This window comes from Bacillus sp. Marseille-Q1617, assembly GCF_903645295.1.
Classification (GTDB): Bacteria; Bacillota; Bacilli; order Bacillales; family Bacillaceae_B; genus Rossellomorea.
Genome location: NZ_CAHJXM010000003.1, coordinates 403,385 through 518,727, shown reverse-complemented (window position 1 = coordinate 518,727; position 115,343 = coordinate 403,385). Strand labels below are relative to the sequence as shown.

General features: G+C 42.4%; 130 protein-coding genes and 1 riboswitch (2 of these 131 running past the window's edge). Of the genes, 18 read left to right on the top strand and 112 right to left on the bottom strand.

The annotated features are described in order from the left end of the window. On the bottom strand, positions 1-778 hold the 5' portion of the coding sequence (locus HWX64_RS19880) for a DUF2515 family protein (RefSeq protein ID WP_175991243.1). 245 nt of this gene lie to the left of the window's left edge; only the first 778 of its 1,023 coding nucleotides appear in the window; the start codon lies at positions 776-778; its stop codon lies off the left edge, out of view. 108 nt (positions 779-886) lie between these two features. Here HWX64_RS19880 and recU point away from each other — a divergent pair, with 108 nt between their 5' ends. Together recU and HWX64_RS19870 are read left to right on the top strand one after the other, a co-directional pair. After that, positions 887-1,489 carry a Holliday junction resolvase RecU gene (gene recU, locus HWX64_RS19875; RefSeq protein WP_175991242.1) on the top strand — a complete coding sequence of 201 codons (603 nt, stop codon included), beginning with the start codon at positions 887-889 and terminating at the stop codon, positions 1,487-1,489. Positions 1,490-1,592: 103 nt separating this feature from the next. Beyond that, positions 1,593-4,295 carry a transglycosylase domain-containing protein gene (locus HWX64_RS19870; protein WP_175991241.1) on the top strand — a complete coding sequence of 901 codons (2,703 nt, stop codon included), beginning with the start codon at positions 1,593-1,595 and terminating at the stop codon, positions 4,293-4,295. A 37-nt stretch (positions 4,296-4,332) separates the two neighbouring features. Here HWX64_RS19870 and HWX64_RS19865 read toward each other — a convergent pair whose 3' ends face one another. From HWX64_RS19865 to HWX64_RS19770, 20 genes are all read right to left on the bottom strand, one after another. Beyond that, positions 4,333-4,854, bottom strand: coding sequence for a YpoC family protein (locus HWX64_RS19865; RefSeq protein WP_175991240.1), 522 nt, complete (start codon positions 4,852-4,854; stop codon positions 4,333-4,335). Beyond that, positions 4,851-5,507 carry an endonuclease III gene (nth, locus tag HWX64_RS19860; protein ID WP_175991239.1) on the bottom strand — a complete coding sequence of 219 codons (657 nt, stop codon included), beginning with the start codon at positions 5,505-5,507 and terminating at the stop codon, positions 4,851-4,853. The genes HWX64_RS19865 and nth overlap by 4 nt, the downstream gene beginning before the upstream one ends. Positions 5,508-5,603: 96 nt before the next feature. Next, a complete protein-coding gene (locus tag HWX64_RS19855) occupies positions 5,604-6,311 on the bottom strand; it encodes a DnaD domain-containing protein (RefSeq protein ID WP_175991238.1) in 708 nt (235 codons plus the stop codon). A gap of 349 nt (positions 6,312-6,660) precedes the next feature. Beyond that, positions 6,661-7,953, bottom strand: a complete 1,293-nt coding sequence (gene asnS, locus HWX64_RS19850; protein WP_175991237.1) for an asparagine--tRNA ligase — start codon at positions 7,951-7,953, stop codon at positions 6,661-6,663. Between the two features lie 255 nt (positions 7,954-8,208). Further along, the gene (locus HWX64_RS19845; protein WP_175991236.1) at positions 8,209-9,399 is read right to left on the bottom strand and encodes a pyridoxal phosphate-dependent aminotransferase; all 1,191 of its coding nucleotides are present in this window, start codon (positions 9,397-9,399) and stop codon (positions 8,209-8,211) included. Positions 9,400-9,420: 21 nt separating this feature from the next. After that, the gene (locus tag HWX64_RS19840) at positions 9,421-9,897 is read right to left on the bottom strand and encodes a DUF5590 domain-containing protein (RefSeq protein ID WP_175991235.1); all 477 of its coding nucleotides are present in this window, start codon (positions 9,895-9,897) and stop codon (positions 9,421-9,423) included. Positions 9,898-9,908: 11 nt separating this feature from the next. Then, positions 9,909-10,079: a YpmA family protein gene (locus HWX64_RS19835; RefSeq protein WP_175991234.1), complete on the bottom strand. Its 171-nt coding sequence runs from the start codon at positions 10,077-10,079 to the stop codon at positions 9,909-9,911. Between the two features lie 176 nt (positions 10,080-10,255). Next, entirely contained in the window at positions 10,256-11,101 is an 846-nt protein-coding gene (locus HWX64_RS19830; RefSeq protein ID WP_175991233.1) for a hypothetical protein, read from the bottom strand. A gap of 155 nt (positions 11,102-11,256) precedes the next feature. Next, positions 11,257-14,049, bottom strand: coding sequence for an ATP-dependent DNA helicase DinG (gene dinG / locus HWX64_RS19825; RefSeq protein ID WP_175991232.1), 2,793 nt, complete (start codon positions 14,047-14,049; stop codon positions 11,257-11,259). A gap of 74 nt (positions 14,050-14,123) precedes the next feature. After that, positions 14,124-14,345, bottom strand: coding sequence for a hypothetical protein (locus tag HWX64_RS19820; protein ID WP_175991231.1), 222 nt, complete (start codon positions 14,343-14,345; stop codon positions 14,124-14,126). A gap of 156 nt (positions 14,346-14,501) precedes the next feature. After that, complete coding sequence (gene panD, locus HWX64_RS19815; RefSeq protein WP_175991230.1) at positions 14,502-14,885, bottom strand: aspartate 1-decarboxylase; 384 nt, start codon at positions 14,883-14,885, stop codon at positions 14,502-14,504. Beyond that, positions 14,870-15,739 carry a pantoate--beta-alanine ligase gene (gene panC / locus HWX64_RS19810; RefSeq protein ID WP_254871250.1) on the bottom strand — a complete coding sequence of 290 codons (870 nt, stop codon included), beginning with the start codon at positions 15,737-15,739 and terminating at the stop codon, positions 14,870-14,872. The genes panD and panC overlap by 16 nt, the downstream gene beginning before the upstream one ends. 5 nt (positions 15,740-15,744) lie before the next feature. Next, positions 15,745-16,584: a 3-methyl-2-oxobutanoate hydroxymethyltransferase gene (gene panB, locus HWX64_RS19805; protein WP_175991228.1), complete on the bottom strand. Its 840-nt coding sequence runs from the start codon at positions 16,582-16,584 to the stop codon at positions 15,745-15,747. Positions 16,585-16,911: 327 nt separating this feature from the next. Next, complete coding sequence (locus HWX64_RS19800) at positions 16,912-17,892, bottom strand: biotin--[acetyl-CoA-carboxylase] ligase (protein ID WP_175991227.1); 981 nt, start codon at positions 17,890-17,892, stop codon at positions 16,912-16,914. After that, positions 17,868-19,070: a CCA tRNA nucleotidyltransferase gene (locus tag HWX64_RS19795; protein ID WP_175991226.1), complete on the bottom strand. Its 1,203-nt coding sequence runs from the start codon at positions 19,068-19,070 to the stop codon at positions 17,868-17,870. Before HWX64_RS19795 ends, HWX64_RS19800 begins: the two co-directional genes overlap by 25 nt. 36 nt (positions 19,071-19,106) lie before the next feature. After that, positions 19,107-20,228: an N-acetyl-alpha-D-glucosaminyl L-malate synthase BshA gene (gene bshA / locus HWX64_RS19790; RefSeq protein ID WP_175991225.1), complete on the bottom strand. Its 1,122-nt coding sequence runs from the start codon at positions 20,226-20,228 to the stop codon at positions 19,107-19,109. Positions 20,229-20,231: 3 nt separating this feature from the next. Continuing rightward, positions 20,232-20,927, bottom strand: coding sequence for a bacillithiol biosynthesis deacetylase BshB1 (gene bshB1 / locus HWX64_RS19785; RefSeq protein ID WP_175991612.1), 696 nt, complete (start codon positions 20,925-20,927; stop codon positions 20,232-20,234). A gap of 10 nt (positions 20,928-20,937) precedes the next feature. After that, positions 20,938-21,345, bottom strand: coding sequence for a methylglyoxal synthase (gene mgsA, locus HWX64_RS19780; RefSeq protein ID WP_175991224.1), 408 nt, complete (start codon positions 21,343-21,345; stop codon positions 20,938-20,940). A 12-nt stretch (positions 21,346-21,357) separates the two neighbouring features. After that, on the bottom strand, positions 21,358-22,128 hold the full coding sequence (dapB, locus tag HWX64_RS19775; RefSeq protein ID WP_175991223.1) for a 4-hydroxy-tetrahydrodipicolinate reductase: 771 nt from the start codon (positions 22,126-22,128) through the stop codon (positions 21,358-21,360). Beyond that, the gene (locus HWX64_RS19770) at positions 22,115-22,471 is read right to left on the bottom strand and encodes a nucleotide pyrophosphohydrolase (protein WP_175991222.1); all 357 of its coding nucleotides are present in this window, start codon (positions 22,469-22,471) and stop codon (positions 22,115-22,117) included. The genes dapB and HWX64_RS19770 overlap by 14 nt, the downstream gene beginning before the upstream one ends. A 152-nt stretch (positions 22,472-22,623) precedes the next feature. Here HWX64_RS19770 and HWX64_RS19765 point away from each other — a divergent pair, with 152 nt between their 5' ends. Next, on the top strand, positions 22,624-23,493 hold the full coding sequence (locus HWX64_RS19765) for a YitT family protein (protein ID WP_175991221.1): 870 nt from the start codon (positions 22,624-22,626) through the stop codon (positions 23,491-23,493). Between the two features lie 117 nt (positions 23,494-23,610). On the opposite strand, the gene HWX64_RS19760 is transcribed toward HWX64_RS19765, so the two are convergent. The 32 genes from HWX64_RS19760 to HWX64_RS19605 form a co-directional block, all read right to left on the bottom strand. Continuing rightward, entirely contained in the window at positions 23,611-24,288 is a 678-nt protein-coding gene (locus HWX64_RS19760; protein ID WP_175991611.1) for a zinc metallopeptidase, read from the bottom strand. Between the two features lie 62 nt (positions 24,289-24,350). After that, positions 24,351-25,139 carry a sporulation protein YpjB gene (gene ypjB / locus HWX64_RS19755; RefSeq protein WP_175991220.1) on the bottom strand — a complete coding sequence of 263 codons (789 nt, stop codon included), beginning with the start codon at positions 25,137-25,139 and terminating at the stop codon, positions 24,351-24,353. A 69-nt stretch (positions 25,140-25,208) separates the two neighbouring features. After that, positions 25,209-25,808 (bottom strand): DUF1405 domain-containing protein, encoded by a 600-nt coding sequence (locus tag HWX64_RS19750; RefSeq protein WP_175991219.1) that lies wholly within the window; start codon positions 25,806-25,808, stop codon positions 25,209-25,211. Between the two features lie 71 nt (positions 25,809-25,879). Continuing rightward, entirely contained in the window at positions 25,880-26,656 is a 777-nt protein-coding gene (locus HWX64_RS19745; RefSeq protein ID WP_175991218.1) for a menaquinol-cytochrome c reductase cytochrome b/c subunit, read from the bottom strand. Between the two features lie 47 nt (positions 26,657-26,703). Further along, positions 26,704-27,378 carry a menaquinol-cytochrome c reductase cytochrome b subunit gene (gene qcrB / locus HWX64_RS19740; protein ID WP_175991217.1) on the bottom strand — a complete coding sequence of 225 codons (675 nt, stop codon included), beginning with the start codon at positions 27,376-27,378 and terminating at the stop codon, positions 26,704-26,706. A 13-nt stretch (positions 27,379-27,391) separates the two neighbouring features. Continuing rightward, positions 27,392-27,901, bottom strand: coding sequence for a ubiquinol-cytochrome c reductase iron-sulfur subunit (locus tag HWX64_RS19735; RefSeq protein ID WP_175991216.1), 510 nt, complete (start codon positions 27,899-27,901; stop codon positions 27,392-27,394). A 142-nt stretch (positions 27,902-28,043) separates the two neighbouring features. Then, positions 28,044-28,505 carry a YpiF family protein gene (locus HWX64_RS19730; protein WP_175991215.1) on the bottom strand — a complete coding sequence of 154 codons (462 nt, stop codon included), beginning with the start codon at positions 28,503-28,505 and terminating at the stop codon, positions 28,044-28,046. 144 nt (positions 28,506-28,649) lie between these two features. Continuing rightward, a complete protein-coding gene (locus tag HWX64_RS19725) occupies positions 28,650-29,198 on the bottom strand; it encodes a ReoY family proteolytic degradation factor (RefSeq protein WP_175991214.1) in 549 nt (182 codons plus the stop codon). 108 nt (positions 29,199-29,306) lie between these two features. Then, positions 29,307-30,566: a lipopolysaccharide assembly protein LapB gene (locus HWX64_RS19720; protein ID WP_175991213.1), complete on the bottom strand. Its 1,260-nt coding sequence runs from the start codon at positions 30,564-30,566 to the stop codon at positions 29,307-29,309. Positions 30,567-30,634: 68 nt separating this feature from the next. Further along, complete coding sequence (locus HWX64_RS19715; protein ID WP_175991212.1) at positions 30,635-31,534, bottom strand: hypothetical protein; 900 nt, start codon at positions 31,532-31,534, stop codon at positions 30,635-30,637. Positions 31,535-31,638: 104 nt separating this feature from the next. Continuing rightward, a complete protein-coding gene (gene aroA / locus HWX64_RS19710) occupies positions 31,639-32,928 on the bottom strand; it encodes a 3-phosphoshikimate 1-carboxyvinyltransferase (protein WP_175991211.1) in 1,290 nt (429 codons plus the stop codon). A 36-nt stretch (positions 32,929-32,964) separates the two neighbouring features. Next, positions 32,965-34,068, bottom strand: coding sequence for a prephenate dehydrogenase (locus tag HWX64_RS19705; RefSeq protein WP_175991210.1), 1,104 nt, complete (start codon positions 34,066-34,068; stop codon positions 32,965-32,967). 192 nt (positions 34,069-34,260) lie between these two features. Continuing rightward, positions 34,261-35,364, bottom strand: coding sequence for a histidinol-phosphate transaminase (gene hisC, locus HWX64_RS19700; protein WP_175991209.1), 1,104 nt, complete (start codon positions 35,362-35,364; stop codon positions 34,261-34,263). A gap of 50 nt (positions 35,365-35,414) precedes the next feature. Continuing rightward, positions 35,415-35,786, bottom strand: a complete 372-nt coding sequence (gene aroH, locus HWX64_RS19695) for a chorismate mutase (RefSeq protein WP_175991208.1) — start codon at positions 35,784-35,786, stop codon at positions 35,415-35,417. A gap of 123 nt (positions 35,787-35,909) precedes the next feature. After that, the gene (gene aroB / locus HWX64_RS19690) at positions 35,910-36,998 is read right to left on the bottom strand and encodes a 3-dehydroquinate synthase (RefSeq protein WP_175991207.1); all 1,089 of its coding nucleotides are present in this window, start codon (positions 36,996-36,998) and stop codon (positions 35,910-35,912) included. Between the two features lie 2 nt (positions 36,999-37,000). Beyond that, positions 37,001-38,173: a chorismate synthase gene (gene aroC / locus HWX64_RS19685; protein WP_175991206.1), complete on the bottom strand. Its 1,173-nt coding sequence runs from the start codon at positions 38,171-38,173 to the stop codon at positions 37,001-37,003. A gap of 241 nt (positions 38,174-38,414) precedes the next feature. Then, the gene (locus tag HWX64_RS19680) at positions 38,415-39,188 is read right to left on the bottom strand and encodes a protein-glutamate O-methyltransferase CheR (protein WP_175991205.1); all 774 of its coding nucleotides are present in this window, start codon (positions 39,186-39,188) and stop codon (positions 38,415-38,417) included. Positions 39,189-39,685: 497 nt separating this feature from the next. Further along, positions 39,686-40,132, bottom strand: coding sequence for a nucleoside-diphosphate kinase (ndk, locus tag HWX64_RS19675; RefSeq protein WP_175991204.1), 447 nt, complete (start codon positions 40,130-40,132; stop codon positions 39,686-39,688). A gap of 103 nt (positions 40,133-40,235) precedes the next feature. Next, on the bottom strand, positions 40,236-41,198 hold the full coding sequence (gene hepT, locus HWX64_RS19670) for a heptaprenyl diphosphate synthase component II (protein WP_175991203.1): 963 nt from the start codon (positions 41,196-41,198) through the stop codon (positions 40,236-40,238). A 34-nt stretch (positions 41,199-41,232) separates the two neighbouring features. Next, positions 41,233-41,937, bottom strand: coding sequence for a demethylmenaquinone methyltransferase (locus HWX64_RS19665; protein WP_175991202.1), 705 nt, complete (start codon positions 41,935-41,937; stop codon positions 41,233-41,235). Positions 41,938-41,942: 5 nt separating this feature from the next. Next, positions 41,943-42,752 carry a heptaprenyl diphosphate synthase component 1 gene (locus HWX64_RS19660; RefSeq protein WP_175991201.1) on the bottom strand — a complete coding sequence of 270 codons (810 nt, stop codon included), beginning with the start codon at positions 42,750-42,752 and terminating at the stop codon, positions 41,943-41,945. 222 nt (positions 42,753-42,974) lie between these two features. Then, positions 42,975-43,205 carry a trp RNA-binding attenuation protein MtrB gene (mtrB, locus tag HWX64_RS19655; protein ID WP_175991200.1) on the bottom strand — a complete coding sequence of 77 codons (231 nt, stop codon included), beginning with the start codon at positions 43,203-43,205 and terminating at the stop codon, positions 42,975-42,977. 11 nt (positions 43,206-43,216) lie between these two features. Beyond that, positions 43,217-43,783, bottom strand: coding sequence for a GTP cyclohydrolase I FolE (gene folE / locus HWX64_RS19650; RefSeq protein WP_175991199.1), 567 nt, complete (start codon positions 43,781-43,783; stop codon positions 43,217-43,219). A 540-nt stretch (positions 43,784-44,323) separates the two neighbouring features. Beyond that, positions 44,324-44,596 carry an HU family DNA-binding protein gene (locus tag HWX64_RS19645; RefSeq protein ID WP_032087878.1) on the bottom strand — a complete coding sequence of 91 codons (273 nt, stop codon included), beginning with the start codon at positions 44,594-44,596 and terminating at the stop codon, positions 44,324-44,326. A gap of 683 nt (positions 44,597-45,279) precedes the next feature. After that, positions 45,280-46,758 carry a stage IV sporulation protein A gene (gene spoIVA / locus HWX64_RS19640; protein ID WP_175991198.1) on the bottom strand — a complete coding sequence of 493 codons (1,479 nt, stop codon included), beginning with the start codon at positions 46,756-46,758 and terminating at the stop codon, positions 45,280-45,282. A gap of 250 nt (positions 46,759-47,008) precedes the next feature. After that, positions 47,009-47,719, bottom strand: coding sequence for a hypothetical protein (locus tag HWX64_RS19635; RefSeq protein WP_254871216.1), 711 nt, complete (start codon positions 47,717-47,719; stop codon positions 47,009-47,011). Positions 47,720-47,742: 23 nt separating this feature from the next. Continuing rightward, on the bottom strand, positions 47,743-47,940 hold the full coding sequence (locus HWX64_RS19630) for a DUF2768 domain-containing protein (protein WP_175991197.1): 198 nt from the start codon (positions 47,938-47,940) through the stop codon (positions 47,743-47,745). A gap of 302 nt (positions 47,941-48,242) precedes the next feature. Further along, positions 48,243-49,286 carry an NAD(P)H-dependent glycerol-3-phosphate dehydrogenase gene (locus HWX64_RS19625; protein WP_175991196.1) on the bottom strand — a complete coding sequence of 348 codons (1,044 nt, stop codon included), beginning with the start codon at positions 49,284-49,286 and terminating at the stop codon, positions 48,243-48,245. 16 nt (positions 49,287-49,302) lie between these two features. Then, entirely contained in the window at positions 49,303-50,613 is a 1,311-nt protein-coding gene (gene der / locus HWX64_RS19620; protein ID WP_175991195.1) for a ribosome biogenesis GTPase Der, read from the bottom strand. 181 nt (positions 50,614-50,794) lie between these two features. Further along, the gene (locus tag HWX64_RS19615; protein ID WP_175991194.1) at positions 50,795-50,986 is read right to left on the bottom strand and encodes a capping complex subunit for YIEGIA; all 192 of its coding nucleotides are present in this window, start codon (positions 50,984-50,986) and stop codon (positions 50,795-50,797) included. After that, positions 50,983-51,879: a YIEGIA family protein gene (locus HWX64_RS19610; protein WP_175991193.1), complete on the bottom strand. Its 897-nt coding sequence runs from the start codon at positions 51,877-51,879 to the stop codon at positions 50,983-50,985. Before HWX64_RS19610 ends, HWX64_RS19615 begins: the two co-directional genes overlap by 4 nt. Next, positions 51,876-52,490 carry a hypothetical protein gene (locus HWX64_RS19605; RefSeq protein ID WP_175991192.1) on the bottom strand — a complete coding sequence of 205 codons (615 nt, stop codon included), beginning with the start codon at positions 52,488-52,490 and terminating at the stop codon, positions 51,876-51,878. The genes HWX64_RS19610 and HWX64_RS19605 overlap by 4 nt, the downstream gene beginning before the upstream one ends. Before the next feature lie 104 nt (positions 52,491-52,594). On the opposite strand from HWX64_RS19605, the gene HWX64_RS19600 reads away from it, so the two are divergent. Further along, positions 52,595-52,726: a YpzI family protein gene (locus tag HWX64_RS19600; RefSeq protein WP_175991191.1), complete on the top strand. Its 132-nt coding sequence runs from the start codon at positions 52,595-52,597 to the stop codon at positions 52,724-52,726. A 59-nt stretch (positions 52,727-52,785) separates the two neighbouring features. Here the strand turns inward: HWX64_RS19600 and fni are convergent, their stop codons facing one another. From fni to sleB, 8 genes are all read right to left on the bottom strand, one after another. Continuing rightward, complete coding sequence (gene fni, locus HWX64_RS19595) at positions 52,786-53,844, bottom strand: type 2 isopentenyl-diphosphate Delta-isomerase (RefSeq protein ID WP_175991190.1); 1,059 nt, start codon at positions 53,842-53,844, stop codon at positions 52,786-52,788. Between the two features lie 15 nt (positions 53,845-53,859). Beyond that, positions 53,860-54,993: a 30S ribosomal protein S1 gene (gene rpsA, locus HWX64_RS19590; protein WP_175991609.1), complete on the bottom strand. Its 1,134-nt coding sequence runs from the start codon at positions 54,991-54,993 to the stop codon at positions 53,860-53,862. Positions 54,994-55,119: 126 nt separating this feature from the next. Beyond that, positions 55,120-55,692: a 1-acyl-sn-glycerol-3-phosphate acyltransferase gene (locus HWX64_RS19585; protein ID WP_175991189.1), complete on the bottom strand. Its 573-nt coding sequence runs from the start codon at positions 55,690-55,692 to the stop codon at positions 55,120-55,122. 1 nt (position 55,693) lies between these two features. After that, positions 55,694-56,359 carry a (d)CMP kinase gene (gene cmk, locus HWX64_RS19580; protein ID WP_175991188.1) on the bottom strand — a complete coding sequence of 222 codons (666 nt, stop codon included), beginning with the start codon at positions 56,357-56,359 and terminating at the stop codon, positions 55,694-55,696. 132 nt (positions 56,360-56,491) lie between these two features. Further along, positions 56,492-56,680, bottom strand: coding sequence for a YpfB family protein (locus tag HWX64_RS19575; protein WP_175991187.1), 189 nt, complete (start codon positions 56,678-56,680; stop codon positions 56,492-56,494). 100 nt (positions 56,681-56,780) lie between these two features. Then, on the bottom strand, positions 56,781-57,428 hold the full coding sequence (locus HWX64_RS19570; protein WP_175991186.1) for a flagellar brake protein: 648 nt from the start codon (positions 57,426-57,428) through the stop codon (positions 56,781-56,783). Positions 57,429-57,582: 154 nt separating this feature from the next. Then, on the bottom strand, positions 57,583-58,929 hold the full coding sequence (gene ypeB / locus HWX64_RS19565; RefSeq protein WP_175991185.1) for a germination protein YpeB: 1,347 nt from the start codon (positions 58,927-58,929) through the stop codon (positions 57,583-57,585). A gap of 14 nt (positions 58,930-58,943) precedes the next feature. After that, on the bottom strand, positions 58,944-59,744 hold the full coding sequence (gene sleB / locus HWX64_RS19560; protein ID WP_254871249.1) for a spore cortex-lytic enzyme: 801 nt from the start codon (positions 59,742-59,744) through the stop codon (positions 58,944-58,946). Positions 59,745-60,032: 288 nt separating this feature from the next. Here sleB and HWX64_RS19555 point away from each other — a divergent pair, with 288 nt between their 5' ends. After that, positions 60,033-60,377: a hypothetical protein gene (locus HWX64_RS19555; protein WP_175991184.1), complete on the top strand. Its 345-nt coding sequence runs from the start codon at positions 60,033-60,035 to the stop codon at positions 60,375-60,377. Positions 60,378-60,753: 376 nt separating this feature from the next. Here the strand turns inward: HWX64_RS19555 and prsW are convergent, their stop codons facing one another. Then, complete coding sequence (prsW, locus tag HWX64_RS19550; RefSeq protein WP_175991183.1) at positions 60,754-61,440, bottom strand: glutamic-type intramembrane protease PrsW; 687 nt, start codon at positions 61,438-61,440, stop codon at positions 60,754-60,756. Positions 61,441-61,526: 86 nt separating this feature from the next. Between prsW and HWX64_RS19545 the strand changes: the two genes are divergently transcribed. Further along, positions 61,527-62,501 carry an asparaginase gene (locus HWX64_RS19545; protein WP_175991182.1) on the top strand — a complete coding sequence of 325 codons (975 nt, stop codon included), beginning with the start codon at positions 61,527-61,529 and terminating at the stop codon, positions 62,499-62,501. Positions 62,502-62,547: 46 nt separating this feature from the next. On the opposite strand, the gene HWX64_RS19540 is transcribed toward HWX64_RS19545, so the two are convergent. The 7 genes from HWX64_RS19540 to HWX64_RS19510 all read right to left on the bottom strand — a co-directional run bounded on the left by HWX64_RS19540 (position 62,548) and on the right by HWX64_RS19510 (position 68,915). Further along, positions 62,548-63,513 (bottom strand): YpdA family putative bacillithiol disulfide reductase, encoded by a 966-nt coding sequence (locus tag HWX64_RS19540; RefSeq protein ID WP_175991181.1) that lies wholly within the window; start codon positions 63,511-63,513, stop codon positions 62,548-62,550. 295 nt (positions 63,514-63,808) lie between these two features. After that, positions 63,809-65,086: a Glu/Leu/Phe/Val dehydrogenase gene (locus HWX64_RS19535; RefSeq protein WP_175991180.1), complete on the bottom strand. Its 1,278-nt coding sequence runs from the start codon at positions 65,084-65,086 to the stop codon at positions 63,809-63,811. A gap of 317 nt (positions 65,087-65,403) precedes the next feature. Beyond that, positions 65,404-65,997 carry an adaptor protein MecA gene (locus tag HWX64_RS19530; protein ID WP_175991179.1) on the bottom strand — a complete coding sequence of 198 codons (594 nt, stop codon included), beginning with the start codon at positions 65,995-65,997 and terminating at the stop codon, positions 65,404-65,406. A gap of 72 nt (positions 65,998-66,069) precedes the next feature. After that, positions 66,070-66,978, bottom strand: a complete 909-nt coding sequence (locus HWX64_RS19525) for a MerR family transcriptional regulator (RefSeq protein ID WP_175991178.1) — start codon at positions 66,976-66,978, stop codon at positions 66,070-66,072. Positions 66,979-67,073: 95 nt separating this feature from the next. Further along, complete coding sequence (locus HWX64_RS19520; protein WP_175991177.1) at positions 67,074-67,841, bottom strand: metallophosphoesterase; 768 nt, start codon at positions 67,839-67,841, stop codon at positions 67,074-67,076. Further along, a complete protein-coding gene (locus HWX64_RS19515; protein ID WP_175991176.1) occupies positions 67,834-68,217 on the bottom strand; it encodes a hypothetical protein in 384 nt (127 codons plus the stop codon). The genes HWX64_RS19520 and HWX64_RS19515 overlap by 8 nt, the downstream gene beginning before the upstream one ends. 62 nt (positions 68,218-68,279) lie before the next feature. Beyond that, positions 68,280-68,915, bottom strand: coding sequence for an HPP family protein (locus HWX64_RS19510; protein ID WP_175991175.1), 636 nt, complete (start codon positions 68,913-68,915; stop codon positions 68,280-68,282). A gap of 153 nt (positions 68,916-69,068) precedes the next feature. Here HWX64_RS19510 and HWX64_RS19505 point away from each other — a divergent pair, with 153 nt between their 5' ends. Genes HWX64_RS19505 through HWX64_RS19495 form a run of 3 tightly spaced genes read left to right on the top strand, consistent with a single transcriptional unit; the run spans position 69,069 to position 70,152 of the window. Next, positions 69,069-69,290, top strand: coding sequence for a spore coat associated protein CotJA (locus tag HWX64_RS19505; protein WP_175991174.1), 222 nt, complete (start codon positions 69,069-69,071; stop codon positions 69,288-69,290). A gap of 4 nt (positions 69,291-69,294) precedes the next feature. Continuing rightward, positions 69,295-69,555: a spore coat protein CotJB gene (locus tag HWX64_RS19500; protein ID WP_172248825.1), complete on the top strand. Its 261-nt coding sequence runs from the start codon at positions 69,295-69,297 to the stop codon at positions 69,553-69,555. A gap of 27 nt (positions 69,556-69,582) precedes the next feature. Beyond that, positions 69,583-70,152, top strand: coding sequence for a manganese catalase family protein (locus tag HWX64_RS19495; RefSeq protein WP_175991173.1), 570 nt, complete (start codon positions 69,583-69,585; stop codon positions 70,150-70,152). 53 nt (positions 70,153-70,205) lie between these two features. Here the strand turns inward: HWX64_RS19495 and HWX64_RS19490 are convergent, their stop codons facing one another. The 5 genes from HWX64_RS19490 to HWX64_RS19470 all read right to left on the bottom strand — a co-directional run bounded on the left by HWX64_RS19490 (position 70,206) and on the right by HWX64_RS19470 (position 74,585). Continuing rightward, positions 70,206-70,661 carry a YpbF family protein gene (locus HWX64_RS19490; protein ID WP_175991172.1) on the bottom strand — a complete coding sequence of 152 codons (456 nt, stop codon included), beginning with the start codon at positions 70,659-70,661 and terminating at the stop codon, positions 70,206-70,208. Positions 70,662-70,773: 112 nt separating this feature from the next. Next, positions 70,774-71,475, bottom strand: coding sequence for a LysM peptidoglycan-binding domain-containing protein (locus tag HWX64_RS19485; RefSeq protein ID WP_175991171.1), 702 nt, complete (start codon positions 71,473-71,475; stop codon positions 70,774-70,776). Further along, on the bottom strand, positions 71,453-72,067 hold the full coding sequence (locus HWX64_RS19480) for a CPBP family intramembrane glutamic endopeptidase (protein WP_175991170.1): 615 nt from the start codon (positions 72,065-72,067) through the stop codon (positions 71,453-71,455). The genes HWX64_RS19485 and HWX64_RS19480 overlap by 23 nt, the downstream gene beginning before the upstream one ends. A 9-nt stretch (positions 72,068-72,076) precedes the next feature. Continuing rightward, positions 72,077-73,540, bottom strand: coding sequence for an ATP-dependent DNA helicase RecQ (locus tag HWX64_RS19475; RefSeq protein WP_175991169.1), 1,464 nt, complete (start codon positions 73,538-73,540; stop codon positions 72,077-72,079). After that, positions 73,518-74,585 carry a helix-turn-helix domain-containing protein gene (locus HWX64_RS19470; RefSeq protein ID WP_175991168.1) on the bottom strand — a complete coding sequence of 356 codons (1,068 nt, stop codon included), beginning with the start codon at positions 74,583-74,585 and terminating at the stop codon, positions 73,518-73,520. Before HWX64_RS19470 ends, HWX64_RS19475 begins: the two co-directional genes overlap by 23 nt. A 226-nt stretch (positions 74,586-74,811) precedes the next feature. On the opposite strand from HWX64_RS19470, the gene HWX64_RS19465 reads away from it, so the two are divergent. Further along, positions 74,812-75,060: a ferredoxin gene (locus tag HWX64_RS19465; protein ID WP_032087848.1), complete on the top strand. Its 249-nt coding sequence runs from the start codon at positions 74,812-74,814 to the stop codon at positions 75,058-75,060. A 113-nt stretch (positions 75,061-75,173) separates the two neighbouring features. On the opposite strand, the gene HWX64_RS19460 is transcribed toward HWX64_RS19465, so the two are convergent. The 15 genes from HWX64_RS19460 to HWX64_RS19390 form a co-directional block, all read right to left on the bottom strand. Further along, a complete protein-coding gene (locus HWX64_RS19460) occupies positions 75,174-75,743 on the bottom strand; it encodes an ECF transporter S component (protein WP_175991167.1) in 570 nt (189 codons plus the stop codon). Positions 75,744-75,898: 155 nt separating this feature from the next. Further along, positions 75,899-76,035, bottom strand: a riboswitch (FMN riboswitch). Positions 76,036-76,110: 75 nt separating this feature from the next. Further along, positions 76,111-76,881 carry a M23 family metallopeptidase gene (locus HWX64_RS19455; protein WP_175991166.1) on the bottom strand — a complete coding sequence of 257 codons (771 nt, stop codon included), beginning with the start codon at positions 76,879-76,881 and terminating at the stop codon, positions 76,111-76,113. Between the two features lie 222 nt (positions 76,882-77,103). Beyond that, positions 77,104-78,348 (bottom strand): hypothetical protein, encoded by a 1,245-nt coding sequence (locus tag HWX64_RS19450; RefSeq protein ID WP_175991165.1) that lies wholly within the window; start codon positions 78,346-78,348, stop codon positions 77,104-77,106. Then, positions 78,320-78,874, bottom strand: a complete 555-nt coding sequence (sigX, locus tag HWX64_RS19445; RefSeq protein ID WP_175991164.1) for an RNA polymerase sigma factor SigX — start codon at positions 78,872-78,874, stop codon at positions 78,320-78,322. The genes HWX64_RS19450 and sigX overlap by 29 nt, the downstream gene beginning before the upstream one ends. A 230-nt stretch (positions 78,875-79,104) precedes the next feature. Next, on the bottom strand, positions 79,105-80,874 hold the full coding sequence (locus tag HWX64_RS19440; RefSeq protein WP_175991163.1) for an ATP-binding protein: 1,770 nt from the start codon (positions 80,872-80,874) through the stop codon (positions 79,105-79,107). Continuing rightward, positions 80,871-81,587, bottom strand: coding sequence for a response regulator transcription factor (locus tag HWX64_RS19435; RefSeq protein ID WP_175991162.1), 717 nt, complete (start codon positions 81,585-81,587; stop codon positions 80,871-80,873). Before HWX64_RS19435 ends, HWX64_RS19440 begins: the two co-directional genes overlap by 4 nt. A gap of 114 nt (positions 81,588-81,701) precedes the next feature. Next, a complete protein-coding gene (gene ccsB / locus HWX64_RS19430) occupies positions 81,702-82,877 on the bottom strand; it encodes a c-type cytochrome biogenesis protein CcsB (protein ID WP_175991607.1) in 1,176 nt (391 codons plus the stop codon). Positions 82,878-82,888: 11 nt separating this feature from the next. Next, complete coding sequence (locus HWX64_RS19425) at positions 82,889-84,526, bottom strand: cytochrome c biogenesis protein ResB (RefSeq protein ID WP_175991161.1); 1,638 nt, start codon at positions 84,524-84,526, stop codon at positions 82,889-82,891. A gap of 39 nt (positions 84,527-84,565) precedes the next feature. Continuing rightward, positions 84,566-85,141 (bottom strand): thiol-disulfide oxidoreductase ResA, encoded by a 576-nt coding sequence (resA, locus tag HWX64_RS19420; protein WP_303049505.1) that lies wholly within the window; start codon positions 85,139-85,141, stop codon positions 84,566-84,568. Between the two features lie 185 nt (positions 85,142-85,326). Then, complete coding sequence (locus HWX64_RS19415; protein WP_175991160.1) at positions 85,327-86,058, bottom strand: pseudouridine synthase; 732 nt, start codon at positions 86,056-86,058, stop codon at positions 85,327-85,329. Positions 86,059-86,498: 440 nt separating this feature from the next. Further along, the gene (locus HWX64_RS19410) at positions 86,499-87,029 is read right to left on the bottom strand and encodes a spore maturation protein (protein ID WP_175991159.1); all 531 of its coding nucleotides are present in this window, start codon (positions 87,027-87,029) and stop codon (positions 86,499-86,501) included. Further along, positions 87,030-87,623, bottom strand: coding sequence for a nucleoside recognition domain-containing protein (locus HWX64_RS19405; RefSeq protein ID WP_175991158.1), 594 nt, complete (start codon positions 87,621-87,623; stop codon positions 87,030-87,032). Continuing rightward, positions 87,616-88,782, bottom strand: a complete 1,167-nt coding sequence (locus tag HWX64_RS19400; RefSeq protein ID WP_303049504.1) for a D-alanyl-D-alanine carboxypeptidase family protein — start codon at positions 88,780-88,782, stop codon at positions 87,616-87,618. Before HWX64_RS19400 ends, HWX64_RS19405 begins: the two co-directional genes overlap by 8 nt. Before the next feature lie 181 nt (positions 88,783-88,963). After that, a complete protein-coding gene (scpB, locus tag HWX64_RS19395) occupies positions 88,964-89,557 on the bottom strand; it encodes an SMC-Scp complex subunit ScpB (RefSeq protein ID WP_175991157.1) in 594 nt (197 codons plus the stop codon). Continuing rightward, a complete protein-coding gene (locus HWX64_RS19390; protein WP_303049503.1) occupies positions 89,544-90,335 on the bottom strand; it encodes a segregation/condensation protein A in 792 nt (263 codons plus the stop codon). Before HWX64_RS19390 ends, scpB begins: the two co-directional genes overlap by 14 nt. A gap of 140 nt (positions 90,336-90,475) precedes the next feature. Here HWX64_RS19390 and HWX64_RS19385 point away from each other — a divergent pair, with 140 nt between their 5' ends. Beyond that, positions 90,476-90,997, top strand: coding sequence for a DUF309 domain-containing protein (locus HWX64_RS19385; protein WP_175991156.1), 522 nt, complete (start codon positions 90,476-90,478; stop codon positions 90,995-90,997). A gap of 34 nt (positions 90,998-91,031) precedes the next feature. Here the strand turns inward: HWX64_RS19385 and HWX64_RS19380 are convergent, their stop codons facing one another. From HWX64_RS19380 to HWX64_RS19295, 18 genes are all read right to left on the bottom strand, one after another. Continuing rightward, positions 91,032-91,385 (bottom strand): GNAT family N-acetyltransferase, encoded by a 354-nt coding sequence (locus HWX64_RS19380; protein WP_175991155.1) that lies wholly within the window; start codon positions 91,383-91,385, stop codon positions 91,032-91,034. A gap of 439 nt (positions 91,386-91,824) precedes the next feature. Further along, positions 91,825-93,132, bottom strand: a complete 1,308-nt coding sequence (gene lysA, locus HWX64_RS19375; RefSeq protein ID WP_175991603.1) for a diaminopimelate decarboxylase — start codon at positions 93,130-93,132, stop codon at positions 91,825-91,827. A gap of 131 nt (positions 93,133-93,263) precedes the next feature. Next, positions 93,264-94,739 (bottom strand): spore germination protein, encoded by a 1,476-nt coding sequence (locus tag HWX64_RS19370; protein ID WP_175991154.1) that lies wholly within the window; start codon positions 94,737-94,739, stop codon positions 93,264-93,266. Continuing rightward, the gene (locus HWX64_RS19365; RefSeq protein ID WP_175991153.1) at positions 94,732-95,301 is read right to left on the bottom strand and encodes a stage V sporulation protein AE; all 570 of its coding nucleotides are present in this window, start codon (positions 95,299-95,301) and stop codon (positions 94,732-94,734) included. Before HWX64_RS19365 ends, HWX64_RS19370 begins: the two co-directional genes overlap by 8 nt. Before the next feature lie 18 nt (positions 95,302-95,319). Beyond that, a complete protein-coding gene (locus HWX64_RS19360; RefSeq protein WP_175991152.1) occupies positions 95,320-95,742 on the bottom strand; it encodes a stage V sporulation protein AB in 423 nt (140 codons plus the stop codon). Beyond that, positions 95,732-96,352 (bottom strand): stage V sporulation protein AA, encoded by a 621-nt coding sequence (locus HWX64_RS19355; RefSeq protein ID WP_175991151.1) that lies wholly within the window; start codon positions 96,350-96,352, stop codon positions 95,732-95,734. Before HWX64_RS19355 ends, HWX64_RS19360 begins: the two co-directional genes overlap by 11 nt. Positions 96,353-96,562: 210 nt before the next feature. Further along, positions 96,563-97,324: an RNA polymerase sporulation sigma factor SigF gene (sigF, locus tag HWX64_RS19350; RefSeq protein ID WP_175991150.1), complete on the bottom strand. Its 762-nt coding sequence runs from the start codon at positions 97,322-97,324 to the stop codon at positions 96,563-96,565. A 12-nt stretch (positions 97,325-97,336) separates the two neighbouring features. Further along, positions 97,337-97,780, bottom strand: a complete 444-nt coding sequence (spoIIAB, locus tag HWX64_RS19345; protein WP_175991149.1) for an anti-sigma F factor — start codon at positions 97,778-97,780, stop codon at positions 97,337-97,339. A gap of 2 nt (positions 97,781-97,782) precedes the next feature. Then, the gene (spoIIAA, locus tag HWX64_RS19340) at positions 97,783-98,133 is read right to left on the bottom strand and encodes an anti-sigma F factor antagonist (protein WP_175991148.1); all 351 of its coding nucleotides are present in this window, start codon (positions 98,131-98,133) and stop codon (positions 97,783-97,785) included. Between the two features lie 115 nt (positions 98,134-98,248). Next, positions 98,249-99,415, bottom strand: coding sequence for a D-alanyl-D-alanine carboxypeptidase family protein (locus tag HWX64_RS19335; RefSeq protein ID WP_175991147.1), 1,167 nt, complete (start codon positions 99,413-99,415; stop codon positions 98,249-98,251). Positions 99,416-99,846: 431 nt separating this feature from the next. After that, positions 99,847-101,151, bottom strand: a complete 1,305-nt coding sequence (locus HWX64_RS19330; protein WP_175991146.1) for a pyrimidine-nucleoside phosphorylase — start codon at positions 101,149-101,151, stop codon at positions 99,847-99,849. Between the two features lie 66 nt (positions 101,152-101,217). Next, entirely contained in the window at positions 101,218-102,033 is an 816-nt protein-coding gene (locus HWX64_RS19325; RefSeq protein ID WP_175991145.1) for a purine-nucleoside phosphorylase, read from the bottom strand. 103 nt (positions 102,034-102,136) lie between these two features. Continuing rightward, positions 102,137-103,321: a phosphopentomutase gene (deoB, locus tag HWX64_RS19320; RefSeq protein ID WP_175991144.1), complete on the bottom strand. Its 1,185-nt coding sequence runs from the start codon at positions 103,319-103,321 to the stop codon at positions 102,137-102,139. 287 nt (positions 103,322-103,608) lie between these two features. Continuing rightward, positions 103,609-104,502: a site-specific tyrosine recombinase XerD gene (gene xerD, locus HWX64_RS19315; RefSeq protein ID WP_175991143.1), complete on the bottom strand. Its 894-nt coding sequence runs from the start codon at positions 104,500-104,502 to the stop codon at positions 103,609-103,611. Positions 104,503-104,508: 6 nt separating this feature from the next. Next, positions 104,509-104,736 (bottom strand): YqzK family protein, encoded by a 228-nt coding sequence (locus tag HWX64_RS19310; RefSeq protein WP_175991142.1) that lies wholly within the window; start codon positions 104,734-104,736, stop codon positions 104,509-104,511. Positions 104,737-104,977: 241 nt separating this feature from the next. Beyond that, positions 104,978-105,433, bottom strand: a complete 456-nt coding sequence (locus tag HWX64_RS19305; protein WP_175991141.1) for a Fur family transcriptional regulator — start codon at positions 105,431-105,433, stop codon at positions 104,978-104,980. Positions 105,434-105,542: 109 nt separating this feature from the next. Continuing rightward, positions 105,543-106,196 carry a stage II sporulation protein M gene (gene spoIIM, locus HWX64_RS19300; RefSeq protein ID WP_175991140.1) on the bottom strand — a complete coding sequence of 218 codons (654 nt, stop codon included), beginning with the start codon at positions 106,194-106,196 and terminating at the stop codon, positions 105,543-105,545. 188 nt (positions 106,197-106,384) lie between these two features. Beyond that, a complete protein-coding gene (locus HWX64_RS19295; protein WP_175991139.1) occupies positions 106,385-106,933 on the bottom strand; it encodes an NUDIX domain-containing protein in 549 nt (182 codons plus the stop codon). Positions 106,934-107,014: 81 nt separating this feature from the next. On the opposite strand from HWX64_RS19295, the gene mciZ reads away from it, so the two are divergent. Together mciZ and HWX64_RS19285 are read left to right on the top strand one after the other, a co-directional pair. Continuing rightward, positions 107,015-107,146, top strand: coding sequence for a Z-ring formation inhibitor MciZ (mciZ, locus tag HWX64_RS19290; RefSeq protein ID WP_175991138.1), 132 nt, complete (start codon positions 107,015-107,017; stop codon positions 107,144-107,146). A gap of 113 nt (positions 107,147-107,259) precedes the next feature. Beyond that, the gene (locus HWX64_RS19285; protein WP_175991137.1) at positions 107,260-108,183 is read left to right on the top strand and encodes an aldo/keto reductase; all 924 of its coding nucleotides are present in this window, start codon (positions 107,260-107,262) and stop codon (positions 108,181-108,183) included. Positions 108,184-108,236: 53 nt separating this feature from the next. Here HWX64_RS19285 and HWX64_RS19280 read toward each other — a convergent pair whose 3' ends face one another. The 4 genes from HWX64_RS19280 to HWX64_RS19265 all read right to left on the bottom strand — a co-directional run bounded on the left by HWX64_RS19280 (position 108,237) and on the right by HWX64_RS19265 (position 111,439). Continuing rightward, positions 108,237-108,467, bottom strand: coding sequence for a YqkE family protein (locus tag HWX64_RS19280; RefSeq protein WP_175991136.1), 231 nt, complete (start codon positions 108,465-108,467; stop codon positions 108,237-108,239). 376 nt (positions 108,468-108,843) lie between these two features. Next, positions 108,844-109,506, bottom strand: a complete 663-nt coding sequence (locus tag HWX64_RS19275; RefSeq protein ID WP_175991135.1) for a CoA transferase subunit B — start codon at positions 109,504-109,506, stop codon at positions 108,844-108,846. Between the two features lie 18 nt (positions 109,507-109,524). Continuing rightward, positions 109,525-110,214 carry a CoA transferase subunit A gene (locus HWX64_RS19270; RefSeq protein WP_175991134.1) on the bottom strand — a complete coding sequence of 230 codons (690 nt, stop codon included), beginning with the start codon at positions 110,212-110,214 and terminating at the stop codon, positions 109,525-109,527. Positions 110,215-110,251: 37 nt separating this feature from the next. Continuing rightward, positions 110,252-111,439: an acetyl-CoA C-acetyltransferase gene (locus tag HWX64_RS19265; RefSeq protein WP_175991602.1), complete on the bottom strand. Its 1,188-nt coding sequence runs from the start codon at positions 111,437-111,439 to the stop codon at positions 110,252-110,254. A gap of 184 nt (positions 111,440-111,623) precedes the next feature. Between HWX64_RS19265 and HWX64_RS19260 the strand changes: the two genes are divergently transcribed. The 4 genes from HWX64_RS19260 (at position 111,624) to HWX64_RS19250 (ending at position 114,707) form a co-directional block, all read left to right on the top strand. After that, on the top strand, positions 111,624-112,523 hold the full coding sequence (locus HWX64_RS19260) for a hydroxymethylglutaryl-CoA lyase (RefSeq protein ID WP_175991601.1): 900 nt from the start codon (positions 111,624-111,626) through the stop codon (positions 112,521-112,523). 67 nt (positions 112,524-112,590) lie between these two features. Next, positions 112,591-112,722, top strand: coding sequence for a hypothetical protein (locus tag HWX64_RS22140; protein WP_303049501.1), 132 nt, complete (start codon positions 112,591-112,593; stop codon positions 112,720-112,722). A 138-nt stretch (positions 112,723-112,860) separates the two neighbouring features. Then, positions 112,861-113,793, top strand: coding sequence for an alpha/beta hydrolase (locus tag HWX64_RS19255; RefSeq protein WP_175991133.1), 933 nt, complete (start codon positions 112,861-112,863; stop codon positions 113,791-113,793). Then, positions 113,790-114,707 (top strand): aminoglycoside phosphotransferase family protein, encoded by a 918-nt coding sequence (locus tag HWX64_RS19250; RefSeq protein ID WP_175991132.1) that lies wholly within the window; start codon positions 113,790-113,792, stop codon positions 114,705-114,707. The genes HWX64_RS19255 and HWX64_RS19250 overlap by 4 nt, the downstream gene beginning before the upstream one ends. 15 nt (positions 114,708-114,722) lie before the next feature. On the opposite strand, the gene HWX64_RS19245 is transcribed toward HWX64_RS19250, so the two are convergent. Then, the gene (locus tag HWX64_RS19245; RefSeq protein WP_175991131.1) at positions 114,723-115,055 is read right to left on the bottom strand and encodes an iron-sulfur cluster biosynthesis family protein; all 333 of its coding nucleotides are present in this window, start codon (positions 115,053-115,055) and stop codon (positions 114,723-114,725) included. 127 nt (positions 115,056-115,182) lie between these two features. Here HWX64_RS19245 and HWX64_RS19240 point away from each other — a divergent pair, with 127 nt between their 5' ends. After that, on the top strand, positions 115,183-115,343 hold the 5' portion of the coding sequence (locus HWX64_RS19240) for a CDGSH iron-sulfur domain-containing protein (protein WP_175991130.1). Its footprint extends 55 nt past the window's final position; only the first 161 of its 216 coding nucleotides appear in the window; it begins with the start codon at positions 115,183-115,185; its stop codon lies beyond the right edge, outside the window.

Sequence of the window (115,343 nt, the reverse complement as noted above, 5' to 3'; positions counted from 1 at the left end):
CACAAAAACTCTCATAATCCCTTCTAGATCCAGTCGGCCTTATATTCAGAGCAAAATCATAAAATAATGGATAATATTCGTTATGAAACAAAATCCGATATAGAATGTTTCCCAATTTGATACGGTCATCCACATTACGGAAATCGTGCACACTTGCCCCGATGAGATCGCCCTTTCTGGTTGGAAACACCACTGAACAAAAATGGAGATGATCTTCAATAAAGAACAGACCTGACCGGAACACCTTATTCTTATAAACCGGATGCTCGATCACCGGCTTCTGAATCAGGTTCTGCTCATTTATAATTTGCGATTGAACCAATTTCCCCTCATCCCTGTGCTCCCAGAATTGCTCCCATATTTCCTGCATAAATTCAGAAACATGAAAATCCTTTAAAAGATGAAACATTTTATCCTCATTTAACGTCGAATAATGATAGATAAGGAGTTGAGGAAAAGCATCCTGAAATATTGCCCAATTTGCTCTTTCATAGGTCATGAACAGATTCTTTCTTGTCTCGGGGGTTAACAGGCTCCTAAATGTTTCACCTTCTAAATCAGTCATATTCCAGCCTGCGTTTCTTGAAACCATCGATGCAAGAAACGACCACCTGATCTCAGGATGAAGAAGATAAAAACGTTGATAAGCGGCAGTTCTTGTAATATTATCCTGATTGTGATGACTTACAATACGGCGCAGGAAATCAATCCACTCGTGTTTACGTTTAAATTCTGTAATATAGGGTAAAAAGCGATAGGTATTAGTGAATTCATCCATTTAATCCTCTTCTCCTTTAGTCATATCTTAAGGAATTTGTAATGAATTATTCACACAAAATGGAGTGGTTTCTGTTATGATATAGTTTAGTCTGCGAGGTGAATTCCCATGAAATTCCATTATCCTAATGGAAAAAGGTATACGGAAACGAAATCATCTTCTAAAAACACGAAAGTTAAACAAGTCTCCTACAGTAACCGTGGGATGACGTTAGAGGAGGATATCAATGAAACCAATCAATATTATCTGGTTCACAAAACAGCCGTTATCCATAAAAAACCCACTCCAGTCCAAATCGTGGATGTTCATTATCCGACCCGGAGTGCAGCGGTAATCAAGGAGGCTTACTTCAAACAGCCTTCCACCACTGACTATAACGGGGTCTATAAAAGCAGGTACATTGATTTTGAAGCGAAGGAAACGAAAAACAAAACCTCCTTTCCCCTTCAAAATTTCCACGAGCATCAAATCAACCATATGGAAAGTGTTTATTTGCAGGACGGCATCACATTCGTATTGCTGAGATTTTCCCTCACTGAGGAAGTATATCTGCTCCCTTTCCAGGCTTTGAAAGCTTTTTGGGACCGGATGATAAGCGGGGGCAGGAAATCCATAAGGAAAGAAGAAATTGAGGAAGCGGGCTATAAAATTCCATTGGGACTACATCCCCGTGTCGATTACTTAAAAATAGTCCATCAGTTATATTTTTAGATGAGCACAAATGAGATAATCTATAGTTTATCTCATTATAAGTAGTATAAATCAAAACTTAGACAATACTAAAAAGACAGAAGATTGAAAGCGAGGAAACAATATGGCTGGTCAATATAAGTCAAGGGAAGAAAAGCGTCTAGCCCAGCAGAAGTCTAACACAAAGAAAACCAAAAAAGGCTCAATGGTGAAACGTGTAATCATATCTTTATTTATTATAGGAATTATCGGTATGTTAGCTGGAGCAGGTTTGTTTGCTTACTACGCATCCAGTGCCCCGAAGCTTGATGAAAAATTACTGAAAGACCCGGTAGCGTCAGAGATCTATGATATGAATGGCGAATTGATTACTACTGTCGGTAAGGAAAATAGAGAGTATGCCAACTTTGATGAAATTCCTCAATCAATGCAGGACGCAGTCTTAGCTACAGAGGATAATCGTTTTTATAAGCATAATGGAATCGACCTGATTCGTCTGGGCGGGGCTGTCATTGCCAACATTACAGGCGGATTTGGTTCGGAGGGTGCCTCAACCATTACCCAGCAGGTAATCAAGGGGTCATTCCTCAGTCCTGATAAAACCTTAAAAAGAAAAGCCCAGGAAGCTTGGCTTGCACTCAAGCTAGAGCAGGAATATACAAAAGAAGAAATTTTCGAAATGTACTTCAACAAAGTATACATGTCGGATGGAATTCATGGAATGGCTACTGCGGCTGACTACTATTATGGTAAAGAAATAAAGGATATCAAGCTTCATGAGGCGGCATTGATTGCCGGTTTGCCTCAAAGTCCGAATAACTATAATCCACTTGACTATCCTGAAAAGGCTAAAAAACGCCGTGACATCGTTCTCTCCCTAATGGTTCAGCATGGTAAAATAACTGAAGCCGAAAAGAAAGAAGCTCAAAGTATCCCGATCACTGAAGGGCTTGTTTCTAAAGAACAGCGCGAAAAAGAAAATGGAAATAAATACCCTGCATATGTGGATGCAGTTATTGATGAAGTCGAAAAAATGGGTGACTATAACCTGTTTTCCGATGGTTTGAAGGTCTATACCACTCTTGATACGAATGCGCAGAAGCGTGTCGAACAAATCCTGGCAGGTGAAGCGACAAGCTTCACTTATCCCGACCAGGAAGGCGGCATCATGCAGGCCGGTATCACTCTGATGGATACTCAAACCGGTGAGATCCGCGCTATCGGCGGCGGCAGAAATACCGAGGAAGAGGTCCAGCGCGGCTTCAACTATGCCATTGATACCAGACGCCAGCCCGGATCTACAATCAAGCCTCTGCTTGACTACGGTCCTGCTGTAGAATATCTGAAATGGTCGACGTATCATATCTTGAAGGATGAGCCTTATAAATACACAGACGGGCCTGAAATCAACAACTATGATATGGAACACAAAGGCGATATCACGATGAGAGAGGCCTTATGGGATTCACGCAACGTTACGGCATTGAAAGCATTCCAGGAAGTGGGTCCGGAAAAAGCTGAAGAATTCGTGAACAGGCTCGGACTTGATTTCGATCATTATTACGAATCCGCTTCAATAGGAGCCGTCTCGCCAGGTATGAACTCTGTACAAATGGCCGGTGCATATGCTCCTTTTGGTAATGAAGGGATTTACAATAAACCTCATACGGTTAAGAAAGTTGTCCTTCGTGATGGCGAAACAGAGATCAAAAACGAAAACAAGCCAGAACCTGCAATGAAGGAATACACGGCCTATATGATTTCTGACATGCTGAAAAGCGTAATCGATCATCCAAGAGGAACTGGTGCCCGCGCGAAAGTACCAGGTCTCCCGATGGCAGGTAAATCAGGAACAACAAACTATGACGAAAAAACAAGGGAAGCAAACAATATCCCTAAATCACATGCTCCAGATTCATGGTTTGTCGGATATACAACAAATTATACAGCTGCTGTATGGACTGGATACGATAAACAAAACCAATTCTCATTAAGCCCATCAGACCGCCACGTAGCCCAATTTATCGTCAAAGACTTAATGAGCTATGTTCATGAGGGTGTCGACACAGCAGACTTCAAGAAACCAGGAAGCGTGGTTGAAGTTCAGGTCGAAGAAGGAAGCAACCCGGCAAAACTGCCGAGTGACTACACACCTGATGATAAGATCATCACTGAACTATTTGTAAAAGGAACAGAGCCTACAAAGGTTTCCAAAGAATTCGATAAGCTTGATGCACCTAAAGGTCTGAAAGGTAAATTTAATAAGAAAGATCAAACGATCACCCTCGCATGGGACTATGATAAGAAGAAAAAAGATGATGTTACATTTGAAGTTTCTGTCCTTATAAATGGTGCAGATAAGCAAGTCCTTACTACAACCGACAAAACCGGTTTAAATGTGGAAAACATCACTTCCACAGGCACATTCACCTTTGAAGTTGTCGCTATTAAAGATGATCAGCGAAGTGACCCAGCTACTGTGAATGTCAATGTAAAGGGCAATGACGATAATGATGAAGATCAAGGTAATGGCAACGGGCAAGGCGACGGTACTGGTAATGACCAAGGAGAGGATGATGGCAGCACCGGCGGCGAAGATGGAGAGAATCCACCTTCAGATGGTGATGGTGATGGTGAAGATGACGGAACCGGTACTGGTGATGGTACTGGTGATGGTACTGGTGATGGTACTGGCGATGGTACTGGTGATGGTACTGGTGATGGTACCGGAGAAGGCACTGGTGACGGCGGTACCGGTGACGGCGGCACTGGAAACGGCGAGCGTTCAGACAGTGAATCTTCCTTCCCTAATTTGTTCAATCAATAAATATAACAATAAAGGCAGCCCGGAAATCCGGGCTGCCTTACTTTTTGTTCTTTTTCAGCTTACTTATGGCCATGTCCTTCGCAGTCTGTTTATGCTGCTCCTGAAATAATTCCTTCAGCTGTACAAAGGATTGATACAGTTTTGGATTCTGTCTGATGAATGCTATCCTCTCTTCTGCATTAACCGGTTTAAGTGAGAGCATTTCGAGCTGCTGCTGCCATTCTCGTAATACTACCGGGACCGAATTACTCCAAAACAGGAGCATATAAAATAGAGCAACCCCTTTTTTCATGTGTAGCTGAACAGATTTATCTCGGGATTTAAATCGTTCATCAAGGACCTCTTGTACTTCATTCCAGGCGGCTATTACGTCTTTTACTGCACTATAACGATCGTCCCAAGGCGGATCCACGATCTCTTTCCCCCTGAAATATAACATTTCATACGCAAAGAAATGCCTTTCTTCCAAATAATGTCCTGTACTGACGAGCACTTCATCTTCAGTATAAAAATACGGGTCTGACAATTGCTGTGGAACTTTCAAGAGAACCGCATTCATATCTTTTCCTTCTTCTTCATTCTTTTCTGGCCTTCCCGGCACAAATCTAGAAGCGGACAAATATCACATTGTGGGGACTGGGCTTTACAGTGGTACCTTCCGAAGAAGATCAATCGATGGTGGGTTTCAGACCATTCCTCCCTCGGAATTTTTTTCATTAAGGTTTTCTCAACTTCAAGCACACTATCTTTCCATCTGCAGATACCCAGGCGCTTACTTACCCTCTCCACATGCGTGTCCACCGCCAGTGCAGGTTCTTCAAAGGCTACAGATACCACAACATTTGCCGTCTTCCTTCCAACACCCGGGAGTTTGACCAGTTCGGAATGCTCCTTAGGCACCTCTCCCCCGTGTTCCGTCAAAAGAATCTCACTCAGCTTCTGGATATTCTTAGCTTTATTTCGGTAAAGTCCAATTGACCGGATGTCCTGCTGAAGCTCTTCCAAAGTGACATTCAAATAATCCTGCGGGGTTTTATATTTTTCGAATAGGCCCTTCGTTACTTTATTCACTAACGCATCCGTACACTGAGCTGAGAGCAATACAGCAATCACTAACTCAAATGGATTTTCATGGCGCAATTCACAATGTGCATCAGGAAACATTTTTCTCATTTCATCCAAACAGATTTGTATTTGTTTATTATTAAGCACTCTCATCTTCCCCTCACTCTGATTACCTTTTCGTATGTAGTATACACTAATAAAGGGACTGTCCCTACTATTGGGTGCAGTCCCTTTACACTTTCATTACTGTTCCAGCCAATTATAGAAAGGAACCGACTTTCTCTTAGGAACGGAAGCATCATTCTGAGCCGGCGGTTTTTGATGCGTTCTGAACTTTTGACTTTGATTGCGGGCATCCTCTATCGTTTTAACACCGTTCTTCTTCCATTCAAATAAGATTCGGTCGATATACCTGAAATTCAGCTTTCCAGAAATGACAGCCTCTCTGAGGGCAGCTTTGATAATCGTGGAATTATGTTCATCCTGATCCAGCCACATGCTGAGCGTCTCACACTCCAGCGGTGAAAGAGGACGGCCGAATTCCTGCTCGAAGATTGAATAGATGTCGGCTTCTTCTTCCATGGATTTTTGCATTTGTTTCATCTTTGAATCTTGAATGACAAAGTCAGCAAGCTTTTCCCATAATGGAGCCAGCGAGTATTTCTCGAATAATATCCCATCTGCGGATGAGCCTTCTTCGATCGTCAGGAATTGGTGCTGCATCAGCTTTCTTAAAATGGACGAGCAGTATTCGGACGATATACTCATATGTTCTGAAAGTTCTTCCGGAGTTGGAAAACAGTTACCTTTTTCAATCTGCCCGTAAATATGCAGCAGCAGGACAAACTCAGATTCATTTAATCCAAGCGTATGATAATTTGTCAATAATATTTGTGGAATGTTCAGGGTCCCTTCTTCGATCCAGGACACCATCAATTGTTTATAATCCATATACGGCACACCTCACCTTTAAGTATATCATGCTTATTATCTATGTCGATATGGATGTGTTCAGAAGAATTATTTAACACTTATAAATCTGGCACATTGAATACCGCAGTTGATTTCCGTGGAAGACTTCGCTTTCCGCGGGCGGCCGGTGAGCCTCCTCGGCTTTGCCTGCGGGGTCTCACCTGTCTCGCTTTTCCCGCAGGAGTCTTCGTCTTCCACTCCAATCAACTGCTAGATTCACTTAAATGAAAGAACAGTGTTGAAAATATCCTAAAAAGATAAAAACAGATAATAAAAAGCTGACTTTGTGCTGCATTTCTGCAATAAAGTCAGCCTAATATTAACTACATTATGGGTATAGACGGTTTAACAGACGCGGGAATGGGATTGTTTCTCTTACGTGTTCGACTCCGCTGATCCATGCTACTGTTCTTTCAAGTCCGAGACCAAATCCTGAATGAGGGACAGATCCATATTCCCTTAGTTCCAGATACCACTTATACGCATCCGATGCCAATTCATGTTCTTCGATACGTTTTTTCATGAGTTCTGCGTCGTGGATACGCTCAGAACCTCCGATGATTTCCCCGTAGCCTTCAGGCGCGATAAGATCGGCACAAAGCACTACGTCATCGCGATCGGGATCAGGCTGCATATAGAATGGCTTCAAGGATGTCGGGTAATGAGTAATGAATACAGGTTTATCATATGTTTCAGCTATCGCTGTCTCATGTGGTGCCCCGAAGTCATCTCCCCATTCGATATCATCGAATCCTTTTTCGTGTAATAACTTGACCGCATCATCATAAGTGATTCTTGGGAATGGCGCTTTGATTTGTTCCAGCTTTGAAGAATCCCTTCCCAGACGATCTAATTCAAGCTTACAGTTTTCAAGAACCGATTGGACGATGAAGGAAACGTATTGTTCCTGAACTTCCAAATTGTCCTTGAAATCATAAAAAGCCATTTCAGGTTCAATCATCCAGAACTCGATCAAGTGACGGCGCGTTTTGGATTTTTCAGCCCTGAACGTAGGACCGAATGAAAATACTTTTCCAAGTGCCATCGCAGCTGCTTCCATATATAGTTGTCCACTTTGAGAAAGATAGGCATCTTCGTCAAAGTACTTTGTAGCAAACAATTCTGTCGTTCCTTCAGGCGCACTGCCTGTAAGGATCGGCGGATCTACTTTGACAAACCCTTCTTGATTGAAGAATTCATACGTAGCCCTGATGATTTCATTACGGATTTTCATCACTGCATGCTGCTTGCGGGAACGAAGCCATAAATGACGGTGGTCCATAAGGAATTCAGTACCATGCTCTTTTGGTGTGATTGGATAATCCACCGCTTCATGGATGACCTCCACTGATTTCACTTGCAGTTCATAACCAAAAGGTGAACGGGAATCTTCAGAGACAACACCTGTCACATATAAAGACGTTTCTTGAGTCAGCGATTTTGCTTTTTGAAAAATTTCTTCTTCGACTTCGCTCTTGACTACAACTCCCTGAATGAATCCAGTTCCATCACGGAGCTGAAGGAATGCAATTTTACCACTTGAACGTTTGTTGGCAAGCCAGGCACCGATCGTAACCTCTTCACCAACAAACTTACTTACTTGAGAAATTGTTGTTTTCACGATTTTTTTCCCTCCAAAAAAACTAACACGCTATATGTATCGTACTATATTATACAGTTCGAGCCGCTTTGTCGCAATAGATAGAAAAGCGGAGGCGGCTTGCCCAGAGGCGACAAGCAAAAGACAGGGCAGCCATAAAGGCGTTTTTTGCCTTTTTGGATGGCATGGCTTATGTCTCGAGCCTCTAGCCGCCGGAGCTGGACAATCCTAAATAATATAAGGGCAGAACGTGAAATACGATCTGCCCCAGATGTGTTATTGACTTTTCTTTACAACGAATTCATGCATTCTTTCAATTGCCTGCTCCATGGATTCAAGGCTGGTTGCATAGGATAGGCGGATATTATCTTCTGAACCGAATCCCGATCCAGGGATTACGGCAACTTTTGCTTCCTCTAAAAGGGCTTGAACGAAGATGTCAACACTTTCATAACCTGTCAACCGGGCAGCTTCTTTCACATTCGGGAACAGGTAAAAAGCACCTTGAGGCTTGATGCAATCAAAACCTGGTATATTGTTTAATTTACTGAAGACAATATTCAAACGTTCCTCGAATGATTTTCTCATTTCTTCTACGGGCTGCTGATCCCCCATGTACGCTGCTACTGCACCGTATTGGGATGTGGTGGTAGGGTTTGATGTTGAATGGCTTGCCAGGTTCGTCATGGCTTTGATGATCGTTTCATTACCTGCAGCATACCCGATTCTCCAGCCAGTCATCGAATGGGATTTTGAGACACCATTGATGATGATTGTCTGTTCCTTCAGCTCATCGGAAATTTCTGCAATGGAAGTATGTCCGTTTCCATCATAGACAAGCTTTTCGTATATTTCATCGGATACAATCAGGATATTCTTTTCCAAACACACTTGGCCGATTGCCTTCAATTCATCGGAAGAATAGATCATGCCGGTTGGATTGCTTGGAGAATTGATGATGACAGCTTTTGTTTTTTCTGTAATGGATTCTGACAATTGCTCAGGTGTTATTTTATATGAGTTCTCCTGCTTGCCTTCCACAATTACTGGGTTTCCGCCGGCGAGCTTTACCTGTTCAGGGTAGCTGACCCAATATGGTGTCGGAATGATCACTTCATCCCCGTCGTTCAATAACACTTGAAATAAGGTGTAAAGAGCATGCTTCGCTCCACTTGTGACGATGATTTCAGAAGGTTTATAAGTAAGGTTCTGATCTTGCTTGAATTTATTGATGACAGCGTCTTTCAGCTGGGCAGTACCGCCCGAAGGGGTATATTTTGTGTGCCCTTCAATCAGTGAATCATATGCTGCCTGGATAATATGCTGCGGAGTATTAAAGTCCGGTTCTCCCGCTCCCAAACCGATTACATCGATACCTTGTGCTTTCATTTCCTTTGCTTTTGCTGTGATTGCCAAGGTTGTAGAAGGTGTTAATGCACTCACTCTTTTGGCTAAAGATAAATTCATCGATTTGTTCCTCCTAGTAACTTATAGGTTTTCAATTTTCTTCCACCATTCCCCATTGGAGAAAAGAAGATAAAAATAGTTTAAATTTTTCTGCTTATCCAAGTAGGTGATTTCCCATACAGGACCTACTGATTCATGCCCTAATCTCACAGATAATATTTCCTCGGGCTGCTTTTCATCATTTAGTTTATTAATTGCTTGCTCTTTCGAAATACCATCAGCCCATTTTTTCACGATTATTTCTTCTTTTTTTTCAGGCACAAAGGCAACCACTTTTTCGTTTTGATCATCCTTGCCTGTGATGACTGTATAAGATTTCGCACCGTGGTAGATGCTTGCCTTCTCAATTGTTCTTATAGGTGTCTCATCAAGTACACGTTTGGAGGCTTGGTCAAACTCTTTCTCTACCGGTCCTCTTGCACTCTTGTAAAGAAGTACGGAAGCTGTACCAGTCACAATGACAGCCGCCACTAAAATGATTGTAATCCACTTTTTCATATTGAACCTCTTTATGTACGATATATGGTCAGTACAGCCTGACTTTGATCCTCGGGATCCAGGGCTAAACCAAACATGTAATCATCTTTTTTTAATGTTCTATTCAATGTATCCACTATTTTATATAAATCATCTGTATAAGAAATTCGAACCGTGGAAAGAATCTCAATTTTACTCTCCAATGCAGCTTCCTCCTTTGCCATATGACTGTTTACAATGATGCTATGGTACGCAGGTGGTTTCATGATCATAAGAAACACTAAACACATTATAACAACATTCTCTATGGTTATGGTAGGCAGAAACTTAAAAAACTTTACCATTAATTCTGATTAAAAATTGGAGGCTGACAATTGAGTCAGCCTTTTTCGGATTGTTCATTAAATGCCCCGTCATCTTGTTCGAATGTGAGTACTTCATAATTATGTTTGTTGAACTTTATCGTGATCAGTCCATGCTGCCCTGTTAAGTATAGGTCGATCCAAGCTTCATTTATCGCTTCAAGCAAGTCACCATTTAATAATTTCTCTTTTGAGCGGTAGAGTAGGGCAGTCTGCGGATCAATATGCTTGATCAGAGGATCTGAGATACACTCAGTCCTTGAATGGAGAGGGATTTTGACGATGTTCACATTCTTTAAAGGCTTCTCCATGAAAACATCTTCAGCATGCTTTGATTGTGAGCTCAGCCATAGAAAACGGTGCTGGAAAAAAGTAAGCGAAAAATCCAAACCCTCCTGTTTTTCATTTCCTTCATGGATCACTTCGAGTGCCAGTTCTGAGGACAAAGGATATACGTCCCCTTCTTTCAAGCTCTGTACCGCGGAAGCTTTACTGTTTATAAGGATGCCGGAAAATGAAGCCCCGGCTATGAGCTCATTAATCGAATATTTCTTTTCCAGTTCCAATAGCGCATCACTAAATATCTCTGATTTTTCTGTAAGGATTATGGCTTTTATTTCTTTGATATTTATTTGATTCAAATAATAATGAAGTTCTTTTAGTTGAGTAAGCGGTCCCGTGTTGATCAGAAAATTCTCACCTGAAGGTAAATGAAGAACTGCAACCTCGCCGTTCTTTAGAGGCAAAAAGCTGATGGCGTATTCATTTTGTCCTAGATTCAAGTCTAATTCAGGCACCTTTACCCCGTAACTAGCCGGTATAACAAAATTAAACAGCAGCAAAGCGCATATTACCACTCTCATATTCCATGCCTCCAGTTTTCATCTATCCTTTATCTTGTGTTAAAGAATGAAAAATAAACAGCACTCGCTTACGAGCATCTCAACACATGGAATATGAAAGAAGACGAACCGGCAGTTATGCATTTTTTGCATAGCCTGGTTCGTCTCAGGGATTTCTACAGCCAATCTTCTATCCACTCAATCAAATCGTATAGGTCCCCTTCTTTGACTTTCATGGAAGGGATCGATTGTATGAAAGCATTGCCGTAACGGGTTGTCTTAATTCTGCGGTCATAGACGATCACGATGCCTCGGTCACTGCTTCTTCTTATCAACCTTCCTACACCTTGTTTGAAACGGATTATCGCTTCCGGTAATGAATGACTTGAAAAAGGGTTTTTCCCTTGTGCTTTCAGAACTTCAGATTTAGCTTGAGTCACCGGTTCGTCTGGCGGGGAAAATGGTAATCGAACTAAGGCAAGACACGACAAGTCTTCCCCTGGGATATCCACGCCTTCCCAGAAACTGCTCGTTCCAAACAGGATGGCTTTATCAAAGCGTTGAAAGTTCTTCGTCAATCTCGTCCGGCTGCCCGAAGTGATTCCCTGCGCCATCAGAACATAATCTTCGAGCAGTCCGCTTTCTTTCATCAATTCATAGGTTTTTCTCAGCATGTCGTATGAAGTGAATAAGATAAGCATTCTTCCTTTAGTGGCCTGAGCCACTCCAATCAAGTGAGAACTGATTGATTCTATATACTCCTCATTCGATACTTGCTGAATTTCAGGCACGTCATTAGGGATGAATAACGTGGCCGCTTGAGCATAATCAAAAGGAGAAGAAAGCTGAAGCTCTTTCATTTCATCGCCTGATAAGCCGATCTCGTTCAAGAAATATTTGAAGGAATCACTCACCGTCAGCGTTGCGGACGTAAGGACAACACTCTTCTTATTTGAGAATAGGTCCTTTTTTAAATTTTGCGCCACAGCTACCGGCTGTGCCTGAATGACCAGACTATTTGGCAATGAGCGGGTATCCCCATCCAGCCAAAGGACATAATCGGTCATCTCCTTGAGAAACACTGTCCGGAACGCTTGACATAATTCATTCCACTCAACCAGAAAGCTGTAGAATTCTTCTACGAGCGCTTTTTCACTGTCTTTAAGCTTCAGCTTTTTTGATTTAATTGTATCAAGAATATCTTGAAATTCCTTATCTATCATCTTCATGACTGAAATGACTCTCTCCATTGCCATTTGAACAGGCTGCCAGCTTCTGCTATTTTTCATCTCATCTGATATTCTAAGCTGAATCTTCTGGGCTCCCGTTCTTTTTTTCGCATGTTTAAAGAACACATTGGAAAGAACGGATATCGCCTCTTCCATGTCGATATAAAATTGATGGATATGAGTATCCAGTTCAAAAGAATGAAGAGTTCCTTCAATATCATACGTAGTCATGAGCCCGTACAAGCGATCATACAGCTGCTTTTGTTCAAGAGTCCCCAGTTGGGAAGTCGTGAATTTTATGGACAGATAGTCTAATACAATTCCCAAGTGCTGCCTTGCGGACTTTTCCAGGTGATGGGCTTCATCAATGACTAAGTAGTCGAAGGAAGGGATTAAGCTTCCCTTATTGATGAGGTCTGAAAGCAGCATAGAATGGTTGGTTATGATGATGTCAGCAGATTGAGCACGTTTCCTTGCATGTAAATAGAAATCCTTTGATACCCATGGATCTTTGCTGTGAGGCAGGTGCCATCCATCATGCCGGAGCCGGTTCCAAAACAATTGCCCGCCTGAAGTAAGGTTCAGTTCGTCTATATCTCCTGTTTTTGTTCTGGTCAGCCATACTAAGATTTGCATTTTCGTCAATACGACGTCATATTGGGGATCTGTTTCCCGCAGGGACTGCTCAAATTTAAATAAGTTTATGTAATGATTTTTCCCTTTTAACAACACTGTCTGAAATGAGGCCGGGCAGATTTTTTCAAGCAGCTTGATTTCCTTTTGCAATAATTGTTCCTGCAGCTGTGTAGTAAAAGTGCTGACCACCACTCTTTCACCGTGCTGCTTAGCGAATTGCAGCGAAGGCCATAAGTATCCCAGTGATTTACCGACACCTGTACCGGCTTCCACCACCAGATGCCTGTTTTCCAGAAATGAATCGCTTACTTCATTCATCATCTGAATTTGTGCTTCTCTTTTCTCGTATGAAGGAATATGCATTTCAAGATATTTGGAGATTTCCAAGTCGATTTCATCAGACATGGACAGAGCTGGCTCAAGATCATTTTTCTTAAGGAGTGCTATCCCTCTGTATACCTCAAGGTCCATTGAAAGGTCTTCCACATGCCTTTGTTTTTGAGCGACGATTTCATCAAACAGTAAAGATAAGTCACTCTTTAGGTAGCCTGAGAGAGCTTGAAGCTTCTCCAGGGTAACGAGCGGCAGCACCTCAAGCGTATTGATAAAATGAAGCAGAAGCTCTGCAGTTACATAGGCATCGCTATCTGCCTGATGAGGTCTGACATGGCTCAATGACAGTGAATTTGAAAGTTCAGTCAGCTTAAAGCTGTCTGCAGAAGGCATCGCTATTTTGGCTAATTCAACCGTATCGAAAGCAGGACCCTTGAATGTATTGTATCCTGCTTCTTCCAGCTCCGCCTGTAAGAATGAAAGATCGAACGTTACATTGTGTGCTACAAACACGCCGTTATCCAATAATTCAAGTATTTTAGGAGCAATCTCATGGAATTCCGGAGCATCCTTGACCATCTCATCATTTATTCCCGTCAGTTCTTCAATGAAAGGAGGGATGGGCTTGCCCGGAGAAACGAATGATGTGAATTGATCGACAATCTCTCCGTTCTCGATGATGACTGCTGAAATTTGTATGATTTTTTCTCCTTTTCTAGGAGAAGTCCCTGTTGTTTCCAAATCCACAACAATTAATTTGAATGGTAACATTTATTCTCACTGCCTTTATATATATCCGTCTTATTCGCTTATACAATATGATTTCTAAATAAGTGTACCATAATTCAATTTAGAAGGCTCATAAACTCAATGAATGACAATTGAACTTCTGCAGCCAGCCAGATAATTTTTAACATGAAATCTGCCAGCTCAATAACGCTGTTGATTTCCGTGCAAGACTTCGCTTTCCGCGGGCGGCCGGTGAGCCTCCTCGTCGCAATCCGCTCCTGCGGGGTCTCACCTGTCTCGCTTCTCCCGCAGGAGTCTGCGTCTTGCACTCCAATCAACAGCTGGGACCAGCAAAACAAAGTTATATTTTAATAAGGCTGTGTCTGATAAGTGTTCTTACCCTTAAAATGTTCCTTTCACCTGCCACTTTTTGTTTTCCATATGAAGACAACTAAAAAAGAACGACCCACAAAATAATGAGTCGTTCTTCCATATTAATAGATCGTCGCTTCCGGCTCGGTTCCGAGCATTTCCATGATTTGGTTGTGTTCATTCATGATGGCCACTTTCGGTACATGACTGCTTACCTTTTCCTCTGCGACCAGTTTATACGAGATGATGATGACTACGTCCCCTTTTTGGACGAGTCTTGCTGCGGCGCCGTTCAGGCAAATGACACCGCTCCCTCTTTCCCCTGGTATGATATAAGTCTCGAGTCTTGCTCCATTATTGTTATTGACGATTTGTACTTTTTCATTAGCCATCATGTCCACTCGGTCCAGGATATCCTGATCGATTGTGATACTCCCTACATAATCCAGGTTTGCCTCTGTCACGCGGGCTCTGTGAATCTTACCATTCATCATTGTTCTAAACATGCTGATTTCTCCTTTTTGTCCAATGAAATGATTATATTGTCGATTAATCTTGCTTTTTGGAATTTTACTGCGATTGCAACGATGATCTCGCCTGTTAATCTTTCTAAAGGGGCCAGCGTCGGAAATGAATGAACCTCCACATACTCGACTCTTCCTGATGTCCTGCTATGAATGAACTCCATGACCTCTGAAATGATGGAATCCCTGTCCATTTCACGTGATTCAATCATATTCTTCGCTTCTTGCAGACTCTTATAAAGAGCAGGCGCTTCGTTTCTTTCTTTTTCGGATAAGTAGACATTCCGTGAACTTTTTGCCAATCCGTCTTCCTCCCTGACAGTGGGCACCCTTACAATTTCCACAGGAAAGAAATAATCCTCAACGAGACCCTCGACCACTGCTATCTGCTGGGCATCCTTCAGTCCGAAATACGCCCTATCCGGCTGCACTAAGTGAAAGAGCTTTGTCAATACGGTGACAACGCCGTCAAAGTGGCCCTCCCGTTTCTTTCCGCAAAGCACATCCACACGCGCCGTTACATTCATCGTGGTAGATAACGTTCCAGGATACATATCTTCAGCATCCGGCATGAACAAGATGTCAACCCCACTATTTTCTGCAAGTTTCCGGTCACGCTCAATGTCTCTCGGATAACGATCGAAATCTTCATTCGGACCGAATTGCAAGGGGTTCACGAAGATACTCATAACAACGATATCATTGTGTTTTCTTGCTTTCTCTACAAGAGTGAGGTGTCCTTCATGGAGGTATCCCATCGTCGGGACGAATCCTATTGAGTCATTTGATCGTTTATGATGATGGATTTCCTCACGGAGTGTATGCAGGTTCGATATGATTTTCACTTTTTACTTCCTCCATAAAGCATTTGTAATTCTTCTTCCCTCATAGTAAAAGAGTGCTTCTCTTCTGGGAAACTTCCACTCTTTACATCTTCTATATAGTTCACGATACTTGCTGTGACAGTATCAGAAATATTGCTGTATTGTTTGACAAACTTCGGCACCCTGCCGACTCCGTAAGTGACAAGGTCATGGAAGACAAGGACCTGGCCATCCGTTTCATTGCCTGCCCCTATTCCGATTACAGGGATGTTCACAGCTTCCGAAACCTCTTTAGCCAATTGTTTGGGTACACATTCGAGTACGATGGAAAATGCCCCGGCCTCTTCACACTTTATCGCATCCTCAAGGAGCGTTTGCGCTGAATGAGCCGTCTTCCCCTGTACCTTGTAACCTCCCAGAACGCCAACTGACTGCGGAGTCAACCCTAAATGAGCCATCACCGGTATACCAGCGCCCGTCATCGATTGTATTCGTTCGATCACAAGTCCGGCCCCTTCCACTTTTACCGCATTTGCACCGCTTTCCTGCATGATCCTTGCTGCCGTTTTTAATGTCTCATCCCTTGAAAGATGATAGGTCATAAAAGGCATGTCGGTAACGACGAACGTATGGGGTGCACCTCTTTTGGCTGCTTTCGTGTGATGAATCATATCTTCAACCGTCACAGGAACAGTCGAATCATAGCCCAATACGACCATGCCGAGAGAATCACCGACTAATATCAAATCAATCCCGGCTTCTTGAGCTAACTTGGCACTCGGATAATCGTAGGCTGTAAGCATCGTTATCTTCTCCGATTCCTTCTTCATTCTTAAAAAATCAGTCGTCTGTTTCATATATTTTTCCTCCTTCTTTTCAGTCAGAGGTGACGAAACAAAAAATGCAAGCACTTACAAAATGGTAAAAGGCTGTTTTCTAAGGAATGATCGAAAAGAGCCTAATAAAAAAACCTTCTGAAAAATGACAGAAGGATCCCAAGTGTCTAAATATTGATGTTTCGACCCTCTGTCCCAGTCCAATGTGGATCAAGGCAGATTATTAAGTATTCACGATTTGCTGCTGGTTAGGTGCAGTTCTTATGATACTGCCCACTCAAAATTATACCATAAAAAAAACGAGATGGAATAAAGAACTGACTTCACTTCACATCTCGCTTGTACTCATTAGATATTCACTTCGATATCTGCGGAATAGATTTGATGCACGATACCCGCATGATCTTCAATCTTCAATACTCCATCTGCTGTAATTCCCAACGCTGTCCCTTCAATGGTTCCATTGATGGTACGCGCCCTTATTCTTTTTCCTATGGAAACAGCATAGCTTTCCCACAGAAGTTTGATAGGAGTGAACCCTTCTTTCATATAAAGGGAATAGAGTGACTCCATTCTTTCTAATATTGTCTGGACGACTTTCGCCCTCGACAGCTGTGCACCATGTTCGATTGCAAGCGAAGTAGCAATGGAGCGGATTTCATCAGGGAAATGATCAATCGTATGATTCACATTCATTCCGATTCCGATGATGATGGAATTGATTTTATCCGATTCCGCTTGTAATTCTGTCAGGATTCCAGTCACTTTCTTTCCATTTATCAAGATATCATTCGGCCACTTGATCTGAGGCTGCAGCTCTGTCACTTCCTCGATTGCCTGGACAACCGCCACTGCTGTGATCAATGTGAATTGCGGTGCTTTTTGCGGCGGGAGGAGAGGTTTCAATATTAAACTCATCCAAATGCCGCTTCCAGAGGAAGAATGCCATTCCCGCATAAGCCTCCCTCTTCCCGCAGTCTGTTCGTCTGCAATGACAAGGGTTCCTTCAACGGCTCCATTTCCCGCTAAGTCATGGGCAATCTTTTGAGTGCTTGGTACTGATGCCTCATAATGAATGACTTGACCCAACGTTGAAGTCTGTAAACCCAGGCGTATTTTATTTTCTGTCACACTGTCTGGTGTATCGATGATTCGATAGCCTTTTTTGCGGACGGCCTCCAATTTAAAACCTTCTTTCCTCAGTTCCTCGATATGCTTCCAAATTGCTGTACGGGAACATCCGGCAATATCTGCGAGTGCCTGTCCTGATAAAAATTCACCATTGGATTCTGAAAATGCCTGAATCAGTTTTTTTCTGATCGATTGCATGTTTCCAGCCACCTCCTTATCGTTTCATGATCATTACTTATTTCCTCATATAAAACGGCCTTTTCGATACTCTCAAGAGTATTTTTCACCCAAGGTCCGCCTTTCTGCCCGGTCCACTTCATCAGGTCCTTTCCTGTCACCATTAATTCGCTGCGGTTCTTAATGGGCAGAGCGTTATATTGCTCCTCTAATTCTGCCATTGATAAAGATGCAGCAGAATGAATGCAGTTATATACTTTTTCCACGTTGATCGCTCTTTCTAAACCAGCTTGGAATAGCAGTTCTCTTGTCCAGCCATCATTTGTCCGGCTGGAGAGAATCTGCTTTTCTTTCGTCCGTTCCTTGATCATCTTTGAAGGCAGTTTCCACGATTTCAAGAAATCCGCTGGACTTTCATCTATGCAGGTTAGGAAGAGGAGCCATATTTGTTCAGTATTCAAACGTTTCAAAGCAGGAAGGCCGGCCATTTCCTGAATCGCTTCTTTCTGTCCGGCCAGCCCCGGGAGTTGTTCAAATAATGAGGTTTGCAGTAAGAGATGCAAAGCCTTTCCCCTGAAATCCCCGCCTATCATCTTCTCGAATTCCATCGTTTTTCGTTCGACTGCAATATGGGACAGGAGCCCTGAATAGGATTTCAGTGCGTCCAGAGTCTCCGTTTCAACCTCAAATCCCAGCTGACTGACAAACCTGACCCCCCTCAGCATCCTTAATGCATCCTCTGAAAAACGATCTGCGGCTTTCCCCACTGTCCTGATGATCTTCCTATTGATATCTTCCTGTCCTTCAAATGGATCATAGATCAACCCTTCTGCATCCATTGCTAGACTGTTCATGGTGAAATCCCGCCTCATGAGATCCCCTTCTAAAGAACGAATGAATTCCACTTTGTCAGGGCGCCTGAAATCGCCATACCCTGATTCGGTCCTGAAGGTGGTGATTTCATATTCCCCGCCGTTTTCAATGACCAATACGGTTCCATGCTCGATCCCTATATCGGCTGTACGGGGGAAAATATGTTTTATTTCTTCAGGGTAAGCCGAAGTTGCTATATCCACATCATTAATAGGTCTTCCGAGAAGGTAATCCCTTACAGAACCACCAACGAAATAGGCTTGGAACCCCGCTTGTTCAATTCTTTTTAAAAGAGGAATCGCTTCCTGGAAGATCGTTGGCAACATTTTAATCACCCTCTTTTCTAAAACCATGTGACTGACTTAGATTAATTCTTTGTAAATGAGTTCATATTGCTCTAGAATTTTTTTTGAATGGAATTTCGTCCTGGCTGTTTCGAGGGCATTCGCTGAAAGGGTACCGTGGAGCTTCTCATCGTTTAGTAAATGAATCGCTCGGGAAGCAACAGTATCCACATCTCCAACCTTGCAAATGTAGCCATTGAAGCCGTCATCGATCACTTCAGGTATTCCGCCAACATCAGTGCCTATAGCCGGAACTCCGCAAGCCATGGCTTCAAGGGCAACCAACCCGAAGCTTTCTTTCTCTGAAAGAAGTAATTTCAAGTCGCTTATCGAATAAAGTTCTTCAAGATTATCCTGTTTCCCAAGAAACAATACCCTGTCCTTCAGGCCTAATTCTTTCACCTGTCTGCACACGACGGTCATTTCGGGACCATCGCCTACCAAAAGCAGCTTTGCCGGAATCTCTTTTCGTATCAGGTTGAAAGAAGAAACAACATCCTTCACTCTTTTCACTCCCCGGAAATTAGAGACGTGAATGACGACTTTTTCGTCTGCGTCAATGCCGTATTCTTTACGCAAATGACTTGAATCGATATGGCGATATACTCTTTCGTCGATAAAGTTGTATACCGTCTTTATCTCCTTATCAGGGCGGATCAACTCATGAGTCTGATCAACAAGTGCGTTTGAGACAGCTGTTACGACATCAGATTTTTCAATGCCAAACCGGATTGCTCCGGTCAGGGACGGATCATAGCCAAGAACGGTTATGTCCGTTCCATGAAGCGTAGTCACGATCTTCACATCTCTATCCGCCATCTGCTTTCCTAATATGGCACATACTGCATGGGGAATGGCATAATGTACGTGCAGGATATCCAACTTCTCGCGATTGATAATTTCAGCCATTTTATTTGCAAGAGCAATATCGTATGGGGGATATTGAAATACTGAATATTGATTGACTTCCACCTGATGAAAATAAATATTATGATACATTTTGTTTATCCTGAACGGGATGCTGGATGTTATGAAATGAATTTCATGTCCTTTTTCAGCCAGCAGTTTCCCTAGTTCTGTGGCTACAACTCCAGACCCTCCAACTGTAGGGTAGCATGTGATTCCTATTCTTAATTTCATTTGTTATTCTCCTAACAAGTCTTGATGCAGAATGAGCGTGTTATAGGAGAAGAACCCTTCAGCGTAACGTAATCCTGCGTCTTTTCCCATCATTCTTTCCCTTGCTTCAACTGCTTCTATGTAATCAACGGTCAGAGGTGTGGATACACCGTCTTTACCTTTATTAAACTGACTTTCATATGCGCGCAAGCTATGCAGCTTCGCTTCTATATGATGTTCAATATTTACGACAAAATGAGGTCGGTGAAAACCATTAATGATATAAAAATAAAGATTGGCCGGTTTATGGACAGTTGTTGCAGGATTGAATTTTCTAATACCCGAAGAAAAATAAGCCTCTTTCACTAACCGTGATGCATTTCCGTGATCAGGATGACGGTCCTGCTCAAATGGCGCAAATACAGCTTTCGGCTTGAATTTTCTAATGACTTCCACCACTTTTGAAATATTTTCATCTGTGAGGGTGACACCCCGGTCCGGTATATCAAGTGTCACTCTCTCCATTACCCCAAGAAGCCTGGCCGCATCCATTGCTTCACGTTTCCTTATGGATACTGAACCGTTGGATGAAAGTTCCGCTTGGGTCAGGTCGCATATGACAATCTTCTTTCCGGCTTCTGCATATTTAGCCAGTGTCCCTCCCATGCCGATTTCAACATCGTCGGCATGTGCACCAAAGGCAAGGATATCTACTTGCATTTCTGCCACTTTAATCCTCCCTTTCTTTCTTTACGCCTCTCCACTCTATATCTCCTCTTTCCAGCCCTTTCACCAATACTTCTGCTGTTCCCATATTAGTCGCCAGCGGGACAGAATATACGTCACACAGTCTAATCAGGGCTGAAACATCAGGCTCGTGAGGCTGTGCTGTTAACGGATCTCTGAAAAACAGGACAAGATCCATTTTGTCATTGGCTATATATGCCCCGATTTCCTGATCTCCTCCTAACGGTCCTGAGCGGAAACGATGAACGGATAATCCGGTTTCTTCGGAAATTCTCTTTCCTGTAGTACCTGTAGCAAAGAGAGAATGCTTCTCAATAACCGGTTTATATGCCAAAACGAAGCGGATTAAGTCATCCTTTTTTTTATCATGAGCAATCAAAGCGATATTCATGAGCTTCACCCTCTAATCCAAAATATTTTCCAGTCCATACACTAAAGTATCGAGAGACATGACCGTATCGACTGATACCTTTACTCCAGACATGAAGCTTGCTCTATTATATGAATCATGACGCACGGTCAGGGTCTGTCCTTCAGCACCGAACATTACCTGTTGATGGGCAATTAAACCGGGCAGTCTGACACTATGGATATGCATACCGTCAATATTGGCTCCCCTTGCACCAGTTAGGGTTTCTTTTTCATTAGGGTGTCCCTGTGTCTTCGCTTCCCTTACTTCTTTAATCATCTCAGCTGTTTTTACCGCTGTCCCCGAGGGAGCATCGAGTTTTTGATCATGATGGAGTTCAATGATTTCAATGTCATCAAAGTATTTTGCGGCCATCTGCGAAAACTTCATCATCAAAACCGCTCCAATGGCAAAATTTGGCGCAATGATGCAGCCCAACTTCTTTGATTCCGCAAGCTCCTTTAGTTCATTCAGTTCCTCTGCCGTAAAGCCTGTGGTCCCGACAACCGGTCTTACACCGTATTCCAGGGCCGTTTTCGTATGCAGGTAACCGACTTCCGGCGTGGTTAGATCGATCAGGACATGTGGTGTTTCCGCCCGGAAGCATTCTGCTATTTCTTTATAAACAGGAACGTCAAGATTTGCCTCCCCTTTATGGTCAATCACACTAATCAACGTGAAATGCGAGGTATGTTGAACGAGTTCAACCGCTTCCTTCCCCATTCTCCCCCTTGGGCCTGCAATGGCGACCTTAATTTGTTCCATATCCTTCATCTCCTTCTTCTTTTCTTGTCCAACGATCTTTATCGCGAGTAGAGAACTTATGCATCACCCGCTTATGAGCTTCTTCCAGACTGATATCCAGAGAATTAGCAAGGCAGATGAGAACAAATAAAACATCGCCAAGTTCTTCTTCCACCGTTTTTTCTTTTTCTGTATGTTTCTTGGGCTTTTCACCATAATAATGGTTAATTTCCCTTGCAAGTTCTCCCAGCTCTTCAGTTAATCTGGCCATCATCGCCAACGGGCTGAAATAGCCTTCTTTGAATTGACTTATGTATTGATCAACTTCAGATTGCAATTGATCCATTGATTTTTTGTTCGCCATCTTGAAAGACACACTCCTTCATCATCTTTTATCATGTTAGCTAAATCTTATCACATTTACAAATATTACGTTTAAGGATTGCCACTTTAAAACTCTTCCTATATAATGTCTCTGTCAACGAGACACCACCCAACAAAGGAGGGACATCATCAATGCTTGAATTACGTTTGAAAAACATCTTTTTTATCTTATTAGGTTCAGCCATTTTTGCTTTTGGCCTTGTTCACTTCAATATGCAGAATGAGCTTGCCGAGGGCGGATTTACGGGTATTACTTTGATTCTTTATTTCCTATTGAATATCGATCCTTCCTATTCTAACCTTGCCCTCAATTTACCTCTGTTTTTTATCGGTTGGAAGCTCCTTGGAAAGAAGGCTTTTTATTACACCGTGATCGGGACTGTAAGTTTATCTGTATTCCTATGGATTTTTCAACGATATCAAATGGAGATACATCTTGAGGATGACTTATTTCTTGTAGCATTATTTGCAGGTGTCTTCATCGGAATCGGTTTAGGGATCATTTTCAGATATGGAGGCACGACCGGCGGTGTTGATATTATCGCCAGATTAGTTCATAAATACATAGGCTGGAGTATGGGGAAAACGATGTTTATGTTCGATGCCGTGGTCATCATCGCCTCCCTTATCACTTACCTGGAATATAGAGAAGCAATGTACACACTAGTGGCTGTATTCGTCGCTGCAAAAGTCATAGACTTCATGCAGGAGGGTGCCTATTCTGCGCGCGGGGCTATGATCATTTCTGATCATCATGAAGAAATAGCTGGTGTGATTAATGAAAAAATGGACCGTGGGGTTACGGTTTTAAGAGGTCACGGCTCCTTTACAAAGCAGGACCGTGAAGTACTCTATTGTGTGGTGGGCAAAAATGAAATCGTGCGGCTTAAAAATATCATTACAGCTGTAGACCCCCATGCCTTTGTCTCTGTTACCGTCGTTCATGACGTACTTGGGGAAGGGTTCACATTGGATGCAGACAAAAATCCACTTCACGACTAGCACTTTGTACATCGAGCAGGGTGACAAAGTGAAAAAAATCCTCTCAGGCATTTGCCTTTGAGGATTTTTCAACATAAAAGCCAGGCCATCAGCCTGGCATTGACAGTTATTTAAATATCAATCTTCACCCTGCATACCTGTAAAGATCAATACAAGTCTTAACAGTTCGATTACAGCCACAGCCGCTGCTGCCACGTATGTCATCGCTGCTGCATTCAGTACTTTCTTTGCATGCCGCTCTTCTTCATTCCGGATCAATCCCAGTGTCACGATTTGATTCATCGCACGGGATGATGCATTGAATTCAACAGGAAGAGTGATTAATTGGAAAACCACACCTGCCGCCATCAAAATGATTCCCAGAAGGAACATCCCTGTCATTTGAGTAAACATTCCGATGAGCAGGAATATCCACGACATATTCGAACCGATATTGGCGACCGGCACCAAAGCATGTCGGAACCGAAGGAACGCATAGCTTTCAGCGTCTTGGATTGCGTGGCCTACCTCATGGGCTGCCACTGCTGCACCCGCAACTGAATGACCATGATAATTATCAGGTGATAATGCTACTGTTTTTGAAATCGGATTGTAGTGATCACTAAGAAACCCTCTTCCCTCCACTACCTTCACATCAAATAGGCCATTCTCATCCAATATCTTTCTGGCCATTTCCCTGCCGGTCATACCCGATGTTGTAGCCACTCTCGAGTATTTTTTAAATGTACTTTTCACACGCATTTGCGCCCATATGGGTATTAGGGCAATGAGTAAAAAGTATATTAGGAAACTCATCATTGTTTAAAAAACCTCCAGCTGTTCAGATAGTTAAATTTTATATTGCTATAAAGATTCTGTCAATTTTTTTGCCGCTCTGATGTACGTTCTTCTCCCTGACCTTTATATTTTCTCCAACCTACGTAAGATAATGTAGAAACAATGATACTCCCGGTAGAAATGATTACCCACCATAGAGATGGGTCAGCCTCATCTTCCTTTTTATTTTCAAAAAGGTGTTCAAGATCCGTTTGAAGGGTTGTTAGTTCAGCCATTGCATCCGTGCTTTCCAGCACTTGCTGGCGATAGTGATCCAGATACGTTATCCTTGCGTCAAGGGCCTGAGCCTGATCCACGGGTATATCCAGTTTGATGCTCGGCTGGATGATGTTATATTTAGCTAAAAACATATTCAGCTCTGTATGATACCGTTCACTGTTTCCACTTTCAGCTGCCGTTTTAACCCCTTTAAAAGCTTCCATGAGGGGATCTTCCATTTCAACCCATAGGGGCTGGTAATGACTCGATAATGCATCCATAACTAACCGGAACCTTGTGACAGCATTTACTTTTTGCTCAATGCCGGCACTGGCCTGGTTAATGGTTTCTAATGCCAAATTATGTGATATCGTCAGGATTCTTAACTCATCCATCGAAAACGACTGGTGCATGCTTTGTGCGGTGAACTCTTCGGAAAAGTAGTTCAATAAATGTTTTGCTTCTTCGTATTTTCCGGCTTTGGTCAATTGGAGTGCTTGATCGGCGATATCGTCAAGTTCATTCACTGGAGACGGAGCGTGATCTGCTAGAGTTAGTTGCGGTACTGAAAATAAAAATAATACGATAAACACTGCTTTCAAGAATTTCATACTTGTCCCCCCTAAAACTACTAATAAAGTGTATGAAGGGGTGGACAAGAGTAGACCAAAAAAAACCTACTAAAAGTTGGGGTGCAATGAGGAACGCGGCGTTTTTTGTGTGAAGTAATATGCTAGTGCAATCGATGCAATGCTTAGCCAGAAAGTGAAATACCCTATATTCTGTATGTAAAGAAACAGCTTGGAATAAACAGGGAATTGCATGTAAACATAGTCAATCATGTCATTATGCAGGGTCCAAAGGGCACCGGCAGCCAAATGCCATAATTTTACCCGGTAAAATGATGAATATAGGATGCCCTGAATTGCCATTGCTCCATGGGAAGCCATCAACATATATCCTTCCCAAGGCAGTTCGCCGCTTACCCAGAGTGTCAGCAGGTTCATAACGACTGCCCAGACGCCGTACTTAAATAAAGTGATAAGTGCAAGAACTTCAAAGAGCGGCCAATTCTTTCTTAACAAGAATGCGACAAGTACTAAGCAAAAAAAGAGACTTGCCGTGGGGCTGTCCGGTACGAAAATCATAAATTGCTCCGGTGTATTCCTCAGCTGAGGCATGTACCATACATAGCCGTATATTGTCCCCAATAGATTAATGATGAGCAGTAGCCATAGAAATGTCTTATTCGTCAATAAGGAGAAAAGCCAAGAAATCATCTTCTTGCCCCTTTCTAAATTGGGTCTTAGTGTAGAAAAAAAGAGCCAACGAATGCTGGCTCTTTTTCTTATTATTCTGCTTTTAAGCCGGAAATGAATTCAGCCAGTTTATCAAGCTCTTCATCCGTGCCTTTGAATAAGCCTGCCGGCATGCCAGGCGGCTTACCATTTTTAGCGATTTCTTTAATTTCTTCAGGCTTTAATCCTGTCCCTACTAAAGAAGGTGCAGCAGCTCCACCTGTCATGTTTTCACCGTGACATGTGATACAGCTGTTTTTCGCATCAGCATAGATTTTGTAGCCCTCAGCTTCTTTGTCGATTTCTGCTTCCGCTACGATCTTACCTTGTTCTTTCGCTGCTTCCCAGTCATGAGTCGCAACGGATTCCCAAGTTAAGAAGTACGTAGCTGCAAGAGCTAGAAGCATAAATCCTGTTGCAAATGGACGCTTGGTAGGACGGCGCTCAGGTCCTCTGTCGATGAATGGTGCAAGAAGCAGCGCACCAAAAGCGATTCCCGGAATGATGAATGCTCCGATAACGTTATAAGGTCCAGATGCATATGTGTATTTAAGTAATTGGTATAAGAATAAGAAATACCAGTCTGGTAATGGAATATACCCGGTATCTGTCGGATCGGCAACACGTTCCAGCGGTGACGGGTGTGCGATCGTTAAACATAGATAACCGATTAGGAAAACAGCTCCAACCAGCCATTCTTTCAATAAGAAGTTTGGCCAGAAAGCTTCTGTTTTTCCAGGGAACTCCGAATAGTCTTTAGGAATATTCGGTTTTCTGTCTGCAGGTACACGAGAATCACCTACAAACTTCATCCCTTTTCCTCGATGCATAGTGTCCCCCTCCTTCTAATTTAGGTTAATTAATATTGAATCGTATCTTATAGCGGTCCTGAAATACCTTGCTTACGGATCATCAGGAAGTGAGCTCCCATCAATCCAAGTAAAGCTGCAGGCAGGAAGAATACGTGGATAGCGAAGAAACGTGTTAGTGTCTGCGCACCGACAATTGTCGAATCCCCTGCTAATAAGATCTTCACTTGCTCACCAATGAATGGTGTAGCTGCTGCGATTTCAATCCCAACCTTCGTCGCGAATAGCGCTTTCATATCCCACGGTAAAAGGTATCCGGTGAATCCAAGCCCTAACATAACGAAGAAAATAAGTACTCCTACAACCCAGTTTAATTCACGAGGTTTTTTGTATGCACCTTGGAAGAATACACGTAGTGTATGTAAGAACATCATTACGATAACCAAACTTGCTCCCCAGTGATGCATTCCACGGACAATTTGCCCGAATGCTACTTCATTTTGCAGATAATACACAGATTCCCAAGCGTTTTTAATATCAGGTACATAGTACATAGTCAAGAACATACCTGATAGTATCTGTATTACGGTAACGAAGAATGTCAAACCGCCGAAACAGTAAACAAACGCAGAAAAGTGATGCGCCGGGTTTACGTGTTCAGGTACTTCGTGATCCGCAATATCTCGCCACAAAGGCGTAATGTCCAAACGCTCGTCAACCCAGTCATAGATTTTGTTCAGCACAGATTACGCCCCCTTACTTAACATATTTATTTGGTTCAGGTTGTCCAAGGTATAAAATACCGTCTTTCTCTTTGGTCGGATATGTATCCAACGGTGCTGTTGGTGGTGTACCAGGTACATTTTTACCGCTTTTCTCATACAGACCACCATGACAAGGGCAATAGAACATATTAGGATTATTCTTGTCTCCGGCCCAGTTGACTGTACATCCAAGATGCTTACATACTGGTGAAAGAGCAATGATGTTACCTTCCTTGTTCTTATAGACCCATGCAGTTTGAGTTACTTCTGATGTGTACCACGCATCTTTTTGTTCATAAGAATAGTCGACACGAACAGGCTCATTAGTTATTTCTGACACTTTTTGCTTCGTCGCTATGAAGTCTCCTGCTGCTGAAGTTTTCAACACGGGATCGACAGCGAATCGAACCATTGGCATTAGCATTCCCGCAGCCATGAAACCGCCTACACCCGTAAGTGTATAGTTAAGGAATTGACGTCTAGATACACGTTGCTTGCTCATCCTTTTCCCCCCTCTATCGCGTAAGGTAAGTCCATCGGACATATTTCGCACAAATATAAAACTAGGACATAACTATGATATATTAAAGTTATTACAAGGTCAATAACTCAATAAACTAAAAGATGGATACAATGTGAAGTTTTTATGAATTTTTTTGCCATTTTTGTACAATGACATTCAGGAGCTGTTTAACCTGGTCTTCCATGATTGAATGCTTATACTGTTCGTCCAAATGTTCGAGTGGTATGGACGGCACCCAGATCAATTGGTCATTAAGATTTTGTTCCGATGTTTTCCACCCGCTGTCGGAAGTTAAAAAGAAAACATGTTTGACACCGCTTTCTTTCAACCTTGCCTCCCAATTCTTGAGCTCCCCGGTCTTATCTTCAGTAGTCCCCATTAGATAAGTGAATAGAGGAGTAATGATCATCCTCCCCTTGAATTGCCTTTCCAAATGGAAGGTCAGCAGTGTAATAAATTCGGTCTGAGCGGCTGAAGCCTTGATTTCCTTAAAAAAATCAATGGGAATAAGCGGGATAACAGCGGTATCTATGTATTCTTTCTCAGTTTCAAAAACTTCAATATCTTTAACATTCCAATTCATCTAATTCCCTCACTTTTTCTATTCTTTAGCTCCTCCCATCATATCATTTATTACTCCCTCAATAAAAGCGAATTCACTTATTCTGTAGTATGTACAAAAATATGGAAGGTATGACTGACAAGAAAAAAAGAATGAAGGATTCCTTCATTCTTTTTTCACGAGTTTATTCAGCTCTTCCGTTAATTTAGTAAAGTTGTCTTTATCACCTTTATCCAAAGCATTATCGATTGCTTCTAATAGACGATTCTTTTGAAATGAGTGAAGACTTTCTTTCAAGAACTGTTCTGCAACTATGCGGTCCTTTTCATTGATCAACAGGTATTTCGGCATAAACGGATTCTCTTCCAGCACCGCTGCGAATTGGTAACTTGAATTGGCTTTACTGAAGTTTAATTGAATATAAATATCTTCATCCTTATTTAATCGGATATCATGAAACGATTTTTCAGCGTCTGTAGTCATGATGTTTTCTTTGTAGAAACGAAACGGGACGTCTTCAACACAATGGGTCGACATGACTAAGCCTCTCGGACAATATTGGGATTCCTCGACAAAATGGACTTTCTTCATTAACTGATCATGGCTCATCAAATAATTTAATATCCAGACACATTCTCTTCTTTTCAATTGATAGCGATTTAAAAACCAGCGAATAAATTCTTTCTTCTCGTTGACAGAAACAGGGGTGGTCATAGGTTTCCCTCCTCTGCGAAATCCAATTTAATTAATATACGGAGTCTCATGCTCAATTTCCAACATTCATTTGCAGCTTTTACCGGCCTGCCGTCACATCCATGGTTGTCAGTCTTGCAATCTTTCAATCAGATCCTGCCATTCGTCATTTGAAGGATCCATATCGAGGAGTTGTTTATATACTTCTATCGCGTCTCCCCTAAATCCTTCTTCAACCAAGAATTGACCGTACTCTGTCAGGAACTCTTCGTGATTCTTAAAATAAGTATATGCAGCCCGGTATTGTTTTAATGCATGATTATATTGTTCAAGCCCCTCAAAAGCTTTCGCAAGATCCCATGTCAGCTGCGGTTCTTCTTCTCCTTCTGCCACCAGCATCTGAGCGATTTCCAGTACATCTTCGTATCGATCCTGCGTAAAGAACAGTTTGTTTATAAGGAGCGCTGCTTCTACGTAACCGGGGTCAAGCGCAAGAGCATCCCTGAGGAATTTCTCTGCATCTTCATCCAGCCCGAGCTTCAGTGAAATCTTTCCACCGCACAAGCTCAATTCTTTATTATATTCATCCTGCCTGATCCCTTCACGTATGACGTTCAGGCTTTCCTCCAGTTCTTCCTCATGCGCATAAGCTTTTGCAAGCAATAAATATACGGAGTGATAATCAGGATCGAGTTCCTTTACCGATACAAGCTTTTCAATGGCCGTTTCATAAAACCCTGCCTGGTAGGCTGTAAATGCATAACCGAACAGCGTATTGATTTCCAGGTGCTCCTCCAGGGCCTTTTCATAGTGGGACAAAGCCTCCTCAAAGGAACCTCCTACACTATAGGCTTCAGCCAGCCGCTGATGAACATACGTACCCCCGATTTCGGTGGTCCCATTCTCTATTAAATGGTTATAATATCTGATCGCTTCCAAAAACCTGCCAGTTTCGGAGTAAAGCTCTCCCAAGCCAAAATCAATGACAGGTTCCTCAGGCAGCAGGTTCTTTGCCTTCAGAAGCTTTTGTTCACTGACCTCGAACAGACCCTGCATCTGATATAAATCTGCCATTAATAACAAGGCACGGGGATAGGAAATGTCGTCATCATCGATATGGGAAAGCTGTTCGATTGCCTCTTCCTCCATATCCATTTCCACCAGCACCTCGGCGAGTTCAATGATCAATTCACCTTCACCTGGATAATATATCAGTAAATTCTCATATAACTCCCTGGCTTCCTGAAGAAACCCCAGATGGTGAAGCTCTTCAGCCAAGCTGAATTTTTCTTCATGACTGCCAAACTTCAATGTTTCATTAAAATGTTTTTTTGCTTCTTCTAAATGACCTTCTTCTAAAGAAGTCAACATTTTTTCACCATGTGACATATTTATTTCCTTTCTGTACTGCTTGATTTTCTATCATACTATTCAACTGCCCCATTTATCACGTTCCCTCAGGTAAAAAAACCTGGCGTTTGGATGCAGAGTTCTTTTCCTGCCCCGGGATAAAAGTAGCCTTGATCATTTAAATAGTGATACTTCCCTCTATTCATTGTACATTTTAGTACATGACTTTCATAATGAAATGAACTTCCATCCGATACCGGCTGATCATCATTTCTCATATAAAGGTTATAACTTAATTCTCCACCTGACAGAAAATTTCCTCTATGTGGGTAGATGCCAATTTTTTTCAATTGATCTATTGGTAATGGAACTTTTTGATGTATTTCTTCTAAAAAATGGGGAATATTCTCGGATTTCATCGTTTTTTGCCAAATCTTAAGATGCTTTATTTTTTCTTTTTTGTCCAGGTTTGTCGTAAAAAAGGGGACAAAAGTAATACGGTAATCATATAACAGACCTTTTATCCAGCCCCACTTAATCTTGGAAAATGCGTTCATGTCATCCAGTAAGATCCATACAACGGGAACTTTATTCCGCTTACACTGGCGTATGATATCTGGTCTTATCAAATTCGCCGGGGCAGCCAGACCTATAGTATAATCAAGCGGGCTGCTCAGGAGGGATGTTCTTCGCTCCTCCAGCTTTTCCCTAAATTCAAATTCGTACTCAATCCTAAAGCAGGTCAGAAAAGTTGTACACCCTTTGGCAATGAAATGATTCAATAAATAGGCTTTAAATGAGGGGAAGTCATGATTGACTGGGAGGTCCATGTCACACATGACATGAGATGGCGTCATGATGAAAGGTGAGACATCTAAACGAATGTGATTGTAATACGAAAAGCTTTCACGAATTGCCGATATTCGATTATCTTCCACCAGCAGTGATATCCGGCGGATCGCATCCTGACTGGCACAATCCGCATTTTCTATAATATATTTACTCATCTCTCCACCTTCCTTTATAGACAAGCTATGAAGAAAGGCAGCTCGAAATGACATAAACATAAGTTTACGGAAGAAGAACTTGTCTTCTTCCGTAAAAACAGAAATTATTCCACTAACTTGCTAAGATCTTCAAAGAAATTCGGATAAGAAATGTTAATGGCATCTGCATTCTCCAAATAGACAGGCGACTCTGTTATTAAAGACGCGACAGCAAGGGTCATCCCGATTCGATGATCTCCCCAGGTATGGACCTGTGCCCCATGAAGTGGTTTCTTCCCTTTAATAATCATGCCGTCATCTGTCGCTTCTATGTCTGCACCCAGTTTTTTCAGTTCCTGTACGACCGCATCGATTCTATTTGTTTCTTTTACTTTTAATTCTTCAGCGTCTTTTATGATGGTTGTCCCTTCAGCTTGCGTGGCCAGTAATGCAATGACCGGTATTTCATCGATTAGAGTGGGAATCAGATCCCCGCCTATCTCGATTCCTTGAAGTTCAGACGTTTCGACCATAATATCACCGATTCGTTCTCCACTATCCGGCATTTCATTAATTTCTATTTTTGCACCCATTCTTTTCAGAACATCCGCAATACCGATCCTTGTCTCATTTAATCCTACGTTCTTCAACGTAATCCTGCTATCTGGAACAATCGCCGCCGCTGTCATGAAAAATGCTGCACTTGAAATATCACCCGGCACATACACGTCTGCCGCTTTAAGCACTTGTCCGCCGCGAACCTTGATGGTATCTTCCACCCTCTCGATTTCCCCTCCAAATTCAATGATCATCTTTTCTGTATGGTCCCTCGTTCTCTGAGGTTCTATGACTTCTGTCACACCGTCCGCCTGCAATCCCGCTAACAGGATGGCTGATTTAACTTGAGCGCTTGCAACAGGAAGTTTATATTGGATCGCTTTTAAATTCCCTCCGCGAACGGACAGCGGTGTGAAATTTCCTTGGTCACGCCCATCAATGGACGTTCCAAAAAGCTTTAAAGGATCCGTGACTCTTTTCATGGGACGTTTAGCTATGGATTCATCACCAATGATGACCGAATGAAACGGTCTGCCTGCCAATAATCCCATCATCAGTCTGGTGGTGGTTCCTGAATTTCCTGTATCCAATACTTCAGAAGGTTCAGATAAAAATTCCCACCCCTTTCCTTCCACTGTCACTTCATCTGCATGTATATCAATATCCACTCCTAATTTACGAAAGCAGGAAATGGTGCTCAAACAATCTTCTCCCATCAGGAAGTTATGAATCGTGGTTCTTCCTTCGGCTACAGAGCCGAACATGACCGCCCGATGAGAAATAGATTTATCTCCGGGCACCTGGAGTTCGCCTTTCAACCCTTTTGCTGGTTTTGATAATTTTAATTTGTTATCCATTGTTCTCCTCCTGTTTCAACCATTTAATAGACAGTCCTATTCCAAGAACATCTCATAAGTCGTTTTTTCTTTAAGACAGACCGCAGCTTTTTCACGGTCTTCCATCGTTTGAAAACTAATGACCAAAACCCCAAATAGGTCTTCCCGCGTTTCAAGGATACGGATATTGGTCAAGCTTATCCGTTCTTCAGCTAAATATGCTGTCACTTCAGAGATGACACCCGGATAGTCAGGAACATCAATATATAAATCATAAAAAGCCGGAATGGCTCCTTTTGACTGCACAGGGAGCTCATCACGAAATTTTTTGGCTTCATTGAAGTAACTATATATCTTGTTTGAATCATTTTCCCTGATCATGTTGATTACTTCTTCCATTTCCACTTTCCAATTTATCATTATATCCAATAATACTTTTTTATTCTGCAGTGTGATATCTTTCCACATCACTGGATTCGAAGATGCTATTCTGGTAATATCACGAAATCCTCCTGCTGCCAGTCTCCTTAAATAAGGATGTTCCTTTGATGAACCCTTTGCTTGATGCACCAGTGAAGCTGCGATTACATGAGGAAAATGGCTGATCATGCCCGTTAACTCATCGTGTTCTTTCGGAGGGACAATCAGAAATTTCGCCCGTGTTCCTTTCAGCCACTCCTTAAGTGTTTCAATTTCAAGATCTCCGCCGACCTCCGGGGGCGTGAGCATATAAAAGGCATTTTCAAATAAAATCTTCTTCGCTGCTGTGACTCCGCTCTTATGAGATCCAGCCATTGGATGACCGCCTATAAAGCTTACACCCTTGTCCTTCAACGGCCGGGATGCTTTCATTATTTGTTCTTTGGTGCTTCCGGTGTCTGTAATGATAACATCCGATTTCAGTTTTGCATTATGTAATAATTCCAGTATTTTCTCCGTTTGGGTAACCGGAGTCGAAATAATGATGAGGTCCGCCTCTTCTGCCCCCTCTTCCAGTCCCCTGGAGATTTCATCGATCACGCCCAGTGTCTTTGCAAGCCGTAATTCTTGATGATTGACGTCAAAGCCGGCGATGGTTGCATCAGGATGCTCCTCTTTTATGCAAAGAGCGAGTGAACCGCCAATAAGCCCCATCCCAACAATCAATACTTTCCCTTCCATTATGTATCTCTCCCTTAACTGCGACCTCATTTGATTTTATTCTTATCAGAGGCTTATCACATAAATTCTATGTAGAATGCAGTGATTGGCTCCCTTCCACAATACCTTTATAAGAACAACATTCTTTTAGACCCTTTGAAAAAAAGCCGGACAGGTTCATCAATTGTGTGATACCTTCCGGCTGTGCATCATTTAATTTTCAAGTTTGGCAAGAGCAAGAAACTCTTTCATTAATCGGATCAATTCTTCGTTTTGTTCAGGCGATCCGACCGTTATTCTGACTGATTCAGGATATCCAAGTGCCTCACCGGAACGGACGATGTATCCCTTACTCATCAAAAACTGGAATACCTCGTCACCGCTCATTCCGAAATCAATCAGGATAAAATTTGCTTGGGATTTCATATATTTCAGCCCGCTGCTTTCACAAAACGCATAAAACTGCTTCAGCCCTTCCCGGTTCTGCTCTCTGCATTCTCCAATGAATGTTTGATCATCCATCGCTGCAGCTGCAGCACCCTGACCTAAAGAATTATTATTAAAAGGTTCCCTGATCGGCTCCAATTTACTGATCACATCAGTGTTCGCAACCCCATAGCCAACTCTGAATCCTGCCAGTCCATAAGCTTTTGAAAAGGTCCTTGTCACCAGCAATTGCGGATACGATCGAAGCAATTCAATGGAGTCATAATAATCTTCCGCTGTGACATATTCATAATAGGCCTCATCCAACACGACCAGTACATGGGAAGGAACCTGGTCAAGAAACTGCAGGAGTTCATCTTTTCTAATGTATTCCCCAGTAGGGTTATTGGGCGAACATAACCAGACGACCGCAGTTGTTTCATCTATGCTGTCAAGCATTTTGGAAAGCTGATGCCTCCCTTCATCATCGAGAGGGACCTCCCTTACCTCTGCACCCTCAACGATCGCATTATGTTTATATTGAGGAAAGGTTGGCGCCGCCATCACAGTGCTTTTCGTACGATCGAGCAATGCTCGTGAAATCATTTGAATCACTTCATCAGAGCCGTTTCCAAAGATCAGCTGGCTGGGCTCCACATTTAAATGGCCGGCAACTTTCATGCGCAGCTGTTTTGCATAACCATCAGGATAGATTGCATGAGAAAGAGCTGCAGAAGAGATAAATGACTGTACATTGGATGAACATCCGAAAGGATTTTCATTTGAAGCAAGCTTCACTACCTTTTCAAGATTGAATTGTTCTTTTACATCTTCCATTGTCTTTCCGGGCTGATATGCTTTTAGATTGTGTACTTGTGTTTTCCATTGCATAAACAAAACTTCCTTTCAATCCATGTGTCAGCAAACTATTTTACATATATTTATTCCTCATTGCTCAAATCTGGTCTTAATGAGACTGCATTTTCCAAGTAAATATGCTGGATATCCTTTTGGGAGGAAGATGTATTATAGTGAATCATCACTCTAATACAGCGTTCCAGCCCCCCGGGCACATCAAGTTCCTGCATACACATGACCGGAACAAATTTCCATCCTTTGAATTCCCTCAATGCCTTGGCAGGAAATGCTTCCGTCATATCCGGAGTGGCGGAAATGAAGACGGATGCCACTTTTTCCGGTTCAACATGATTATGTATAATCATTTGGTTCAGCAATTCATAAGTTGCAAGAAGAATGTCCTTTTCGTCGTTTTTTTCAACGGTCGTCGCTCCCCGGATTCCCCTCAGCATCATTCTCACTCTCCCTTTTATTTCTCTGGTCAATGTCACCTACTGTTTCCTTTACCCTCAGCAAAGGCTGCGTGGTCATCTCTGAGCCTTCTCATCATTACACTGCTATTGCTATATATGACCCATTTATTTGGGAATATCACGAATGAATCGGTCAGCGCAGGCGAGTCCTTCTTCAGGTACTTTCATCAGAATGGGATCACCTATATCTTTTAACAGCACGAATACCGGCATGCGGTCTTTTGATTTCTTGTCGCTTTTCATCTTTTTCAGAAGAAGATCGAATGAAATATTTTCAGGGATAGACAAATCGTACCCTAAGGAAACCACCCAATCGACAAACTCTTCCAGGTTGAATGAAAGCCCACAATATTTTTCACTAAGGTAAAGAGCATAAATCATCCCGATCATGACCGATTCTCCATGTGTGCGATTCCCATACCCGCTGGCACTTTCAACTGCATGTCCATACGTATGCCCAAAATTCAGGAATGCCCGGATTCCCTCTTCTTTCTCATCTTCAGATACAATATCACCCTTGACTTTAATCCCTTTGAGTAACGACTCCAGGATAAAGTCTTCATGAAGTTCATTTACAGAGGTGAAATTTATCTTTAACTCATCCAGGAATTGAGCATCTGATAAGAAGGCATGTTTGATCACTTCCGCATAACCTGAAAGAACTTCTCCGGCAGGCAGGCTGTTAAAATAGTTAAGGTCAAAAAAGACGCCCTCAGGCTGATAAAATTGACCTACCATATTTTTTCCCATAGGATGATTGATCGCCACTTTACCTCCGACTGCACTGTCATGAGCAAGTATGGTAGTGGGTACTCCTATGAAAGGTATGCCCCTCATGAAAGTCGATGCCACAAAACCTGCAAGATCCCCGATTGCACCTCCGCCAAAAGCAATCACAATCGCCTTTCGGTCAACGTGGTTACTGAGTCCATGTGTAATCGCCTCTTGATATACTTCAAAGCTCTTTGCATTTTCTCCTGAAGGAGCCGTATAGACTGTGACAGGGAAAATATGCTTGAGACGATCTGCAAGATGCTCCCCATGGATAGAAAACACTCTTTCATCCGCTATGATCCAGACGGTGGAAACATTGGGAAACTTCGAGGAAATAAACGTTATGATTTCGTCTGTCATTCCCCTTCCAAGCAGCACATCATATGATTTAGAGGGAGTTTTCACACTGATTCTTTCCATTTTCAATATTCCTTCGCTTCTTTTCGGAGAGTTTCAACATCCCTTTGAAGTTTTTCAAACTGATCACTGTTAAACTGATCTGTTATCGCTTCTGCAAGCTCCCATGCCACTACCGCTTCTGCCACTACACTTGCCGCTGGGACAGCACAGCTGTCAGATCGTTCGATACTTGCTTTAAATGGCTCTTTTGTATCGATATCTACACTTTGCAAGGGCTTATACAGAGTTGGGATAGGTTTCATTACACCTTTGACATGGATAGGCATCCCTGTTGTCATCCCACCCTCGAAGCCGCCGAGTCTGTTTGTTCTTCTGTAATAGCCTTTTTCCTCACTCCATAGAATTTCATCATGAACTTCACTGCCAGGTTTTCTGGCCATTTCAAATCCAAGCCCGAATTCAACCCCTTTAAATGCATTGATGCTCATTATTGCACGAGCCAGTTTGGCATCCAGCTTTCTGTCATAATGTACATAACTGCCGACACCTTCAGGCATTCCTTCCACGATCACTTCTACGACTCCGCCAATCGAGTCGCCGTTTTTCTTTGCTTCATCTATTAAATTCATCATTTTACCTGCCGCTTCCCCGTCCAGGCAGCGTACAGGAGATTCCTCTGTTCTTTCTTTTAAATCATTTATCGAATCGTATTTTACGTTATCCGCTTTAATTCCACCGATTTCAAGGACGTGTCCAACAACTTCTATTCCAAGCAGGTTTAACAATTTCTTGGCTACCGATCCTGCAGCCACCCGCACAGTCGTCTCTCTTGCTGAAGATCTTTCAAGGACATTCCGAAGATCGCGGTGACCATACTTCATACCGCCAACCAAGTCCGCATGACCAGGTCTCGGACGTGAAATCTTTCTTTTCACTTCCTCTTCCTCTCCAGGAGATAATGGCTCTATGCCCATCACTTTCGTCCAGTGTGTCCAATCTTTATTCTCTACTACCAGTCCCAGAGGGGAACCTAATGTAAGTCCGTGTCTTACCCCGCCGACAATTGAAACGCGGTCCTTCTCTATCTGCATTCTTCGTCCGCGTCCATAGCCTTTCTGTCTCCTAGCCAAGTCCTCGTTGATGCCTTCTGCTTCCAATGGCATTCCAGCCGGCAAGCCTTCGATGATCGTCGTCAATTGCGGACCATGAGACTCTCCTGATGTTAAATATCTCATAACACTTTCCCCCTTCAACTCGTTAAAGAATTATGTACCAATATAACATATCTTTTATATTCATTCCTAGTACTATGTTAAAAAATTTCGAAGATTTCACGGGGACTTCAAGCCCGTAATCTCTTCTGACCTCAGATCATTTGAGATTATCCATATGTGAATAAAAAATTCAAATAAAAAAACGATGAAACATAAAGCTTCGCATCTGTGCGCTGCAAGCCTTACATTCACCGTCATTACATCAAACTTTTTTATAAAAGAATGTATCCTCCGATTGGAATCCATATTGTCCCGGGTTAAAAATCTGCTCTGTACTCCCTACGAAGAATACACCTCCCGTCTTCAGGGAAGCATTGAATTTTTTATACAGGATATCCTTCGCTTCTTCTGTAAAATAAATCAATACATTCCGGCATACGATCAAATCAAAATCTTGGTCGAACCTATCAGCCAACAGGTTTTGCTGCTTGAACGTAACAGCATTCCTGATTCCCTCATCTACTTTATATAGAGAGCCTTCCATCTTGAAGAACTTTCGTTTGATTTCAGCAGGGACTTCAGCTAAAGAACGTTCTGGATATATTGCATTCTTGGCTCGCTGAAGTGCATTACCATCCAAATCTGTCGCCAGTATTTTAAGATTGGACAATGGAAGGTAATCTGAAAGCATCATGGCTAAAGTGTAAGGTTCTTCACCAGTGGAACAAGCTGCACTCCATACTTTTAATGTTTTCTTATCCCCTAAGATCCTTGGCAGGATTCTTGTCTCCAGGACTTCCCACCTTTTATAATTCCGGTAGAACTCAGAAACATTGATGGTCATCCTGTCCAAAAATTCCGCCATATGTTCATCATCCGAGCTGATTGACTTATAATATTCCTGAAAGCTTGTGAACCCCTTTTTTTCATACAGTGCTGTCAGTCTTCTTTTCATTTGTGCTTCTTTATAAAGAGATAAATCAATTCCTGTTTTTCTTTTTACTCCTAGAATAAAATCAGCATAATCATTTACCATTCTTAGTCACTCTCTCTGCAAGCTCTGTTAAACCCCGCTGGCCGATTCCGTGCAAGACTTCGCTTTCCGCGGGTGACCCGTGAGCCTCCTCGGCAAGGGGTGGAACTGTCCAGCTACAGGGCTTAGAAGCAAATGTCATAAGCCAAACCGACCAAGAAGGCAAAGACCGCCTTCATGGCCGATTCGTCTTATGCCACACGCTTCTGGGCAAAGCCCCTCCGCTTTTCCATTAGGAGTCTTCGTCTTGCACTCCAATCAACAGCTAGAACCAGTTAACTACACCAGTAAGGTCAACTAGGCCAGACTGAATTATGTATGTATATAAGATATATCGAACGGAGATGGAAATTGTTAATATTAAAGTTCCATAATATAAAACTTGAGTAAACGGGTTCATTGATTTTCACTCGGAATACGAGTTATAAGCTATAACTCAGCCATACAAAAAGACAAGCCATCTCTGACTTGTCTTTTTACCCATATATAGGAAGTGTGGATTAGTAGATCCACTCGTTCATTAGTTTTGAATATTCAACAAGCTCTTCTTCTTTGAAGAATAGACCGATTTCTCTTACAGCGCTTTCAGGAGAATCCGAACCGTGGATGATGTTCTTTCCGACAGTCAGACCGAAGTCACCGCGAATTGTTCCTGTTGCAGCATCTTTAGGGTTTGTCGCACCCATCATTCCACGTGCTGTAGAGATGACATCTTCACCTTGCCATACCATAGCAAAAACAGGACCAGAAGTAATGAATTCGACAAGTTCTCCAAAGAAAGGTCTTTCTTTATGTTCACCATAATGTTCTTCAGCAAGCTCAGTAGAGATGCTCATAAGCTTAGCTCCGACTAATTGGAAGCCCTTTTTCTCGAAACGTGATACGATATCACCGATTAACCCTCTTTGTACGCCGTCTGGCTTTACCATTAAAAACGTTTTTTCCATCTTCCCCACTCCTAATTATGTATGTATAGTCTGTCCGAGGACGTCCCACGAAAAATATTAACACTGTTTAGGGGTTTTGGCAACGTTTCCATTTTAAATTTTCTTAATATTTTCTCTTACCTATAAAGTTTGCAATATTCTTCAATGTCTTCTTGACCCGGTTCTGAGGTAATAACTCTAAATCTCTTAATGCTCTATCAAGATACATTCTGCTGACCCGATGTGAGCGTTCGATGGCATCAGAAGAAAGGATGGATGAAATCACCGTCTTCATTTCATCTGCAGTAGTGTTCTCCGAAACACGTTCGATTTGAGCTTTTAGAGCAGGGTTTTCCATCGCATACAAAATCGGCAGGGTGATGTTCCCCTGCCAAAGATCACTGCCGGCAGGCTTTCCTAATTCCTCTTCGCTTGCTGTCAGATCTAAAATGTCATCTGTAATTTGAAAGCTCATTCCAACATTGTATCCAAAGCGGAACAATCTTCTATGTACTTCTTCCGGGGCTCCTGAGGCAATGGCCCCCAACTGACAACTGACTGCAATCAATAAAGCGGTCTTACGTTTAATCCTTAATAAATAGTCCCTCAGATTTTGATCGTAGCGGTACTTATCTTTAATTTGTGCAATTTCACCTTTACAAAGTTCCACTATGGTATGGGAAAGGATCTGATGTGCTTCTGGATTTTTTATATTAGTCATATATTCCAGTCCCCGGGCAAAAATGTAATCACCGGTGTACATGGCGATCCTGTTATCCCACTGCGCTTTTATCGTTGGTCTCCCTCTTCTTAATTCAGCGTCATCAATCACATCATCATGGACCAGGGAGGCCATATGAATCAGTTCCAAGGCAACAGCGGCATTTTTCACCTTGTCAATATCGTAATCCCCGAATTTTGCTGAAAGCAAGACAAAAACGGGACGGATTCGTTTTCCGCCCGCTTGCAGAAGGTGAAGAGATGCTTGATTCAAAAGACGGGAATCCGACTCGATTGCTGACTCAAGTTCCTTTTCAATTTGGTCTATGTCTGTTTTTAGAAAGGAATAAATCCTATTTAGCTTCATAGTTAATCCACCCAGTTTACTGATTTACGAATTTCTATTTCTTATATCCAACATGCATGGCAGCCACTCCGCCGCTATATGGTTTAAAGTATATATCTTTGAAGCCGGCCTCTTTAAACAAGTCAGCCAACTCCTTCATTCCGGGAAAGTCCCTCGCGGATTCCTGAAGCCAGGAATATTCCGTAAAACTTTTTGCAAAGATCCTTCCAAACACAGGCATGATAAATCTAAAGTACATGTAGTAAAGCTGCTTGAATCCAAACATGGTGGGCTGTGATGTTTCAAGGCAAACAGCCATTCCGCCCGGCTTCAATACACGATTCATTTCTTTCAAGACTTGTAAGTAGTCGGGAACATTTCTCAATCCAAATCCGATCGTGACATAATCGAATGTATTGTCTTCAAAAGGCAGCTCCATTGCATTACCGTGAATTAGCTCAATATTGTTTAACGGAGATTCTTTTACTTTCTCTTTACCGATCGACAGCATATTTTGACTGAAGTCCAATCCAAATACTTTTCCTTCTTCCCGCACCTCTTCACCAAGTGCAAGCGTCCAGTCTGCCGTCCCGCAGCACACATCAAGAGCTTTGGATCCTTCCTGCACACTCATATACTTCATCGTTTCTTTCCGCCATTTTTTATGCTGTTGGAAACTGATTACTGAGTTCATTTTGTCATAGTTTGAATAAATCTTTTCAAAAACGCCATGAACTTTTTGTTCTTTCGACTGCTGCATAACAATTACCCTTCTTCCGCATATAATTTCGTAGTAGCAAGAGGCTCAGTGAAAGGAAGAAATTCAACAAATAACTCTTTGACCCCAGTAGGCACCGGATCACTCTTATCTAACTGAACTTCTATATCTTTTTGGATCTTATCCATTGTGTGGTCAATGGCGGACAATATGTGATGATCTTCCACCCGCTCTTCCGAGTGCTTCAGAACAGATGCAAGAGCATTGCTGAAGATGGTGTCCTGTGAATTCAAATGTGCATAGCGTTCTTGTAAGAGTCTATTATATAAAAAAGTGTCTGAAAGAAGAGAAACCCAGTCTTTCTGATGAAAGAATTCATAGAAATGTGTAAAAATGGACGTTTCGATAATCCTTACATATTCCATCAATTCTTCGACTGAAGTGCACTCTTCTTTGTACATCGATATCTTACATTCATTTATTTTCTTAATTGCGCTCGATAAAGCTTCGATCAGCCCGACGTCCTCAGTATCTGCAAGCGTTTTATAATAAAGACTGCTAAAATAAACTCCTGCAAGCACGGTTAACTGTCTTTCTTTTAGAGAATCCTGTTCGGAAATTGTCACCTTCTCATGGGTCTCAAGGGCAACATGTAAAAACATAGCAGTAGAAATCCACTTCATTTCCTGTTGAGTGATCATTCGCTGACCATTCATAAATGGAAGAAGCAGATAGTTGATGCGATTACGATCAATAAAAGGCTGATCGATATACTCCTTTAAATAAGAATGGTGCAGCTGCTCTTCTATGTATTGATGAATGATATTCGCTTGATGATTGTAATCAGTGAATTTCATACCCTATTTCCCCATTTCTACTATGTTTCACACGATAAATTTCAGCAATAAACATTATACCATAAAACTTTCATAAATAGGGAGTCATCGACTATCCCCATATCATTTCTCAAAGATTTCACCTGCCATCTCATTTTTTCGGAGTAGGCCAGATGGTGAATCCCATATAATAAAGGGGACGACTAAGAATAATGGTTCTTGGTTCGTCCCGCCTGTCTAATGCTATTTTTTGTTTTCACTTTCTATTTCACCATAACTGGTCAGAATCGTAGCCTTCCCTCTCACCTTGATGGCAGAAGTATGATCAGTAAATTGAGCAATCATCACTTCACCTTTATCCAGCTTTTCGGAATGATGAAAGCGCGTATCCGTTCCCCGTGTGAGACCGATTACGTTAACGCCGTCTTCAGCGGCCTTAATAACCACATAATCATTTGAATTCATTACACCCACTCCTGTACTTGTTACTTCTTAATAAATGAAAGCACTTCGTTCCGCGCTTGTGGATCCTCTTTGAATGTCCCGCGCACTGCGGTCGTCACTGTGCTCGATCCAGGTTTCTTAACCCCTCTCATCGTCATGCACATATGTTCTGCCTCCACAACCACCATGACACCATATGGTTCTAGGGTTTCCATAATGGAATCAGCTACCGTTGAGGTAATCCTTTCTTGAAGCTGAGGTCTTCTCGCAACTGATTCAACAGCTCTTGCCAGCTTACTCAGACCGGTGACCCTTCCATTCCGGGGTACATACGCAACATGTGCTTTTCCATAGAAAGGGACCAGGTGGTGTTCACACATTGAATAAAAAGGGATATCTTTAACAAGGACCAGCTCTTCGTGGTCTTCACTGAAAATGGTTTCAAAATATTCTTTAGGATCATGATCTATTCCAGAGAAAACTTCTGCATACATTTTCGCAACGCGTTTAGGCGTATCCAAAAGCCCTTCTCTATTAGGATTTTCTCCTATTGCTTCAAGTATTAAACGCACTGCTTCTTCTATTTGGCTATGATTGACTTCTGCCATTATGTTGTCCTCCTACTATCACTTAAAAAAATAAACTAACATTGTTAATATTAGCATAAGCCAATAATCTCATCAAAGCCTAGTGTTTTAGAAGTTTTAAAAAAATCACATTCAATCACCGCTGTTAATTTCCGTGCAAGACTTCGCTTTCCGCGGGCGGCCGGTGAGCCTCCTCCTCGCAGATGCTCCTGCGGGTTAGAAAAGCGGAGGGGCTTTGCTCAGAGGCGGTTGGCATAAGGCGAATCGTCCAAGAAGGCGTTCTTTGCCTTCTTGGACGATTTGACTTATGACATGTGCCTCTAAGCCCCGGAGCTGGACAAGTCTCACCTGTCTCGCTTTTCCCGCAGGAGTCTTCGTCTTGCACTCCAATCAACAGCTGTAAACTATAATATTCAAATACACACTTTAAAATAGTGAATATGATTTAAGTTTATCAACATAATGATAATGGATATGAACATACTAATGTAAGACTAGTTTTCAAGAAAGAAAAAAAGACCGCATGATATGCGGCCTTTTCCTAACGCTCAAAGTATGTAATTATTTTACAGCTTCTTTAAGCGCTTTACCTGGTTTGAAAGCAGGTACTTTGCTTGCTGAGATTTCGATCTCTTCACCTGTTTGTGGGTTGCGACCTTTACGGGCTGCACGCTCACGTACTTCGAAGTTACCGAATCCGATTAATTGTACTTTATCACCATTTGCAAGTGATTCTTGAATTGTATCGAAAACAGCGTCAACCGCTTTAGTAGCGTCCTTCTTAGATAGCTCAGCAGCTTCTGCAACAGCATTGATTAATTCTGTCTTGTTCATGCCATTCACCTCCTCCCAAGGAAATGTCTCAGTCATGATTCATTTACTTTAATATCATTAGTAAACAACTTTAGCGGATTCTATACATAAAGCATAGAAAAATCGCTTGAAAACGTTGCTGAATCAATATTCAACAACAATTCTGTTAAAAGATTATCACAATAGAATGGGCTTAGCAAGAATAAATCAAGAAATAATGGGAATCTTTTCTTATTTGATACATAAATGTAATAGAATCTCCTCTTTTTCCCTTTATATTGCTATTTCTTGAAGTGTTTCTTATTGATGTAAGCGTTTCATCACCCCCGTTGCTCTTAAACAGTTCCCATTCCTTTATAGAGTTAAACATGACTGGCGAAAAAGTTTATTATATTCAAGCGTTCCCCTTCGATTGCCGCTATTGATTTCCGTGCAAGACTTCGCTTTCCGCGGATAGCCCGTGAGCCTCCTCGTCGCTCTGCTCCTGTGGGGTCTCACATTAGCTACTCTTCCCGCAGGAGCTTCGTCTTGCACTCCAATCAACCGCTGAGAACATTTTATTATGTCTCTATTCTTCCAAATAACCTATTCAGGAACATCACATCACCTGGTTCAACAAATTCTGAGCCTTCTCTGTTGTATAATGTACTCCCCAAAGCTTAATCAATAAAAAAAAGACCCCCCTAAAGAGAGTCTAAAAGAGTTTATAGGATGATAGCGATCAGTCCGCCGGAGCCTTCGTTGATGATTCTTTCGAGTGTGTCTTTCAGTTTGTATCGGGCATTTTCAGGCATTAGCGAGAGTTTGGCTGAGATGCCTTCCCTTACGATGGAGCTTAAGCTTCTTCCAAAGATATCGGAGTTCCAAATCGAAAGCGGATCATCTTCAAAGTCCTGCATCAAGTAGCGTACGAGTTCTTCGCTTTGTTTTTCTGTACCGATGATCGGTTCAAATTTGGATTGTACATCCACCTTGATCATGTGAATCGAAGGTGCTACTGCTTTCAGGCTTACACCGAATCTTGATCCCTGACGAATGATTTCCGGCTCATCCAGACTCATGTCATTAAGTGAAGGTGCAGCGATTCCGTACCCTGTCTGCTTTACCATCCTCAGGGCGTCGGAAATCTGGTCATATTCTGCTTTCGCATGAGCGAAGTCCTGCATGAGTTCCAGCAAGTGATCCTTACCTCGTATTTCCACCCCTACGATTTCTTTTAAGACTTCATCATAGAGCTCATCCGGGGCATATAAATCGATCTCCGCAATCCCCTGACCCATATCAATACCTGCAAGGCCCGCTCTTTCAATATGCTCGAACTCACTGAAGTAGTGGACGACGCGGTCCACGTCCCGCAGGCGCTTGATATCCTTGACCGTTTCTTTCACTGCTTCCTGGTAATTTTGTCGCAGCCAATGTTCTTCTTTTAATACCATGACCCAGCTCGGTAAATTCACATTCACTTCAAGTACAGGGAATTCGAACAGTGCTTCACGCAGTACATTCAGCACATCTGAATCCCTCATACTTTCCACACTCATCGCCAGAACCGGGATATCATATTTCTCCTGCAGCTTCACTCTCAGCTCTTCCGTTTCAGTGGCATGAGGTCTCGCGGAGTTGATGACCATGATAAATGGTTTACCAACTTCTTTTAATTCCTCGATGACTCTTTCCTCTGCTTCGATATAGTCACTTCTTCCTATTTCCCCGATCGAGCCATCCGTCGTGACCACCACACCGATCGTTGAGTGCTCCTGAATAACTTTCCTTGTGCCGATTTCAGCTGCTTCATGAAAAGGGATAGGTTCCTCATACCAAGGGGTATTGATCATCCTAGGGCCATTTTCATCTTCGTAACCCTTCGCACCAGGTACGGTGTAGCCGACACAGTCTACTAATCTTACATTTACTTCCAACCCCTCGTCCACATGCACCGATATTGCCTGGTTAGGAACGAATTTAGGTTCCGTTGTCATGATTGTCTTTCCTGCAGCACTTTGCGGCAGTTCATCCTGTGCTCTTGCCCGTTCTGACTCACTTGCGATATTAGGAAGGACAACAAGCTCCATAAACTTCTTGATGAAGGTTGATTTACCTGTTCTTACTGCTCCCACCACACCTAAATAGATATCTCCGCCAGTTCTTTCAGCAATGTCTTTGAATAGATCGACTCTTTCCAAGAGATTCCCTCCCATCTTATATTCCAGGGATGTTTCATCCGTGTATTCTGCCTCACATTTTATATTTATGATGTTGTCCTAATGACTTATGACTATTAATATGATTTTTTTACCTCCTTATGACTATGAATTGAATTTATTATGTCGCAGCAATTATGTTCAGTTGAATTTGATGAAAACTCCCTATAAAGGATGACATAAAAATAATAACCCTTCTCCTACAATATATTTTGCAAGAAAAGGGTTATGCCTATTTTGTCATAAAGACGGGTTCTTTCTTTTCGTCAAGGGTATAAGGAAGGGAATATGCTGGAACAAACAACGAATCCTCCGTCAGCAATGAACGTATGTCCTTCCCTTCTTTGATTGGTTGATCCGTTGATTGGAGCTTTTCATATAAATCCATCGAGTAGTCTACGAAGATTTCTCCACTCCCGTTTATCACAAGTGGAAGCTTCTTATTTGAATAAGGGCTGTCCACATACACTTCTCCATCCAATCCTATCTTTTCATAGTTTAATTTATATACGTTATGAGCCACCTGCTCTTTAAAAGGAGGGTAGCCTTGAGCTTTGATCCTTATTTTGATTTCCCTTATTTTTTCGGCCATCCGGAGATCAAATATCTTCACAGTCGGGTTTTCCTCTACATCTGTTAAGACATATTGAAATATCCCGCCGTTCTCAAATGCATTACCTGGAATTTCTGATAGATACTGAGGCGCGATCTTCCGAAAGTCGATTGGATATTTTTGATAAATCGGTGTATCCTTGTCTCTTGTCTTGATCGGCAGGAGCCCGTTATTATCTGTTTGGTATCGCTCGACAGCTTCTTGAACAGCTTTGACCTGGTTGTCATATGGAATTTGGTTCTGACTGAGTTTCTCCTCAGGATAAAGACAGCCTGATAGTAGTGTCATAGTTATGATAAGGAGCATTCCGGTTAAAGCAACACGTTTCAATCTGCAAAACTTCCTTTCGCTTCTTAATAGGTTGGACCGCTGAAGACGATATAGATCATCATGAGTCCGCCTGCTATCATCAGTATGTATGCCATAAAAGCAGTAATAAAACGAATGAATTTTTGTTTGATTTTATAGCGGCTGAAATAAATCATTAAAATTGCAAGAAACATAAAGCCCATTGATGCAAATGATATCCACATTTTCATCATAGAAGTCATGGTACATCCCTCCTGTTATCGAATGTATTATATCACAAGTCGTTTCTAAAAGAAGGCTTGTTCAATAAAATGTCAGATTGGTACTTCGAAACATCCACTAAATGATTGCATTACATAAAAGAAGAGCGACCCAAGAACCCGGAATCATTGAAATAATGATTTTTTCCAGGCTCATGAGTTGCTCTAATGACTGAAAGAGACCTACCCATCCATAGGCAAAGCTGTATATATTCATCACAGTGTATGCACGGGTTCCGCCTTTCGCATCCTCTAATGCCTATTATTGTAAGATTTTTATCGGACTATGAGCGTTCGCCCAATATATTCACCAAATCTTCCATTTCATTTGTCTTTCCCCGTGACATTAAATGATCGACCGCTTCTTTTGCTTCCACATCATTAAATAATACATCGTACAGTGCGTTTGTAATCGGCATCTTCACATCGTATTTTTGGGCGAGCTGATGCCCTGCTTTCGTTGTTCGGACACCTTCCACCACCATGCCCATGTTGTCGAGTACTTCCTGGAGTTTATGCCCTTTTCCAAGCATATTCCCCGCTCTCCAGTTTCTGGAGTGAACACTGGTACAAGTAACGATTAAATCGCCGATACCTGCCAATCCGGAGAAAGTGAGCGGGTTAGCCCCCATTTTGGTCCCTAACCTTGCAATTTCAGCTAGTCCCCTCGTAATCAGGGCAGCCTTGGCATTATCACCATACCCCAGTCCGTCAGTGATTCCGGCAGCAAGAGCAATGATGTTTTTTAAGGCCCCGCCAATTTCAACACCAAGCATATCAGGATTCGTGTAAACTCTAAAATTCTGGTTCATGAAAAGATCCTGGACTTCTTCGGCAGACTTCATATCTTCAGATGACACCGTCACGGTTGTTGGATGCCTTAAGCTTACTTCTTCGGCATGACTCGGTCCTGAAAGAACGACGACAGAACGCAGATTACCTGGTTCCATTTCATCTTCTATGATTTCAGAGATCCTTAAAAGGCTGTCAGGTTCAATCCCCTTACTCACATGCACGATCGTTAAAGGATTACTTTGCACCTCTTGAATCTGCCCCAGCACCTGCCGGATTGCTTTTGTAGGGACTGCTAATATGATGGTATCGATCCCACCAAGTGATTCTTTCATGTCAGAATAACCTATGATACTTTCAGGAAGCTTTACATCCTTTAAGTATTTATGATTCGTATGTTGTTCGTTAATTTCTTTTATTTGTTCTGCTTTATGTCCCCACAGCCTGACTTCACGGTCGTTGTCTGCCAATACCATGGCAAGAGCCGTACCCCAGCTTCCTGCACCGATAACCGTCACTTTTCGAGAATTTTTCATTTTTACACCTACCTTATTATTTTCTTGCACGGGCGATAATACGAATAGGAGTCCCTTCAAACCCGAATGCATCACGAATTCTATTTTCCAGGAATCGTTCATAAGAAAAATGCATCAATTCAGGGTCATTGACAAAAACAACAAAAGTCGGCGGTTTGACCGCTACTTGAGTTGCATAATAAATTCTTAGTCTCTTGCCATTATCCGTAGGAGTCGGATTCATTGCCACTGCATCCATGACTACTTCATTCAGGACGCTTGACTGGACTCGCAATGCATGGTTTTCACTCGCCATGTTAATGACAGGGAGCAGCGTATGAATCCTCTTCTTCGTTTTTGCAGACAGGAAGATGATCGGTGCATAATCAAGGAATTGAAAATGATCACGAATGTTTTGTTCCCATTTATTCATTGTTTTCTCATCTTTTTCAACAGCATCCCACTTATTCACCACGATCACGACTGCACGGCCTGCATCATGGGCATAGCCTGCAATTTTCTTGTCCTGTTCTATTATTCCTTCTTCACCGTCAATCACAACAAGGACAACATCAGAACGCTCAATGGCTCTCAGGGCTCTTAATACACTGTATTTTTCAGTTGTTTCATACACTTTACCTTTCTTTCTCATTCCGGCAGTATCAATGATGACATACTCTTGTCCATCATACGTGTAGGAAGAATCTATTGCATCCCGGGTCGTACCGGCAACATTACTGACGATGACACGGTCTTCCCCTAATAATGCATTCACCAAGGATGATTTACCAACATTCGGGCGTCCGATCAGTGAAAATTTAATGACTTCTTCACCATATTCTTCGTCATCTTCCTTTTTAAAATGCTTAGCAGCTTCGTCAAGCAGATCCCCTAATCCAAGTCCGTGAGAACCTGAAATCGGGAATGGCTCCCCAAATCCCAATGAGTAGAAATCATATACCATTTCCCTCATTTCTGGATTATCAATCTTATTGACGCCGAGAACTACAGGTTTGTTTGAACGGTAAAGAATTTTCGCCACGATTTCATCTGCAGCTGTCACCCCTTCACGGCCATTGGTGAGGAAAATGATGACATCTGCTTCATCAATCGCAATTTCTGCCTGTTGTCTGATTTGATCAAGGAACGGCTCATTTCCTAACTCGATACCACCCGTGTCAATAATATTAAATTCATGAGTCAGCCATTCTGCTGAACTGTATATACGATCCCTTGTAACTCCGGGAACATCCTCTACAATCGATATTCTTTCTCCGACAATCCTATTAAAAATCGTGGACTTACCAACATTGGGACGCCCTACGATTGCAACAACTGGTTTAGACACTCTTTTTCACCCTTTCTTGAAGAAGCTTATGGTTCATTCATTATCCTTTAAGCCTTTTCATTTCCACTGTTTCAAGTTACATACATTCTCAATAATAAAGACTGGCCCATAAGCTGCGTTTTCCCTTATGGGTCAGTCCCCCTAACTTTAGTATTTTATCAGTAAAAGAATGAACTGGCAATCAATGTTTCACAATGATGAACAGCCCAGGATCCAATTCATGTGCAATACCGTCCAATATTGCTTCCAGGTTGGCACAGATCTTCTGCAGCTCTTCTTCTGTTTTGCAATGAAACACCGCTGTTCCGCTGGGCACTCTTTCAGGTGAAGTTGTTACAGCCGCTAAAATGAATTTCTGAATAGTCGTACTCAATCTGCTTTACTCCCCTTTTGAATGGCTTTTGATTCAGATGGCATCCTTATAGCATTTTCCAGTGTCGGCACCTGACCGAGGATCGCGATGGCTTTCTCAACGTCTTTCCTTTGCGGTAATACAAATACCGCCACCCTTCCATCATCCAGGTCTCTTTTAGCCAAAGGAGTGAGTGCGGGGGTTCCCGAGTCTTTAAAGATGCCCAATGAAGTGGACACATCATGCAGTATTGCCTGCCTTTGACCAAGATTTGCAATCGTAGATCTGGCATCGAATGATTTAGGGGATAGCACAAAACCCATACCATATCTCAGTATCTCTTCCTGCCTTACTTTAAGACCGATATTCATGATATAAATATTATCCACGTACAGTCCTGCATCCTTAAAGTGCGGCTTAACAAACTTGATATTGACAATATCTTTAAGCTTTCCGCCAGCCATCAATTTATGTGAAATGACCATGCACACCACACTGACTAGAATGGCCGCATAAAAATTAAATACAATATATACCAAAGTTGCGATTAGAGATGTAAAGATCACAAGGTAATTTCTGCTTTCAAATGCCACGGCAATTCCTTCGATATAGGTTGCACCCCGTGGTACCAGTTCGTAGGCATCCAGTTCCGTCAATGTGTTTCTTTCCATATTTCTTACATCACGGAATTGTGAGGCAGCCACCGTCAAAAAGGTGATGGCCGTGAAGTTTTCTTCCAATAATGCAGGTACAGCAATCGTGCCGAGTCCTGCCGCTATGAAACCAAGTGCTATATGTATGATTTTCCCGTGTAAATACGTTGGGTACTGTCTATAGTCCGTACGGAGCATATAGATTCTCGTTAATGTGCCGACAACTACCCCGAAGATAACGGGGTTTACATACTCATTCATAAATTTTTGATTTCCCCTTTATTAGGTGATAGTTTGCTGCTCATCAAGCCATTCATGGCATGAATGATCTTCCATGTAATGGTGATCAAAGCCATGCAGGCTGTCATATCCAAATAGAGGTGACTCCCAATCGATTCACCAAATCCAATTTTATTTAACGTGACGTTCAATAATACTTCTCCAGCCATCGTGCCTGCCAGCACTGCAAGGAACAGAATCTTCATCTTTTTAATCGTGCTATAAAATATAAAGCCAATGCTCATGGATAAAAGTGCCGAAATTAGATGAGATTCGATGATCATCAGTACCGGATCATAAATGGCAATTAGGCCTATTCCCGCATAAGACATCGCTACCGTCAAAATACAGATCAACATATATAGTTTTTGCCTCAGACCCAGGAGACGGATATAGATGAACGTCAGGACGACTAAAAAAATGTAAGTTGCGTACACCTCGTATGAAAACAGGGTGACATGATATGGAAACAAGCAAATCATGCACAACAAAATGAAGGAATACTTAAAGCGGCCCTTTTCGTTCTTTCCCATCATGAATGTTGTATAGATCCATAATCCCCATGATACCCATAAAAATAAAATACCTTCCATGACCCCATTCCCTCCTATTATCTACATTATGGAAAATCTTTATGTAATTCATTCATGCATGTTTCATTTTATTCTTGAAAAAATAAGTAAAGGAGGTGGTTGATATGGGAAGAGATCGTCAAGAAAAGAAATTAAAGCAAAGCAGACGTGTTGAATCTGATCGTGATCAAGAGCTTCAGAACAAGGGTGCAACAGGAATGGAAAGCCCGGAAGAATCAAGAAGAAGACAGAAATAAACCAAACATCTTTGAAACTAAAAAAACGGATCCCTTTACGAAGGAATCCGTTTTCTTCATTATTTATTCATTTTTCTATTACTGAAATTGTCTGGTTTCAATCCGCGAACCTTCATCCAATGATGCACTTCGCCTGATAAAATCAGAGGAACTTCATGCAAATCTTCAATCTTGTTACACCCTAATGCGCACATGAGAAATCGTATGTCGGTATGAATATCATTCACTTCATTTATCGTTTCATTAAGGCCTTTATCTATGATGCTTCTCAATACAGCTCCAGCCATGCCTGCAGCGCACGCGCCTAAACTTAACGCTTTGACGATATCCAAACTGTTCCTTATTCCTCCAGAAGCCATTATTGGAAGATCACTCGCTGAGCAAGTTTCAACAATGGAGAGGGCAGTTGGAATTCCCCAGTCATCAAAATAACCCAGCATTCTTTGTCTGCGCTGATTTTCGATCTTAGAGAAATTCGTTCCACCGTAGCCGCCGATATCTATTGCTGCAATCGGAGTTTCCGAAAGAGCCAGGGCTGCTTCCCTGCCAATACCAAAGCCAGTCTCTTTCACAATGACCGGGACTGATAACCTGTCTGCAATCATATTGATCCGATCAATCGCACCTTTAAAATCCCGGTCTCCTTCCGGCATGGTCAATTCCTGAATGACATTCAAATGAATCTGGAGGGCATCTGCCTCGATCATTTCCACTGCATCCGCTGCCTGCTGCACAGTTGCTTCACTTCCAAGATTGGCAAGAATGATGCCGTCAGGGTTGTTCTTTCTGACAATTTCGTATGTCTTCCGTTCATCCGGACTCTTTATTGCGGACATTTGCGAGCCCACAGCCAGTGCGATTCCTGTTTCCCGTGCCAAAATAGATAAGTCACCATTGATTTTCGAGGTGTATTCGCCGCCTCCGCCCGTCATTGCATTCACAAAAATTGGCGAACTTAAAGAAAGTTCGCCAATTCGGGACTGGAGGCCGGTGTCATCAAGTGCTGAATTCGGAAGGCTTTGATGGACAAATTTCACATCTTCAAAACCCGTCTTATCCTGCTGCCCTGTTGAAAGGGCGAAATTTATATGATCCCGTTTTCGTTGAGCTCTTGTCACAGTCCATCACCATTTTTATTTAAGATCTTTTAATTTATCTCCAATCATTTCACCTAATTGGAATCCGGTGTTTTCTTCCGGCATTTCATAATCCGTCACTTCTTCTTCCTTCTCTTCCAATGCTTTTATGCTTAAAGAAAGACGTTGTTCAGATTCATTTACATCCAATACTTTTACTTTAACCGATTGATCTTCTTTTAATACTTCATGCGGAGTGCCGATGTGTTTATGCGAAATTTGTGAGATGTGTACCAACCCTTCTACACCAGGGAATACCTCAACGAATGCTCCATAAGAAACCAATCGCTTCACGACCCCATCCAAGACGCTTCCTTTAGGAGCTTTTTCAGAAATGTCACTCCACGGCCCAGGCAGTGTCTCTTTGATTGATAATGAAATCCTTTCATTATCACGGTCGACACTTAATACCTTGACTTGTACTTTTTGTCCTTCAGTTACCACGTCGGAAGGTTTTTCTACATGCTCATGGGACAGCTGGGAAATATGGACAAGTCCGTCTACTCCGCCAATATCCACGAATGCACCGAAATCAGTGATGCGTTGAACCGTACCTTCGAGGACGGCCCCGGATTCAATGTCAGTCAGCAGCTGTTTCTTCTGCTCTTGTTTTTCAGCTTCCACTACTGCACGATGGGAAAGGATCAAACGGTTCTTCTCTTGGTCGAGTTCTACTATCTTAAATGTAAGAACCTTATCCTTGTAGTCTGAGAAATCCTCCACATAGTAATCCTCCACTAATGAGGCAGGCACAAACCCCCTCACTCCAAGATCGACTACCAGACCGCCTTTGACCACGTCTTTGACCTCCGCTTCAAAAACATCTCCATTTTCAAAACGATTCTTCATTTCTTCCCACGCTTTTTCAGCATCGACTTTACGCTTAGAAAGGACGAGCAGTTCCTCTTCCACTTTTGTCACGATTAACTCCAGTACATCTCCTTCACTCACTACGTCAGAAGCTTTTTCAATGTGAAGGCTTGAGAGTTCACTAATTGGAATGATGCCATCCACTTTACTATCTTGAACATCAACTAGGACTTGTTTTTCTTCGACCTTAGTGACGGTACCCTTAACTTTTTCACCAATCTCGAGATTTTTCACTTCAATTCCATTCATGTCTTCCATTATGTACTCCTCCTTAATCCATGACTGCAAAGATTTTATTTTGTGAATTTTTACACAATTTAAATAAATTATTCTTTCTACTAACTTCTAATAAATAGAACTATTTGTCAAGCAAGAAAGTCCTCTCCATCATTTCGTAAGTTTGACGATATGCTCCATGATGATTTCGGTCGTTTTCTCTGCATTGAGCTTTTGTTCTCTTACTTCTTTCATTGGAACAGGCGGCCCATACACCACTTTTAATTTCTTAAATGGCTTATACGGCCCAATGATTGCGCACGGTACCACTTTCGCTTCAGATCTAAGAGCAAAAAAACCGGCACCGGCCAAACCCTTTCCGATCTGCCCTGTTTTACTTCTAGTACCCTCAGGAAACAATCCTAAAACCTTTCCTTCATTCAAGACTTTCAATCCTTTTCGCAATGCTTCTCGATCACTCATACCCCTTTTTACAGGAAAGGCATGAATTTTTGGAAGGATCTTCCCAAGCAGCGGCACTTTGAACAGTTCATCTTTCGCCATAAATGAAACTGGCCTTGGGGCTGTGATGCCGACCACGGGAGGATCCAGGTTGTCGATGTGGTTCGCGCACAGCAGCACTCCTCCTTCTTTTGGAAAATGTTCCAATCCGGAAACCTCGATGCGGTAAAGAGGAGAGAGAATAGACTTTACTAATCCTTTCGCAAATGAATATAGATTCACGTTACCCTTTCCTTTCCACTAGAGACATAATGCGGTCAACGACTTCAGAAATTGACAAGGATGTCGTATCGATCTCAATGGCATCATCTGCTTTTTTCAATGGAGCGACTTCCCGTTCAGAATCAATTTTATCTCTTCGTGCAATTTCTTCTTTTAATTTTTCAAGATCTGAAGGAAACCCTTTTGCTACATTTTCTTCATGTCTTCTCTGAGCTCTTTCCTCAACGCTTGCCAATAAGAAGACTTTGACCTCTGCATCAGGTATGACATGTGTGCCGATATCCCTTCCATCCATCACCACGCCGCCTTCACTGGCAAGCTCCTGCTGTCTCTTCACCATTTCTTCTCTGACAAGTGAATGGACGGCCACGTGTGAGACTGAATTTGTCACTTCCGATTGACGGATTTCATCGGTTACATTTTCCCCGTCAAGGAGGACAAGCTGACCTTTCTCAGAAGGTTCCAAATCGATTTTGGTCGTTTCCAGCAATTTTGTCAGTTTTGTCTGATCATGCAAGTCCACATCTGACTTCAATGCTTTATATGTCAGCGAACGGTACATGGCTCCTGTATCAATATAAAGATAGGATAACTTCCCTGCTACTATCTTAGCGACGGTACTCTTCCCGGCTGCTGCAGGTCCGTCAATGGCAATCCTTAATTTCATAAAACATCCACCTACTTAAATTCCTTATAATTTCTTCCCTATTCTATCATAAAATCAGTCCAACTTAATAAGAACTTTCTCTTTAAAGCGCTTACTTACCTAATTCTGCAACAAAAAAACAGCAGGCTGAATTCACCTGCTTCGACTTCCTGATATGGTTTCCACAATTTCACTATATTCCATCTTTTCCACTCCTTCATAAAATATGATTTTATGGAGTTCCGGCAGTATATTAAGTTCATGAAAAACAAATTGAACAGCCAGGAGTAAAACAAAATGGATCATGACGAGCTTTATCAATATCCGCTCCACTGCTTTCATCGGCTTCACTCTTTTCCTATCATTAAAGAGGCTCTTTTGCATGATTATCTTTTTAATGAAAAACAGCCATTAAGAAAAAGTATGTGTAAATGATGGAAATTTATTCAAGAAGCCCTTTTTTTCTCAGTTCCAATTGCCTTTCAAAACAATAGCGCATGATGAGCTGACGCTGTGTTTCTGTTAAGTTAAGAAATTGGATGCTTGCAATTTTTTTCTTGTTTCGTTCCCACACCCGGACGAGGCTTCCTGCTATCTCGAGGTAGTGGCATTCCCCGGTTTGCATGCTGAGGACAATGATCATCGTGATGCGTGCCCCTTGTTTGACTTCCATCCCCTCCTTTAACAGTACAGCACCCCCGCCGGCACTTATGTCCTCAGTGACAGTGGGATGATACTGATCGTCGAAGTAAAGGGAGATATCCGCATTAGCTTCTACGCGGACAAATTGTCTTCTTTGGATCTTAACCAATTCGTCTTCCCCCGGGTAGTGAATATGAATCATGGGGATCTTTGCAATTTTCCTGCTTAGTACTTCCGTCTCAAACATCAGGACGGTTTGTTCATTCTGGATAAAGCTTGCTTTTAGCTGGGTGCCGTTAATTAAAAAAACAGTTTTCCCCGTTTTCGTATGTATTGGATAATCGATATATATCCCGTCATGTCCTGATTCCACCACCCTGCAGCGGTATGTTTCAAATGTATCATTATGAACAGGTTCAAGTTGCAGTGTTGTTCCGGCTTTGATCATTGCACATTACTCTCACTTTCTGAGCTTCTGTTTATATGTATCCTTATTATGTCACGTAAAATACTTCCTTTCCATACTTTTTTTGCTAATTTATTGATAACTTCAGCCCATAAAAAAAGACGATACCTTATTCAAAGATACCGTCTTTCCCTCTTTACACGACTTCTTCATAAATCGGTTCTGCATTTTTAAGCTTTTCGACTTTTTCTTCTTCACCTGTATTGGCATTGATGAAAATGCGATAGGTGTCATTGCCGAGCATACCTAAGAATTCATAACATAACACTTCTTCATTCAAATCATTTACGATGACCGCCTGTCTTTCTTCCATGACTTTTAAATTTGGGTTCGTTTCTTTCTTCGCTTCTTCCAAAGCCAGACTTGGTTTTGCTATTTCACGGTCATGGTTATTTCTTAAATATTCCTCTGCGGCGAAACCAACGATTTGGCCATTGTCGAGTGCTACTTTCACTTTAATTGAATCCGGGTAAATCCGCACACCATCAAGGACGGTGACATAGGTGAATATTCCTAACTTGTCATATTGAACACTTTCAAACAATTCCAGTTTCTCGAACTTATTTTCTTTAAGGAATTTTGTTGCTTGCTCAGCAGCTTTGTTCAGGCTGATCTTACTTTCTTTCACTTCACGATTATTGATATACCAAATAGGATAGCCGCCTTTTTGAGTGACATCCATACTTGCTTCTGTCTTGCCGTTTCCGATTGAAACACTATAGAATTTGAAATTAGATCCCTTTCCGCTGCTTGCCACTTTGGCGTCTTTTGATTTATCTATTCCTGAGTACCTTCTTAATATCGCGACAGCTTCCTTTTTAGAGATCTGTTCACCTTTTAGTTTTTTAAAATTCTCATCTTTCTTTTGGCTGTTTACAAACGTGGTCGATCCGAAACTTGCTTCATCATAGCCAGTGACATTTTTCTCCACCGTCTTAAAGCCATCAATGATTGTATTGTCTGCCTTTTCTTTACCAGAAGCAAGCGCCATCTCTACATCCATCCAGCGAAGATTATTCTTGATGACCAGATGCTGGACCTTTCTTAATTCTTTTTGTATGTCTGCGCTTTGTTTGTAGAGGTTTTCCAATGACGTATATTCTTTATCTGTCAGAGGCTTATCGTCTAAGTCCCTTACCGCTACACGATAACTGAAATCTCCAATTTTACTCAAGAATTCTTCGGTTTTATTGAATGGCAGCAATGTTAACGGTAATTGCCCGACATCACTGTGTGCCTGGGACGTAAGACGCCAAACATCTGCAAGGGCCGGTGATAATGACTTTTTTGAATTCATTGCAAGGGTGGTGCCTATCTTATCGTGAAGAAGGTCCACCTGATAAGTCAACTCATGAAATGCACGTTGATAATTGTTTTCCGCATTGATCAGGATCGCATTTTTCTCCTGATGTTCCTGGTACCCCCAAAAGGCCGTTCCTGCGACTCCGATGACGAGTACAGCTATTATTATACTACGTACCAATATCCTTCACCTCGTTAATTACAGAATATATGTTTCCCAATCTGCTTAATCTGCGGTCTTGACCAAATCCAATCACTCGTTGCAGTAACAGGATTAAAATAATACAATGCATTGGAAGACGGATCCCATCCGTTTATGGCATCTAATACAGCTTCCCGGGCTTTATCATTCGGAGTTAAATAAATCTGCCCATCCGCAACCGCCGTAAATGCTCCCGGCTCAAAAATGACTCCTGCGGCAGTATTCGGGAATGACGCACTATCGATGCGATTCAGGATGACCGCGGCCACAGCGACCTGCCCCTCATATGGCTCACCACGGGCTTCACCGTAAACGGCATTCGCCATGATTTGTATATCATTTTGTGAGAAACCATTCGGAGTGTTTGCAGCTGTCGGTTTGGACGGGGTCTCCTTCGGCGGCTGTGCTGCTTGACCCCCTCCTCCGCCTCCAGCTCCTTTCTGCTTGCTTAGATCGGTTCCGCCATAGTGACTGAATTTTTTCCCTTTTTTAATTTGTTCTTGTACAAATTGCTTATTATACTTCGATGCGCTCACTAATTTTTCTTTCGTCTTCGGACCTGCTAACCCATCAATCGGCAGACCGAACTCATATTGGAAGTTTCTTAAAGCCCAATAGGTTCCCCAGCCGAAAACCCCATCGATTTTTCCATTATAGTAACCGATATACTGAAGCCTTGATTGAAGTTCGATGACATCTTCACCTGTAGCTCCATGCTGAATGACTTGATTTGTAAAAGCGTCCGCTTTCTCTCCTTCAGATGAAATCATCATAAGAGAACAAACAAGCACCATGATAACAGATGTACATAACCATTTGATGCGACTATTCATCATGCTTTACCCTCCATATCTTCAATTAACATTAACCCTAGTTTTTGTAGAGCTACCCATTTTATACAAGTTGAAAAATAAAAATTGGCAAACATAATAGACGCACACTATATAAAGATTTCTTTTAGCCTCTTCAGGGATCAAGCATCCTTTTGATAAGACAATGTAATGTTTCAGAAAAAGGCATGTAAACTACCTTCGTTATAATGGAGGAGGGACAATCAAGTCTTTTACAAAGGGGAGGCAATTATGGAGGATTATTTAGCAAAATCACTGGATGAATGGAAAGATGATATATCTGAGGTATTGGATCAAATCAACACGGATTATGATGATGTAAAGAAGGAACTGAAAGTGTATTCTTATAAGTACGGAATCACAAAGCAGGTCATTCAGTCTACAGTGAATGAAGAAATCATTGAAAATATCCGTGAAATGTATCATAAGCCGTTCGAGGAAAAGTATAGTGAACTTAAGGAGTACATAAGAGAGCTCGATGAAAAAAGGAAAGTGTTCCAAATGTTTGTCAACAAAATCGATGAAGTTAAACGCAAGGAAGCCCCTAAGACCGATCTTGCAGCTGCTTACAAATAAGAAAAGCGGAGGCGGCCTGTTCAGAGGCGATAAGCATAAGCTATGCCATTATAAAGAGGCAGGGACAAAAAAATGTTTTAGTTTAAATAAAAACCGAACTGATTTGCCTTATAGAATGCAAATCAGTTCGGTTTTTAATTTGTACAAATATATATTTGTATTTTAGCTTTTACCAGCGGTTGATTGGAGTGCAAGACGAAGACTCCTGCGGGAAGAGTAGCTTATGTGAGACCCCGCAGGCGAAGCCGAGGAGGCTCACGGGCTACCCGCGGAAAGCGAAGTCTTGCACGGAAATCAAAAGCGGTATTAATAGCCCACACTATAATAGTGCACATTTGTGTGGTGATTTTTTATTTCAGCCCCAACCTGTTTAAATTTATAGGATCTCTTTCTCCAACTCAACATGAGAATATTTGCTGGCCGTTAACCGGTGGGCATGCTTGACTTTCTTTAATCCCAGCCACCAGAGAAATAACATAAATGGAACCATGTAATAGATCCAATTTTTTTCAGACAAAAAGATATAATTATATGTTCCATGCAATGTTAACGGAACCACTATCGATATCAGAAGCCATTTGCGCCGCTGATCACGTACAGAAAACTTTGCTTTACCGAGATAATAACCCATCATAACACCGAATAATGCATGACTCGACACAGGCATCAAAGCTCTGCCAAATGCATATTCCACTCCATTAGCCAGCAGGAATAATATGTTTTCAACCGTGGCGAAACCAAGAGAAACACTTGCCCCGTATATAATGCCATCGTATGGATCATTAAAGTGATAATGCTGGAAGATGGCGACCATCAGGATGAACCACTTAAAAAATTCTTCAAGTAAACCAGCAGAAATATATGCATTCAACCAGTTGGAAGTGACAATGCCTTCTACTTTCAGTACATACTGAAGAAACATTATTGGAAAGGTAATTAAAACACCATATATGAAGGTTTTAAATACTAACGCAACCGGCTCCGCTTCATACTCATCACGCAAATAAAAGTAACTCAATAGTGCTAACCCTGGTGCTATACCCGCTGATAAAACCACCAGCATAAAAAAGTCCTCTTTTCTTTCAGTTTTCTTAATCGTATCATGATAAACTAGGAATGAAAATAAGAAATTCCAGGAGGAATGATGCAATGAAAAAAAATGTACTGGTCATACATACAGGAGGCACCATCTCAATGATGGAAGACAAGGATACGGGTTCCGTCGCACCGGGTAAAGAAAATCCTCTGTCGGTCCAAACATCGATGGTATCCAATTTAGCCAATGTAGAGGTAGTCGAAGCATTTCACCTTCCTTCTCCACATATCACCATTGAACATATGCATAAGATAAAGCATTTAATCGAGCAAGAATATAAAAAGCGGTCATTCGACGGGGTTGTGATCACCCACGGTACGGATACCCTGGAGGAAACGGCATATTTCCTTGACTTAACGGTTTCACTTCCCATTTCAATGGTGGTGACCGGGGCAATGAGGTCAAGCAATGAGATTGGGGCGGATGGACTTTATAACCTGATTTCATCAGTGCGGGTGGCTGCAGAGCCTCAATCAAAAAAGAAAGGCGTTCTGGTTGTATTGAATGATGAAATCCATTCAGCGAAAAATGTGACAAAAACACATACAAGTAACGTATCTACTTTTCAAAGTCCACAGTATGGACCAATCGGAATCGTGACGAAAAGAGGAATCTTATACCATCATCAACCAACTTCTTCAGAAAGCTACAAAGTGTGTGACATTACTAAAAGAGTCACTCTTATAAAAGCATATGCAGGGATGGATTCGAGTCTCTTGATTGCGATCAAAGATCTTCAATATGACGGTGTGGTTATAGAAGCGCTCGGGCAGGGTAATCTTCCCCCTGAAGCTGTGCCTGGTGTTTCTGAGCTGTTGGAAAATAACATTCCCGTCGTCCTCGTGTCCAGATGCTTTAACGGGATTGCCCAGGATGTCTACGGTTATACCGGTGGCGGAAAACAGCTAAAAGAAAAAGGAGTCATCTTCTCCAATGGTCTGAATGGCCAAAAGGCACGGATCAAACTAATGGTGGCCTTATCTCAAACAAATGACTTTCAAGAACTGGAACGCATCTTCAGAAATTAACGAGCCGTAAACATTAAAAGAGCCCGCTTCGATTGCGGGCTCTTTCTTACTTTCGCTTTCCTTTGATTGATTCTGCTATCAATCCGCCGTGATGCCGGCCGTTTTCAATGAATATTTCATTTGCATTATTACCTGCAGCAATAACACCGGCTACATAAACACCTTCCACATTCGTCTGCATGGTGTCAGGATCGAATGCAGGCCTGCCTGTCTCCTTATCTATACCTATGCCTATTTTTGTAAGAAAGCTGTGATCAGGGTGATACCCCGTCATGGCAAACACAAAATCATTCTTTATTTCTTTCTTTTCACCTTCTACCTCATAAAGGACAGTATCATCTCTTATTTCTTCCAGGTGTGCATTGAATTCCATCTTTATTTCTTCATTGCGCACGAGGGCATCGAAATTCGGCAGGATCCATGGTTTAACGCTTTTGGAGTATTCGCTGCCGCGATAAAGAACCGTTACTCTTGCTCCCGCTTTATTCAACTCCAATGCAGCATCCACCGCTGAATTTTTCCCGCCGATCACAACCACGTCCGTATCGAAGAAAGGATGGGCTTCTTTAAAATAATGAAAGACCTTCTCTTTTTCTTCGCCAGGGACATCCATATAGTTTGGATTATCATAATAGCCAGTCGCAATGATGACGTGCTGAGCCCGATACGTTTCTTTGGAAGTGCTGATGATGAAGCCATCTTCCTTTTTATCGACTTTGTTGACCGTTTCAAAACGATTGATTCTCAGATTTTTACGCTTAGCCACTTCACGATAATAGACAAGGGCTTGATTACGGCGGGGTTTATGTTCTTCAATCACGAAAGGCACCTCGCCGATCTCCAGTTTTTCACTTGAAGAAAAGAAGGTCTGGTGAGTAGGATAATTGTATATCGCATTTACAATATTCCCTTTTTCAATGATTAAAGGATTGATCCCCTGTTCGGCAAGGTGAATCGCCGCTGATAAACCACATGGTCCCCCGCCTACGATGATGCATTCTTCATTTCTCAACTTCAGGCACTCCTTCAAATTGCTTTATATCACTAAAAGTTAGTATTCGTTTTCCTATGAAAGAAACATTCTCCTCTGATTATTATGGAGTAATTTTTTTCATTGGTCAAAGCAAGTGTTTAATCAAATGGTTAACTTAATACCTTAGTAGTGTAAAATGGCATTTACATACAGCATTTGATTTCCGTCAAAAACAAATGATGGAAATAATCTCAATCAATTTTTTATCTCTATTAAGGACTTATAAAGACAATAAAAAGGATGGGAAGCCCCATCCTCATTTAATGATATAAGATTAAATCCAGCCTCTGAAGCGGCAGGCTTCGGCCATTTTTCTTACGCCGACCATATAGGCAGCGAGTCTCATGTCCACCCGTCTTGTTTGAGAGGTATCATATACGTTGTTAAATGAATTGATCAAAATTTTCTCGAGCTTTTCTTCTACCTCTTCTTCCGTCCAATAATAGCCCTGGTTATTTTGAACCCATTCAAAGTAGGAAACTGTGACTCCGCCTGAAGATGCGAGAACATCGGGTACAAGCAAAATACCTCTTTCAGTCAAAATCTTCGTTGCGTCCAATGTGGTGGGCCCGTTGGCTGCTTCCACCACTATGCTTGCTCTAATGTTATGTGCATTGTTTTCGGTAATCTGATTCTCTATGGCCGCAGGAACGAGTATATCACAGTCAAGTTCAAGCAATTCCTGGTTTGTGATTGTGTTGTTAAATAATTTTGTCACCGTCCCAAAGCTGTCTCTCCGGTCTAACAGATAATCGATGTCTAACCCGTCTTCATCATGAAGGCCTCCGTATGCATCCGAAATCCCGATGACCTTGGCTCCGGCATCATGCATGAACTTTGCCAGGAAACTGCCTGCATTTCCGAACCCTTGAACAACGACGCGGGCTCCTTCAAGTTTTATTCCTTTTTTCTTGGCTGCTTCCCGGATGCAAATCGTCACACCTTTTGCAGTAGCCGTTTCTCTCCCATGGGAACCTCCCAGAACCAGCGGTTTCCCGGTAATGAATCCAGGAGAGTTGTATTCATCGATCCGACTGTATTCATCCATCATCCACGCCATGATCTGTGAATTTGTAAAAACATCGGGTGCTGGTATGTCTTTTGATGGCCCGACAATCTGGCTGATGGCTCTTACATATCCCCTGCTCAGCCGCTCAAGCTCCCTGAAAGACATGTCACGGGGATCACAAATGATGCCGCCTTTTCCTCCCCCGTAAGGAAGGTCAACTATTCCGCACTTCAAGCTCATCCAAATCGAAAGGGCTTTCACTTCTTTCTCCGTAACATTCGGATGGAAACGTATGCCGCCTTTCGTGGGACCCACCGCATCATTGTGCTGGGCGCGGTAGCCTGTAAAGACCTTCACTTTTCCGTCGTCCATTCTTACAGGTATTTTAACTGTCAGCATTCTTACAGGTTCTTTTAATAAGTCGTATACTTCTTCTGGATATCCTAATTTATCTAATGCGAGATGAATAACCGTTTGTGTGGATTTCAATACATCGTTCTTTTCAGATGTTTGGTGATTTTCTTTCTCCTTCTCGGCTACCATGTATGTAAACCTCCCAGTATCATTCACTGTAGTGCGGATCCTAGTCCGCTTTCATGACATAGTATACACGTTTGATTTCCTCTTGCAAAGATAGAAAATCAAAAATCGACAACTTTTTTGAAAACGCTGTCATTTATCAGGGAATGAGCTTCTTTATTATATTCATTCCCTGATTATCCCTTTTAAAACAGCCAAAATCATGAGGGTGCTTTTTCAAAAAATATATGTAAACGTACATTTCACTGCAGCTGTCTTAATCGCAATAGCTGCCCAAAATAAAAACACCTTTAGGCAAGCCTAAAAGTGATGAACAGGGTCTATGAAGGAAAATAATTTGTCATTTTTTCCATCGTATGCTTCAGAATGATGGCATGACCATATTCCATGATCATATATTTGGTTTGATTTGATAATGTACCATATTCAAGGACCACTGACTCTATCATGAGATGCAGGCTCCGGGGGATGTTCTCAAAAAGGAGGTAATAGTTAGCTTCGTAGTGGAAAAAGCTGATCTCCAGGGAGCCGGACTGGAACTTTTGGGTATGGCGGAGCCGGTTCATTACATCGATTACTCCGTCCAGATCTGCAAAGTGGAACAACAGGTCTTTTTCAATGATGGGATGGAACAATTCAATGCTTCCTTCGACATCTGAATAGTCCTCATCGTCCAATTCCAAAGTCAGGATCATACAAATTTCTTCATCATCGAAAGATTCAATTTCCACTGTAATTTCCATTTGTGCCTCAATGCCAAATTTCCCTTGGACTTCATCCAGCATGTCTTCGAAAAGATCATGCCATATCAATGAGTCTTTCCATTGATCCTGCTCAAACAAGCCTTTTTGCTCGAGCTCCTCTACACTTATGGAAAATTTAATTTTATTATCGGAAATTCGCTCAAGTCTCATGTGCGTGCCCCCCAAGAGTGTGACGACTTACCATCATACTATGTAGGGGGCACAAAACAGTGCATAAAACCTCTATAATTTACTTTTCAACCAATCTTCCCATTGAGCCTTGGACTGTCCTACAATATGGTCCCCGTATTTCTCTTTCATAGCTGCAGGTAAATGATCGATTGCAAATCCACCCATCCCAATCTCCAGTTCTTCATGTTCTTCTTTGAGAGAAGAAACAAGCGAAAGTAATTGGTTGACATTATCCAACATAGTACATGAGAAAAACAGGAACTTCGGGTTCACTTCGTTCAGGACCACATCTATATCATCTTCCTTGATGCTCGACCCGAGATAAATGACTTCGAATCCTTTTCTCCTTACATAAAGGGTGAAGATCAACAGCCCCAATTCATGCCATTCCCCCGGTCCGCAAACAGCCACCACTTTAGGCAGAATCCCGTTATGGGGAAAGGAATGCATGATGCTCCCTATACGGGAACGCAAGATGGAGCTCGCAAAGTGTTCATGAGCCGTGGTAATTTTGTCCCTCTCCCACAGATCACCGATTTGCACTAGTAAACTCCCAAGAATATCAATCACCACTTTATCGATTGTATAAATCGAAAAAGCTTTATTGATGAGCTCGTGTGCTTTGGATTCATCAAACCTGAGCAGGGCTTTCAACAGCTCATCTGAGATATTCTGGGTTCTATCCCCATGCTCAGTCTGGCTGACTTCACTTTCTTCCAGTTCCTGTTTGTCCAATAATGCAACCGCCTGGCTGATCGTGAAACCTTGTTTCACTTTTGCGACGAGCCATTTCAAGATATGCAGATGCTGCTCTGTATATAGTCTGTGCCCTGAATCATTTCTGACCGGGGCAATGATATTGTATCTTCTTTCCCAAGCCCTTAAGGTTCCAGGTTGTATCCCGAGTATATTGGATACTGCCTTAATATTATATTTACCGTTCATATTTTGATCGTTCATAGAAATCCCCCATGGTTTCTTTACATATGTTCTTTTAGATTATAGTAAAGATTCCCGACAGTGTAAAATTTGTATAGGCAATGAATAGGTTTTGTTCATTCATCATCCCTTTTAATTGTAATCAGATGTGTTTCAGACGGAGCACCCAATCTAAGCGGAAGTGCTGTAGTACCGTACCCGTTACTGACTAGTAACATAGTCTGGGGAAGTTCTTCTATTCTTCCTTTCTTGTAGAGACCCCAGCCAAGTATACGGATCTGACCTCCATGGGTGTGCCCGCTTAACATCAGATCGATTCCATCTTCTATGCCTACTTGTTTAACAAGACGGGGATCATGGCTTAATAAGATATTGAATCCAGCCGGGTCTGCCTTTGAAAGAGCCTGAGGCAATATGGCCCTTTGAGTACTTGCGTCATCCACTCCGATGAGATTGACGACTCCCCCGTCAAACTGAAGACTCAATGAATCGTTCTCGATTTCATTAACACCTTTTTTCTTTAAAAGCCTTTTGAGTTCATCGGTATTCACTTCATAATCATTATTACCCCAAATAAAATAAACAGACCCGATGGATGCTAATTTATCCAGGTTTTGTTCCACTCTTGACATCGGCACCGCTTTTTCAGTCAGGTCGCCTCCTATAACAACGATATCCGCCTTTTCCTTAACATGGTTTATCATATCTGAATCCAGCTTGCGCTTATGTATATCGGATATTAAAAAAATGGTCAGGGTGCCGTCTTTAGGGAAACGGGGAAATGTGAACAAATGGGTTTTCACTTCATTTCGATGTGCTTCATAAAACATAAAAAGGAGAAGAGCGCCTCCTCCCAATAGTGATACACTTATAAATTCAAGCATGATGGCCTCCTTGCCGACGCAAATCTAAAGAAATGATACCATAAAAGACCGCTAAAAAGGAAAAAAACAGGGTTTCCCACAACCCAAATAACGTCAGTCCATAAATCATGGATGCATGAACAGGAATAATCATCAGCTCTTTATGTAAGTGCCCTTTGAATAAACGTATCAAATAATAAAATTCGAACTTCATCAAATTACCCTGGACGACCAAACCAAAAATAAAGACGATTGATGCAGCAAAAAATTCAACTGGATGCAAGACCAATTCAACGATCACATCCGACGTTTGGTGTGATTCAACATCCGGGAACCACTTGATAAATAGATAGCCCATTAAAAATGTACCGACCAGCCTGACAGCAAAATGCATCAAAAAAATCCCTCCCATAAATCTTATGAGAAGGATCGTATTTCATACAGTGAATTTTATATGGATCAATCTTCTTCCTGAATGTGTAAAATCCTGAAGCCTGATTTCTCCAATTTATTGATGAACTTATCAATATTATCTTTCTTTTCAATTTTGAGTACGATTCGTCTCAGCAGCTTATCCGTTGCATCAAAAGTGACCAGGGAAATGACCGACTCCGAATACTGCTGGATGATATCTCCAAGGCGGGCTATCCTTCCTTCTGTTTCAACGGATGTAAAAGCAATCCTTACTCCTTGACGATCCATCCCGAAAGCGCTCTTGAATTGATCTAATACATCATAGCGTGTAATCAATCCAAGAAATCTTCTATTTTCATCTATAACTGATAATATCGGAAAATCCTGTAATTCCACTAATGTATCTTCAAATACATTGCTTTCAATCAAGAAATTATCCTGGTGAATGGCAATATCAATCGCTCTTGTTTCCTTAAGGAACTTATCTCTTTCCATTCCTGAAAGGAAGAAACTCTGATAAATATTATACCGGGTGACGACCCCGCTATACTTATCATTCGATAATACCGGAAGACCATCAATCTTATGATGCTCCATTACTTCCAGCGTTTTTTCAATCGAGTCATTTTCATTGACTACATAGCATTTGTGTTTTGGAATCATTGCATTTTTTACGAACAATTGAACCACCTCTTTATTAATATCCTACAAGTATTTATTCAACATATTTAAGCATTTTCCCTTCTTTCAAGGGGTTATTAATTTTTCTAACATGTTCTGTTAAATCATTTCATATCTTGTTACGAAGGAATTTCAAAAACAGGAGGGATTTACGTGCATGAATTTTATAGAAGCTGGCACCCATATGTGAGCCCTTTTGATCCATGTAAACCAATTACTACAAAGGTTTACTCTACACCTCCTAACCTTTTCTTGGGGTTTCAGCCGCCAAATTTGGAACAATACCCGCCAAAAGAAGCATTGAGAAAAGGGACATTATGGAAAGTGTTTTATGATCCCTACTACAGTCCCTATGAAAAAATGAAGGGAGAATAAAAACATGAAACAACTTCCTGCACATTATTACGAAATATTGGAGGAGTTACAAGCAGTCGACTTCGTCGTTCTCGAACTCACGTTATATCTGGACACCCACCCCGATGATCACGATGCAATCTCTCAATACAATATGTACGTGAAAACAAGAAAGCAAATAAAAAAGAAATTCGAAAAAGAATTCGGTCCCCTGACCAACTTCGGCTACAGCTATTCAAATTATCCATGGGACTGGAAAGATGCACCTTGGCCATGGCAGGTATAAGACACAGTAAGGGAGGAATCCATACAAATGTGGGCATATGAAAAGAAGCTTCAATATCCTGTAAGAGTCAGCACATGCAACCCGACTCTTGCAAAGTACCTAGTGGAGCAATACGGCGGTGCCGACGGTGAACTGGCGGCAGCACTGCGTTATTTGAATCAGAGGTATACGATTCCTGACAAGGTAATCGGACTGCTTACGGACATTGGGACTGAAGAATTTGCACATTTGGAAATGATCGCGACCATGATATATAAATTAACGAAAGATGCTACCCCCGAAATGATGAAAGCAGCAGGATTGGATGCTCACTATGCGAACCACGACAGCGCCCTTTTCTATCATAACGCTGCAGGTGTGCCTTGGACCGCATCATATATTGCTGCCAAAGGAGATCCAATCGCCGATATTTATGAAGATATCGCAGCTGAAGAGAAGGCCAGGGCAACCTATCAGTGGATCATCAATTTGAGTGATGACCCTGATTTGAATGACGGACTCAGATATCTGCGGGAACGTGAAATTGTTCACTCTCAACGTTTTAGGGAAGCTGCTGAAATACTTAAAGATGAACAAGGCAAAAAAAGATTTTTCTGATAGATACGTAAATAACACAAGCGTTTGGCAGGCAAGCCTGTCAAACGCTTTTATTACTTACTGCCATGGTAAAGATTGATGTCGAATTGGCTTTTCATCTTATCGAATACCTGGTGCCGCTTTTTCCACGCTTCTTCTTTCCAGAGATCCTTGCTCCTGTCTATGATTTCCTTGCGGAGATCCTGATACTCTTTTTCTTTTTTCTCCTTAAGTTGATGCAGGACTTTCACCGCACCGAAGAGCCCTGCAAGAAAGACCGAAATAAATAAGTGCAGCGATTCGGATACATAAACAGAAAACATCGCTCCAAAGGAATAAGAGTATGGCTCGAGTACTGCCTTCGTTAAATAGTATAAGAAGCAAAATGCTGTCATAATGGCTATCCATAAAATATATAAATGCCTCTTTTTTGCAAGATCAAACTTTTGTTTTCTTTCAACCAGGTTATTCAGCATTTGTTTTGTTGCCGGATCTGTCCAATCTTCAAATTCGCGGATTGAGTCATGCATACTCTTCCCCTCCCTTATTTCATTCTATGAACTTGTCCATTTCCCTAGAATCCCCCATTCCAAAAAATTCAGCGTCATTATGCAAAAAACCCGCCAAATGGCGGGGTACTAATTATTCCGAAAGTGGTATCTTCAAGACTTGTCCGGATTGTATTTCATTGTTTGGCAGGTTATTAGCATCCTTAATGATTTCGATCCCGTCTTGCGAGTGATAGTACTTCATCGCAATGCGAAAAATCGTTTCACTGGGCTGCACGGTATGATAAAGGACTTTCGAATTTGTTTCCTGGCTTGGTTCTTCGTTACCTTCGGGAGCAGGCTCAATTTTTTCCGGTTCTTTTACTTCAGCAGCTTTTGCGGCCGGAAGTTTTGTATCACCCTTTGCACCTTCTCCTTCATCTGCAGAATGCCGGATTCCCTCTTTTTCACCAGAATCTGTTGTTTCCTCTTCGGACGGCTGTTCAGCCTCTGGATTTTCCTCTGAAACAATACCACTCTCCTCTTCTTCAGCAGCCCGCTCATACTGAACCTCTTCTACTTCATTTGTTTCTTCTGATAGGAACAGCAAAGGTTCGTTACGGTTATCAAAATATGAATATATACTGAATACAGTCAAAGGCATTAATATAAAAAATAATAGCAATAGGCTGATTAAAGGATATTTGAGTTTAACTTTATTCTTTTTCTTTTTTTCTCGATGAAGTTCACTTCTTGGCGGCAGAGGGTCCTTTTTCTTAGTAATAGGTTCCTCTGGCACCCTTTCAATCTTTTGTTTTAATTTATCTGCTTGATCACGAAATGGGTCTTTGTTCATGAGACATCCCTTCTTTACTTGCTTGACTTGCCTTAAAACGCATGTATAGCCCTAATAAAAAGTCAATGATAAAATGCATCATAATGGTGACCAATAAATTACCGGTCAGTTCATAAATCACGCCAATCAAGAAACTCAACACCACAATATTCATAATAAGGAACCAATGTGCCCAATATCTAAAGTGAATGACAGCAAAAATGATACTGGAAAGAATAAGTCCAAGGTGAAATTGCAGCACGCCCCTGAACAAGATCTCCTCACTGACCGCAATGACGATGGCCAGCAGCGCAATCTCTCCTGTACTTCTGTCTGAAAAGATCCGCTCATTCACTCCCCCATCATCATAGAAATCAGAGGGAAGGTATTTCATCAATACCAAGTCAAGGATCACGACAATCAATCCTAACGAAAGCCCCACTGTCCAAATGGAGGATGTCCACCGGAACTGACTTCCAAAAGTGGACCATTCTTCAAATAAGAATATACCTAATAAAAAGGAAATCGTTAATAGTACAATTTGAGTAAAAAACAAATGAAAGGTTAACTGTTTTTTTGTGAGCTGTTTAATGATTTCGCCTTGCTTCTTCATTCACATCACTTATCCCATTAAAATTTTTTCTAATCTCTGTGCCCAGTGCATGTCCGGTAAACCGCTCACTTCATCCTCGATGTCACATGAATAAAAATCGGAAATCGTAAAACCACAGATATCACAGCAATCATTCGGTTGATCGGTCATTTTTTCACCAAAATAATGAAGGATCGATTCCCTCCTGCAGGAATCCCCTTGGAGCCATTTCATCATTGATAGGAGCTTTCCTTTTTTATAGTGGAGCCGTTCATCCCTTATATGTTTTATTCTATGAATCAGCCGACCCCCGTCACTTCCTTGACCTTCTTGTACATAGTGCAGTAAAAATCTGTATTGAATATCAGACAGTTGCAACGAAGCAGTCAATTCATCTTCAGATGCTTCCTGGCGGGAAGTGACAAACCCCTCTATTTGATGATCGAACGGAAGCTCCCCTTCCATTAACTGCAGAGGCAGTGAGAAATCCTGTTCTGTGTATAGTAAGATTGCCGCACTGTTATGTCCATCCCTTCCCGCTCTTCCAACCTCCTGTAAATAGGCCTCCAGACTGGAGGAAAAATGAAAGTGAATGACAAAACGTATATTCTCTTTATTTACACCCATCCCAAAAGCGGATGTAGCACAAATCAAACGTAATTTATCTGTTAAAAACTGCTGCTGTATGAGGATTCGCTCCTCCTGATCCATTCCCCCATGATAATGGGTGACATCTTCAATGCCGTTTTCCCTGAGAACAGCAGATATTTCTTCTGCCAGCCTTCTGCTGGAAAAATAGATGACCCCCGCCCCTTTTAAGGAAGCCGCATACTCGATAAGCTTATTTACTTTTTCCTGATGCGATCGAACCTTCTCAACTTTAATGGCTATATTTCTGCGGTCTACAGAGTGGATGATCTCGACAGCCTTCTCGAGCTGGAGCACTTCCTCAATATCTTCCCTTACTTCTTTCGTCGCGGTTGCGGTTAATGCAAGGGTAACAGGATTCCCCAGTCCCTTCCTGACTTCACCAAGCTTTAAATAGTGGGGACGGAAATCCGGTCCCCATTGGGAGATGCAGTGTGCTTCGTCGATGACAAATAAAGATATCTCCAATGCCTGGAGAGTTTCAAAGATGTCCGGATTAGAAAGCATCTCTGGAGATATGAAAATGAACTTATACGTGTGTAATCGTTCAAGGGCACGCTTTTTTTCAGGGAAGGATAAAAAAGAATTGATGGCAATGACTTTCTTTTCTCCCTTGACCTTCATCTGCTCCACCTGATCCTGCATCAAAGAAAGCAGAGGAGATACGATGACGACGTGCCCTCCGAGGAGGTACCCCGGAAATTGAAAACATAAAGATTTACCGGTTCCCGTTGGAAGCATGGCCAGAGTATCCCTTCCATCCAGAACGGATTGGATCACTTCTTTCTGCCCCTGCCTGAATGAAGGATATCCAAACCTCTCGTTAAGTTCTTGTTGGAGATTCATTTCTTTCACCAGCCTTTGCTATCGCGATTCTGATTTGGAAGTAAGTTAAATGGGGCAGCCTCTCCTTTATCGGCTTGAGTCTTCTCGTACCTAGTTCCTTCATTACTGAAACCGCCTTTCGAAGTTCCCCCGGCGCAATGAAGTGCCCTGTATCAAAATCATCTTGCGTTAAGATGATTTCTATGAAATGATCCTCTATTGTATTGACTTTCAGCTTTCTGATTCGTGAAATTTCCTCGATTGAATGACCCTGATTGTATAATTCGAATGTTTTGGCAGTTGAAATCGTCAAGTTCCTTTGCTGCTGACTCACGGTACTCACTGAAAATAATATGGCGTACTCCTCTTTATGCTGATCAATTTTTGACAATACCCCATGAAGTAAATTAAGAAACCTAAAGCGATATTCCTCACCATGCAGATTCAATTTGTCAGCTGTTTGAACTTCGGTTAAACCATAATCGTGGAAACCGGTTAATCGGTATACGAGCAATGAAGGATCTTCTTCTGCCTCCATCACGCTTAATACACCATGGAGTTCCCTGAACAAGGCAATTGCCAGCCCGTCTCTATGTGCGACTCCCCTCAGAAATTTTTTTATCCATCCCTGAACATTCCTGTTGCGCTGAACTGGAAAATACGAGGTTTCTTTATGCTTCGTATTTGAGAGTACTTGTACAAGTAAATTCAATCTTCTCCAAAATGTGATGCCTCGATCACCATATACCAATCCATTCATATGGTAAGGAAAAAAGGCTGACTGAAACTCATTTATTACCTCTTCACCTTTTTCGGTCAGGTGTGCTCTGGAGTCTTCATTCATTTCGATGAAATGGCCATCTGCCAATTCATTTATTTTTTGATTAAAATAATCACGGGAAAGGTTGGGCAGCGACAGAAAAAAAGTATGTAATTGAAATAAATGCGCGTCTTGAATGGACTGAGACGATTTCTTGCCCTTAAGAATATGATAAACAGAGTAAATGGATCGCTCACCATTCAACTGCCTTAAACAATATACTATTACAAAGTTTAAATACGTCATTGGAGTGCCCCTCTGTTTTTGCAGGTTATTGTCAAATATTGTACCACGAAATTCACCTCTTTCGATGTTTTGTTTTATACAGATAGGATAAATATAATAAATAAAGGGTCTAACTATTGAAATGTTCTACGTTCCTCTATAAAATATAAATTAGGTTATTTTTCTAACTCATTTTATGTATAATGAATGATTGATTATATAGAATTTTTTTCAGGAGGTTTTTTCGTTGCCAAAATATACAATCGTTGACAAAGATACATGTATTGCATGTGGAGCTTGTGGGGCTGCAGCTCCGGATATTTATGACTATGATGATGAAGGGATCGCATTTGTGACCCTTGATGATAACCAGGGTACTGTCGAAGTGCCTGATGTGCTTGAAGATGACATGATCGATGCATTCGAAGGTTGTCCGACAGACTCGATTAAAGTTGCAGACGAACCATTTGATGGTGACGCACTTAAATTTGAATAGTCATCATACTTAAAAGGCGATCGATGACGGTCGCCTTTTCTAATGCGAATCATTTGCATATTAAAAGCTCTGTCAGCAAAAGCTGACAGAGCTTTATCTTTATCATATGATCATCAAGCTGCCCTGTTTACAGTAACCTGTTTCGTGAGCCAGCCTTGAAGACGAATAAACAATAATAAGAAGACAATGGTAACCAGCGCACCCTTTAGAATGTTAAAAGGCACGATTCCCGTAAGGATGATTCCTGCAGGCAGTTCAAAATTCATGAAATACTTGTAAGCAGGAAGCAGGACGAAATAATTCAGTATCCCCAGCGCTATGCTCATTACGACCGTTCCTGTAACCAAGCCTGCAATTAACCCCTTCTTGGATTGAAAGCGGGAATAAACGTAGTAAGTCGGCAAGATCAGGAATACTCCTGCTGCAAAGTTTGCAAAGTGTCCGATTGGAACACCCGTATCGCTGCCTGTCATGACATAGTCGATGATATTCTTAAACAGTTCAACAAGTATGCCGGCAAGCGGTCCTAAAGTAATGGTGGCAATCAGTGCTGGTACATCACTGAAATCAACCATCAGAAATTTAGGGAATGGTGGTATTGGGAAGTTAAAAAGCATTAATACATACGAAATGGCACTTAACATACCTATTGTTACAAACGTACGTGTCGTCATTTTTTTCATTGCATTCTCTCCCTTTGGAGATTCATCTCACATAGAAGATCGTTCAGCCTGTGCACCACTAAAAAACTCCCAGATTAACTAACATCCCGGAGTTCTGAAAAGTCGTACCCAAATAAACGTTCAGCTTCCCATTTTCTAAACGTTTTGGCTAAAACCTTCATCTTCTCCCATCCAGACTGTACTGTCGGCTTTGGAATCTCACCAAATCCTGCCCCTAAAGGCTCGCGGGCTTAGAAACAATCAGTGTTTCATTACCGCCGGTAGGGAATTTCACCCTGCCCCGAAGACGAATCTTATTTTTTTATACATTATCATTATACATAAGAAATGATCAATTTGAAAGGAAAACATTTCGAATTCGAAGTAATCAACTTCGCGTCTGTACTCTCAGCCTTTGCTCAGGGTAGATGATATCCTTCATTTCAAGATTGTTCAGTTCCAGCAGGTCTTCCACAGTCAACCCATAGTACTTTGAAATCCCCCATAAAGTTTCATTCTTTTTTACAGTATGTATGAGATGCGGTTCCGTTACAATCTTCCTCTTTTGGTCAACGACTTGTTCAGGAGCCTTTTTTATATTTACCGATGCTTCAAACGTTTGATAAGGATCATGTTCTTTGGCAAACACCAACTGTCCGATTTCCCCTTGCCCATAAAGTTCAAAAGGGTCAATTGCATTTTGTTTATCCATGGTCCATTCCCCTTTATGTACTTCAAAATGCAAATGAGCGCCCGTTGATCTTCCAGTATTCCCCATACTTCCGATCCGGTCACCTTGCCCCACCCGCTGATTTTCAGACACCCCCCTATCATTGAGATGTGCATACACCGTTTCATATCCGTTCTCATGTGAGATAAATACTACATGGCCATAGCTTTCCGAATAATACGATTTGCTCACTATTCCTCCTTCAGCTGCGAATACAGGTGAGCCCACTTCCCCCGCGATGTCCATTCCTTTATGATGGCCTGAGCGCGTTCCATAGAGATCTGTTATTACCCCTTTGACTGGAAAAATCCATCTTCCTTCTGGTTCGCTGGCCATGGCTTTCACTTCCTTACCGGTAAGGAACATGATACTCACACATATAGCCAATAAAATAACAATCAAAAACCTTCTTACATAATCCAACAGCATGCTTGTCCTCCTTAAGGTACCCCAGTACTTCGTATAAAGGCCATTACTAAAGCCAAAAGACTACACTTAAAACTGTATGTAAAACCTTCCAAAAATATGAAATGTGAAAAATTCCCTTCTGGTAGTTTACGTAGGATGGAGATAAATATACCAAGAAAAGTCCATCAACTAAAAAAAATGACCGAAATAGAATTTTCACATTCCATTTCAGTCGTCTATGATCTATTCATCCAAACTTTTTTTGTTGGGGCTTAAAGGTGTCTCCAGCGGCTCAGTGAAGGTAAAACCATTCCACTCTTCCTGTTCAATATTTTGGAACTGAACTTTTTCATAGCCGGAACTCTTGGCTGTGAGCAGTATCCCCTCAATGAATTCCTGAGCAGATTGGAACTCCATAGCGTCTAAATTTACTTTCTCATTGAACTTGACGAAAACCATTTTTTCAGATTCTGTCACTTCCATTGAAATACTGTCTGGTATCACGCTTTTATAAAGGTCTGACGGCACTTCTTTCATTGCTTCTATCGATTGCTTTACATTGTTCCGGCTGATGGATCCCGGAACCAAATATCTGCCTTGTCCGTCAGGTGAATAACTATAATATGCTTGATGCAAAACCTGATTCAGGGGAATGGAGGCCAGTGGTCCATAGTGACTGAATTCCGGTGTGCTGCCATCTTTATTTTGAAGGATGATTTCCTTCACATTTTTATCTTCAAATGAATATAGAAGCGATTGATAAAAATTGGATTCTATTGCACTGCTTCCACTGTACGGATGGTTATCCTCAAGAGTCAGTACCACACTTTCCTTATTTTCACTGAGTGTTAAATCCCCCTTGATCGGAAAATAATCCTGAAAACCCCACTCTGTTTCCGGCAGCCGGTTCGAAATGCTTTCATGCTGCCCCACCCAGTCTGTCTGGTCTTTGACAGCTGTGGAAATAACCGTCACAGGTACTGGTATGGCATCACCAGAAACAAGTCCATAAGAATAAAAGTCTTTATTATCGATATCTTCCTCATACACTGAAAGCCTATCATGTTGTGACTCTGTTGCAGGAACCATCATTGATTCGTTATTCTCGTTATTCCCTTCCGCCATTTTGAGTTGACTTTCTTCCTTGGGGTCCTGGGCGGAGTTCTGGGCTATTCCGGGATCTGAGTCAGAGGCGGGAGAATCCTTTGCAGTTTTCGCTTCACCACCTGAAGAATCAGTAGAATAAGCCCCTTCCATCGCACTATCTTCACTGGACAGCTGTGACATGAGTGCAGGCGTCAACAGGACTACAATAAATAGCGCAGCAAGCGCCGCCAGGGCTGGTACATATTTGCGCATACCGGTCCACGCCTTGTTCTTTTTTCTCACTTGGGCGTATATATAGGAAGGATGACGTTCATCTTTTATCGTGGGCAGCTGTCTAATCATCTCTTCCATTTCACGATCGTTCCATTCTGATTTCTTCAATCTCCTTCTCCTCCTTTCCCAGACGCTGATTCATCTCTATTTTCAGCCATTTCAATGCTCTATGCTGCGTTGTCTTCACTTTACTTTCGGACCATTCCAATACTTCAGCCGTTTCTTTGATGGACAATTCCTGCAGGTATCGCATGATGATGACCAGGCGGTAGTCTGTTGAACAATGTTTCAAACATTGATATAACATTTGTATTTCTTCATTGGCGACGATGATTTCTTCAGGCGGTGCTTCATCGGAAGACAGGTCACTGCGGTTCCAATCGAATTTTTCCAATATGCGGTTCTTCCAGTTTTTCTGTTTTCTAAAGTGATCGATCGCCACATTTTTGGCAATGGAAAAAAGCCACGTTTTCTCGGTGCTTTTTCCTTCAAAGTGCTGGTAGGACTTAAGAACCCTGATATACACTTCCTGAACGAGGTCTTCAGCCTGCTGCCGGTTCTGCACCATATAGATCAAAAAGTTGTAAACATCCTGGTGATATTTAGCATATAATTCGTCAAAAACGGAGTCCATTTTATACCTCCCCGTCAACTGATTAGTCGATTATTTTATAAAAACGTTACACACTGGAACATTTTTTTTAACTCATTTCAAAACCGGACATTAATCTAAAAAAGCCAACAGTATTCCCTACTCTCCGAGGTATCTACTGCTGACTTTTCGAGTGAAAATTGTTCCCCATGTAACAAGATTTATCGTCACATTTCTTCATTTTCCTTTATACACCTGCGTTTACCATCGATTTATGACTGAAAAGGAAGAAAGAATGTGAATGTTGTCCCTTGATCAAGCTTGCTATGAACCTGAATATGACCTTTGTGTGCTTCTACTATATTCTTGGCAATTGCCAAGCCGAGTCCTGTTCCTGATTTCCCTCTCGTTCTTGCCTTATCTGCCTTATAAAAGCGTTCAAACACAAAAGGAAGATCTTCTTCAGGTATTCCAGAGCCTGTGTCTTTCACATGAAACAGAAAGCCACCCTTCCCTTCCGTCAGTGACACGGTAACGGTCCCTTCTTCCGGGGTGTGCCTTACTGCATTGTCGATCAGGTTAGTCAATACCTGTTCCACCCTGTCCGGGTCCATGGTCATTTCCTTCGTTAAATCGACGCTGCTTTCAAAGTAAATCGAAACCCGGTTATCCCTTGCCGGTCCGAGAAACTTATTGGTCACTCTTTCCGTAAACGGCATGATCGGTACGGAGTCCTTGTTTAATGTGATATGGCCTGCTTCCATTCTTGCAAGATCCAGCAAATCATTCACCAAGCGACCCATCCTGAGAGATTCATCATAAATGATTCGTGCTATCTCTTTCTTTTCTTCCTCGGATTCTGCGATATCATCCACGATTGCTTCACTGTATCCCTGGAGCATGGAAATCGGGGTGCGAAGCTCGTGCGATACATTTGCGATGAAATCCTTGCGTAGTTTATCCAGCCTTCTCTCTTCCGTCATATCCCGGACAACCACCACCGCACCCCTGATGGTATTATTATTATAGAGAGGGCTGACAATCACGACATAAGACCTTCCCTGAAGGGTGATTTCTCCAGTCTGTTCGGTCTCGGTGACTACTACATTTTGGAGGAGTTCTTTGACAGATGTCGGAATCGGCTCATCATCCGTGTCACTCTGCTCGTAGTACCACTGCTGCAGGAACCTGTCTGCAGGTGGATTGGTTATCAGGATGGTCCCATCGCGGTTGAACGTGATGACTCCATCTGCCATACTGCTTAAAATACTCGAAAGCTGTTCTTTCTCCTGACTCAGAGCATTGATATGGAATTTGAGCTGCCTTCCCATTTGGTTGAAGCCAGTAGCTAATTCCCCTATCTCATCCTTAGTAAGGATCGGTACCTTCGTATCGAATTTGCCTTTTGCCACTTCGAAAGCTGCTTCCCTCATTTTTCTTAAAGGCGCTGTAATGCGAGTAGAAAGGAAAAAGGCAAAGATGGTAGTCAAAATGATGGCTATCCCGGCAGCAAGAAGGATGAGCTTAGTCGTTTGCCGGGTAGTATCTTTAATGACCCCAAGTGATTGATATAAATACACCGCTCCGTCACGGTCATCAATATGCAGCGGTGTTCCTACCACGATAATATTTTCGTATCTGTTGTCTGAAGAGCCGGAGGATAGTTCAAACTCTTTCTTTACCGTTTCTTCGGCGGAGACTTTTTGCAAGTCTTTATCCTTCATGATGAGGTTGTGGATATCACGGTGACTCCCTTTTGAATCATGGGAATAAACCGATTTGTCATCATCCAGCACAATCAGGATATTCACCGGTTCATCGATGATTTCCTTTCCCAGTTCCATCCCAAGTTCCAGGTCCTTGTGATTTTCGACGACTCTGGCCACTTTTTCTGCTGTATTCGTTAATTCCTTCTCTACTTCATCTACATGATAGTTCTGGAAAAACTCGAGCAGCAGGATCGTTAATATGAAAAGGACAAATGAGACCAGTAATAATATGGTGACCCACAGTTTACCGACTACACTACGCCAAAGCCTCATTCATTTGTAACCTCGAATTTATATCCCACTCCCCAAACGGTGACGATCATTTTAGCAGCCATTTCAGAAACTTTATTCAGCTTCTCTCTTAATCTTTTCACATGAGTATCCACCGTTCTCAAATCTCCAAAGAATTCATAATGCCATACTTCTTTAAGAAGATGCTCCCGGTCAAAAACCTTATCAGGAGATTTTGAAAGGAAATAAAGCAGTTCATATTCTTTTGGTGTCAGGTTAACGTCTACCCCGTCTGCTGTAACGCGATGGGCATCATTGTCGATTGTTAGGTGCGGGTATACGATAAGGTCTTTCGCTTTTGCCTCGGTTTGTATGTAATTAGTTTTGGATGAGCGTCTTAACAACGCTTTCACTCTGAGGACGACTTCCCTTGGTGAAAATGGCTTCACTATATAATCGTCCGTCCCCACCTCGAAGCCCTGCACCCTGTTCACTTCTTCGCCTTTGGCGGTCAGCATGATCACAGGGGTGGATTTCGTTTCACGAAGATGCTTACACACCTCGACTCCATCCATTCCCGGCATCATGATATCGAGTAATATACAGTCATAGTCATATTCAAGGGCTTTTTCCAAAGCTTCTTCCCCGTTTTCTGCTTCATCGATCGTATAATTTTCTCTTTCTAAGTACATTTTCAGTAATCTTCTAATTCGGTCTTCGTCATCTACAACCAATATGCGAATGCTTTCTTCCATATATAAATCCCCCTTTAGAGTTGGTTTCATCATTATCCTTATTGTAATTCAAAAAAGAGGCTGACTCAAAGAGAAATTGATTCCCGTTTCGTCAGCCTCCCATTTAGTCCAGTTTTATGCGTAGGAATGCAATCCTGCGATGATAAGGTTTACAGCCACCAGGTTAAACATGATGATAGCAAAACCGATGACTGCCAGCCAGGCTGACTTTTCCCCGTGCCATCCCTTCGAAAGGCGGAGATGCAGGAAAGCGGCATAGAATAAGAAGGTGATAAGCGCCCATACTTCTTTCGGATCCCAGCCCCAGAACCTGGTCCAGGCGATTTGAGCCCATATCATGGCAAAAATCAATCCGCCTAATGTAAATACAGGGAACCCGATCAGTACAGAACGATAACCGATTTCGTCCATTAAATCTAAATTGACATACTTAACCGCAGGCTGGATCTTTGCAGCGATGCGTTTCCTGAATGCGAGGCGCAATAACAGGTATATCACGGTTCCGGTAATGAATGACCAAATGACCGTATTCAATTTTTTGGCATTGATCAATTCGGGCATTTCCGCCCAAGGTTCCATGACATTTTCTGTTACCAATTCACCTTCATTAGGACCCACGATAGCTGGAAGCGTATATTCCGATACTGCTTCCTGGCCTTGTTGGTTAATATAGTTGAAGGTCGCCTCATAATTCGTTAATGTGAACCCTGTTGATGCCACAATAAATCCAACGACTACAATGATTCCGTACATGACTGTTTCAAGCCAGAATGACTGCCTGTTTCCTTTTGTATGATCCACTGACTTCAGTAAATAAATCAATCCTGCTACGAAACTGATTGCAAGAATCGCTTCACCGGCAGCTACGGTAGTGACGTGAATCTTCAGCCAGTCGCTTTGGAGAGCCGGAATCAGCGGGCTTATATCTTTAGGGAACATGCTGGCATAAGCAATGATCAATAATGCAATGGGCAGCGCCACTACACCCAGAATCGTTTTCTTGTAAATGAAATAAATGATGATGAACGACCCTACCAGTGTCATCCCAAAGAACGTGGTATATTCAAACAGATTACTTACGGGTGCATGGCCGGCTACGGCCCATCTTAGGAAGAAAAAGCCGAGTTGAGCCGCGAATCCTATTATGGTAATGACAATACCGATTTGGCCCCATCTTCTTTGATTTGTTTCTGTCGTATTCTTTTGACGGATGCTTCCGCCAAGAAATAATGTTGCAACTAAATACATAATAAAGGCGATATAGAGTAAATTACTGCTCCATTCGGCCATTGACGTCGCTGTCATCCTTGTTCCTCCTTACTCTCCTTTTCTTGCTGGTCCTCCGGCATTCCAATATCCGTACCTTCAAGAATTGCATTCAGCTCATTTTTTAAGCCAAACCAGCCTTTGTTTGTGTGTCCGGCTACTATTAAACTACCATCCCCGCTTCTTCTGAACCAAATTCTGCGATGGTGCCAGTAGGCGCCTTGGACAACACCTATCATAAATATAGCTCCTCCAAGAGCAATAATCCATAAGGTCAAATCTTTGTGAACGGTCAATGCCGATACGTCGCGGGTATCGACTCCCGCAAATGAGACTTTGAACTCATTCTCTCCGAGGGGTTCGAGGTTCTTTCTGATTCCTACGAAACTGATTTCACCTTCAGGTTTATCTGGTGAAAACAATTTAAACAGGAAGGCAGGATTATCAGGAACAGGTTTATCGGAAATAGGTTCCCCGCTTTCATCAAAGCCTGTGAAGTTTGGGTAATATCCCATTAACTCAACACTATACCCGTTACCAAAATCGTATTTGTCCTTCGGATCAAACAAATCGACCGTGAATTCACCAAAGGTTTTTTCACTTTCTTTGTTATCAAATGTAAAAGACATCGACTTGAATTCATTCAATTTGTAGCTTGTCTGATACACGGCGAAGTTCTCGAATTTAAGAGGGTGGTTGACTTTTATTGAGTCCTCTTTCTCCATCTTCAAATCTGCTTTTTCACCTGGAAGTGTTTTTCCGGATTCTTTATACAGTACCACATCCGATTGATAGTTTTTCGCAATGGTGCCGACTCGTTCAATCGATTGTTGAAAAACATCTTTGTCTTCATTATCGTAGTTTTCAAGAGTGAACTCTTTATTTTCGATATAGTACTCGTCCTTCGTGCCCGGTACAGCTTTCTTCTCGCCTTCCCGGATCCATATTGTTTCGTCTATATACATTCCCGGCACGAATCGCAGCATACCGCCTATCAAGAAGATGATCAGCCCTACGTGATTGACGTATGGACCCCATCTGGAAAAGCGGTTTTTCTCTGCAAGGATGTTTCCGTTTTCTTCACGGACCTTGTATTTCTTATTACTGAGCTTTTTCTTGATTTCCTCAAGGTTACCATCTATGTTGGTCGTTTCTGTCACTCCATATACCCGCTGGCGCTTTAAAAAGCTTTCATGGCGTGAAACACGCTGGTTCTTTAGTGCACGATGCAGAGGGATGACCCGGTCCAGGCTGCAGATGACCAATGATACCCCGATGGAAGCTATCAATAAGAGGTACCACCAGGAACTGTATAGATCGTGGAAGCCCAGTGTGTAATACAGATTTCCGGCAAATCCGTAAACCTCTTCGTAATATTGTTCAGGAGGAAGTACAGAAGGGATATATTGTTTCTGTGGAAAAATCGTCCCCACCGCAGAAGCTATCAATGTAATGACGATCAGCCAGACCCCCACTTTCACTGATGAAAAGAAATTCCACACTTTGTCGATGATTGATTTGTTATACGTTTGAGAGCGTCTGGCACTGCCCTCGTAGCGCATATCATGAAGCTTTTCTTCTTTTGCTTCGGATGTCAGGGCACGTCCGCATGATTCACAGAGAACAGTTCCAACAGGATTGACGTGTCCGCATTCACATTTTATTACCTTCATAAAATAAAACTCCTTATTTTAAGTTCGAACTCTGTTGCATTAAGGTTTGATGCTTTCCATATGGCTTTTGACGTCTTCTTCTGTCATGGTGCCTGTCAGAACCTTTTCAACCTTCCCTTCTGGATTGATAAGAAAGGTGGTAGGCAGCGGGTCCACTCCATAAGCATTCAATACATCACCATTTTTATCGATGACAATCGGAAACTCAAGATCATGTTTCGCGGCAAAACGATTAACCAGGAATTCCGACTCACTCACATTGACGGCAAGTACCTGTACGCCTTGATCTTTAAACTCTTTGTATTGATTATTCATATACGGCATTTCTTCTTCACACGGTTTGCACCATGTACCCCAGAAATTCAGGAATACCCCTTGTCCTTTATAATCCGATAGTTTGTGCTTGTTCCCACTCATATCTGTCAGGACAAAATCTGGTGCAGGATCTCCTGCTTGAATTTTCCCTCTTTCGTCTTTCGTAAAGTTTGCATATAAGGTATATACAATTGCAGAGGTCAACAGGATAAGGATGATACTTCTTATAAGCAATCTTCGTTTCTTTTTGTTCAATTGACGATCTCCCTCCACCAATGTAATCGTTCTCACATTTGCCAATGATACTCCTAACAACAGGAAAGGGCCTGATGATGAGATCAGTCCCTACAAATTAGTCAGTTATCATAATTGCTATGTAGGGAATTAACCTTAACCTGCCAGGAAAATTCCCTTCCCATTATAACATTTATCACTACTTTCACAGTGTAAATATATGAATGATATGTGACACTTTCACTTCAGGTTTATCGTATACTTCCCGTTTCCGCGAGAGTTCGGAGCTGTTTTACCTCATGGGGTGTCAACTCTCGGCCTTCACCTGCATTCAATCCGTGAAGTGTTAGGAAAGCGAACCTTTCCCGCTTCAACTTCTGTACCGGAAATCCGATTGCTTCGAACATTCTTCTGACTTGACGGTTCCTTCCTTCGTGGATGGTGATTTCGGCAATTGCCTTGCCTTGTTTTTTATCGATGCTAAGCACTTTTACCTTTGCCGGTGCCGTCATTCCATCGTCCAGTTTGACCCCTTTTTCCAGTTCCCTAATTTTAAACTTAGGAGGGATCCCTTTTAGCCTGGCTACATAGGTTTTTTCAATCTGATTACTTGGATGCATGAGCAGATTCGCAAATTCTCCATCATTTGTAAGCAGCAATAACCCCGATGTGTCATAATCAAGACGTCCCACAGGATAAATCCTTTCTTCAATTTCCGGAAAGAAATCCGTTACAACCTGACGATTTTTATCGTCTGTCACTGCGGAAATGACGCCTCTCGGCTTGTATAGCATGTAGTATACTTTATTTTCTCTTTCAATTTGCACACCGTTCACTTCGACTTTATCTGAAGACGAAACCTTTGTCCCAAGTTCCTTCACGACGTTTCCATTCACTTTTACTCTGCCTTCTATGATTAACTGCTCGGCTTTACGTCTTGATGCAACGCCGCTGTGAGCAATTACTTTTTGTAAACGTTCCACGGTATTTCACCTCATCTGATTTTCAAATACTTTTGTCTTCATGAATTATTACATAATCAGGACAAAATAGAAAGGCAAAAAGAAAAAACAGCCGGGTGGCTGTTTTTTCTTAATTCTTCACTCATATTGATAAGCCTTATAAATTCATGAAAATTGTTGACGGATCGAACACCGCTGTTGGTTTCCGTGCAAGACTCCGCTTTCCGCGGGTGACCCGTGAGCCTCCTCGGCTTCGCCTCCGGGGTCTCACACAGGCCACTTCTCCCGCTGGAGTCTTCGTCTTGCACTCCAACCAACAGCTAGAATCCATTAGAACAACCCCACTACCTCCAACGGGAGTGTAGCTCTTCCACTATCTTTCCACTGATCCATCACTTTCATATATTTACCTTTTTATATACCTCCTAATTAACTCGTTATTAAAATTTCTCAATTGAGCATCATCCAAACATAATTGTGACGATGAAGATGGCTGCTGCGATGCCGACGAGGTCTGCAAGCAGTCCGACTTTGAGGGCATCCCCCATTTTCTTGATCCCCACCGCACCGAAGTATACGGTCAGGACGTAGAGTGTTGTGTCGGTGCTTCCCTGTAATGTGGATGCAAGTCTTCCGATGAATGAATCTGGGCCATAAGCTGCCACAATATCGCTCATCATCCCCAGAGCTGCTGTACCTGAGATCGGCCGGATGATCGCAAGCGGGACAATTTCCGGTGGGATCCCTAACGCAAGCAGCGCAGGACGTATTAGATCAACAAAGAATTCCAATGCACCTGATTCCCTGAACACAGTAATGGCAACAAGCATCCCTATCAAAAAAGGAATGATTGAAATGGCAATCTTCACTCCCTCTTTGCCGCCTTCCACAAACACTTCATAAGTCGGGACTTTCTTGAGAGTCCCGTAGATTAGTATGAATCCAATCATGACCGGTATCAGCCATAGCGATATAGTCGAAATCCATTGCATTTATTTCACCTCGCGACGAGTACGTCTGTAATGAAAATATCGGTCTATCAAAATAGCTCCTATGGTGGATAACATGGTTGCAATCAATGTGGGTCCTACAATTTCGGTCGGTGATGCCGAGTCATATTTCATTCGTATCGCAATGACAGTTGTCGGAATGATCGTCAGGCTTGATGTATTGATGGCCAAGAATGTAATCATGGATCTGCTGGCTGAATCTCCTTCTCCGTTTAACTTCTTTAATTGTTCCATGGCCTTAATGCCAAGAGGAGTTGCTGCATTTCCCAGTCCGAACATGTTCGCGATCATATTTGAAAGGATGTATCCCATGGCAGGGTGGTCATCCGGAACTTCAGGAAACAAACGTTTTACAAATGGCCTGAACAGTTTGGCCAGTTTATCCAGAAGACCTGCTTCCTGGGCAATCCTCATGATGCCCAGCCAGAATACCAATACGCTGATCAATCCGATACAGAGTGTTACCGCTTCATTGGCTGATTTGAAGATTGCTTCATTAATTTCTTCCATTCTCCCATTTATGATGGCAAATACAAGCCCGATAATGGTCATCCCCACCCAGATCAGATTAACCATTTTGACTTACTCCCAGGAAGGTTTCCATTGAATACGCCCAAAATTTCCACCAGCTTTTCTTTTTCTCCGGCTCCTCTTCTCCCTTAAAGTAAACAGGCAATGAATCTGCTTCACTATCCTCTAAATAAATGACAGCCTTACCAACAACTTCCGGGACATTTTTATTCTTCTTCCATTCTTGTTCAGGCTTTAGCATTTTGTATTCGATTCTTACCGACTCTTTTTCATCACTCTGCAAGGTCATGATCACATCGCGTTTCACATACACATGCCCTTCATAAAACTCATCATCAAACTTCTCGATGGATCCTTTTTCCAGGACGATTTTGTAATCGAATTGATCAAAACCGTACTCAAACATGCCGATATGGTCATTCCAATCGTCGGGTGCGTTCAGCGTCACTGCGATCAAGTTTTCACCGTCCTTGGAAGCGGTTGAAACAAGCGTCCTTTTAGCCAGCTTCGTATATCCGGTTTTGCCGCCGGTACTATGTTTGTAAAGCTCAGTCACCAGCCTGTTTTTATTTTTCCATTTGCGATCCCATTGTTCTTCGGGATTGGGGGCGGTATGGACTTTCGTACCCGAAATCTTTTTGTAGAGATCGTTCTCCATTGCATACTTGGTTAATAGTGCCATATCATAGGCAGTTGAAAAATGATCGTCATGATCATCCAATCCATGAGGGTTTGAGAAGTGTGAATTCTTCATTCCGATTTCAGCAGCTTTTTGATTCATCAAATGTGCAAATCCCTCAAGGCTTCCACCTACTGACTCGGCTATCGCCACGGCAGAATCGTTTCCTGACCTGAGCATCAAACCGTATACCAGGTCTTCAAGTTTTATTTTCTCTCCTGCTTTCAGATAGAGTGATGACCCCTCTGTTCCGGATGCATTTGAGGAAACAGTCACTTCTTCATCCATCTTGCCTGACTCAATCGCAATGATTGCTGTCATGATTTTCGTTATACTGGCAATCCTGCTTTTGCTGTGAGCATCCTTTTCAAATAATATCCTGCCTGTTTCCCCGTCCATCAAAATGGCCTTTTGGGCACTTACGGATGGTACGGCCTGGGCTTCCTTAGAGACCAAAACGAACAATAAGGCAAATACAAGCATATAATATATGTAAAGTTTCTTATTCTTCCTGCGCACACTCATCTACCCCTTTAATAGTACTTTGAAGTGTTTGTACAAGTTTATGCAGGACAAGCGCTAATATGATTGAAACATGAACTTTCTCTATTTCTGGAGCACAAGCGGGATACCTCACACTAAAGATACAAATTGGAAATAAAAAAACACGGCGGTCCGAGACCAAGCCGTGTTGATAGATACTTTTTTATTCACCTGAATCGATCGTTTCCTGAAACTTTTCAAAGAACAAGTCGGCCTCATCTTGTGCGAAATCCTCCTGGATACTCTCAGGAAGCGGTGGGAGTTCATCAAGATTACTCAAGCCGAAATAATCCAGAAATTCTTTTGTAGTGCCGAACAGATACGCACGCCCTGTCCCTTCCGCTCTCCCCACTTCTTTGACAAGTCCTTTGGACGTAAGGGTGTGAATGGGACGTTCTGTTTTGACTCCTCTTATTTGTTCAATTTCCACTCTCGTTATCGGCTGCTTATAAGCAATGATCGCAAGTGTTTCGAGTGCAGCCTGTGATAATGAGCTGACACTTGGTGATTCCACAAGCTTCTTTAAATAATCGGCATTACATTTCTTCGTTACGAGCTGAAATGTACCGGCAAGCTCAGTCATATATATTCCGCGATCATCACTTTCCTCATAGTCTTTCTTCAAATCCTGAAGGGTTTCGTTTGCTTTATCTTCGCTCAGTTCAAGAACTGAACAGACTTGTTTCAAAGAAAGGCCTTCATCGCCGGCTGCGAAAAGAAGACTCTCCAAGACTCCCTTCCAATTACTGTTGTCCAACAAGTCCTACCTCCTCATATGACTCTACAAATATCTCTTTGAAATTAGTTTCCTGATCTACAACAATTTGTTTTCGTTTCATCAATTCTAATACAGCCAGGAAGGTAACGACCAAGTGTTCTTTGTCATTAGAGGGAAAAAGATCAGTAAACGGCGTTCTTTTCTTTACCTTACGTAAACTGCTTATAATTTCATCCATGCGTTTCTCTATCGATATTTCCTGCTTTGTTATTCTCGTCTGAACGGGTCTTTGGATCTTTTTACGTCTTAACAGTTTATGAAAGGCACCCAGCATATCATATAATGACACTTGAATTTCAGTATTTTTCAAGTCTGCTTCCTCAGTAAACTCCGTAAGGTCGCTCGGGGGCTTGGTATAGACCTGCCCTCTTTCTTCTTCCCGGGCTTTAAGCTCATTGGCCGCTTCTTTAAATTTTCTGTACTCTATCAACCTCTCAACTAACTCATCCCGTGGATCTTCTTCTTCAAATTCTATGTCCTCATCCGCGATGCCGTCATCGTGCTTTGGAAGGAGCATCTTACTCTTAATGGCTAGGAGCGTAGCTGCCATGACTAGATATTCACTCGCCACATCCAGCTGGAGGTTCTTCATCGTATGTACGTATAATAAATACTGCTCCGTGATTTGAGCCATCGGGATATCATATATATCCACTTCTAAAGAATTGATAAGATGCAAAAGAAGATCGAGTGGACCTTCAAACGCATCGATCTTTACATTGTATTCCACTATATCACCAGTTTCTATTCCATTCATTCCTATAAGCTACTTCTATAAGTATAGTAGATTAGACACTAATCTCCAATAGTAATTTTTTGAATCATCACCTGTTCTTTTGATACACTTTTTTATGAGTAGATTGAATATGATACACTAGTTAAAAAAGGAGGGATAACATGACATATCCCCAAGCGTATCTTCAGTATCTCGTCCATTTCCACGGAAATCGGGATTATTTCGAGTGTCATGAAGTACTGGAGGAATATTGGAAGGAAGTTGATCCGGGAAATCGTTCTTCTCATTGGGTGGGCCTGATTCAGATTGCTGTCGGTTTATATCATTACAGAAGAAACAATAAGCATGGGGCAAAAAGGATGCTTGAAAAAGCTTTAAGAAACATGAAGGAAAATAAAGAACTCTTTAACGGACTTGGATTAGATTCCTCCACTCTGATCAATACCCTGGAAAAAACGATACGGGATATCGACGAACAGTTGCCATACAACAGCCCCGAACTTCCAATAAAGGATCCCGAGCTCTTGAAAAAGGCAGAAGAACTATGCGAGAAACAGGGTTATAAATGGTGCATGCCGAGTGACCTTTCAAACAACGAGCTTATCCACCGGCATTCAATGAGGGACCGCACCCCAGTGATAACCGAAAGACTGAAAGCCCTCAAAAAAAAGAGACTAACATAGCAGAGCGACACTGCCAGTTAGTCTCTTTATAGTATTAAACGATATTCTCTTCATCGCATCTTTCGAAAAAAGAAGCCGTTTCCGAATTCGGTGTAACTTTTAATTCCGAATACATTTCTTTCAATTGTTTTACCATGGTTTTTCCAATCCCTTCATGACGGTGGGAAGGGTTAACCGATATATGCTGAACCTCTAAAGTGCTGTCCGTTTTATACACTCCGATTAATCCGACAATATCCTCTTCTTTCCATAAAAAAAGCTGCCAATTGTCTTCTGTTTCATATTGCTTCATCGTTTGTTGAAGCTTTTTCAGATCTTTTTCATTTGGCATGAAAGATAATAGACCCATTGCAATCTTTTCAAATGCCTTTTTATACCGAATTAACATAATTACCCCTCGTTACGTTTTGTACCTATAATGGCTTTTATTCCTATTATAGACAAAAACAATAATTTTTAAATCAATTAGAGATTGATTTCCGTTCAAGAATTAAATCACGTCAATAAGATGAATGTTTATATATCTTACTAAAATTAATTTGTTTATTCAACCTCATTTTCTCCTGTTTTAGGCCAATACTATCCAGTACAGCAGTCCACCCATGAAACCCAGGATCAATAAAATCAAGAATAATACTCCATTATTCAACTTCATTTCCTTCACCTTCACTATTATATGATGTACATGATATTTGTTTATTGTATAAAAAACTAGACAATATTGAAAGTCCCGCACGCCTGAATCTTTCGTTTTACGAAAATTCACATTAAATAACAAACTAAAGAAGCAGCTTGAAAGTTACTATACCACTTTCAAACTGCTTTTCTTATTCCGTCAGTGATTCATCGAGGGTGATGAGGTCTTCGTATGTTTCACGGCGGATGACAAGTTTTGACTTGCCTTTCTCAACGAATACGACAGGTGGCCTCGGAATGCGGTTATAGTTATTAGCCATCGAGTAGCCGTATGCCCCGGTGCAGAAGACGGCCAATATATCTCCCGCCTCCGCTTCCGGGAGGGGTAAATCCCAAATGAGCATATCACCGGATTCACAGCACTTACCCGCAACGGACACGGTCTCCTGCGGCTCGGCATCTGCCTTATTCGCAAAGACCGCCTCATACTTCGCATTGTATAAAGCCGGTCGGATGTTGTCGCTCATACCCCCATCAACTGCAAGATACTTGCGGATATTGGGTACCTCTTTACTTGACCCTACTGTATATAAGCTTGTTCCTGCATCACCGACAAGCGAGCGTCCAGGTTCTATCCAGATTTCAGGCATCTCCAGACCGGATTTGGATGCTTCTTCTTTGACTGCATGAATCATTTCCTTCACATATTGCGACGGAGGGATCGGGTCATCCTCTTTTGTATACCGGATGCCAAATCCCCCTCCGAGATTAATCACTTTAGGCATGAAGCCGTAAGCGGATTTCCATTCTGCTACCTTCTCGATAATTTTCCTTGCAGCCAGGATGAACCCTGTGGTTTCAAAGATTTGGGACCCGATGTGACAGTGAAGACCCAATAACTCTATGTATTCTGATTTAAGGGACTTCTTCGTCGCTTCTTCGGCTTGACCGTTCTGCAGGTCAAACCCAAACTTCGAATCTTCCTGACCGGTCAAGATATAATCATGAGTATGTGCTTCAATGCCCGGCGTCACCCTTAATAACACTTTTGTCTTCTGTTTCAATTCATGAGTGATTTCAGAAAGAAGCTTAAGCTCATGGAAATTGTCGACGACAATGCAGCCAATATTATTTTTGACAGCCATCAGGAGTTCGTCACGCGACTTATTATTTCCGTTAAAATGAATTCTTTCCGAAGGGAATTCAGCCTTTAACGCCGTAAACAGCTCTCCGCCCGATACAACATCCAGCGACAACCCTTCTTCCTTCATTAATTGAAAAATCGCAATGCTGGAAAATGCTTTACTGGCGTATGCTACTTCCGCTTTCACGCCCAGTTCCTGAAACGTTTCTTTAAATCCTCTCGCTCTTTCCCTTATTAAGGCTGTATCATAGACATATAGGGGGGTCCCGTACTGTTTAACAAGATCGATTGTACATACCCCGCCTATCGTTAAATGTCCGTTATGATTGATTTCTGCTGATCCATGAAGATGCATGAAACGATTCATTCCCCTCTTTGATCCTTAATTGATCGGCTCTTGCTTTAACACAGCCAAATCAATAATAAGCTTTAATAGCCTACTAATTAAAAGTAATTTAACACAGATCAAGAGGTGTTGCAATATTCTTACGATTTAGCGGGCTGCTTATATTTATTGCGCGGCTGTACGATACTTGGACGGACCTTGGCACCCGGCATCGACCGCCTGATAAGAATCTGGACGAACGCTTTCGGACTGAACGGGATCAACGGCCATAAGTAAGGTGTATTAAGCGATTTGATATTGACGATAAACAGGATATAGAGCGTGCAGCCGATGATAAGGCCGGGAATATGGAAGAATGCCACAGCCACAAGGAGAAGCAGCCTTGCCATTTTATTGGCGACGCTCAACTCATAGCTTGGTGTAGCAAATGTCCCGATTGAAGCCACTGCCACATAAAGGATGACCTCAGGCTGAAACAAGCCGACATCGATGGCAATTTGCCCGATTAATACCGCTGCAATCAAACCCATGGCGGTGGAAAGTGGTGTAGGGGTATGAATGGCGGCTATCCTGAACATTTCCACCCCTATATCAGCAATGAATAACTGAGCGATGATCGGGATATTCGTTTGTTCGTTCGGTCCGATGAATTCCAGCCCCTTTGGCAGCAGAGTCGGATCAAGTACGAATAAATACCATAGCGGCAGCAGAAACAATGAAGCCAGCAGGCCTAAAAATCTGGTCCATTTCACGAATGTCCCGACAGCGGGAGACTGTCTATATTCTTCCGCATGCTGAAGGTGATGAAAATATGTCGTCGGTGTAATGATGACACTTGGGGAAGTGTCAACGAAGATAAGCACATGACCTTCCAATAAATGAGTGGCCCCGACGTCTGCCCTTTCGGTATAGCGCACAAGAGGGTAAGGATTATAACCCTGCTTCACCAGGAACTCTTCAACCGTTTTATCGGCCATGGTCAATCCATCAATCTTAATACTTTTTAATTCTTTTTTGATTACTTCTATTAAGCTGGGGTTTGCCACATCTTCTATATAAGCAATCGATATATCTGTTTTCGAACGTTCTCCGATACGGAAGATTTCGAATCTTAATCTCGGATCTCTGATTCTGCGTCTCGTTAAAGCGGTATTTATGATAATATTCTCTACATAGCCGTCACGGGACCCGCGAACAACCTTTTCCGTATCCGGTTCCATCGGCTGACGGCCTGGATAACTTCTTACATCAACAATCAAAGCCTCGGAATACCCTTCAACCACTACCGCGATCAATCCTGATAATACTTCATCAACCGCTTCCTCAATTGTTTTAACCGGTTCCACCGACTGATGAACCAACCGGTTATGAACGATATCGTATAAATGGGTGGAGAGGCGCTCATTATCATTTATGGCTACAAGCTCTTCCACAAGTTCAATGATATACCCTGCATCTGTCAATCCATTGATATAGTAAAAATGAACATTTTTCCTGAGGATCTTTAACTTCCTGACACCAAGGTCGAAGCTTTTATTCAGACCGACGTTCTTTTGCATATATTCTTCTAAAACAGCCGGGTCCTTTGGAATGGGTGTTTTTTTAATTTCAGGCATGATAACCGCTCCTTTCAATGATGATTTCGACCGCTTTTTTAGTAATGGGAGCTCCTTGTGAGTAATCGTCTCTTTTCGCCATCTTTCCTATATCACCTATTCCAACAATGACGGGAACGTCTAATTCATCCAGGCAATAAACAGTGTCTCCATTCATTCTCCCTAATTCAAGTTCGGGTACACCAAATTTGTCTACACCGTAGGGAGTTAATTCTCCAAACTTATCAATACAGACATCCACTCTTGTCCACTCAGCTTGACGAGTCTTACTTGCCACTGCGATGATCCCCAGAACCTCGATGTCGGGGTGTTTAGCGACATATTTCAATGCCGTTTCACCTGCACCTTCACCAATGTATCCACTATCATCAAACATGACAAAGACAGGATCATTCTTTGCTCGCTTTATGAGCTTCACAATTTCAGGGCCTGGGAGTACGGAAGGATTTCCTTTAGAACTTGAAATACAGCGCCCTCCATAATCTTTTGCAACCCTTTCAATTGCTCTTTTCGCATATTCATCTCCATCTGTTATCAGTACCACTTTTCTTCTTTCAGCCATAGAAAAACCCCTCGAGCTTTATTGATGAACCAGATACAGCCAATGGAATAGGGAGCCGAATATCTTTCCAAATACAATGGCCATGATTAACACGACAATTTGTCCCTCGATTCCAATCCGCTTCGCAAGGATGGGAAAGACATTCAGAACTTCCGTTAATGCTGCTGCCAAAAGCCCGATAAAAACCCCGCTGGCAAGTCCTATCGGTATCAGTACGAGAGGATTCATATGCATCGTGTAATTGTTCAAGCTGATAAATCCCCCGGTTAGTGCCCCGGTGATTACCGCCATTTCATATAAGTGAATCATTTTCATCGTTTTGGTCAATTGTGTCAATCTTGGGATGATCCCGAGCACTGTCAAGAAAGCTACAAAGCCAGACCCTACTGCCAAACCACCTGCAAAACCAATAAATAATGTCAGGATTACACTAATTGTCATCTAATTTCTTCATACTTTCTTTGTTCTCATGCATAATCACATATTGATCCAAGTCCTGCTGGTAATTGAACATTTCTACTTCCAATGGACTCGGTTCTTCGTTCAATCTTTTTCTAAAGATATGATTGAAGAAAAGGATCATCCCCAGACCAAGCCCAAAGGAATATGGAATTTGAAACAGTAATGGATGCGGGTCTTCTTCACCGGTAATGAAAAGATATAGTGTCTGATGGACCTGTCTCATACTGACATCCTCATGAAAGTTCATGATGGCCATTGCAGCACCTATAAATAGGAGCATCCACACCCCTATGAATAGCGGAAGCGAGATTTTCTTCTTTTCATAGATGACTTCTATGATGCTTTGTGCAGGGCCTATCGTTTGGATGTCCAGACTAGGATGGGGCACTGAGATCTTACTGATCACGCTCATGACATCAATGACGATGATGTTTTTATCAGAAGGCCTCACTTTGTGAATGTTAATGTTCTTCAAATCTTCAAGCACACCTTCAGGGGCGATGATCTGCGCTAATTGACCGAGCTTTACAGTACTATCCGATTTAACTTGAACACGATGCCTCAGCCGAATGTACACAATTCCTTCCATGCTGTTCACTTCCTGAAAACATGATTTTCCCCTTGTACCAATAGTATGGTTTAACGGAAATAATTTATGTAAGTTGTAAAACCCCCATATATTCTCTTTTCTTTCGTACTTAGTACTGCTTTTCCAAGGTAGCCAACTGATCACAAATCAAAAAAAATAACCTTGCCCTTTTTTGTCCGAAGACTTTTGAGAAAAAAGGGCAAGGTCATCTTATTCGGTATACATATGTTCCTTCATTGTCTGTAATATCTTTTTTTCAAGCCTCGAGACCTGAACCTGGGATATACCAAGCCGGTCGGCTACCTCGGATTGAGTCTGGTCTTTGTAGTATCTTAAATAAACAATCAAACGCTCTCTGTCATCCAATTCACGAATGGCTTCCTTTAACGCAATCTTATCGAACCACTTATGGTCTGTGTTATCGGCAATCTGGTCCAGTAATGTAATGGGATCTCCATCATTCTCATAGACCGTCTCATGTATCGATGACGGTGCACGGCTTGCTTCCTGGGCCATGATGACTTCCTCGACCGAATATTCAAGGTGCTCTGCGAGCTCACTCACAGTCGGTACCCTTCCGAACTTCTTCGAGAGCTCATCCTTTGCTTTACGGATTTTATTTCCCATTTCCTTTAGCGACCGGCTTACTTTTACCGTACCGTCATCCCTGATGAATCGCTGGATTTCCCCAATGATCATCGGCACAGCATAGGTCGAGAATTTCACATCATAACTTAAGTCAAATTTATCCACTGATTTCAGCAGCCCGATACAGCCGATTTGAAACAGATCATCAGGTTCATAGCCCCTATTAAGAAAACGCTGAACGACAGACCATACCAGTCTCATGTTTTTCTGCACTATGGTATCCCTGGCAGTCTGGTCGCCTGTCTGGCTTTTCTTTATGAGTTCCTTTACCTCATGATCCTTCAAAAAAGGCTGGGATTTTTCATTTTTCACTTCGACATCCATAGGCACGACTCCTTAATTGCATAGCGCTTTACTGTTGGTCAAGTGCTTTTTCAGTCTTACAGTGGTGCCTGTACCCGGGTGTGATGACACTTCTACCTCATCCATGAAATTTTCCATTATGGTAAAGCCCATTCCTGATCGTTCAAGTTCAGGCTTTGACGTATACAAAGGCTGTCTAGCTTCGTCTACATCCCCAATGCCGATTCCTTCATCCCGAATCGTCATATCGATGAATCCATCATCTTCCATTACAACTGAAATATACACAATCCCATTAGGATTGTTTTCATATCCATGGATGATGGCATTCGTGACGGCTTCGGAAACGACCGTTTTGATTTCTGTCAATTCATCCATCGTAGGATCTAACTGTGCTATAAAAGACGCGACTGTCACTCTGGCAAATGATTCATTTTGACTCAGGGAACTAAATTGAATGTTCATTTCATTTCTCATATTCAGGCGACCCCCAATCTTTGTAATGCATTTTCCTCGGATGGTTCAAGACGGATGATCTTAAACAATCCAGACATTTCAAATAATCGGTTGACTGCCGGGGAAATCGCACAAACCACCATTTCTCCATGCTTTTGTTTAATTTGTTTGTATCGCCCTAAAATGACACCCAGCCCAGAGCTGTCCATGAAGCCGAGTTCTTCCAAGTTCAGAATGATATGCTTGATATTCTCACTCTCGATAATCTTTGAAGATTTTTCCCTTAATTCTTCTGCCGTATGATGATCCAACTCTCCACTTAGACGGATGCACAACACATCTTTTTTAACTTCCAGGTTAATAGCAAGACTCACTATCAGAAAGCCTCCTTCTCTGTCGTATAGTGAGTCATTTCGCTATTATGCTGCCGATATCCTTCTCTGTGACAAAACTAGAAGAAATTCGCCAAGATGTGTGTTTTTTTTCGTATCAGTTACCAACTTTAGTGAACATTCCGAATGCACGCTTGTATAACTGCCACCAGCTTGCTTCATTCACATCCTGTTTTGCTACAAGCTCGCTTTCCAGAACTTTCTTCCCGCCGTTCTTGATCACCAAGGTTCCTACTTTATCGCCTTTTTTAATCGGAGCTTTTAAGTCTTTGGAAAGTGATACCTTTTGTTCCACCTTATCAAGCTTTTCCCCTTTTTTGGCAAGGAGGGAGATTGGCTCATCCGTTACAGCCTGCACCTTGCTTTCTTGCCCTTTGGATACTTTCACTTGAGAAAGCGTCTCGCCTTTTTTAAACATGGGTTTCGTCTGATATTGATTGAAGGCGTAGTCAAGCATCTTAGTCACTTCACTGTTCCGCTCTTTTGGCGTGGACGCCCCGAATACGACTGCAATGACTCTCATGTTTCCTTTTTTCGCGGTTGCTGTTAAACAATATTTCGCTTCATTCGTGAAACCTGTTTTTAACCCGTCCACCCCATCATAAAACCGAACCAGCTTATTCGTGTTGACCAGCCAGAATTTATTTTCCGTGTCTTCCCTGAGGTATGACTCATAAGTGCCTGTAAATTTTGTGATTTCATTATATTTCAGCAGTTCTTTTGCCATCATGCTCATATCGTGTGCAGAGCTGTAATGATCTTTGGCAGGCAGGCCGGTAGGATTTTGGAATTGGGTATCTTTCAATCCGATTTCTTCCGCTTTTTTGTTCATCTTCTCAACAAAAGCTTCTTCACTGCCCGCGATATGTTCAGCCATCGCCACTGATGCATCGTTTGCAGAGCCGATCGCAATGCCTGTCAGCATCTCTTTCACAGTCATAGATTCACCCGGCTCAAGGAAAATTTGAGATCCTCCCATTGAGGCTGCGTATTCGCTGGTGCGAACCTCGTCATCCCATTTGATTTGACCTTTCTCAAGGGCTTCCATGATCAGAAGCATGGTCATAATCTTTGTCATTGAAGCAGGTGCCAATTTTTCATGACTATTCTTATCATATAAAACTGTTCCGGTATCCCGTTCAATCAATATAGCTGACTTTGCTGCCTGGACGAGCTCATTCTTATTCTCCTGGGCAAAACCAAACGAAGGGAATAGAGAAGCTATAAGAAAAAATGCTGCCATTATACACAAAACACGTTTCATTTCACTGTCCTCCAATCAAAATCTCTCATTTTAATCAATACTTATAGAACCATTTTTTCCATCGGAACCATTTTTATACAAATATTTTTCAAAATTATAAGGGTCGCTCACAGACTCTTTAAGAGTGACAAGCGAATTAAAATAAAAAAACTGGCTCCATTTAAGAAACCTGTTTTTGTTTTTGGCGAAATGAATGAATCTTTCAGTTTGGCAAAGTATTCTTCGAGTTCAGGCCGATAACCTTTTACTCTTGACCATTAATCTTTTCATTTTCCACATTTATCTTTCGTTTCTGCTGATATTTCCGTTGCGTGGAAAAATAAGGAATATCACGGCTTTTTTTGGTTTTGAGCCTACAATGATTCCCCTGAACGACAAAAAAGCCCTTGTAAAAGGACGAATCCTTCCACAAAGGCTTTTTAGCAATTGTATCAATCTGTAATTTCAGTATGGATCAGGGTTGGAGCATCTACTTTTTCCGAAGAGATTTTGATGCTTTCATATAATTTGTTTTTCACGTCTTCAAGATCTTCCTGGTTACTGTAGATGGTTACAAGTGAATCACCAGCTTTAACTTCGTCCCCGATTTTCTTCCTTAACTCAAGACCAACTGCAAGGTCGATCACAGATTCCTTGGTAGCTCTTCCTGCTCCAAGCCACATTGCTGCTGTACCTACTGCATCGGCGATGATTTCTGATACATAACCGTCTTCTTTGGCCTCGAGTTCCACTTTGTATTGAGCTTGAGGAAGCTTGGATGGATCATCGACGACAGAGGCATCCCCTCCCTGCGACTCAAGGAATACTTTGAAGCTTTCAAGAGCTGAACCGTCTTCCATTGCTTTCTGCAGTAACTCCCTGGCTTCTGGCAATGATGAAGCTTTTTCCGCTAGATATACCATATGACTTCCAAGTGTTAAGCATAATTCCGTTAAATCTTCCGGACCTTCGCCTTTGAGTGTATCAATCGCTTCTTTCACTTCCAAAGCATTCCCGATTGCAAAGCCGAGGGGCTGGCTCATATCAGAAATGACGGCCATTGTTTTCCTTCCCACATTATTCCCGATGTTCACCATCGCTTTGGCAAGATTTTCAGAATCCTCAAGAGTCTTCATGAACGCTCCTGCACCCGTTTTGACATCAAGGACAATCGCGTCAGCTCCTGCAGCGATTTTCTTACTCATGATGGAGCTTGCAATAAGCGGGATTGAGTTGACAGTCGCTGTTACATCACGTAATGAGTAGAGCTTTTTATCCGCTGGTGTGAGGTTTCCGCTTTGTCCGATAACGGCTAACTTATTTTTATTCACTAACCGGATGAACTCTTCATTTTCAATCTCTACATGAAATCCTTCAACTGCTTCAAGTTTGTCGATGGTTCCTCCGGTATGCCCCAGTCCTCTCCCGCTCATCTTAGCGACAGGAACCCCTACAGATGCCACTAGTGGTCCAAGTACGAGAGTCGTCGTATCACCGACCCCGCCTGTTGAATGCTTGTCGACCTTAATACCTTCAATAGCCGATAAGTCAATTTGATCCCCGGACTCGACCATCGCCATCGTTAAATCAGCACGTTCCCTTTCACTCATATCCTTGAAGAAAATCGCCATCGTCAAGGCACTTACCTGATAGTCCGGGATCGATCCCTCTGTATATCCATCTATAATGAATTTGATTTCTTCCGTAGTCAGTTCTTTACCATCACGTTTCTTTTCAATTAGATCCACCATTCTCATTTCCGATCACCAACTTCTCAAAATTTTTAATCCGTTCCCGTTCATATTTTCAGGTTCATTCGTATGTTAAATAGACTTCACAATTTCCTTCACGTAAGACAGGAAGTTAGCACGGACCATTTCGGTTGTTTCAATCACTTCATCGTGTGAGAGGGGCTGGTCCAATATTCCTGCAGCCATGTTTGAAATGCATGAAATCCCCAGTACTCTAATACCCGCATGGCGTGCAACGATCACTTCTGGTACAGTTGACATCCCTACAGCGTCTCCGCCTAATGTACGCGCAAGTCTGACTTCTGCCGGTGTCTCGTACACAGGACCCGTATTCCCTACGTAAACACCTTCTTGAATGTCCAAGGAGAGTTCTTCGGCGATTTCTCTTGCCTTTTGACGCAGTTCTTTATCATACGCCTGAGACATATCCGGGAATCTTGCGCCAAGACGGGAATCGTTCGGTCCGATCAGAGGGTTTCCTCCCATATTATTAATATGATCAGAAATCAACATCAGATCTCCCGCTTCGAAGTTTTCGTTCACTCCCCCCGCTGCATTTGTCACGATAAGGATTTCCACGCCCAGTTCCTTCATGACACGCACAGGGAAGGTCACTTTATCGAATCCGTATCCTTCGTAATAATGAAAACGTCCCTGCATGGCAACGACTTCCTGACCGGACAATTGTCCGAACACAAGCTGACCTGCATGGCCTGCCACCGTTGAAACGGGGAAGTCCGGAATCTCTTTATATGGTATTTTCACGGCATTTTGGATTTCATCCGCAAGCACGCCTAACCCGGATCCAAGAATCAGGCCGATCCGAGGCTGACCTGTGTATTGATTTTTCAAATGATTAGCAGCATTTTGTATCGTTTCAAAGTTCATTTTAGTTGACTCCTTTTTTATTAGTCTAAACAGAAAGAGGAGATGAGATGGAAAATATGCATCTTCCATTCATCTCTTTTGCTTTTTTATTGTTTATGATCTTTTACTTCAATTGTGATAGGAAGCTTTTTCCGAATTTCGGCATGTTCACATTGAAGTTATCCGCAACCGTGGCACCGATATCTGCAAAGGTCTCTCTTACAGGAAGTTCAGTTCCTTTGTTGAAGCGTTTCGAGTATGCCAGGAGCGGTACATATTCCCGTGTATGATCTGTTCCGGGAGCTGTCGGATCATTTCCATGATCGGCCGTGATGATGAGGAGATCATCTTCTGTCATTTTTTCAAATACCTCAGGAAGACGTGCATCGAATTCTTCAAGCGCCTTTCCATAGCCCTCCGGATCCCGGCGGTGACCGAATAAAGCGTCGAAATCGACTAGATTCAGGAAGCTGAGCCCCGTAAACGATTCATCGAACGTTTTAATGAAAACGTCCATTCCATCCATATTATGTCTTGTACGAACCGCTTTTGTAACGCCTTCACCGTTATAAATATCTGAAATTTTACCAAGCGCGATGACATCGAATCCTGAATCCTTCAATTCATTCATTACTGTCCGGTTAAATGGCTTTAATGCATAGTCGTGGCGGTTGGATGTACGTTGGAAGCTGCCCGGATCGCCAACAAATGGACGGGCAATGACACGGCCGACAAGAAATTCTTCATCCTTCGTAATTTCACGTGCAATCTCACATATTTTGTACTGTTCTTCTATTGGTATAATGTCCTCATGTGCTGCGATTTGCAAAACAGGATCTGCCGATGTGTAAACGATCAGCGCCCCTGTTTCCATGTGTTCTTTTCCAAGCTCTTCAATGATGGCAGTGCCGCTTGCCGGCTTGTTTCCAATTACCGTTCTGCCGGTCTCTGCCTCAAGCTTTTGAATCAATTTCTCAGGAAAACCGTCAGGATACGTTTTGAATGGAGTATCGATATGCAGGCCCATGATTTCCCAGTGACCTGTCATCGTATCTTTCCCTACGGAAGATTCCTGCATTTTCGTGAAGTAAGCGAGTGGAGATTCTGCTTTTTCCATACCTTTCACTTCCTTGATATTGGAAAGGCCCAATTTTGCCAGATTCGGCATGTTCAACCCATTCATATGTTCAGCGATATGTCCCAGTGTGTCCGTTCCTTTATCATTGAACAGTTCGGCATCAGGAGCTTCCCCGATCCCCACTGAATCCATTACAATCAGGTGAACTCTCTTATATGTATAGCTGCTCATTTTTGAAATCCTCCTATTATAGCTGCTTTATTTGTACCTTTATTTGAAAACATTTCAGTTGCCATTTTGCATCTGTAAAAGACGGGGGTCACTTCAGGTTCCGGGAAACCACTTAAAAAAGCGGTTACATTTTGGCTGCCTAAGCGTATCTTACCCCTAACCCTGTCGTATCAATCGAAAGAGATTCACGTCAGAAGTCTGACATCTATATTCTACTTTTCCCTTTTAAAAAAAACAAGAGAGAACCCCTCAAAGTTTAGATAATTCTTCAAGAAGTCTCTCTTATATCATGCCCTTGGATGGAACTTTGAATAAACGTCTTTCAAACGGGTTTTGGTTACATGTGTATAAATTTGAGTCGTAGAAATATCAGCATGGCCGAGCATTTCCTGGACAGCCCTCAAATCGGCGCCATTCTCCAATAAATGTGTGGCAAAAGAATGCCTCAATGTATGAGGCGTCAAATCTTTTTCGATATTGGCTTTTTTGGCAAGTGCCTTCAAATTCTTCCAGAATCCCTGTCTTGTTAACCCTTTTCCGTGGTGATTTAAAAACAGGTGATCATCCTTATGCTTTTTCGACCTTAACTTCAGCCTGGCATCTTCCAAGTATTTTTCCAATACACTCATGGCAGTCTTTCCGATGGGGATGATTCTTTCCTTATTCCCTTTACCGATACAGCGGACAAACCCCATTGTAAGATGTACATCTTCCATTTTAAGGGAAATAAGTTCACTCACCCGGATACCGGTGGCATAAAGTATCTCCAGCATCGCTTTGTCCCTCATCCCAAGAGGTGTAGATTCCTCCGGTGCCTCAAGCAGCGCTTCGACTTCTTCGATGCTTAATATCCTTGGTAAATTCCTCTCCGTTTTCGGTGTTTCTATATGCACGGTCGGGTCTTGATCTGTACTCTTTTCCCTTAAGAGAAACTGATGAAATGATCGAATCGAAGCGACATGTCTGGCAATGGTCTTAGAGGATTTCCCCTGCTCCTTCAGGTGTCCCAGGAACTGGACAATATTCACTCTGGTAACCTCATTGAGTCTCGAAATCTCTTCTACATTGGTTAAATACAGTGCATAGTTCCTTAAGTCACGCTGATAGGACTCAATGGTATTCTTTGCGAGCCCTTTCTCAACAATCAAAAAATGCATATAATCTTTGATCTCGTCTTCCAAATTGCATTACTCCCCGTTCATATAAAAAAATAATAATCGATCGTACCAATGGCTTTCTTCATCTGCTACGGAAGAAAACACTTTAACCGCTGCTCCCTCTGGCTCATCGTACTTGTGATAACCTTCGTACTCTTCACTTATCCATATGATTCCATAATAAAATAATATCGTCGATCCAGTAAATAAGATAAATACTTTAATGGTCTGCCAGACCACTCCAAGTCCTTTTTTCATAAGGTTGTCCTCCAGGTAAATGATATTTCACAGTCAACTCGTCTCTATAATACAAGCTATGACGTTTTTGGACTGTTTTATACCAAGGGGGGACACATTTTTCATCTTTTTTGCTCTTTCCGGTGGAGGTGTGACCAGGCTGATATTGGCTGCAGGGCTGATTAAAAAAAGCCCTTAAAGATATGTATAAAATCGTTTCGGAGCGAAACAACAACCAGCTTCTTCAGGGCTTTTCCATCTACTATTCAGATTCTTCCTCTTTATCCTGACATCTTGAACAGATGCCGTGAAAGGTTAATCGGTGGTCTTTAATTTTAAATTTCCAATCTCTCTCAACAATCTTTTCAACGTCTTCAAGAAGATCATCCTGTATTTCATCCACCGCTCCGCATTCAATACACACTAAATGGTGATGAAAGTGGGCGGCTCCTTCTTGACGCAGGTCATAGCGTGATACGCCATCACCAAAATTGATCTTATCCACGACTTTCAGTTCAGACAGCAGCTCGAGTGTACGATACACCGTCGCCAGTCCAATTTCCGGAGATTTTTCCTTAACGAGGAGGTATACATCTTCGGCACTCAGGTGATCTTCTTCATGCTCTAACAGCACACGTACAGTAGCTTCACGCTGCGGAGTCAACTTATAGCTGGCGGAATGAAGCTGCTTTTTGATTCGTTCAATACGACTTTCCATAGTCCTTCCCTCCCTCGTCAATGTCCTTATTATTATATCAAAAAGGGAGGAATAAGCAAAATAAAATTATTATAATAAAGAAAATGAAACGATTATTATATAATAATCATTATTTTATTCTCGAAATGACGGCTTCCATTAATTGGGGAGAAAGGTATGCTTCTATACTGGCCGCAACCGTCACGATCCCCACTGCTATGACGAAGAAAATGACATACCTTGATAGAAAGGGGATGATTTGAAATTGCATGGATGCACTATGACGTACAAATATTTTACGAATGAGTGTAAGGGAAAAGCTGGCACTGATCGCTCCTATGAAGATGAATGCTGGAATGATGATGATGTTTTGAGGCAGTACGCTCACAAAAGAAAGCAGAAATCCGCTCCATCCCATTTGATTGACAAGAAAGCCGACAGAAAATCCGACTACGACCCCCTTCATGAAAAGCAGGACAAAAATCAGGGGCAGACCTATGATTGAAATACCCAATATCCAAATCAGGCCAAGGTATTTCACATTATGAAGGAAACTTTGTCTGAACAGTTCCTCTGCCGATGTGATCCTCCCCCCTTCGATCTCACTGAAAAACTTACTTAAATAAAATAATAAATCTTCTTTTTGAGCAAAAGACAATGAATTCACCACGATTGCCCCAAAGATGATTCCCATTAAAAACAATGTAATGATAAATAAATAGATTGAGGAATGTGCTTGTACATGTTGAACGAGTGGATTTGAATTTGATAATTTTTTGCGCATCACAATGCTCCTCCTAGATATCGATTAGTAGAATATATGCAGGAGGGGACAAGTATATGCCGCAGGTTGTCCATTCATCTAATTGATTCTGCTCAAGACTGCTTCGGGCGGTATTGAAACCAACAAAAGATTCAAGTGAATCTATTAAAAAGACGCCTGCTTGAAAGTAAGCGGCGTCTCTTGAGTGTTTATTTATAAAATTGCTGCAATTGGAGATACTGTACTGCATAGGCTGTTTTTGCATCATAGATTCTTTTCTCTTTAATCAGCCCCAGGGCTTCCTCCACCGTCACCTCAATAAGGTCTACAAACTCGTCCTCATCAAGTTCTCTTGCTTCTTCTAAAGGAGTAATATTTTTTGCAATGTAGAGATGCACAAGTTCATCGGCAAATCCTGGGGAAGTGTAAAAGGAGATGAGGTGCTCGAGCCTTTCACAGCCGTATCCAGTTTCTTCCTCCAGTTCCCTGGCAGCGGTGATGATAGGTTCTTCGCCAGGTTCAAGCTTACCGGCAGGAATCTCAACGATAGATTTTTCAAGTGCCTTCCGATACTGCTCCACCATCACGATCTTGCCTTCCGGTGTCAAAGCGATGACCGCAACGGCCCCCGGATGTTTGATCAGTTCTCTTTTTGACGTCTTTCCGTTCGGAAGCTCTACTTCATCCACTTTCAGGTCAATGATCTTCCCTTGATAAATCGTTTCACTATTAAGCGTCTTCTCTTCAAATTTTTTCACTATTCAACTCTCCTTGTTCTCACAATCACTTTACTTTCATACATTTTACCATATTTCATAGAAAGGATGAGGTGACCGCTTTTGCAGGTAATCGTAGAGAAAAACCGAGTGGTTCTTGCCGGGAAAGCTTGGGAAGTCAGGGCAAAGCTGAAGGAGTACAGCAAGAAATATGGTACCGTCAAAGAGTGGACAGAAACATCCATCAAGGGATAGATGATGGATGTTGATGCTTCATCACGACAATGTAAATCGTATCTTTTGTTTAACTGTCCCCGCTTTCGTTAAAATAATAGATAGTGAATGAACGAATGGAAAGGACGGTTATCATGGAAAAAAGACAAATTGGCACCTCTGACCTGTATGTTTCAAAGATGGGCCTTGGCTGTATGTCCCTTGGCACCGAAGGAAAGAATGCGCAAGAAATTGTTCAAACTGCCTTGGAAAACGGCATCAATTATTTTGATACAGCTGACTTATATGACTTCGGAAGAAATGAGGAAATCGTCGGCACTGCCCTGAAAGAGGTCAGGGACAAGGTGATCATCGCCACGAAAGTCGGGAACCGATGGAATGATGTCAAAGAAGGGTGGCGATGGGACCCTTCCAAGGAATATATAAAGTCCGCAGTCAAAGATAGCCTTGCCAGACTTAAAGTGGATTATATCGACTTATATCAGTTGCACGGCGGAACCATTGAAGACAATTTCGAAGACAGTATCGAGGCATTTGAAGAATTGAAGGAGGAAGGCTATATCCGTTATTACGGAATATCTTCGATTCGCCCGAATGTCATTAAAAAAGTATTGTCCCAATCATCTATGCAAAGTGTGATGATGCAGTACAGTATGCTGGACCGTCGCCCAGAGGAATGGATGGGGCTCCTGGATGATCATCAAGTGAGCATGATTGCACGCGGCCCCCTTGCAAAAGGACTTCTTTCTGAAAAAATGCTTTCGAAAGCTTCTGACAAGATAAAAGAGAATGGATACTTGGATTATTCATTTGCAGAACTGGAAGAAGTACTGCACGCCATCCAAGGGAAAGCTGCGGAACGGCGAAGCATGAATGAACTTGCCCTTCAGTATGACCTTGCTCATCCTTCGGTGGCATCCGTCATCCCGGGAGCCAGTTCCACCCGGCAGCTGCAGGAAAATATCGAAGCTGTTAACCGTCCGCCACTTTCAAAAAAAGAGCTTGAAGTGCTGACTCAGTTGACGAAGCTTTCTCGTTATGAACAGCATAGGGACTAGATAATGTTATTTATCACAGAAACAGCTGCAGGATACATCCCCTGCAGCTGTTTTTATTTCTTATAATTCTCCCAATTCATATCGCTTTCATTCAATAATTCTTCGAAGGATTTATTCTTCTCTCTTTGTTTTATTTCCTCCGCTTTCCTCTGGCGCTCTTCTTCTTTTTTCACTTCTTCCACTTTTTCCAGCTCTTTCTTCTTATTCTTGAGCTGTTCAAACAGATCGGCATTTATAGAGTTCTTTAATGTCAATTCTGCTTCTTGTTTCTTTTTTTTGGACATTGGAGATCCCCCTGACTATGCAATTTTAGATATACTTTCTCATCACCGCTGCCCGATTCCGTGCAGGACTTCGCTTTCCGCGGGCGGTTGGTGGCTAGGTTTTTCATGTCTAGCTGCAGGGCTTAGAGGCACATGTCATAAGTCAAACCGGCCAAGAAGGCAAAAAGCGCCCTCTAGGCCGGTTCGCCTTATGCCACCCGCCTCTCTTCAAAGCCCTTCCGCTTTTCTGATAGGAGTCTTCGTCCTGCACTCCAATAAACAGCTGGAGAGGTTTAATAAAAATTCCTAAAAACAATTGCAACTACTAGAAATATAGCATGTTGAAATAAAAAAAACATCCGGGAGGTATTGCTTTCCCGGATGGTTCGTTTGTTGATTAGTATGCTTCAAGTTGGACGTCTTCTGCCACTTTTAGTTTGGCGGCTGTTGAAGATTGGATATCTTCAACGGTGAAGCCATTCGCTACCTCGCGGAGAAGTAAGCCATCTTCCGTCACGTCCATGACAGCACGGTCGGTGATGATCCGGTCGACCACTCCTTGACCTGTAAGAGGCAGCGTGCACTCTTTAAGGATTTTACTTTCGCCACTTTTGTTCACATGTTCCATGATGACGATGATCCTCCTGGCACCATGGACCAGATCCATCGCTCCGCCCATTCCTTTGATCATTTTTCCAGGGATCATCCAGTTGGCAAGGTCACCATTCTCGGCAACTTCCATTCCGCCCAGGATGGCGATATTGATATGTCCTCCCCTGATCATCCCAAAGGATTCCGCACTGTTAAAGTAAGAGGAGCCTGGAATAGCAGTGACCGTTTCTTTCCCTGCATTGATCAAATCAGCATCCAATTCTTCTTCTGTCGGGTAAGGGCCGATACCGAGCAGTCCATTCTCAGACTGGAGTACAACCTGTTTATTCTCTGTGATATAGTTTGCGACCAAGGTCGGCATTCCAATTCCTAAATTCACATAAAAACCATCTTGAATTTCTTTTTCCGCTCTTCTGGCAATCTTTTCACGCATCTTTGCACGATCCATCCTTTTCCACTCTCCCTTCTAGGCTTTGACTGTTCTTCTTTCAATACGTTTCTCCTGCTCTGCCTGAACCAATCGTTGAACATAGATGCTTGGAGTGTGAACTTCATTGGGATTGATGTCTCCAATTTCTACAATTTCTTCCGCTTCAGCAATGGTTACTTTCCCGGCAGCAGCAATCATCGGATTGAAGTTCTGCGCCGTTTTGTTGTATACCAAGTTCCCCATTTTATCTGCTTTCCAGGCTCTGACAAGCGAAAAATCAGCTGTATAGGCTTCTTCCAACAGATATTCTTTTCCATTAAACGTACGTGTTTCTTTTCCTTCCGCAACCGGTGTCCCGACTCCGGCCGGTGTATAAAATGCCGGGATTCCGGCTCCTCCTGCACGAATCTTTTCCGCCAATGTTCCTTGAGGGACCAGTTCCACTTCAAGCTCTCCTGACAGCACCTGTCTTTCGAACTCTTTGTTTTCTCCTACATAAGAGCCGATCATTTTATCAATCTGCTTATTTTTCAGTAATAATCCCAGCCCCCAGTCATCCACACCGCAGTTGTTAGAGATGACTGTCAGGTTTTTGACGCCTTTTTCCACCAGGGCAAGAATCAATTTCTCCGGAATTCCGCAAAGGCCGAATCCGCCTACCATAAGCGTGGCACCATCATGTATATCCGCCACCGCTTCACTGTATGAAGTATAAACCTGTTTCATTGTATTCCCTCCTCAGTTCTTATTTCAGCCAGCTTTTTTATTGATGCAGCTCTACGACTGTCGCTACACCTTGACCTCCGCCGATACATAAAGTTGCTAATCCATGCTGGACCTGTCTTTTCTTCATTTCATGGATAAGCGTCACCAGGATCCTTGTTCCACTTGCTCCAATCGGATGCCCTAAAGCAATGGCTCCGCCATTTACATTGAGAGCGTCCCGTTTGAACCCCAGCTCTTTGTCGACAGCAAGAGATTGAGCAGCAAACGCTTCATTCGCTTCGATCAGCTGCATGTCTTCAAGCGTCAGCTTTGTTTTTTCCAGCACTTTTTTAACAGCCGCTACCGGACCAATCCCCATTACACTCGGGTCGACCCCGGCATTTGCATTCCCTTTTATCGTAACGAGAGGGGCAATCCCCAGCTCATCTGCTTTTTTCTTTGACATGACCACTACAGCAGCCGCTCCGTCATTGATTCCAGAAGCATTGCCGGCTGTAACGCTCCCGTCCTTTTTGAAGGCCGCACGGAGTCCGGATAATTTCTCTGCAGTTGAGCCCTTGCGTGGAAATTCATCCTGGCTGAATTCAACCGGATCACCTTTACGCTGAGGAATATGTACAGGGACAATCTCATCATTGAACCTGCCTGACTCGATGGCAGCACTTGCTTTCTCCTGGCTCCACGCTGCAAACTCATCCTGTTCTTCACGGGATAAGGTATAGCGGTCACACAGGTTTTCAGCCGTCACCCCCATATGATAATCATTGAATGCACACCATAAGCCATCGGAAATCATACTGTCCACTACCTTCTGATCTCCCATTTTGAATCCATTTCTTGCCCCTTTTAATAAATACGGGGCCTGGCTCATGTTTTCCATTCCGCCTGCAACTATAATATCGGCATCTCCTGCAAGTATTGCCTGAGTTGCCAAATGTACGGTTTTCAATCCGGAACCACATACTTTATTAATCGTCATGGCAGGTACGCTTTCCGGTAATCCTGCTTTTATGGATGCCTGCCTTGCAGGGTTTTGACCTAATCCGGCCTGCAGGACATTCCCCATGATGACTTCATCGACATCTTCTTTTTTCAGTCCGGCCTTTTCAAGAGCATCTTTAATGACGATCGCTCCAAGCTCAGGTGCTGAAACATCCTTCAATGAGCCGTTAAAGCTCCCAATCGCTGTACGTACCGCGCTTACGATTACAACCTCATTCGACATTTCTCTTCCTCCCATTCCATTCTGACTGATTTGCATGAATTTCCACCCTTTAGAGAATAGGCAAAAATATCTCCACTTTAACCTTTTCTATGTAAACGCTTCATTTTCCTTTCTCTTTCTTAAAAAATTTAGTTGATTTTGTTGTCGAAATTTTCCTACAATAAGTACAAGGGGGCGGGAAATGATGAAATTACCTAAAAGCATAACCATTATCGAAGTGGGGCCGCGCGACGGCTTACAAAACGAAAAGAACTTTGTGCCGACCGATACGAAGAAAGAATTTATATTACGCCTGAAGGAATCCGGTATCAGGGAGATGGAATTGACTTCCTTTGTATCTCCTAAATGGGTGCCTCAGATGCAGGATGCAGCAGATATTGTTGATTCCTGCTTAACAAGTGACTCTCGCGACTTCGTGCTTGCACCGAACAAGAAGGGGCTCGATCGTGTATATGAAACCGGCTGCAGGGCTGTAGCTGTATTTGTAGGAGTAAGCAGTACGTTCAATCAAAAGAATATCAATAAAACAACAGAAGAGGCGCTTTCAGATCTTGAGCCTCTCATTGCTCAGTTAAAAGACCGGGGTTATTTTGTGAGAGCGTGTATCTCGACAGCTTTTTATTGTCCTTATGAAGGAAAAATCGAGCCTGGGGATACCCTTTCCCTCTGCAAAAGGTTCGTCGGGATGGGCGTCGATGAGTTAAGTGTCGCGGATACAGTCGGGCGTGCGAATCCCCTTGAAGCGCATACACTATTTTCTTTACTTAAAGATGAGCTGCCTGATACACTCCTGACTGCTCATTTCCATGACACCAGGAAGCTTGCCTTGGCCAATATCCTCGCTTCGATGCAGGCCGGGGTCGATCGCTTTGATACTTCTGCCGGCGGACTGGGTGGATGCCCGTTCGCTCCGGGAGCCACAGGAAATGTTGCGACGGAAGACGTTGTATACATGGCTGAAGAAATGGGAGTGGAGACCGGGATCGATCTGGAAAAGCTTTCCCAAGCGATTGACATTGTGAAGCCTCACATCAGCAGGCCGATTGATACCGGCTATTACAGACTTTACGAATTGAATCAATAATTGCTGCATATCCCGTCATCCCCTCGAGCATTCTAAGACTAATTCCATGCTATGAGGTGATGAAAACATGAGTCAAAAACGCGAAAAAGGATTTAGTCAAAAAGGAAAGCCAAACAGCGATACAACGGCGAATACTCTATCTGCGGAAGAGCTTGATAAAGCGATTCACCCGACTAAGCGTCAAAATGCCAAATCTTGATTCACCTTCAGAAGTGCCCTCCGCAGCGGGGCGCTTCTTTTTCCTTATTCACCAATGCTCCCAATGCATTTACATTCCACTTCTTTCCACTTTAATGATAAAATAAATGCACTGCTGTAAGACAATGAGGTGATATGTATGAAAAAGAGATCTCTCTTGCTAGGAGGGTTCCTCTCCGCTCTTGGAATTGGCGGATTGGGATATTTCATTACGAATACCTTCCTGTACCTTCCAAAAAAAGATGAACATTCCGTTCGTTCAAGGGAAATCAATGCACTCCGGCTAAACCAGGAAGAATATGATGCACTCCCCAAAGAAGAAGTGAACATCCCCTCGCCGTACGGATATGATCTCAACGCTATTTTCGTCACTCCTTACCCTCATAAGAGATATATGATCTTTGCACATGGGGTCACTGAAAATAAGCTTAATTCCATTAAATATATGAATATGTTTATAAAAAAAGGATTCAACGCGATCATCTATGACCACCGGCGCCACGGGGGGTCCGGCGGCAGCACGACAAGCTACGGATATTACGAAAAGTACGATTTAAAAGCCGTCGTCGATGAATTGATCCAACGGGAAGGCAAAGATGTTTTTTTTGGCCTGCATGGTGAATCCATGGGGGCCGCGACCGTCCTCCTCTTCGGGGGAAGTGTCGAGGACTGCGCTGACTTTTATATTGCAGATTGCCCGTATTCCGATTTCGCCGAACAGCTCGCCTACAGGATGAGTGTCGAACTGAAAGTGCCAGCGAGATTCCTGCTGCCTCTCGTAAGCCGAACCTTGAAATTCCGCGAGGGTTATTCGTTAAAGGAACTCTCCCCTATTTCGGTCATCGGGAACATCCAAAAGCCTGTCTTGTTCATCCACAGTATGGAAGACGACTATATCCTGCCGAAAATGACGGAAGATTTATTTCATAAGAAGCAGGGGGCGAAAATGATGCATCTTGATTTCCGCGGCACCCATGCCCAATCCTACAACGAAGATCCCGAGAAGTATGAGGGCGTGGTCCAACGATTCCTGGATGAAGTCGTCAACCATAAAAAGGAGGGCGCCTCATGATCCCGGGCTATTTCCATTCTAAGATGATAACGATGTATGGAGAATCCGGGGCGGCCTGGATCGATCAAGCTGAACAGACGATACTCATCCTGAAGGAACGATTTAACCTGACATACGGTGAACCTTTTTCCTTGAGCTACAATTTCGTCGTCCCGGCCGTACTCCATGACGGGACTTCCGTGGTGTTGAAAACGGGGTATCCCAATAAAGACTTTTCAAATGAATTCCATGCACTCAGGGAATTCTCCGGGGATGCCATGGTGAAGATGATCGACTCTGACCAGGAAACGGGCTGGATGCTCCTCTCTCATGTAAAGCCCGGCTCCCCTTTACATTCTCTTGGAAATGAAATGGAGCAATTAAAGATTTTCGCCTCTATTGCCAGGTCATTGTGGCACAAGCCTTCAACTTCCCACTCTTTTCCCGATGTTGAAGCCTGGTCGGAAGGCATCAGTCGATATAAATCCCGCTTTAAGGACGGGAACGGTCCCCTGCCGGAGAAGATGATCTCAAAAGCAGAGTCACTTTTCCGCAGGCTTCTCGGTTCCCCACAGGACCGTTACCTGCTTCACGGTGACTTGCATCATGAAAACATCCTGTACTCCGAGGCTGCCGGCTGGACCGCCATCGATCCCAAGGGGCTGATCGGGGAGCGGGAATACGACTGCATCCAGTACACCCTGAACCACTGGAAGGACCATGAAAATCCTTATGAACTCTTAAAATTCAGAACGCTGACCTTGTCTTCCCTTCTGTCCCTTTCCTATGAAAAGCTCATCGCTTACGGATTCTGTCACTCCGTCCTGTCTGCCTGCTGGTGTACAGAAGACGGGGGCGACTGCTGGCAAAACGGGGCAGCCATTGCGGAAATGTATGAGAGGCTCATGAATGAAAATAAAGCCGGCTCCCCTTGAGGACCGGCTTTTTCTCTATTCTGCAGGGTATAGGATGAAGTTCATTCTTCCGTTGAGGATCTGTCCAGGGCTTTTCAGTTGAAAGGTATTACTGGTTGTTGAAAAATCGATTTTCAAATCTTCATCAAGAAAAACCGTTTTCGACTTCTCAACCAAAATCGGAAAATGATTGGTCTCGACTGTCACATCATCGACTTCATCCGGTTCTGCCACATACCATAAGGTCGGGACGCCGCTCACTACACACCCGCATCCGTCTATGTCATATTTTAATTTCAAATAACCTTTTTGGCCTGCTGTTTTCTCGGTTATCTTTTCTGCTGCTGCATCTGTAAGTTGAATGTTCATTTGACTTCCTCCTCCCTTCCATCCTATCATATTTTTTCTCTTCCCTTTATTATATTGCATTTTTTCATCTTTCACTTTACTATCAGTATGGGGAAACTTTTGTATTTTATAGAAAGGGTGGTTTTTCATGGCAAAAGCTCAAATCAAAGTCAATGACAACGGTTCTCTTCGGGTAACCGGGGATGTCGAATTAATCGATGCAGACGGAAATGTTTTTCCCACGAAGCAGGTCTTCTCATTATGCCGCTGCGGTCTATCTACTAAAATGCCGTTCTGCGACGCTTCCCA

Coding starts and splice junctions, on each gene's coding strand:
- HWX64_RS19680 (WP_175991205.1), bottom strand. CDS start 39,188: ATGGTAAATGATTATGCTGATTTTATTCTAGGAGTAAAAAGAAAAACA.
- HWX64_RS19460 (WP_175991167.1), bottom strand. CDS start 75,743: ATGAAAAAAATGACGACACGTACGTTTGTAACAATAGGTATGTTAAGT.
- HWX64_RS19610 (WP_175991193.1), bottom strand. CDS start 51,879: ATGAATGAGTATGTAAACCCCGTTATCTTCGGGGTAGTTGTCGGCACA.
- aroB (WP_175991207.1), bottom strand. CDS start 36,998: ATGGAAAGAATCAGTGTGAAAACTCCCTCTAAATCATATGATGTGCTG.
- HWX64_RS19425 (WP_175991161.1), bottom strand. CDS start 84,526: ATGAAGGTAATAAAATGTGAATGCGGACACGTCAATCCTGTTGGAACT.
- HWX64_RS19260 (WP_175991601.1), top strand. CDS start 111,624: ATGAAATTACCTAAAAGCATAACCATTATCGAAGTGGGGCCGCGCGAC.
- HWX64_RS19255 (WP_175991133.1), top strand. CDS start 112,861: ATGAAAAAGAGATCTCTCTTGCTAGGAGGGTTCCTCTCCGCTCTTGGA.
- ypjB (WP_175991220.1), bottom strand. CDS start 25,139: ATGAAATTCTTGAAAGCAGTGTTTATCGTATTATTTTTATTTTCAGTA.
- HWX64_RS19495 (WP_175991173.1), top strand. CDS start 69,583: ATGTGGGCATATGAAAAGAAGCTTCAATATCCTGTAAGAGTCAGCACA.
- HWX64_RS19720 (WP_175991213.1), bottom strand. CDS start 30,566: ATGTCACATGGTGAAAAAATGTTGACTTCTTTAGAAGAAGGTCATTTA.
- HWX64_RS19325 (WP_175991145.1), bottom strand. CDS start 102,033: ATGAACTTTGAAACGATACAAAATGCTGCTAATCATTTGAAAAATCAA.
- HWX64_RS19410 (WP_175991159.1), bottom strand. CDS start 87,029: ATGCAATGGATTTCGACTATATCGCTATGGCTGATACCGGTCATGATT.
- bshA (WP_175991225.1), bottom strand. CDS start 20,228: ATGAAATTAAGAATAGGAATCACATGCTACCCTACAGTTGGAGGGTCT.
- deoB (WP_175991144.1), bottom strand. CDS start 103,321: ATGAGCAGCTATACATATAAGAGAGTTCACCTGATTGTAATGGATTCA.
- HWX64_RS19475 (WP_175991169.1), bottom strand. CDS start 73,540: ATGAATCTCCAACAAGAACTTAACGAGAGGTTTGGATATCCTTCATTC.
- HWX64_RS19530 (WP_175991179.1), bottom strand. CDS start 65,997: ATGAGACTTGAGCGAATTTCCGATAATAAAATTAAATTTTCCATAAGT.
- hisC (WP_175991209.1), bottom strand. CDS start 35,364: ATGCAATGGAAAACACAAGTACACAATCTAAAAGCATATCAGCCCGGA.
- sigF (WP_175991150.1), bottom strand. CDS start 97,324: ATGGATGTCGAAGTGAAAAATGAAAAATCCCAGCCTTTTTTGAAGGAT.
- spoIIAB (WP_175991149.1), bottom strand. CDS start 97,780: ATGAGAAATGAAATGAACATTCAATTTAGTTCCCTGAGTCAAAATGAA.
- HWX64_RS19575 (WP_175991187.1), bottom strand. CDS start 56,680: ATGAAAGCAGTGGAGCGGATATTGATAAAGCTCGTCATGATCCATTTT.
- dapB (WP_175991223.1), bottom strand. CDS start 22,128: ATGGAACAAATTAAGGTCGCCATTGCAGGCCCAAGGGGGAGAATGGGG.
- aroH (WP_175991208.1), bottom strand. CDS start 35,786: ATGATGCTGAGGGGAATCCGGGGAGCGACGACCGTTGAAAAAAACGAC.
- HWX64_RS19335 (WP_175991147.1), bottom strand. CDS start 99,415: ATGAAACGTGTTTTGTGTATAATGGCAGCATTTTTTCTTATAGCTTCT.
- HWX64_RS19605 (WP_175991192.1), bottom strand. CDS start 52,490: ATGGAAGGTATTTTATTTTTATGGGTATCATGGGGATTATGGATCTAT.
- HWX64_RS19555 (WP_175991184.1), top strand. CDS start 60,033: ATGGAGGATTATTTAGCAAAATCACTGGATGAATGGAAAGATGATATA.
- HWX64_RS19305 (WP_175991141.1), bottom strand. CDS start 105,433: ATGGAAAGTCGTATTGAACGAATCAAAAAGCAGCTTCATTCCGCCAGC.
- HWX64_RS19660 (WP_175991201.1), bottom strand. CDS start 42,752: ATGAAATTCACTGATTACAATCATCAAGCGAATATCATTCATCAATAC.
- HWX64_RS19840 (WP_175991235.1), bottom strand. CDS start 9,897: ATGAAAAAGTGGATTACAATCATTTTAGTGGCGGCTGTCATTGTGACT.
- aroA (WP_175991211.1), bottom strand. CDS start 32,928: ATGGATAACAAATTAAAATTATCAAAACCAGCAAAAGGGTTGAAAGGC.
- HWX64_RS22140 (WP_303049501.1), top strand. CDS start 112,591: ATGAGTCAAAAACGCGAAAAAGGATTTAGTCAAAAAGGAAAGCCAAAC.
- HWX64_RS19735 (WP_175991216.1), bottom strand. CDS start 27,901: ATGAGCAAGCAACGTGTATCTAGACGTCAATTCCTTAACTATACACTT.
- HWX64_RS19265 (WP_175991602.1), bottom strand. CDS start 111,439: ATGTCGAATGAGGTTGTAATCGTAAGCGCGGTACGTACAGCGATTGGG.
- HWX64_RS19280 (WP_175991136.1), bottom strand. CDS start 108,467: ATGTCCAAAAAAAAGAAACAAGAAGCAGAATTGACATTAAAGAACTCT.
- HWX64_RS19390 (WP_303049503.1), bottom strand. CDS start 90,335: ATGAATGGAATAGAAACTGGTGATATAGTGGAATACAATGTAAAGATC.
- HWX64_RS19645 (WP_032087878.1), bottom strand. CDS start 44,596: ATGAACAAGACAGAATTAATCAATGCTGTTGCAGAAGCTGCTGAGCTA.
- HWX64_RS19770 (WP_175991222.1), bottom strand. CDS start 22,471: ATGGCGAACAAAAAATCAATGGATCAATTGCAATCTGAAGTTGATCAA.
- HWX64_RS19625 (WP_175991196.1), bottom strand. CDS start 49,286: ATGAAAAATTCTCGAAAAGTGACGGTTATCGGTGCAGGAAGCTGGGGT.
- HWX64_RS19705 (WP_175991210.1), bottom strand. CDS start 34,068: ATGGAAGGGAAAGTATTGATTGTTGGGATGGGGCTTATTGGCGGTTCA.
- HWX64_RS19865 (WP_175991240.1), bottom strand. CDS start 4,854: ATGAATGCGGTTCTCTTGAAAGTTCCACAGCAATTGTCAGACCCGTAT.
- HWX64_RS19485 (WP_175991171.1), bottom strand. CDS start 71,475: ATGAACAAAGACCCATTTCGTGATCAAGCAGATAAATTAAAACAAAAG.
- HWX64_RS19455 (WP_175991166.1), bottom strand. CDS start 76,881: ATGCTGTTGGATTATGTAAGAAGGTTTTTGATTGTTATTTTATTGGCT.
- HWX64_RS19285 (WP_175991137.1), top strand. CDS start 107,260: ATGGAAAAAAGACAAATTGGCACCTCTGACCTGTATGTTTCAAAGATG.
- cmk (WP_175991188.1), bottom strand. CDS start 56,359: ATGAAATTAAGGATTGCCATTGACGGACCTGCAGCAGCCGGGAAGAGT.
- HWX64_RS19800 (WP_175991227.1), bottom strand. CDS start 17,892: ATGCAATCGATCAGAAAAAAACTGATTCAGGCATTTTCAGAATCCAAT.
- HWX64_RS19360 (WP_175991152.1), bottom strand. CDS start 95,742: ATGACAATTAGTGTAATCCTGACATTATTTATTGGTTTTGCAGGTGGT.
- HWX64_RS19765 (WP_175991221.1), top strand. CDS start 22,624: ATGCTTGAATTACGTTTGAAAAACATCTTTTTTATCTTATTAGGTTCA.
- HWX64_RS19870 (WP_175991241.1), top strand. CDS start 1,593: ATGGCTGGTCAATATAAGTCAAGGGAAGAAAAGCGTCTAGCCCAGCAG.
- HWX64_RS19470 (WP_175991168.1), bottom strand. CDS start 74,585: ATGACGTATTTAAACTTTGTAATAGTATATTGTTTAAGGCAGTTGAAT.
- HWX64_RS19275 (WP_175991135.1), bottom strand. CDS start 109,506: ATGGATCGTGCAAAGATGCGTGAAAAGATTGCCAGAAGAGCGGAAAAA.
- HWX64_RS19520 (WP_175991177.1), bottom strand. CDS start 67,841: ATGCTTGAATTTATAAGTGTATCACTATTGGGAGGAGGCGCTCTTCTC.
- lysA (WP_175991603.1), bottom strand. CDS start 93,132: ATGCATCTTCATGGATCAGCAGAAATCAATCATAACGGACATTTAACG.
- mgsA (WP_175991224.1), bottom strand. CDS start 21,345: ATGAATATCGCTTTGATTGCTCATGATAAAAAAAAGGATGACTTAATC.
- HWX64_RS19570 (WP_175991186.1), bottom strand. CDS start 57,428: ATGATCAAAGCCGGAACAACACTGCAACTTGAACCTGTTCATAATGAT.
- HWX64_RS19490 (WP_175991172.1), bottom strand. CDS start 70,661: ATGCATGACTCAATCCGCGAATTTGAAGATTGGACAGATCCGGCAACA.
- sigX (WP_175991164.1), bottom strand. CDS start 78,874: ATGGACTCCGTTTTTGACGAATTATATGCTAAATATCACCAGGATGTT.
- spoIIM (WP_175991140.1), bottom strand. CDS start 106,196: ATGCGCAAAAAATTATCAAATTCAAATCCACTCGTTCAACATGTACAA.
- HWX64_RS19310 (WP_175991142.1), bottom strand. CDS start 104,736: ATGAAAAAAGGACTTGGAGTGGTCTGGCAGACCATTAAAGTATTTATC.
- sleB (WP_254871249.1), bottom strand. CDS start 59,744: ATGGTGCTTGTTTGTTCTCTTATGATGATTTCATCTGAAGGAGAGAAA.
- HWX64_RS19330 (WP_175991146.1), bottom strand. CDS start 101,151: ATGAGAATGGTGGATCTAATTGAAAAGAAACGTGATGGTAAAGAACTG.
- recU (WP_175991242.1), top strand. CDS start 887: ATGAAATTCCATTATCCTAATGGAAAAAGGTATACGGAAACGAAATCA.
- HWX64_RS19730 (WP_175991215.1), bottom strand. CDS start 28,505: ATGAATTGGAATGTTAAAGATATTGAAGTTTTTGAAACTGAGAAAGAA.
- HWX64_RS19760 (WP_175991611.1), bottom strand. CDS start 24,288: ATGAGTTTCCTAATATACTTTTTACTCATTGCCCTAATACCCATATGG.
- HWX64_RS19400 (WP_303049504.1), bottom strand. CDS start 88,782: ATGAGTGTGCGCAGGAAGAATAAGAAACTTTACATATATTATATGCTT.
- HWX64_RS19795 (WP_175991226.1), bottom strand. CDS start 19,070: ATGTTGCCAACGATCTTCCAGGAAGCGATTCCTCTTTTAAAAAGAATT.
- prsW (WP_175991183.1), bottom strand. CDS start 61,440: ATGCTGGTGGTTTTATCAGCGGGTATAGCACCAGGGTTAGCACTATTG.
- HWX64_RS19715 (WP_175991212.1), bottom strand. CDS start 31,534: ATGAGTAAATATATTATAGAAAATGCGGATTGTGCCAGTCAGGATGCG.
- aroC (WP_175991206.1), bottom strand. CDS start 38,173: ATGAGATATTTAACATCAGGAGAGTCTCATGGTCCGCAATTGACGACG.
- HWX64_RS19435 (WP_175991162.1), bottom strand. CDS start 81,587: ATGGAAGAAAGCATTCGCATATTGGTTGTAGATGACGAAGACCGAATT.
- HWX64_RS19385 (WP_175991156.1), top strand. CDS start 90,476: ATGACATATCCCCAAGCGTATCTTCAGTATCTCGTCCATTTCCACGGA.
- HWX64_RS19725 (WP_175991214.1), bottom strand. CDS start 29,198: ATGACCACCCCTGTTTCTGTCAACGAGAAGAAAGAATTTATTCGCTGG.
- HWX64_RS19750 (WP_175991219.1), bottom strand. CDS start 25,808: ATGATTTCTTGGCTTTTCTCCTTATTGACGAATAAGACATTTCTATGG.
- HWX64_RS19845 (WP_175991236.1), bottom strand. CDS start 9,399: ATGAATTTATCTTTAGCCAAAAGAGTGAGTGCATTAACACCTTCTACA.
- bshB1 (WP_175991612.1), bottom strand. CDS start 20,927: ATGCAAGTAGATATCCTTGCCTTTGGTGCACATGCCGACGATGTTGAA.
- HWX64_RS19270 (WP_175991134.1), bottom strand. CDS start 110,214: ATGAAACAGGTTTATACTTCATACAGTGAAGCGGTGGCGGATATACAT.
- HWX64_RS19405 (WP_175991158.1), bottom strand. CDS start 87,623: ATGGTTAATCTGATCTGGGTGGGGATGACCATTATCGGGCTTGTATTT.
- HWX64_RS19600 (WP_175991191.1), top strand. CDS start 52,595: ATGGGAAGAGATCGTCAAGAAAAGAAATTAAAGCAAAGCAGACGTGTT.
- HWX64_RS19535 (WP_175991180.1), bottom strand. CDS start 65,086: ATGGTAGCCGAGAAGGAGAAAGAAAATCACCAAACATCTGAAAAGAAC.
- HWX64_RS19525 (WP_175991178.1), bottom strand. CDS start 66,978: ATGAACGATCAAAATATGAACGGTAAATATAATATTAAGGCAGTATCC.
- HWX64_RS19440 (WP_175991163.1), bottom strand. CDS start 80,874: ATGAGGCTTTGGCGTAGTGTAGTCGGTAAACTGTGGGTCACCATATTA.
- HWX64_RS19630 (WP_175991197.1), bottom strand. CDS start 47,940: ATGACTTCTATGATGAAAATGTGGATATCATTTGCATCAATGGGCTTT.
- HWX64_RS19665 (WP_175991202.1), bottom strand. CDS start 41,937: ATGCAGCAGTCGAAAGAACAAAAAGTTCATGGCGTTTTTGAAAAGATT.
- HWX64_RS19480 (WP_175991170.1), bottom strand. CDS start 72,067: ATGAAGAAGCAAGGCGAAATCATTAAACAGCTCACAAAAAAACAGTTA.
- HWX64_RS19250 (WP_175991132.1), top strand. CDS start 113,790: ATGATCCCGGGCTATTTCCATTCTAAGATGATAACGATGTATGGAGAA.
- panB (WP_175991228.1), bottom strand. CDS start 16,584: ATGAAACAGACGACTGATTTTTTAAGAATGAAGAAGGAATCGGAGAAG.
- panD (WP_175991230.1), bottom strand. CDS start 14,885: ATGTTTAGAACAATGATGAATGGTAAGATTCACAGAGCCCGCGTGACA.
- ndk (WP_175991204.1), bottom strand. CDS start 40,132: ATGGAAAAAACGTTTTTAATGGTAAAGCCAGACGGCGTACAAAGAGGG.
- HWX64_RS19855 (WP_175991238.1), bottom strand. CDS start 6,311: ATGGATTATAAACAATTGATGGTGTCCTGGATCGAAGAAGGGACCCTG.
- HWX64_RS19830 (WP_175991233.1), bottom strand. CDS start 11,101: ATGAGAGTGGTAATATGCGCTTTGCTGCTGTTTAATTTTGTTATACCG.
- folE (WP_175991199.1), bottom strand. CDS start 43,783: ATGGCAGAAGTCAATCATAGCCAAATAGAAGAAGCAGTGCGTTTAATA.
- hepT (WP_175991203.1), bottom strand. CDS start 41,198: ATGAAGCTAAATAGGATTTATTCCTTTCTAAAAACAGACATAGACCAA.
- HWX64_RS19500 (WP_172248825.1), top strand. CDS start 69,295: ATGAAACAACTTCCTGCACATTATTACGAAATATTGGAGGAGTTACAA.
- HWX64_RS19245 (WP_175991131.1), bottom strand. CDS start 115,055: ATGAACATTCAACTTACAGATGCAGCAGCAGAAAAGATAACCGAGAAA.
- HWX64_RS19380 (WP_175991155.1), bottom strand. CDS start 91,385: ATGTTAATTCGGTATAAAAAGGCATTTGAAAAGATTGCAATGGGTCTA.
- ccsB (WP_175991607.1), bottom strand. CDS start 82,877: ATGGCCGAATGGAGCAGTAATTTACTCTATATCGCCTTTATTATGTAT.
- HWX64_RS19545 (WP_175991182.1), top strand. CDS start 61,527: ATGAAAAAAAATGTACTGGTCATACATACAGGAGGCACCATCTCAATG.
- HWX64_RS19355 (WP_175991151.1), bottom strand. CDS start 96,352: ATGGAAGGAATTGTGTACATTCGGCTGAGGCATCGTGTTCAAGTTAAA.
- HWX64_RS19370 (WP_175991154.1), bottom strand. CDS start 94,739: ATGCCTGAAATTAAAAAAACACCCATTCCAAAGGACCCGGCTGTTTTA.
- HWX64_RS19365 (WP_175991153.1), bottom strand. CDS start 95,301: ATGGCTGAAAGAAGAAAAGTGGTACTGATAACAGATGGAGATGAATAT.
- dinG (WP_175991232.1), bottom strand. CDS start 14,049: ATGTTACCATTCAAATTAATTGTTGTGGATTTGGAAACAACAGGGACT.
- HWX64_RS19745 (WP_175991218.1), bottom strand. CDS start 26,656: ATGCATCGAGGAAAAGGGATGAAGTTTGTAGGTGATTCTCGTGTACCT.